This window comes from Streptomyces venezuelae, assembly GCF_008642275.1.
GTDB lineage: Bacteria > Actinomycetota > Actinomycetes > Streptomycetales > Streptomycetaceae > Streptomyces > Streptomyces venezuelae_E.
In genome coordinates, this window is record NZ_CP029189.1 from 5500001 (window position 1) to 5615343 (window position 115343).

Below are 115343 nucleotides of genomic sequence, written 5' to 3' on the forward strand. Positions count from 1 at the left end.
GTGGTGAAGTGGATGATCCTATGCTGTCGAGAAAAGCCTCTAGCGAGTTTCATGGCGGCCCGTACCCTAAACCGACTCAGGTGGTCAGGTAGAGAATACCGAGGCGTTCGGGTGAACTATGGTTAAGGAACTCGGCAAAATGCCCCCGTAACTTCGGGAGAAGGGGGGCCATTCCTGGTGATGAGTCTTGCACTCTGAGCTGGGGGTGGCCGCAGAGACCAGCGAGAAGCGACTGTTTACTAAAAACACAGGTCCGTGCGAAGCCGTAAGGCGATGTATACGGACTGACGCCTGCCCGGTGCTGGAACGTTAAGGGGACCGGTTAGTGACCTTTCGGGGTTGCGAAGCTGAGAACTTAAGCGCCAGTAAACGGCGGTGGTAACTATAACCATCCTAAGGTAGCGAAATTCCTTGTCGGGTAAGTTCCGACCTGCACGAATGGCGTAACGACTTCTCGACTGTCTCAACCATAGGCCCGGTGAAATTGCACTACGAGTAAAGATGCTCGTTTCGCGCAGCAGGACGGAAAGACCCCGGGACCTTTACTACAGTTTGATATTGGTGTTCGGTTCGGCTTGTGTAGGATAGGTGGGAGACTTTGAAGCAGCCACGCCAGTGGTTGTGGAGTCGCCGTTGAAATACCACTCTGGTCGTGCTGGATGTCTAACCTCGGTCCGTGATCCGGATCAGGGACAGTGTCTGATGGGTAGTTTAACTGGGGCGGTTGCCTCCCAAAGGGTAACGGAGGCGCCCAAAGGTTCCCTCAGCCTGGTTGGCAATCAGGTGTTGAGTGTAAGTGCACAAGGGAGCTTGACTGTGAGACCGACGGGTCGAGCAGGGACGAAAGTCGGGACTAGTGATCCGGCGGTGGCTTGTGGAAGCGCCGTCGCTCAACGGATAAAAGGTACCCCGGGGATAACAGGCTGATCTTCCCCAAGAGTCCATATCGACGGGATGGTTTGGCACCTCGATGTCGGCTCGTCGCATCCTGGGGCTGGAGTCGGTCCCAAGGGTTGGGCTGTTCGCCCATTAAAGCGGTACGCGAGCTGGGTTTAGAACGTCGTGAGACAGTTCGGTCCCTATCCGCTGTGCGCGTAGGAATATTGAGAAGGGCTGTCCCTAGTACGAGAGGACCGGGACGGACGAACCTCTGGTGTGCCAGTTGTCCTGCCAAGGGCACGGCTGGTTGGCTACGTTCGGGAGGGATAACCGCTGAAAGCATCTAAGCGGGAAGCCTGCTTCAAGATGAGTATTCCCACCTCCTTGAGAGGGTAAGGCTCCCAGTAGACGACTGGGTTGATAGGCCAGATGTGGAAGCCCGGTAACGGGTGAAGCTGACTGGTACTAATAGGCCGAGGGCTTGTCCTCAGTTGCTCGCGTCCACTGTGTTAGTTCTGAAATAACGAACGGCTGTGAATACGCCAGCGTTCAAATTTCATAGTGTTTCGGTGGTCATAGCGTTAGGGAAACGCCCGGTTACATTCCGAACCCGGAAGCTAAGCCTTTCAGCGCCGATGGTACTGCAGGGGGGACCCTGTGGGAGAGTAGGACGCCGCCGAACAACCCGCCCTTTTAGCTCAGTCGGTAGAGCGTCTCCATGGTAAGGAGAAGGTCAACGGTTCGATTCCGTTAAAGGGCTCCATCGAAGAAGGCCCCCGCCGTTTGGCGGGGGCCTTTTTTGTTTTCCGGCACCGTCCCGCCCTTCCGAGATCCTTTCAGAGACCCCCGCGGCGGCCGCCGCAGGCAGGAAGGGCGGTCCGAGACAGAGCTGCCTACCATGGATGTGAAGGGCAGATAAGGTACGTCCGGCGGCTTCGAGGTGCCCCCAAGGGCCGCTCGGCTGGCCCAGGAGGCGTGATGACCGTACCCCCCGACGCAGCGGCGCCGCAGCACACGCAGAGCGACGCCGAGGACGTCCTCAAGAACGTCGGAAGCAGCTGGCACTGGGCGTTCGGCTTCGCCCTCGCGACCCTGATCCCCGGCATCCTCGTGCTCGTCTGGCCGGACGAGACGCTGCACGTCCTGGCCGTCATCATCGGCCTGCAGTTCCTGGTCGCCGGCGCCTTCCGGTTCGTCAGCGCCTTCTCGCACAGCCGCGACGGCGGCAGCAGACTGGCGGGCGTCCTGATCGCGATGCTCGCCTTCCTGGCGGGCGTCCTGGTGCTGCGTCATCCGATGCAGACGATCGGGGCGCTGAGCTTGATCATCGGAGTGTTCTGGTTGCTGTCCGGAGTGCTCGCGGCGTTCACGGCGATCGCCGACCACACGCTCGTGCACCGAGGCCTTCAGTTCGGCCTGGGTGCTCTCGGTGCCGTCGCCGGAGTCGTCGTGCTGTGCTTCCCGGTGGACTCCGCCGTCGCCCTGACACGACTGCTGGGACTCTGGCTCGTCCTGCTGGGCGTGTTCGAGCTGGTGATGGCCTTCGCGCTGCGTTCCGCCACCCGCCGGATCACGCCGCCGCGTCCGGGCTGACCGCGCCCGCCGTGCGCACGCTATTCGCTCGTGCGCTGTTCCGGGACGCGGAAGGCGAGGATGGCCATGTCGTCCGACGCGGGTTCCGCGGCGAAGCGTTCCACCGCGCGCAGGACACGGGAGGCGACCGCACCCGCGGTGAGGCCCGTACAGGTGGTGAGGACCTCGGCGAGGCCGTCGTCGCCCAGCATGCGGGTGCCCTCGCGGCGTTCGGTGATGCCGTCGGTGACGCAGAGCAGCACGTCGCCGGGGTCGAGGGTGAGGGTCTGCTCGTAGAGGTCCAGGTCGTCGATCACGCCCAGCAGCGGCTGCGGGTCCGCGGCGGCGTCGACCTGGCCGTTCGGGCGCAGGCGTAGCGGGAGCGGGTGGCCCGCGCAGACCACCTTCATCAGGGCGCCGCCGTCGGGCTGGGGGTGGAGTTCGCCGTAGAGGAGGGTGAGGAAGCGGCTGCGGGCGCCCTCGTCGAGGATGGCCGCGTTGAGGCGCTCCAGGACCGCGGGGCCGCCGAGGCCCTCGCGGGCCAGCAGGCGCAGGGCGTGCCGGGCGAGGCCCGTGACGGCCGCGGCCTCCGGGCCCGTGCCGCAGACGTCGCCGATGGCGAATCCGTACGCGCCGTCCCGGATCGGGAAGACGTCGTAGAAGTCGCCTCCGACCTCGTTGCCCTCGCCGGCCGCGCGGTAGATCACCTCGACCTCCATGCCGGGGATCGCCGGGGAGCCGGGCGGCAGCAGGCTGCGCTGGAGGGAGCGGCTGATCGCGGTGCGCTCCGAGTACAGGCGGGCGTTGTCGAGGGCCAGGGCGGCACGGCGGGAGAGGTCTTCGGCGAGTTCGAGGATCTCCTGGCGGAAGTGTTCCTCGCGCGGCTTGCCGAGGGTCAGCATGCCGATCACGCGGTTGCGGGCGAGGAGGGGAAGGACCACCGTCTCGCCGCCGACCGCGAGGGTCGCCTCGGGCCACGGGCGGGCGCCGGCCTCGCGGACCGGTTCGGGCGGGCGTACCTGGGAGAGGAGTTCCTTGAGGCCGTCGATGCGCTCCTCGTCCTCGTGGAGGACGTAGGAGAGGTACGGGTCGGAGGACTGGTCGGCGATGGTGTAGACGGCGCACCAGGTGGCCAGGGTCGGGACGGTCATCTGGGCCATGAGGGCCAGGGTCTGGTCCCGGTCGAGGGTGCCGGCCAGCAGGTCGGAGGCCTCGACGAGGAAGGACAGGGAGCCGCGGCGCAGGCGCTCCAGCTCGCCGAGGCGGGCCGACTCGACGGCGAGGGCGATGCGGTCGGCGGCGAACTGGAGGTGCAGGGCCTCTTCGTTGGAGTAGCGGCCGGGGGCTTCGGCTGCGACGCCGAGGGATCCGGTGAGGCGGCCTTCGACCTTGAGGGGGACGGTGACGGCGGAGCGCATGCCGGTGGCCTCCAGGAGCGGCACGGCTCCGGGGGAGGCGACGAGGTCGTCGTGGACGGCGGGCATGCGGGCCGAGCCGTAGCGGTTGGTGCCGGCCTCGACGGGGACGCGGGCGAAGCGCTGGCGGGTGGAGGGCAGGCCGGTGGTTGCACGGACCTCCAGCTCGGTCTCGTCGTCGGTGGCGAGCAGCAGGAAGGCGGCGTCGGCGTCGAGGAGGTCGCGGGCGCGTTCCACGGTGCGCTGGAGGAGTCCGTCGAGGTCGTCGGGGGCGGGGGAGCCGATGAAGACCTCGAAGGGGTCCGTGGGGCGGGGCTCGGTGAAGTGGCCGCTGTCGGAGGTGGGCACCCGTACCGGGGTCTGGAGCAGGGCGCGTTCGTCGTCGTGGACGAGGAGGCAGACGATGGACGGTTCGCCGTGGGCGTCGCGGACCCGCAGGTGCGAGGCGAAGACGGGGATGACGCGGCCGTCGGCGCCGCGGACGCCGTAGCTGCCTTCCCAGCGGGACAGGCGCAGGGCCTCGGCGATGCCGGTTCCGGTGCCGGGGGTCTGGGGCCAGGCGGCGAGTTCGGCGAGGGGGCGGCCGAGCGCCTTCTCGGCGGGGTGGCCGAAGATGTGCTCGGCGTCCTCGTTCCAGGCGGAGATGGCGTCGGCCGAGTCGATCTGGAGGACGGCGACGCGGACCCGGCTGTCGGCCAGGGGCAGCAGCTGGTCGGGGACGACGGGGCCCGCGGAGCGGGTACCGACCGGCCGGTCTGGCTGGTCCAGGCGGAACCACACGTGCTTGTGGGTGGCGGTGTACTCGACGCCCCAGCGGGTGGCGAGCGCGGCGCACAGCATCAGGCCGCGGCCGTTCTCGCGGTCGGGGTCGGCGTAGGGGCGCTCGCCGGGGTGCTGGAGCGGGAGTTCGCGCTCCGGATACCGGTCGGCGACCTCGACCCGTACGCCGCCCTCGGCACGCAGGCACAGGACTTCGGCCCGGGTTCCGGCGTGGACCACGGCGTTGGTGACGAGCTCGCTGGTGAGGACCACCGCGTCGTCGACGATGTCCGCGAAGCCCCAGCCGTGCAGGGTGTCGCGGACGAACCCGCGGGCGGCGGCGACCGAGCGCCCGAGGGGATCGAAGCTGGCAGCCGCCCGTGCCGTGATCACGAGTCTCCTTCGACGCGGTTGGACATCGGGTGCCAGGTTACTTACCTTCGCGGTCGGCATGGTGCCGTCGTCGGGGATTCCACCCGCAGGGTACGGCGGGTGTGCGATGGTGCCGAAGTGTTATGGCCGGGTTCGGCCAGGGTGAAACACTGGGCAGGCTTGCAGAGCCGGCTTGTGACGAGTCAGGCGTCCGGTGGAAGAGTGGTCGACCCTTTCGGGAGGGACACGGTGGAGTCTGGCGCAGCGGTACGGCGTACGGGAACGCGGCCGAAAGGCGGACGTTCCCGGCGCAGTGGCACGACGGAGGTCGATACCGCCGCTCTGAACCGGCTGCTCACGGCCCTGGTGTCGATGCGGGACGGGAACTTCCGCAAGCGGCTGACGGTGTCCGGCGAGGGCGTGATGGCGGAGATCGCCGCCGTCTACAACGAGGTCGCCGACCGGAACCTCCACCTGACCGGGGAGCTGTCCCGGGTGCGGCGGACGGTGGGCCGTGAGGGCAAGCTGAGTGAACGGCTGGAAACAGGTGCCTGTGAGGGTTCCTGGGCAGCCGCGATCGATGCCTCGAACCAGCTGGTGGACGATCTGGCCCGGCCGGTGTCCGAGGTGGGCCGGGTGCTGTCGGCGGTGGCCGAGGGCGATCTGGACCAGCGGATGGATCTGCGGACGCAGGCGGCCGAGGGGGCCGGGCATCCGCTGCGCGGGGAGTTCCTGAAGGTCGGGCGCACGGTCAACAACCTGGTCGACCAGCTGTCGGCGTTCACCGACGAGGTGACGCGCGTGGCGCTGGAGGTGGGTACCGAGGGCAAACTCGGTGGTCAGGCCCAGGTGCGCGGGATGTCGGGCTCCTGGAAGGATCTGACCGACTCCGTCAACACGATGGCGTACCGGCTCACCGCACAGGTGCGTGACATCGCTCTCGTCACGACGGCGGTGGCGAAGGGCGATCTGTCGCGCAAGGTCACGGTGCACGTGGCCGGCGAGATGCTCCAGCTGAAGAACACCGTGAACACGATGGTGGACCAGCTGTCGTCGTTCTCCTCCGAGGTGACCCGTGTCGCCCGTGAGGTGGGTACGGAGGGCGAGCTGGGCGGCCAGGCGAAGGTCCCCGGGGTCGCGGGTGTGTGGAAGGACCTGACGGACTCGGTCAACACCATGGCCGGGAACCTGACGGCCCAGGTGCGCGGGATCGCGCAGGTCACGACGGCGGTCGCGAACGGTGACCTGTCGCAGAAGGTACGGGTCAGCGCGCGCGGCGAGGTGGCGCAGCTGGCCGAAACGATCAACCAGATGACCGAGACGCTGCGGACCTTCGCGGACGAGGTCACGCGTGTGGCCAGTGAGGTCGGGGCGAAGGGTCTGCTCGGCGGCCAGGCGCAGGTGCCGGGGGCGGCCGGGACGTGGAAGGACCTCACCGACTCGGTGAACACGGTCTTCCGCAACCTCACCACCCAGGTGCGGGACATCGCGCAGGTGACGACGGCGGTGGCCAACGGCGACCTGTCCCAGAAGGTCACGGTCGACGTCGCCGGCGAGATGCTGGAGCTGAAGAACACCGTCAACACGATGGTCGACCAGCTGTCGTCCTTCGGTGCGGAAGTGACGCGTGTGGCCCGTGAGGTCGGCGTCGAGGGTGAACTGGGCGGCCAGGCGCAGGTGCCGGGCGCCGCGGGGACGTGGAAGGACCTCACCGACTCGGTGAACACCGCCTTCCGCAACCTCACCGGGCAGGTGCGCAACATCGCGCAGGTGACGACGGCGGTGGCCAACGGCGACCTGTCCCAGAAGGTCACCGTGGACGTCTCCGGCGAGATGCTCCAGCTGAAGAACACCGTGAACACGATGGTGGACCAGCTGTCCTCCTTCGCCGACCAGGTCACGCGGATGGCGCGGGACGTGGGTACGGAGGGCCGCCTCGGCGGCCAGGCCCGGGTGGAGGGTGTGTCCGGCACCTGGAAGGAGCTCACCGACTCCGTCAACTTCATGGCCGGGAACCTGACCTCGCAGGTGCGCCAGATCGCCCAGGTGACGACGGCGGTGGCCCGGGGCGACCTGTCGCAGAAGATCGACGTGGATGCCCGGGGCGAGATCCTGGAGCTGAAGAACACCATCAACACGATGGTCGACCAGCTCTCGGCCTTCGCCGAGCAGGTGACCCGGGTGGCCCGGGACGTGGGTACGGAGGGCCGGCTCGGCGGTCAGGCGCAGGTGCCCGGGGTGGCCGGCGTATGGCGGGACCTGACGGACTCCGTGAACGGCATGGCCGGGAACCTGACCTCGCAGGTGCGCAACATCGCCCAGGTCGCCACGGCGGTGGCCCGCGGTGACCTGTCGCAGAAGATCGACGTGGATGCCCGGGGCGAGATCCTGGAGCTGAAGAACACCCTCAACACCATGGTCGACCAGCTCTCGAACTTCGCGGAGCAGGTGACGCGGGTGGCGCGCGAGGTGGGCACCGAGGGCATCCTCGGCGGCCAGGCGGAGGTGAAGGGGGTCTCCGGCACCTGGAAGGACCTCACCCAGTCCGTCAACTTCATGGCGAACAACCTGACGTCCCAGGTGCGCAACATCGCCGAGGTGACCACCGCGGTGGCCATGGGCGACCTCTCCAAGAAGATCACCGTCGACGCCAAGGGCGAGATCCTCGAACTGGTCACCACCGTGAACACGATGGTGGACCAGCTGTCGTCCTTCGCGGAGCAGGTGACGCGGGTGGCGCGCGAGGTGGGCTCCGAGGGCATCCTCGGCGGCCAGGCCCGGGTGCGCGGGGTGACGGGCATCTGGAAGGACCTGACCGACAACGTCAACCTGATGGCCAACAACCTGACCTCCCAGGTGCGCAACATCTCGCAGGTCTCGGCCGCGGTCGCCAACGGCGATCTGACGAAGAAGGTCACGGTCGAGGCGCGCGGCGAGGTCGCGCAGCTCGCCGACACCGTCAACACGATGGTGAAGACCCTGTCCTCGTTCGCGGACGAGGTGACGCGCGTGGCCCGTGAGGTGGGCACCGAGGGCCGTCTGGGCGGTCAGGCGCACGTGCCGGGCGTCTCGGGTACGTGGAAGGACCTCACCGACTCGGTGAACTTCATGGCCTCGAACCTCACCGGTCAGGTGCGGCAGATCGCCATGGTCACGACCGCCATCGCCAAGGGCGACATGACCAAGAAGATCGACATCGACGCCCGGGGCGAGATCCTGGAGCTCAAGACGACCATCAACACGATGGTCGACCAGCTGTCCTCCTTCGCGGACCAGGTGACCCGGGTGGCCCGCGAGGTGGGTACCGAGGGCATCCTGGGCGGTCAGGCGCGGGTCCGGGACGTCGACGGCACGTGGCGGGACCTGACCGAGTCCGTGAACGAGATGGCCGGGAACCTCACCCGGCAGGTGCGCGCGATCGCGGCCGTGGCCACCGCGGTGACCCGCGGTGACCTCAACCTGAAGATCGACGTGGACGCGGCGGGCGAGATCCAGGTCCTGCAGGACAACATCAACACGATGATCGCGAACCTGCGCGACACCACCCTGGCCAACAAGGAGCAGGACTGGCTCAAGGGCAACCTCGCCCGGATCTCCGCCCTGATGCAGGGCCGTCGGGAGCTCGACGACGTGGCCTCGCTGATCATGAGCGAGCTGACCCCGGTGGTCTCCGCGCAGCACGGCGCCTTCTTCCTGGCGCTGCCCGCCGGCGGTACCACCGAGATCGGGACGGAGGGGGGCGCGGAGGGCTCGTACGAGCTGCGGATGCGCGGGAGTTACGCGTACGCCGGCGGCCAGATGCCCATCTCCTTCCGGCCGGGGGAGGGGCTGATCGGGGCGGTCGCCGAGGAGAAGCGGATGATCCTCGTCGAGAACACCCCGCCGGGCTACCTGAAGATCTCCTCGGGTCTGGGGGAGGCGCCTCCGGCGCATGTGATCGTGCTGCCGGTGCTCTTCGAGGGGAAGCTGCTCGGCGTCATCGAGCTGGCCTCCTTCACGCCCTTCACCCAGATCCAGAAGGACTTCCTCAGCCAGATCGCCGAGATGATCGGTACGAGCGTCAACACCATCAGCGTCAACTCCAAGACGGAGATGCTGCTGAAGCAGTCGCAGGAGATGACCGAGCAGCTGCGCGAGCGCTCCGACGAACTGGAGAACCGGCAGAAGGCCCTGCAGGCCGCCAACGCGGAACTGGAGGAGAAGGCCGAGCTGCTGGCCCAGCAGAACCGGGACATCGAGGTGAAGAACACCGAGATCGAGGAGGCGCGGCAGGTCCTGGAGGAGCGTGCCGAGCAGCTCGCGGTCTCGATGCGCTACAAGTCCGAGTTCCTGGCGAACATGTCGCACGAGCTGCGGACCCCGCTCAACTCGCTGCTGATCCTGGCCAAGCTGCTCGCCGACAACGCGGAGGGGAACCTCTCGCCGAAGCAGGTGGAGTTCGCCGAGACCATCCACGGCGCGGGTTCCGACCTGCTGCAGCTGATCAACGACATCCTCGACCTGTCGAAGGTCGAGGCCGGGAAGATGGACGTCTCGCCGACCCGGATCGCGCTGGTCCAGCTCGTGGACTACGTGGAGGCGACCTTCCGGCCGTTGACGGCGGAGAAGGGCCTGGACTTCTCGGTACGGGTCTCCCCGGAGCTGCCCGCCACGCTGCACACCGACGAGCAGCGGCTGCTCCAGGTGCTGCGGAACCTGCTGTCCAACGCGGTGAAGTTCACCGACACCGGGGCGGTGGAGCTGGTGATCAGGCCGGCGGGCGCCGATGTGCCCACCGCGATCCGTGAGCAGCTGCTGGAGGCGGGTTCGCTGCGGGAGGCGGACGCGGACCTGATCGCCTTCTCGGTCACCGACACCGGGATCGGGATCGCCGCGAGCAAGATGCTGGTGATCTTCGAGGCGTTCAAGCAGGCGGACGGCACGACGAGCCGCAAGTACGGCGGCACCGGGCTGGGGCTGTCCATCAGCCGGGAGATCGCCCGCCTGCTGGGCGGGGAGATCCACGCGGCCAGCGAGCCGGGCCGCGGCTCCACCTTCACGCTGTACCTGCCGCTCCACCCGAGCGAGCTGCCCCCGCAGGGGTACGCGCCGCCGACCCCCGGTGGGGCCCGCGGCGAGCTGTACCGCAAGTCGCCCGCGGCGGGCCGGCCGGCGCTGCCGGGTACCCCGGCGGGGCCTGCGGCCGCGCCGTCGGTGCACGCGCAGCCGGTACGGCCGGCGCTGTCGGCGGCGGATCCGGCCGGGCAGGGGCAGGGCGGCGGGGCCGCGCTGTTCCGGCGGCGGCGCAAGGCGGCGAGCGATCTGGAGCCGCGTACGGCGGTGCCGGGCCAGCCGAACGTGGTCGGGGCCGAGGACGGCTGGGGCAGCGCGGAGGAGGAGCTTCCGGTGGTGCCCCGGACGTACGACTTCCACGGCGAGAGGGTGCTCATCGTCGACGACGACGTACGCAACGTCTTCGCGCTCACCAGCGTGCTGGAGCAGCACGGACTGGCCGTGCTGTACGCGGAGAACGGGCGGGAGGGCATCGAAGTCCTGGAGCAGCACGACGATGTGACGGTGGTGCTGATGGACATCATGATGCCCGAGATGGACGGGTACGCGACGACCTCGGCGATCCGGCGGATGCCGCAGTTCGCCGGGCTGCCGATCATCGCGCTGACGGCGAAGGCGATGAAGGGGGACCGCGAGAAGGCGATCGACTCCGGCGCTTCCGACTACGTCACCAAGCCGGTCGATCCCGACTACCTGCTGTCGGTGATGGAGCAGTGGATGCGCGGCAAGTGACCGCCGGGAGAGCGGAAGGACACCGATCGCCGACCCACTGCGCCCGGCGCGGTGTGAGAGGGCTGTGAACGGGGAACCTTCTGCTCTCCCACCACGTTTGCGCTTCGTGCACAGTGACATCTTGGTGACAGGGTGTGGCGATCTCGGGACTGGGGCTACGATGACCGGCACAAGGACGGACGGCGCAAGGATGCCGTCCTCTGGGGCGGGCCCCGGCGCACAGACCGGAGCCCGGAGCCGGGGAGGCCCCATGCCGGGGCGAGGAGGACAGGGCATGGTGCAGAAGGCCAAGATCCTCCTGGTCGACGACCGGCCGGAGAATCTGCTGGCGCTGGAGGCCATCCTCTCCGCGCTCGATCAGACACTGGTCCGGGCGTCGTCGGGGGAGGAAGCGCTCAAAGCGCTGCTGACGGACGATTTCGCGGTCATCCTGCTGGATGTCCAGATGCCGGGCATGGACGGATTCGAAACGGCCGCGCACATCAAGCGGCGGGAACGGACCCGGGACATCCCGATCATCTTCCTCACCGCGATCAACCACGGTCCGCACCACACGTTCCGCGGCTACGCGGCGGGTGCGGTCGACTACATCTCCAAGCCGTTCGACCCCTGGGTGCTGCGGGCCAAGGTCTCGGTCTTCGTGGAGCTGTACACGAAGAACTGCCAACTGCGCGAGCAGGCGGCCCTGCTGCGGCTCCAGCTGGAGGGCGGCGGCTCGGGCGGCGTGGACGCGGGCAAGGAGACGGCCGGACTGCTGGCCGAGCTCTCCGCCCGGCTCGCGGCGGTCGAGGAGCAGGCCGAGGCGCTGACCAAGCAGCTCGGCGAGGATTCGGCCGACGCCGGCGTGGTCGCGACCGCGGCTCATCTGGAGCGCAAACTCACCGGGCTGCGGAGGGCACTCGACGCGCTGGAGCCGGGGAGCGCCGGAGGGGCGTCGGTCCTGCCCGCGCAGAACTGACCGTGCGCGGGTCGGTACTGGCGGTACGTCAAAGCGCCTACGGAGCCGACGACACGAACGGGTGAAGCGGTGGGCACGCGTGTCCACCGGCGTGCGCACCGGTAACCTCGGCCCCATGGCTTCACGTACGTCCGGCAAGGGTTCCCAGAGCAGCGCGGGCACCGCGAAGGGCCGCACCGGCCGGACGACGGCGCCGGCGAAGAAGGCCGCGCCCGCGCGCAAGCCCCCGGCGAAGAAGGCCGCGGCCGCCCGGCGGGCCCCGGTCAAGAAGGTCGCGGCCAAGCCCGCGCCGTCGCCGACCGGGGGCGTGGTGCGGCTGGTGCGCGCCCTCTGGCTGGGCTGCGCCCACGCGGTGGGTGCCGTTTTCCGGGGGATCGGCCAGGGTGCCAGGAACCTCGACCCGGCGCACCGCAAGGACGGCGTGGCGCTGTTGCTGCTGGCCCTCGCGCTGATCGTCGCCGCCGGTACCTGGTCGAATCTGAGCGGTCCCGTCGGGGATCTGGTCACGATGCTGATCACCGGGCTCTTCGGACGGCTGGATCTGCTCGTGCCGATCCTGCTCGGCGTGATGGCGGTGCGTTTCATCCGCCACCCCGAGCAGACCGATGCCAACGGCCGTATCGGCATCGGGCTGTCGGCCCTCGTCATCGGGGTTCTGGGACTGGTCCACATCGCCTGCGGGGCGCCCGGCCGGGACGAGGGCACCACCGCCATGCAGAACGCGGGCGGGCTCATCGGCTGGGGTGCCTCCAAGCCGCTGATCTTCACCATGGGCGCGCCACTGGCCGTGCCCATGCTGGTGCTGCTCACGATCTTCGGGCTGCTCGTGGTGACGGCGACCCCGGTGAACGCGATCCCGCAGCGGCTGCGCCGGCTCGGTATCCGGCTCGGGATCATCGCCCCGAACGAGTACGACGAGGGGTACGGCGAGGCCGAGGGCGCCGCCGGCGAGCGGCACGACCCGGAGCAGTGGAGGGCCCGCGGCGGAGCAGGTGAGCGTTCCGGCGACCCGGTGGACGAGGCCGAGGCGGAAGCCCTCGCCCGGCGCCGCAGGCCGCGCGGCACCCCGGCCCGGCCCGCCATGGAGCGGGGCATGGACGCCGTCGACGTGGCCGCGGCGGCCGCCGCGGCGCTGGACGGGGCGGTCTACGGCGGAATGCCGCCCTCGCCGCTCGTCGCCGACCTCACGCAGGGGATCAGCACCGAGCGGGAGGGTGCGGAGCCCACCACTCCGGTGCCGGCCGTCCGCGCGGCGCGCCCCGTACCCGACTCCACCCCGGCGACCGCGCCCGAAGCGCCGGCCGAAGCGCCGGCCGAGGCCGCCGGGCAGCCGCACGCCACCACCGCAGCGGCCTCCGGGACGCTGTCGGTGCCCGACCTGACCAAGGCCCCGCCGCAGACCCAGGCGCTGCCGCCGCGCGCCGAGCAGCTCCAGCTGCGCGGGGACATCACGTACGCGCTGCCCTCGCTCGACCTGCTGGAGAAGGGCGGGCCGGGCAAGACCCGCAGCGCCGCCAACGACGCGGTGGTCGCCTCCCTGCGCAACGTGTTCACCGAGTTCAAGGTCGACGCGGACGTCACCGGCTTCACCCGGGGCCCGACCGTCACCCGGTACGAGGTCACCCTGGGCGCCGCGGTCAAGGTCGAGCGCATCACGGCGCTGACCAAGAACATCGCCTATGCCGTGGCGTCGCCGGACGTCCGGATCATCAGCCCGATCCCGGGCAAGTCCGCGGTCGGCATCGAGATCCCGAACACCGACCGCGAGATGGTCAACCTCGGTGACGTCCTGCGCCTCGCGGACGCGGCGGAGGACGACCATCCGATGCTGGTCGCGCTCGGCAAGGACGTCGAGGGCGGCTACGTCATGGCCAACCTGGCCAAGATGCCGCACGTGCTGGTCGCCGGTGCCACCGGTTCCGGCAAGTCCTCCTGCATCAACTGCCTGATCACCTCGATCATGGTGCGGGCCACCCCGGAGGACGTCCGGATGGTCCTCGTGGACCCCAAGCGCGTCGAGCTGACGGCGTACGAGGGCATCCCGCACCTGATCACGCCGATCATCACCAACCCCAAGCGGGCCGCCGAGGCGCTGCAGTGGGTCGTGCGCGAGATGGACCTGCGCTACGACGACCTGGCCGCCTTCGGCTACCGGCACATCGACGACTTCAACCAGGCCATCCGGGACGGCAAGATCAAACTGCCGCCGGGCAGCGAGCGGGAGCTCAGCCCGTACCCGTACCTGCTGGTGATCGTCGACGAGCTCGCCGACCTGATGATGGTGGCCCCGCGCGACGTCGAGGACTCGATCGTCCGCATCACCCAGCTGGCCCGCGCGGCCGGCATCCACCTGGTGCTCGCCACCCAGCGGCCCTCGGTGGACGTCGTCACCGGCCTGATCAAGGCGAACGTGCCCTCACGCCTGGCCTTCGCCACCTCCTCGCTCGCCGACAGCCGGGTCATCCTCGACCAGCCCGGCGCCGAGAAGCTCATCGGCAAGGGCGACGGGCTGTTCCTGCCGATGGGCGCCAACAAGCCGGTCCGCCTCCAGGGCGCCTTCGTCACCGAGGACGAGATCGCCGGGATCGTCCAGCACTGCAAGGACCAGATGGCGCCCGTCTTCCGGGACGACGTCACCGTCGGGCAGAAGCAGAAGAAGGAGATCGACGAGGACATCGGCGACGACCTGGACCTGCTGTGCCAGGCGGCGGAGCTCGTGGTCTCCACCCAGTTCGGGTCCACCTCGATGCTCCAGCGCAAGCTGCGGGTGGGTTTCGCGAAGGCCGGGCGGCTCATGGACCTCATGGAGTCGCGGGGAATCGTCGGGCCCAGCGAGGGCTCGAAGGCGCGCGACGTCCTGTTGAAGGCCGACGACCTGGACGCGGTGCTCGCCGTCATCCGGGGCGAGGCCCATCCGTGATGAAATCCCGGGCAACCGTTTCCCTTGGGCCCGCGTCAAGTTGAAGAGAGGTGGCGGTAGGCGCGCGAGACGGCTCGCAGCGCCGGGCCGCCGCACCCGAGCACGACCTCCCTTCGCCATTCGGATGGCGTAGGGAGTGCACCCTCCGGTTGCTCCACCCTTTCGTCACCCCCCTAGACTGGACTTCCAGCAGGTGGCTACACGCTCGAAAGGCGCCCACGTGTCCATCGGCAACTCCAACTCCCCCGAAGAAGAGCGGCCTTCGACCGACGACCGGTCCGAGGACCGCATCGTCGAACGTCCCGTCGAAGGACCGTCCATCGGGACGGCCCTCAAGAAGGCCCGGATCGCCGCCGGGCTCACCGTCGACGAGGTCAGTTCCACCACCCGCGTGCGCATCCCGATCGTGCACGCGATCGAAGAGGACGACTTCACGCGGTGCGGCGGCGACGTCTACGCCCGCGGTCACATCCGTACGCTCGCCCGCGCCGTCCACCTCGATCCGGCACCCCTGGTCGAGAGCTACGACGCGGCCCACGGCGGCCGGCCGGTACCCACCCCCGCCGCGCCGATGTTCGACGCCGAGCGGATCCGCCCCGAGCGCCAGCGGCCCAACTGGACCGCGGCCATGGTCGCCGCCATCGTCGCCGTGATCGGCTTCGTGGGCTTCACCGCCTTCAGCGGCGGCGACGAGAAGGACAAGCGCCCGGTGGCGGAAGGTTCCGCCTCCCCCCAGCCCGCACCCAAGCAGACCGGCGGCAAGCCGGTCGCCCAGCCTCCGCAGACCCCGCAGTCGCCCAAGCCGGAGCCCTCGGACAGTGCGATCGCCGCCGCGCCCAAGGACCTCGTCACCGTGGTCCTGACGGCCGACACGGGCGAGAGCTGGATCTCCGCGAAGGACTCCACCGGCCGGCTGCTCTACGACGGCACCCTCACGCAGGGTGAGTCCAAGACCTTCACCGACAAGGAATCCGTCGACCTCGTGCTCGGCGACGCCGGGGCCGTGAAGCTCTTCGTGAACGGCAAGGAGATCAAGGACGACTTCCAGCCGGGCCAGGTGGAGCGTCTGAAATACACGAAGGCCGACCCGGCCCAGGACCAGCCCCAGGCGGGCTGACACGGGACCGCCCTAGGGCGGAAGGCTTGAATCCGGATCCCCGGGGTGCTGCGCCGCACCCCGGGGATCTTGCTGTACGGGGACTGGCGGCAGGGGCCGACGCCGGGACGAAGTAGTCTTGAGTCCATGCCCGAACGCCGTACCGTCGCCCTTGTCACTCTTGGCTGCGCCCGTAACGAGGTGGACTCGGAGGAGCTCGCAGGCCGCTTGGCGGCGGATGGCTGGGAGCTCGTCGAGGACGCCGCCGATGCGGACGTAGCCGTCGTCAACACCTGTGGCTTCGTCGAAGCCGCCAAGAAGGACTCCGTAGACGCCCTGCTGGAAGCCAACGATCTCAAGGATCACGGCAAGACCCAGGCCGTCGTCGCCGTCGGCTGTATGGCCGAGCGCTACGGCAAGGAACTCGCCGAAGCGCTTCCCGAGGCCGACGGAGTCCTCGGTTTCGACGACTACGCCGACATCTCCGACCGCCTCCAGACCATCCTCAACGGCGGCATCCACGCCTCCCACACCCCGCGTGACCGGCGCAAGCTGCTGCCGATCAGCCCCGCGGCCCGGCAGGACGCCGAGGTGGCCCTGCCCGGCCACGCCCAGGAGCCCGAGGCCGCCCCCGCGGACCTCCCCGAGGGGCTGGCGCCCGCCTCCGGGCCGCGCGCCCCGCTGCGCCGCCGCCTGGACAAGAGCCCGGTCGCCTCGGTCAAGCTGGCCTCCGGCTGTGACCGGCGCTGCTCCTTCTGCGCCATCCCGTCCTTCCGCGGCTCCTTCATCTCCCGCCGCCCCAGCGACGTGCTGGGCGAGACCCGCTGGCTGGCCGAGCAGGGCGTCAAGGAGATCATGCTGGTCTCCGAGAACAACACCTCGTACGGCAAGGACCTCGGCGACATCCGGCTGCTGGAGACCCTGCTGCCGGAGCTGGCCGAGGTGGACGGCATCGAGCGCGTCCGCGTCAGCTACCTCCAGCCCGCCGAGATGCGGCCCGGCCTGATCGACGTACTCACCTCGACCCCCAAGGTCGTGCCGTACTTCGACCTGTCCTTCCAGCACTCGGCCCCGGACGTGCTGCGCGCCATGCGCCGCTTCGGTGACACCGACCGCTTCCTGGAGCTGCTGGACACCATCCGTTCCAAGGCCCCGACGGCCGGCGTCCGCTCCAACTTCATCGTCGGCTTCCCCGGCGAGAAGGAATCGGACTTCGCCGAGCTGGAGCGTTTCCTCACCCACGCGCGCCTCGACGCCATCGGTGTCTTCGGCTACTCCGACGAGGACGGCACCGAGGCCGTCGGCTACGAGAACAAGCTGGACGAGGACACCATCGCCGAGCGGCTCGCGCACATGCAGCGGCTCGCCGAGGAGCTCACCTCGCAGCGCGCCGAGGAGCGCATCGGGGAGACCCTCGAAGTGCTCGTCGAGACCGTGGAAGCGGTCGACGAGGACGGCGAGGGCGCCTTCGGGCGCGCCGCGCACCAGGCACCCGAAACGGACGGCCAGGTGGTCTTCACGGACAGCACGGGCCTGGTCCCGGGGCGTATCGTCACGGCAAAGGTGGTCGGCACCCTGGGCGTGGACCTGGTGGCCGAGCCCATCGGCATGGATCTTGAGGAGGCGGCCGGATGACCGGAGTCCCGGCATCTGCGGCGGGCGGGACCGGCCGTCGGCCCGTGCCCGGCGCGAAGCTGGGGGCCGCGGCGGTCAATCAGGCCAGCCTGTGGAACATCGCCAACATCCTCACGATGATCCGGCTCGTGCTCGTGCCGGGCTTCGTCCTCCTGCTGCTCGCCGACGGCGGCTACGACCCGGCCTGGCGCGCCTGGGCCTGGGCCGCGTTCGCCGTCGCCATGATCACGGACATCTTCGACGGGCACCTGGCCCGGACGTACAACCTGGTCACGGACTTCGGCAAGATCGCCGACCCCATCGCCGACAAGGCGATCATGGGGTCGGCGCTGATCTGCCTCTCCTGGCTCGGTGACCTCCCCTGGTGGGTGACCGGGGTGATCCTCGGCCGGGAGCTCGGCATCACCCTGCTCCGCTTCTGGGTCATCCGCTACGGGGTGATTCCGGCCAGCAGGGGCGGCAAGCTGAAGACCCTGGCCCAGGGCACGGCCGTGGGCATGTACGTGCTCGCGCTGACCGGAGCGCTGGCGACCATGCGCTTCTGGGTGATGGCGATCGCCGTCGTGCTGACCGTCGTCACCGGTTTGGACTACATCCGTCAGGCGGTCGTGCTGCGCCGCCAGGGTCTCGCCGCGGAGCGGGCCGCGAAGTGACCCACGCGGCGGGGGATTTTCCGGCGGCGGAAGCCGCCTCGACAGCCGCTTCGGAAGCGGTGGATGCGGCCGGAGTGGCTGCGGATGCACTGCGCCTGCTTGCGGAGAGTGACCAGACGCTCGCCGTGGCGGAATCACTGACCGGCGGCATGGTGGCGGCCGAGCTCACGGCCGTCCCCGGGGCCTCCCGGTCCTTCCGCGGCTCGGTCACGGCGTACGCGACGGAGATCAAGCACCGGCTCCTCGGGGTGGACGTCGGACTGCTCGAAGCCGAAGGTGCGGTGAACGCGCAGGTCGCGGCCGAGATGGCGGCCGGCGTGCGGCGCGTGATGGGCGCCTCGTGGGGGATCTCGACCACCGGGGTGGCCGGTCCGGAGCCTCAGGACGGGCAGCCGGTGGGCACCGTTTTCGTCGCGGTGGACGGTCCAGGGGGCAGGAAAACGGTCCGTCTGAGGTTGAAAGGCTCCCGCGCGGAAATTCGTAGGGAGAGTGCACGCACAGTGCTCAGGCTTCTCTCGGACCAACTCCGTGAGAATGCGCGGAGGCAGGATACGGAACAGAACGGGGGGATTTGATGTTTGCAGCCCTGAGTGAACACGACATCGCTCCCCGCACGGCCGCGGCGCGAGGCGGTACGGTGGGGCGTGAAGGATGCGGCTACACGGTCAGAGGAGGGAGCCACCGATGATTCTGCTCCGTCGCCTGCTGGGTGACGTGCTGCGTCGGCAGCGCCAGCGCCAGGGCCGTACTCTGCGCGAAGTCTCCTCGTCGGCCCGAGTTTCTCTCGGCTATCTTTCCGAGGTGGAGCGGGGGCAGAAGGAGGCATCCTCCGAGCTGCTCTCCGCGATCTGCGACGCGTTGGACGTACGGATGTCCGAGCTGATGCGCGAAGTCAGTGACGAGCTGTCGCTGGCCGAGCTGGCACAGTCGGCCGCGGCTAGCGAACCGGTGAGTGTACCGGTCCGCCCGATGCTCAATTCGGTCTCCATGACTTCGGTCACGGGACCGGAGCGGGTGACCATCAAGGCGCCTGCGGAAGCGGTGAATGTCGTAGCCGCGTGAGCGAGCACGTGCGTGTTTGAGCGTGGCCGGAGCCCCGGCCGGTGCCTGGTGCACCGGCCGGGGCTCCCGGCCGTTCTGGGTGCGGGGGCGCGGGTGGTGCGGGAGGATGGGGCCGTCCGGGTTCCCGCCCCTGGGAGGCAGCCGTGCGGCGGTCGCTGCGCATACGCATACCCGCGCTGTCTGTCCTCGCCCTGACCCTGGGCGCGCTGTGGTGGTGGGCCGTGCTGCGGCTGGTGCTGGTGCCCGCGGAGTCGGGAGCCGTGGAGGGCGCGGTGGCGGTGGGCGGCTGGGGACTGGGGCTGCTGCCGGTGCACTGCGTGCCGGGCCCGGTGCGCACGGCGCGGCGCAAGGCACTGCGGGCGGACGGCGGGGCTACCAGGGCATGGACACCCCACCGTTCGGGCGAAGGATCTGGCCCGTCATGAAGGACGAGGCGTCCGAGGCCAGGTAGAGCACCGCCCTGGCGATGTCCTCGGGCTCGCCGACCCGGCGCAGCGGGGACATCCGGATCATCGCCGCCTCGGTCTGCTCCTGGACCCCGGGGCCGTGGCGGCCGGTCATGGGCGTGCGGATCCAGCCCGGGGCGACGGCGTTGACCCGTATGCCGTGCGGGCCGGCCTCGGTGGCGAGGGTCTTGGTGAGCTGGACGACGGCGGCCTTGGCGGCGCTGTAGCAGAGCAGGCCGGGCTGGGCGGCGTCCACGGCTCCGGAGGCCATGGTGACGATGGAGCCGGGGCGGCCCGCCGCGATCATGGAACGGGCGGCCTCCTGGCAGGTGCGCAGGACCCCCTTGAAATTGATGTCCAGGATCCGGTCGAGGTCCTCGTCGGCGGTCTCCAGGACGCTGCTCGTGTGCATGACCCCGGCGACGGCGGCCGCGATGTCGAGCGGGCCCGCCGCGGTGACGGCCGCCCGGAGCGCGGTGCGGTCGGTGACGTCGAGGCGGTGGACGGTGGCGGCGCCGCCGGCTTTGGCGACGAGGGCGGCGGTTTCGGCGAGGCCCTGCTCGTCGCGGTCCGCGCAGTGGACGTGCGCGCCCGCCTCGGCGAGCAGGACGGCGGTGGCCCGGCCGATGCCGCTGGCGGCGCCGGTGATCAGGGCGGTGCGGCCGGTGAGGCCGTACGGGGCTGTGGGTGTGGGCATGACCGGACCGTACGACCGTATCTGACGGACCGTCAATTGGTGTGGCGGGGTCTCTGGGAGGTCCTAGGGAGTCGGGCCCTGCTGGCAGTGGGGGCACCAGTAGGTGGGGCGGCCGTCCTGCGGGGCCTCGCGGACGGGGGTGCCGCAGCGCAGGCAGGGGCGGTGCGTGCGGCCGTAGACGAAGAGGTCCTGGCCGGGGCGGTGGATGCCGGTGGTGTTGCGCGGACCCGGCCGCGCGCCGATGTTCGCGGCGAGCAGCCGGTGGGCGGCCGCCGCCAGCCGGGGCAGCTTGGGCTCGGGGAGCGCGCCGACCGGGGTCCACGGGGTGACCTGGGCCAGGAAGCAGAGCTCGGCCTTGTAGATGTTGCCGATCCCGGCGAGGTTGCGCTGATCGAGCAGGGCCTCGCCGAGGGCGCGCTCGGGGGCGGCGAGGAGGTTGGCGGCGGCGCGGGCGGGATCCCAGTCCGGGCCGAGGAGGTCGGGGCCGAGGTGGCCGACGGCGCGGTCCTCCTCGGCGGTGCGGATCAGTTCCAGGACGGGCAGGCGGTAGCCGACGGCCGTGGCCCCGGCCGCGCCGAGGACGGCCCGGATCTCGTGGTCCGGGCCGCCGCGCCACTTCTCGCCGGCGGCGAAGACATGCCAGGCGCCGTCCATCCGGAGGTGGCTGTGCAGGGTGAGTCCGCCCTCGAAACGGGCGAGGAGGTGTTTGCCGCGGGGGGTGACGTCGAGGGTGACGCGGCCGGTGAGGTCGGCGGTGGCGAAGCGGGGGACGCGCAGGTCGCTGCGGGTGAGCACGCGGCCTGCGAGGGCGGTGTGGAGCCGGGTCGCCGCACGCCGGATGCTGTCGCCTTCGGGCATGGCTTCATTGTGCCGGTGCCCGCCGGGGCCCGGTGCGGTGTCGGCGCGGCGCGGGCGGGCCCGGGGCGGGCCTGGGCGGGGTGGTGCGCGGGCTTTTGCCGGATGCGGCGTCGGGCGGTGGTGCTGTTGGCCGGAGCCGGAGCCGGAGCCGGAGCCGGAGCCGGAGCCGCAGCCGCAGCCGGAGCCGGAGCCGGAGCGGGGTCCGGGGCAGGTTCCGCGGGGTCCCGTCGGCCGCCGGGCTCCACCCGGATACGAGCGCCGGGTGCCCGCCGGGGCCCGGCGCGGTGTCGGCGCGGCGCGGGCGGGCCTGGGCTGGGTGGTGCGGGGGCTTTCCCCGGATGCGGCGGCGGAGCGGGCCCGCCCGTTTGCCGGGGGCCGGAGGCCGCCCATGTGCGCCGGGGTCGGGCGGGGTCCGCTCGTGGGGCTACTTCCAGGCGATGGCCTTGCCCTTGTTCGCCGCGTTGTACGGGTTGCCCCCGTACTCGGCGCCGGCGACCTTCACCTGGGACGACGGGGCCAGGGCGATCGCGCAGCTGGTCTGGGTCTGGCCGTGGGCGAAGCCCTTCGGCATGGACTCGTTCTTGCACTTCTCGAACGAGCCGATGACCGCCAGGCTCTGGGCCTCGGTGCCGTCCCCGAGCAGGCCCTTGACGTGGCCGACGGAGGCGTACGACATGTCCGTGGTGCCGATGTTCTTGACCGAGTAGCGGATGTAGTACGGGACCTTGCCGTTCGCCTTGTCGCCGAGGTCCAGCCCCTGCAGGTCGGCGGGCGTGCCCTGCTCGATCGCGGTGACGGTGAGGGCGAGCCTGCTGCCCTTGAAGTCTCCGTAGTCGTAGGGGACCTCCGCGGCCTCGCCGATCTTGAAGACCTGGCCGGACTTCGCCGTGCCCGGGGCCCCGGCCGGCACCGCGCCGTCACCGGTCGAAGGGGTGGCCGAGGCGCCGGGGGCAGCCGGGGCCCCGGACGAAGCCGATGCGGCCGGCTGCGCCGGGGTCTGCTCGTCGCCGTTCTCACAGCCGGTCAGGGCCAGGCTGCCGACGACGGCCAGAGCGGACACGCCGAGGGTGCCGGTGCGCATGCTGATGGTGCTCATTCTTCTCGTCCCCCATGACTGTGCATTGCCAGTGCAACGCCTGTGATGACCTTGATAAGGGATCGCTCGGCGGATCGGCCAGCTGAGAGGCGGATGAGGGCGGGTTTGTGACATGTTCAGGACGTCCGTGGCACGGCCGGGTCCGTTTGCGGCTGTCAGGAACGCAGGCGAAGACCCCTCGGCGTGGCATGGAAGCCGGCCGCCTCCAGGGCAGGACCCAGGGGGGAGGTCAGGGCCGCTGCCGCGTTGATCCGTTCCACCGTGAGGGCCGGGAGGCTGCCGGTGCGGGAGGCGCCCGCCAGGGCGGCCGTGGCCGCCGTGAGCCGGGGGTCCTCCGCACCGGGCCAGGCCAGCAGGGTCTTTCCGCCGCGCTCCAGATACAGGACGAGCTCCCCGTCCACCAGGACCACCAGGGAGCCCGCCTTGCGGCCCGGCTTGTGGGTGGCCCCGGCCGGGGGCTCGGGCCAGGGCAGGGCCGCGCCGTACGCGTTCGCCGGGTCGGCGGCCGCCAGCACCACCGCCGCCAGCGGGGGCGGGGTCCGCTCGGCGGCCCGGAGCCGGTCCACCGCGCCGTCCATCGCGAACTGGGCCGCGCCGAGCCCCTCCACCACATAGCCCCGGCGCGCCTGACCGCTGTCCTCGAAGGCCGACAGGACGCGGTAGACCGCGCTGAAGCCGCCCTCCACCCCCTCCGCGGCGACCGCCCCGCGGGTCACCACCCCGTGCCGGTCCAGCAGGGTGCGGGCCAGGGCGTGGGCCCGGTGCGTCGGGTCGGGGGCCGCGGCGGGCAGCAGGGACCAGCGCCCGGAGACCGTGGGCGGCCCGGTACGGGACACCGTCGCGCTGAGCGTGCCGTACCGGCCGCGCGGAACCGTGCGCCGGGCCCGGTGAGCCGTCGCGCCGGCCGTGCGGCCCGAACCGAGCAGCGAGCGCAACGGGGCCAGGGTGTCGTTGGTGAGCCGCCCCGACCAGGCCAGATCCCATACGGCCTCGGAGAGGGCGACGTCGGACACCTCGGGGAACTCGGCACGGATCGACTGCGCGATCTGCCGGAAGAACAGCCCGTACCCGCCCGCCAGCGAAGCAAGGACCGCCTGGTGGAGGGGGCTCTGCTCCAGCGGGTGCGGCGGGGGCAGCAGCAGCGGTGCCGCCTCCGCCAGGTAGAGGGAGACCCAGCCGTCCTTGCCCGGGAGGGATCCGGCGCCCGCCCAGACCACCTCGCCCGCTGTGGTCAGTTCGTCCAGCAGGCCCGGCGAGTACCCGCTCACCCGCGACGGGAGGATCAGGCGTTCCAGCGCGGATGCCGGGACCGGGGCACCCTGGAGCTGTTCCACCGCCCGGGCCAGCCCGTCGAGCCCGCGCAGGGCTCCGCCCAGGTGCTGCCACTGGGGGAGGAAGGTGGCCAGCGAGGTCGGCGGCACCGGTTCCAGCTCCTGGCGGAGCGCGGCGAGGGAGCGGCGCCGGAGCCTGCGCAGCACCGTCGCGTCGCACCACTCCTGGCCGATGCCCGCCGGGTGGAACTCGCCCTGCACCACCCGGCCGGCCGCGGCCAGCCGGTGCAGGGCGCCCTCGGTCACCGCCGCGCCCAGGCCGAAGCGGGCGGCGACGGTAGCCGTCGTGAACGGCCCGTGGGTGCGGGCGTACCGGGCCAGCACATCCCCGAGCGGGTCCTTGACCGGCTCGGTGAACGCCTCCGGGACGCCGACGGGCAGCGCCGTGCCCAGCGCGTCCCGCAGCCGGCCCGCGTCCTCGATCGCCGCCCAGTGGTCCGCGCCGCCGATCCTGACCGGGATGGCGCGGCGGGCCGCCGCCAGCTCGCGGGCCCACTCCGGATCCGCCCCGCGTGCGCCCAACTCGTCCTGCGTCAGCGGGCCCAGCAGGCGCAGCAGGTCGGCCACCGACTCGGGATCCTTGGCCCGCCGGTCCTCCGTGAGCCACTGGAGCTCCCGTTCCAGCTCCTCCAGCACCTGCGCGTCGAGGAGTTCGCGCAGCTCCGCCTGGCCGAGCAGCTCGGCCAGTAGCCGGGAGTCCAGCGACAGGGCGGCCGCCCGGCGCTCGGCCAGCGGCGAGTCGCCCTCGTAGAGGAACTGGGCCACATACCCGAAGAGCAGGGAACGGGCGAAGGGGGAGGGCTCCGGGGTGGTCACCTCCACCAGCCGGACCCGGCGCGCCTCGATGTCCCCCATCAGCTCGGTCAGGCCGGGCACGTCGAAGACGTCCTGGAGGCACTCCCGTACGGCCTCCAGCACGATCGGGAAGGAACCGAACTCCGAGGCCACCTGGAGCAGCTGGGAGGCCCGCTGGCGCTGCTGCCACAGCGGAGTGCGCCGGCCGGGGCTCCGGCGCGGCAGCAGCAGGGCGCGCGCCGCGCACTCGCGGAAGCGGGAGGCGAACAGCGCGGACCCGCCGACCTGGTCGGTGACGATCTGCTGGACGTCACCGTGGTCGAAGGCGACGTCGGCGGCGCCCAGCGGGGCCTTCTCGTCGTCGAACTCGAACCCGTGCGGAGCGGCCGGGTCGTGGTCCAGGAGGTCCATGGACAGCAGGTCCGCGTCGGGCAGGCGGAGCACGATCCCGTCGTCGGCGTGCATCACCTGCGCGTCCATGCCGTACTTCTCCGCGAGGCGGGCACCCAGCGCCAGTGCCCACGGGGCGTGCACCTGAGCACCGAAGGGGGAGTGGACGACGACCCGCCAGTCGCCCAGCTCGTCGCGGAACCGCTCGACGACGATGGTCCGGTCGTCGGGGACGTGACCGCAGGCCTCGCGCTGTTCGGCGAGGTACGCCAGCACGTTCTCGGCGGCCCAGGCGTCCAGGCCCGCCGCCACCAGCCGCAGCCGGGCGTCCTCCTCGCCGAGGCCGCCCAGCTCGCGGAGGAACGCACCGACGGCGCGGCCCAGTTCCAGCGGCCGGCCGAGCTGGTCACCCTTCCAGAACGGCAGCCGGCCCGGCACCCCGGGGGCGGGGGTGACCAGGACCCGGTCGCGGGTGATGTCCTCGATCCGCCACGAGGTGGTGCCGAGGGTGAAGACGTCGCCGACGCGGGACTCGTAGACCATCTCCTCGTCGAGCTCGCCGACCCGGCCGCCCCCCTTCTTGGGGTCGGAGCCCGCCAGGAACACGCCGAAGAGACCCCGGTCGGGGATCGTGCCGCCCGAGGTGACCGCGAGGCGCTGGGCTCCCGGCCGGCCCGTGACCGTCCCCGCCACCCGGTCCCAGACCACACGCGGCCGGAGCTCGGCGAACGCGTCCGACGGATAGCGCCCGGCCAGCATGTCCAGCACCGCCGTGAACGCCGACTCCGGCAGCGCCGCGAAGGGCGCCGCCCGCCGCACCAGGGCGAGCAGGTCGTCCAGTTGCCAGGTGTCCATCGCGACCATCGCGACCAGCTGCTGCGCCAGTACGTCCAGGGGGTTGGAGGGCACCCGCAGCGACTCGATCGCCCCCGTGCGCATGCGTTCGGTGACCACCGCCGCCTGCACCAGGTCGCCGCGGTACTTGGGGAAGACCACCCCGGTGGAGACCGCGCCCACCTGGTGCCCGGCCCGGCCCACCCGCTGCAGCCCGGAGGCCACCGAAGGCGGCGACTCCACCTGCACCACCAGGTCCACCGCGCCCATGTCGATGCCCAGCTCCAGGCTGGAGGTGGCGACCACCGCGGGCAGCCGGCCCGCCTTCAGGTCCTCCTCCACCAGCGCCCGCTGCTCCTTGGACACCGAGCCGTGGTGGGCGCGGGCCAGCAGTGGCGGAGCACCCAGGGCGGCGCCCGACTGGGCCATGATCTCGGCCGGCGGCTTGCCCTCCGGCAGCTTCTCGCCCAGGGCGCGCTCGTACGCGATCTCGTTGAGCCGGTTGCACAGCCGCTCGGCGAGCCGGCGGGAGTTGGCGAAGACGATCGTCGAGCGGTGCGCCTGCACCAGGTCGGCGATCCGCTCCTCCACATGCGGCCAGATCGACGGCTTGTCCCCGCCCTCCTTGCCCTCGGTCGCGGGGGAGCCGCCCAACTCGCCCATGTCCTGCACCGGGACGACCACCGACAGGTCGAACTCCTTGGCCGAAGGCGGCTGTACGATCTCCACCCGGCCGCGCGGCGCCAGATAGCGGGCGACCTCGTCCACCGGCCGGACCGTCGCCGACAGCCCGATCCGGCGCGCGGGGCGCGGCAGCAGCTCGTCCAGCCGCTCCAGGGAGAGGGCCAGATGGGCTCCGCGTTTGGTCCCGGCGACCGCGTGCACCTCGTCCAGGATCACCGTCTCGACCCCCGCCAGCGCCTCCCGGGCCGCCGAGGTGAGCATCAGGAACAGCGACTCGGGCGTGGTGATGAGGATGTCCGGCGGCCGGGTGACCAGCGCCCGCCGCTCGGCGGGCGGGGTGTCCCCGGAACGGATCCCGACCCGGATGTCCGGCTCCGGCAGGCCCAGGCGGACCGATTCCTGGCGGATCCCGGTCAGCGGGCTGCGCAGATTGCGCTCCACGTCGACGGCCAGGGCCTTCAGGGGCGATACGTACAGCACACGGCAGCGCTTCTTCGGCTCGGCGGGCGGCGGGGTGGACGCGAGCCGGTCGAGGGCCGCGAGGAACGCGGCCAGGGTCTTGCCGGAGCCGGTGGGGGCGACCACCAGCACGTCCGAACCCTCCCCGATCGCCCGCCAGGCGCCCTCCTGCGCGTCGGTGGGCGTGACGAAGGCCCCCGTGAACCACGAGCGGGTCGCGGGGGAGAACGAGTCGAGCGCAGCGCCTGCCATGCCCCCATCGTGCACCCGGCCACTGACAACGGGCCGGACCTGGGCAAACGCGGGTCGGCGCGGGGGCGCAGAATGGGGGGATGGGGACGGACGAGGGCGCCGGGGGCCGCCGGGAGTGGGCACGGCACTGGCAGTACGCGGAACTGCCGGGGCTGGACCTGCTGCGCGCCCACTACGTGCGCCACACCTTCCCGCGCCACGCCCACGACGGGTACGTCATGGCGGCGGTCACCGGCGGTGTCGAGGAAGTGGGGCTGCCGGGGCACGTCGTGCACGCCGGACCGGGCAGCGTGGTCCTGATCAACCCAGAGGTGCCGCACACCGCACGCGCCGGGGTGCCCGAGGGCTGGGCCTACGCCACCCTCTACCCCTCGCGCGCCCTGATCGCCGAGGTCGCCGACGAGATCGGCATCCTGCGCGGCACCCCGGGGTTCACCGCCGACATGGTCGCCGACCCGCAGGCCGCCCGGGCGATCACCGAGGTCCACCGGGCCGCCGAGGCGGGGAACGCGCTGGCCGCCGACACGCTGCTGCGGGGCCTGGTGGCACGGATGCTGACCCGGTACGCAGGACCGATGCCCGCTCGTACGGTCCGTGGCGCGGGCGGCGCCGACGCGGAGGCCGCCCGGGCCGTGCTGCAGGAGCGCATGGCCGACCCGCCGTCCCTGGAGCAGCTCGCCGCGGAGCTGGGCACGAGCCCCTTCGCCCTGCTGCGGGCCTTCCGCGAGCGGTACGGGATGCCGCCGCACACCTGGCTCACCGACGCCCGCGTCCGGCAGGCCCGCCGGCTCCTCGAGGTGGGCACGGCGCCCGCGGAGGCGGCCGTCGCCGTGGGCTTCACCGACCAGCCGCACCTGAACCGGCACTTCACCCGGATCGTGGGGGTGCCGCCCGGCGCGTACCGGCGGGAGCGGGCCGTCTAGGCTGTTGATCATGGACATCGGGGGAGTGCGGGCGCTGCACGACGCGCAGCTGAGGGGCCGGGTGCCCCACCGGCGGCCCGCCGGCGCGGTGATCGAACGCGATGGACTCCTCGTCCGCACGCACTACGGCACCCACGGGACCGTGGAGCACGGGCCGCTGCCGCAGCCGCCCGGTGCCGCGACGGTACGGCGGCAGCTGGAGGCCTTCGCCGCGCGCAACGAGCCGGCCGAGTGGAAGGTCCACGGGCACGATGCGCCCGGGCTGGCGGAAGAGCTGACGGCCGCCGGCTTCGAGGCCGGAGCCGAGCGCTCACTGCTCGTGGCGGAGTGCGACGCCCTGGAGGGGAGGACCGGGACACGGGAGGATGTCCGCGCCCTGGTCCTGGACGGATCCGCGGGGAGCGCGCGGGCACGTGAGCTCGCCGCCACCAGCGGTCCGCACGCGCTGGCGCTGAGCGAGTTCGAGGCGGACGCCCACCGCCTCTACCAGAGGTTCGGGGCGGCGGCGCTGCCGCGCCGGGGCCGGACGGCGGGCATCGGCTGGGCGGGGCGGCCGGCCGATACGGATTTCGTGGTCGTCGGCGGGCTGACCGGGCCGCACCCGGAGCTGGTCCGGCACTTCGCGCGGCTGCGGGAGAAGGCGTACCTGATGGACCGCGCCGCCCGGTACTGCCTCGTCGAGGCCCATGGTGAGGTGCGGACCGCGCTCCTGGCCGCGGGCTTCGAGGAGCTGACGACCGTACGTACCCACCGCTGGGCCCCGGCGGGCACCCCGGCCACGACCCGGCCGGTCCGGGAGACCATCGGCGCGCTGGACGACGGACCGCTTTGGGACCGGTTGGAGCAGGAGTTCGGGTTCCGGCCGAGCACGAGCAGGTTTCCCGGCTTCGAGGCACCGGCCCCCTCGGTCACCTGGTCGCTCGACGCCGTGGACCGGGGCGGAGAGGATTCACTCGACGAGCTCCGCCGGATCACCGAACGCGCGCTGCGCTCCCTCACCGCGCCCGGGCAGGAGCTGTTCTGGCTCGACTGGCAGCACATCGGCTACGCCTTCGACCCGCACCGGGTGGGCGGCCCGGGCCGCCCGAGGTGGCCGGGGTCGGTCTACCCGGACGGCGACTACTACCTCTTCCTCCACCCCGGCCTGGAGTTCGGAACCTTCGGGCACCCCTGGGAGGGGACGCTGACCGTGTTCGGAGCCCCGCTGCTCGCCGCCGCCGAGGGGCGGCTCACCCCGCTGCTCGGGGAACCGCTGCGGCGGCGGGACTGACGTCGCGCGCGCAAGAACGTACAAGACCCACCGGGCACCTCCCGCATAGTTTCGGAGCGTGGGAGAGAACCAGCTGGTCACAGAGCCAGAGATACGTGAGGTACCGGCGTCCGGCGAGCGGCCGCGCGCCGCCGTCGTACGCGACGCGCTCGGGGTCGGCGTGGCCGTCGGCCTGTCCGGTTTCGCCTTCGGTGTGACCGCCGCCGGGGCGGGCATCAGCACCCTGCAGGCCTGTGTGCTCAGCCTGCTCGTCTTCACCGGCGCCTCGCAGTTCGCCCTGGTCGGGGCGCTCGCGGCGGGCGGGAACCCGTTCACCGCCGCCGCCGGGGCCTTCTTCCTCGGCACCCGGAACGCCTTCTACGGACTGCGTCTGTCGCAGCTGCTCAAGCTGCCCCGTGCCCTGCGGCCCCTCGCCGCGCACTGGGTGATCGACGAGACCACCGCCGTCGCGCTGGCCCAGCCCGACCGGAAGTCGGCCCGGCTCGGCTTCACCGTCACCGGACTCACCCTCTACGTGCTGTGGAACCTCACCACCCTGCTCGGCGCGCTCGGCGCCGAGGCCATCGGGGACACCAGGGCGTGGGGCCTGGACGCCGCCGGACCGGCCGTGTTCCTGGCGCTGCTGGCACCCATGCTGAAGACCTCCACCGAGCGGGCCGTCGCCGCCCTCGCGCTCGTCCTCGGGCTCGGCTTCCTGCCCGTGCTGCCCGCCGGGGTGCCCGTGCTGATCGCGGCCCTGGCCGCCCCCGTCGTGCTGTGGATGAAGGGACGCCGTCCGTGAACGTCTGGATCGCCATCGGCCTCACCGTCGTCGGCTGCTACGCCGTCAAGCTCGCCGGGCTGCTCGTCCCGGCCGGGGCCCTGGAGCGGCCGCTCGTGCGCCGCCTGGCCGCCCTGCTGCCGGTCGCCCTGCTCGCCGCGCTCACCGCCCAGCAGACCTTCAGCACCGGGTCCGCCCTGGTCGTCGACGCCCGGGCCGCCGGACTCGCCGCCGCCGGACTGGCGCTGCTGCTGCGCGCCCCGTTCCTGGTCGTGGTCGCGGCCGCCGTCGTGGTCACCGCGGGGGTACGGGCCCTGGGTGGCTGACCTTGGCGGGCAGGCGCCCGTAAGCCCGCAGGGTGAGCAGGGCCTCCAGGGTGGCGATCGGCCTCCGCTCCAGCGAGCTCCCCGGCGCCCAGGCCCGGCGGCGCACCGGCCAGCCGCCGTCCGGCTGCTGCTCGGAGGCCAGGAAGTCCAGTGAGCGGCGCAGCTCCGCGTCGGTGAACCAGCCGCGGGCCAGCGACTCCGGCCGCCGGGCGAAGTCGTGCGGGTACAGCCGCTCGCCCGGCGCGTAGCCGGGGGCCTCCGGGTACTCCGCCCGCCGCACCGGATCGAGGACCGCGAGCTTCCGCTCGCGCACCAGCCGGCCCAGCCGGTCCGCGGCCGCCGCCGCGCGCGCCCGGTCGGGGATGCCGTCGAGGAAGGCCACCGCGCTCTGGACCTCGTACGGGTGGGAGTGGCGCAGGTTCTCGACGCGGTCCCAGCAGAAGTCCGTCGCCCGGAAGAGCCAGGCGTGCCAGACCCGGTTGCGGTGCAGCACGCCGACGACCGGGCCCGTGGTCAGCAACTCGCCCGGCGGGTCGTCGTGCACCGGGTGGTAGGGGGCGGCGGGATAACCGCGGGGGGCCGGGAAGACCACCGGAAGGGCCCCGTCCGCGGTGGACACCCCGGTCAGGTGGCGGCAGAGCCGCTCGATGCGCTGCCCGGCGCAGCGGCCCAGGCTGTCGAGCACGCGCAGCGCGTGCGCGGTGTGCAGGGGCTGACTGAGCGGACCGCGAAGGTCCGGATCGAGTGCGTGACCGTAGCCGCCGTCCGCGTTGAGATACGAACCGAGGGCCGTGTCCACCGGGTCGGCGTCCCCGCCGAGGAAGTGGAACGCGAACCGCCGCTGCTCCAGCACGCGGGCCGTGAGCCAGATGAACCCCTCGGCGCGGGCCAGCGGGCCCTGGGGGTCCTGGGCGTCCTGGGGTGTCTGGGACGGCCGGGGCCGCGAGGTGTGTGGGGTCTGCGAGGAAGCTTCGTCTCCGGGCATGCGTGCAACGTAGGACGCCGTGGTGCGGCCGGGAGGGCCGAACGCGGGCGGTGCACTCTCCCGGGGCGGGATACTGGGGGCATGCGGTTGACGATTTTCTGGGAACGGATGGCGGAACACTTCGGTGCGGGCTATGCCGACTCCTTCGCACGGGACCACGTCATGACGGAGCTCGGCGGGCGGACCGTCCACCAGGCGCTGGAGGCGGGCTGGGAGGCCAAGGACGTCTGGCGCGCGGTGTGTTCGGCGATGGACGTGCCGGCGTCCCTGCGCTGATCCGCGCGCTGTTTCGCGGTGGCGGGCGCGCGTGGGACAGACTTGGCGCCGTGGCAGCCAGCGAAGAGACGACCGACCAGCCCGCCGATGCGCCGGGGGCGACACCGCCGGTGCGGGCGGAGGAGCCGCAACCACCGGACCGGCCGGGTCCGCCCGCGCCGCCCGCCCCGCCGCCCTCCGGGGCGGCCGCGGACGACGGGCGCATGCCGCGCTGGCTGCCGCGCGCCGTGATCCTCGTACTGGCCCTCGTGGCCTGCTTCCAGCTCGGCAGCTGGGCCTTCCACCAGCTGATAGGCCTCCTCGTCAACATCCTGATCGCGTTCTTCCTCGCGCTCGCGATCGAGCCGGCCGTGGCCAGGATGGCGGCCGGGGGGATGCGCCGCGGAGTCGCCACCTTCGTGATGTTCCTCGCGGTGTTCATCGTGACGGCCGGCTTCCTCGCGCTGCTCGGCTCGCTGCTCGCCGGCCAGATCGTCGCCATGGTCGAGGGCTTCCCGGGCTATCTGGACTCGGTGATCAAGGCGATCAACTCCACCTTCCACACCGAACTGTCCCGGCTGGAGATCCAGGAGAGCGTGCTGCGCTCCGACTGGCTGCGCAAGTACGTGCAGAACAGCGCGTCCGGCGTGCTCGACGTCTCCGCCACCGTGCTCGGCGGACTCTTCAAGCTGCTGACGATCGGGCTGTTCTCCTTCTACTTCGCCGCCGACGGACCGCGGCTGCGGCGCGCACTGTGCTCGGTACTGCCGCCCGCGAAGCAGGCCGAGGTGCTGCGCGCCTGGGAGATCGCCGTCGCCAAGACGGGCGGGTACCTCTACTCGCGCGGGCTGATGGCGCTGATCTCGGGTGTCGCGACCTACATCGTGCTGGCGGTCCTCGGGGTGCCGTACGCGCCCGCGCTCGCCGTGTGGGTGGGACTGGTCTCGCAGTTCGTCCCCACCATCGGCACCTATCTCGCGGGCGCGCTGCCGGTCCTGCTCGCCTTCACCGTGGACCCCTGGTACGCGCTGTACGTCCTGGTGTTCGTGGTGGTCTACCAGCAGTTCGAGAACTACATGCTCCAGCCGAAGCTGACCTCGAAGACCGTCGACATCCATCCCGCGGTGGCCTTCGGCTCGGTCATCGCGGGGACCGCCCTGCTGGGCGCGGTCGGGGCGCTGATCGCGATCCCGGCCGTCGCCACGCTGCAGGCGTTCCTCGGTGCGTACGTCAAGCGCTACGAGCTGACGCGGGACGCGGACTCCTCTACTTCCCGTCCGCGTCGCCGAGTACGGCTGCCAAGGCTTCGTTGACGGTCGCCTCGGCGGCGGCCTTGTCCAGACCGAGGCCGCTCAGCAGGCCCTCGCCGTTCTCCAGCTCCAGGAGCGCGAGCAGGATGTGCTCGGTGCCGACGAAGTCGTGGCCCAGGCGCAGGGCCTCACGGAAGGTCAGCTCCAGGGCCTTCTTGGCGGAGGCGTCGAAGGGGACGAGGGCGGGGAGCTCGTCCTGGGCCGGTGGGAGTGCGGCGGTCGCGGCGGCCCGTACGTCGTCGGGCGAGACCTCCTGGGCGCGCAGGATGAGCCCCGCGAGTCCTTCGGTCTCGGCCATCAGGCCGAGGACCAGGTGCTCGGTGCGGATCTCGGTGTTGCCGGCGGCGCGGGCCTCGTTCTGCGAGGTCACGACCACGTTGCGGGCGCGGGGGGTGAAGCGGCCGAAGCCCGCGTTCGGGTCGAGGCCACCGGCGCCCTCCTTGTCCGCCTTGGGTACGAAGCGCTTCTGGGCCGCCTGGCGGGTGACGCCCATGCTGCGGCCGATGTCGGTCCAGGAGGCGCCGGACCGGCGGGCCTGGTCGACGAAGTGGCCGATGAGGTGGTCCGCGACGTCCCCGAGGGCCTCGGCCGCGACGACGGCGCCGCTGAGCTGCTCCAGGGGGTCGGTGTGGACCTTGTTGATGGCCTCGATCAGGTCGTCGAGGCGTACCGGATTGGTCATGCGAACGGGTTCCACCGAAGGGTTCGTCATAGAGGCAACCTTAGGTTGACACTTCTCTGGGTGTCAACCTCGGGTTGTCAATCGATGGGGTGTCGTGGAGCCCGGGCCGCGGTGCCATCCTGAGGAGGGGCGAGACGCGGAGGCCGCCATGGGGTTCTACGCCGAGCAGGCAGTGCCGCGGATCCTTGACGTCGCCTGCGGCGCCAAGGCGGCCCGGCCGCTGCGCCGCCGGGTCTGCGCGGGGCTGGCGGGCGAGGTCGTCGAGATCGGCTTCGGCACGGGGCACAACACCCCCTTCTACCCGCCGGGCGTCACGGGCGTGTCCGCGGTCGAGCCGTCCGACGTCGCGTGGCGGCTGGCCGCGGAGCGCGTACGCGGCGCCCGCGTACCGGTCCGGCGGGCCGGCCTGGACGGCCAGTCGCTGCCCTTCGAGGACGGCGGTTTCGACACCGCGCTGTCGACCTGGACGCTGTGCACCATCCCGGACGCCGTGGCAGCCCTGCGCGAGCTGCGCCGCGTACTCAAACCCGGCGGAACCCTGCACTTCGTCGAACACGGGCTCGCCCCGGAAGGTGACTGGCGCGTGCGCCGCCTGCAGCGACGGCTCGAACCGCTGAACATGCGGCTCCTGGGCGGCTGCCACCTCACCCGCTCCGCCCCGGACCTGCTGGCGGCGGCTGGATTCACGGTCACCACCCTCGACGTCTTCTACGAGGAGGGCGCGCCGAAGTTCCTCTGCGCGGACTCCCTCGGGACGGCGATCTCCCTCTGACCGGCGATTTCCCTCTGGCCGGCGACCTCCTGCTGACCGGCGACCCGTCACGAAAGCATCACGAGGGGCACGGGCCCGGGGCGTCCCTGGCAGCATCGGTCGGACCGATCCAGGGGGGTTCCAGGTTCCATGAGATTACGTCTGCGCGTACCCGCGGCGACCCGCGGCACCGTCATCGTCACCGCCGCAGCCGTCACGCTGCTGCTCGGAGGCTGCTCCCAGACCCCGGCCGAGCAACTGGAGGAGTGGTACGCCTCGGGAGGCGAGGCCCAGATCAAGAAGCTGACCGAGGACGCAGGCCGGGTCAACGAGGTGAGCATGCGCACGATCGACGTCCAGGGACCCGCCTGCCAGGACCTGCTGGCCCAGACCGCCAAGGCGGAGAAGCTCGACCCGATCCCGGACGAGGCCGCCCAGCGGTACTGGAAGGAGGCCCTCGGCGGATTCAGGCGGGGAGCGGCCGAGTGCGCCGACGGAGCCGCGAAGAGCGAGGAGAGCCAGGTCTCCCGGGGCATCAGGGGGGTCCAGACGGAAGGCCTCCCCAAGCTGGTGAGCACCGTCTCGATGGTCAAGGCGGGCCTGGCGGCGGGCAAGTGACCTGAGGACCCGGCTGACGGACAGCGCCGTCACGCCGGGCGCGGGCGGCTCCCCGGAATTCGGGTCGATCCCGGCCCGGGGCGCTGCCTACGCTGTTCCCATGGCTCATGCGAAGACCTCCTACGTCTGCCTGCCCTGCCGGGCCTCGTACAAGCAGCCGTACGACAAGGAGCGGGAGCGGATCTGTCCGCGGTGTGCGGGAGCCCTGGTCCATGCGGGCTCGGCCTTCGCCCCGCCCCCGCGCCGGGACGCCGCGGGGTGGCGGACCCTCGCCGTGCTGCTGAACGCCGGCGTGCGATTCCACAAGAGCTGCTGCGGCGGGCCCGGTTACCGGCCGCGCACCCTGCACGAGGTGCGGGAGCGGATGACGTACGCGGAGCGGACCGGTACGCCCTTCGCGGAGGCGCTCGTCCTGCGCGACCTGCCGTGACCGGATACGACACCCTGGCGCGGCTCGTGACGCCGCCGGCCGCACCGATCGACGCCCACGGCGACTGGACCGCCGCCGAGACCGCGGTCGGGGTGCGGCTGCCCGACGACTACAAGTGGCTGGTCGCCACCTACGGATGGGGGGAGTTCTGCGACTTCCTCTACCTCCACACCCCGTTCGGCGTGAGCAGGTACAACGGCGTCGAGTGGCAGAGCGCGCATGCGACGGAATCGGCCGACCTGGGTGGCGAGCGCTACCCGTACCCGCTGTACCCGGCGCCGGGCGGGCTGCTCGTCTGGGGCACCACCATGGACGCCGACCGGCTGTGCTGGCTCACCGAAGGGGAACCGGAGGAGTGGCCCGTCGTCCTGTGGACCAGCGAGGGCTGGTACGAGACCCATCGCACGGGCGCGGCCGCGTTCATCGAGAGCTGGACGGGCGGACGGGTCCGCTCCCGGCTGCTCGGCGCGCCGGAGCCGGACCTGGCACCCTGGTTCAACACGTTCCGGCCCCGCGCCGACCGGTGCCTGCGCCTGTCGGAGGGACCCCTGCCCCATGACGAGCGTCTGCGGCGCCTGCGTGCGGCGCTGGCCCCCACCACGGACCGCGGCACATGGCGCTCGACGTACGACGAGAGCGGCCAGGACCACTTCGCGACACTCGACGCCGATTGGCTGCTCACCTACGACAACCCCCACCCCCACCAGATCCGGATCGCCTTCCCGCCCGAGGACGCGGAACGCGTGCGACGGCGGCTCTACGGCGCCGCCGAGCTCATGGGATGCCGGGTGCTGGAGGTCACGACCGCGGCGGGGACCACGCTGGAAACCTGGGACACGGTCACGGACGAGGACGAGTAGTCGCACCGGCGCAGGTGGGGGAGGGGTGGGCGTGGCGAGCTTGACAGGGAAATCGAACATCCATTCTGATGAGTTATCCACAGCCGAAACGCTCGTGGAGGCGCATTGTCAGTGGCAGGCATTAGCGTCAGTGACGTGAAGCGATCGACTCAAGCAAACCGGGTGGAACCCATGGCAGGCACCGACCGCGAGAAGGCTCTCGACGCCGCTCTCGCACAGATTGAACGGCAATTCGGCAAGGGTGCGGTCATGCGCCTCGGCGACAAGCCGAACGACCCCATCGAGGTCATCCCCACCGGGTCGACCGCGCTGGACATCGCCCTCGGCGTCGGCGGGCTGCCCCGCGGCCGTGTGATCGAGGTGTACGGTCCGGAGTCCTCCGGTAAGACGACCCTGACCCTGCACGCCGTCGCCAACGCGCAGAAGGCCGGCGGCACCGTCGCCTTCGTGGACGCCGAGCACGCGCTCGACCCCGAGTACGCCAAGGCCCTCGGCGTCGACACCGACAACCTCATCCTGTCGCAGCCGGACACCGGCGAGCAGGCGCTGGAGATCGTGGACATGCTGGTCCGCTCCGGTGCCCTCGACCTGATCGTCATCGACTCCGTGGCGGCCCTCGTGCCGCGCGCGGAGATCGAGGGCGAGATGGGCGACTCGCACGTCGGCCTCCAGGCCCGACTGATGAGCCAGGCGCTCCGGAAGATCACCGGTGCGCTCAACCAGTCCAAGACCACCGCGATCTTCATCAACCAGCTCCGCGAGAAGATCGGTGTGATGTTCGGCTCGCCCGAGACCACCACCGGTGGCCGCGCGCTGAAGTTCTACGCCTCGGTGCGCATCGACATCCGCCGCATCGAGACCCTGAAGGACGGCACGGAGGCGGTCGGTAACCGCACCCGCTGCAAGGTCGTCAAGAACAAGGTCGCGCCCCCGTTCAAGCAGGCCGAGTTCGACATCCTCTACGGCCAGGGCATCAGCCGCGAGGGCGGCCTGATCGACATGGGCGTGGAGCACGGTTTCATCCGCAAGGCCGGCGCCTGGTACACGTACGAGGGCGACCAGCTCGGCCAGGGCAAGGAGAACGCCCGCAACTTCCTGAAGGACAACCCCGACCTCGCCAACGAGATCGAGCGGAAGATCAAGGAGAAGCTGGGCGTGGGTGTCCGCAAGGACGCCGCAGCCGCAGCCGAGGCCGGTACGGACGCGACCGACGCCGCGGCCACCGCCGTGCCCGCCCCGGCAACGAAGGCCAAGACGACGGCCAAGGCCGCCGTGGCCAAGAGCTGACCCGTGCGGGAGCAGGAAGGGGGCGGCGAGCGCCGGGGCGGCCGAGAAGGCCGTCCGGAGCTGCCGCCCCAGAGCCCCGAGGAGCAGGCGCGGGCGATCTGTCTGCGCCTGCTCACCGGGAGCCCGCGTACCCGGCGCCAGCTCGCGGACGCCCTGCACAAGCGGGGCATCCCCGAGGAGGTGTCGCAGCAGGTCCTCTCCCGGTACGAGGAGGTGGGCCTGATCGACGACGCCGCCTTCGCCGGTGCCTGGGTCGAGTCCCGGCACCGCGGCAGGGGCCTGGCGCGCCGGGCGCTGGCCCAGGAGCTCCGGACCAAGGGGGTGCACGCCACCCTCGTGGAGGAGGCCCTGGAGCTGCTGGACTCCGACCAGGAGGAACAGACCGCCCGGGAACTCGTGGAACGCAAGCTCCGCTCCACCCGGGGCCTGGAGCGGGACAAGCGGATCCGGCGCCTCGCCGGGATGCTCGCCCGCAAGGGATACCCGGAGGGCATGGCCCTGCGGGTGGTGCGCCGCGCCCTGGAGACGGAGGGCGAGGACGCCGACGACCTCGGGTACCCGGGGGAGTGAACCGGCGGGCCCGGGGTGGGGGTATCCCCCGGGACCGGACGCCGGGGTACGCCAGTGTCAGGCGCCGGGCACGGCGGCAGAGTTGGCCGCATGATGCTGCGTTACGCCCTTCAGACCGTCAGGGACCGCAAAGCCGGATTCCTCGGCGCCTTCGTCGCACTGCTGTGCGCGGCCGCCCTCGTCACCGCCTGCGGGACACTCCTGGAAACGGGACTCCGCGGAAAGATCCGGACCGAGCGCTACGCGGCCACGCCGGTCCTCGTCTCCGCCGACCAGAACGTCCACGAGACCACGGTCAAGGAGAAGAAGGGCGGACGGACCAAGACCAAGCACAAGGCCAAGCCCGTCGCCGAGCGGGCCTGGCTCCCCGCCGCCACCGTGGACGCGGTCCGCGCCGTGCCCGGCGTCGAACGGGCCGTCCCCGAGCTCACCTTCCAGGCCGTCCCCCTGGTCGAGGCCGCGGGCGAGGCACTGCCCTCGTACGGGCACGCCTGGACCTCCGCCGTGCTGACCCCCTTCACCCTCACCGAAGGCCGCGCCCCCCAGGGCGGCGGCGAGGTCGTCGTCGACCGCGCGCTGGCCGCCCGCGCCGGACTGAAGCCCGGCTCCGAGCTCGCCGTGCAGTCCACCGGCGAACCCCGGACGTACCGGGTCAGCGGGGTCGCGAAAACGGACCGGGGCGACCTCGCGCGGCAGAGCGCCCTCTTCTTCGGCGACGACGAGGCCCGGCGGCTCGCCGCCCGCGACGGACAGGTCAGCGCCATCGGAGTACTGCCCGCGCCGGGCGTCGGCACCACCGAACTCGCCGCCCGGGTCGAGCAGGCGCTGCGGGGCACCACCGCCCAGGTCGCCACGGGCGACGAGCGCGGCCCCGTCGAGTTCCTCGACGCCGCCGGCGCCCGCATCAAGCTGGTCTCCATGGGCGGTGCGATGGGCGGCACCTCGCTGCTCGTCGCGATCCTCGTCGTCGTCGGCACCTTCGCGCTCTCCGTCCAGCAGCGCTACCGCGAACTCGCCCTGCTGCGCGCCATCGCCGCCACGCCCAAGCAGCTACGGCGCATGATCGGCCGGGAGGCACTGCTCGTCGGCCTGGCCGCCGGCGTCACCGGCGCACTCGCCGGACTGCCGCTCGCCGCCTGGCTGCACGGCCGGTTCGTCGACAGCGGGGTCGTCCCCGCCACCCTGGAGCGCACCGCAGGCATCTTCCCCATGCTCGCGGCCGTCGCCGCCAGCCTGCTCGGAGCCTGGGCCGCGGCCCGGATCACCGGCCGCCGGATCGCCCGGATCCGCCCGGCCGAGGCGCTCGCCGAAGCCGCCGTCGAGCGGGGGCGCCCCCGCTGGATCCGCAGTGTGCTCGGCGTGCTGCTGCTGGCGGGCGGCGCGGTGCTGGTCGTCGTCCTCGGCTCGCTGCGCACCGAGCCGGCCTCCACCCCGGTCACCTTCCTCGCCGTCGTGGTACTGGCCGGGGCGGTCTCGCTGCTCGGCCCGCTGCTCGTACGAGCCGCCACCACGCTGCTCGCGGGACCGCTGCGGCTCACCGGCCCGGGTGGCCACCTGGCCACCGCCAACCTGCGCGGGAACGCCACGCGCATGGCCTCCGCCGTCACCCCGCTCGCGCTGCTGATCGGGATGACCTGCACCGTGCTGTTCATCACCCCGACGCTCGGCGACGCCGCCCGGGCCCAGGCCCGCGACGGGATCCGGGCCCAGTGGGTCCTGGCCGCGCAGGGCCCCGGAGTCACGCGGGAGGCCGCCGAGCGGATCCGGCGGACCCCCGGGGTCACGGCGGCCACCGAGATCGTGCACAGCTCCGTACGGGTGGGTCTGACGAAGTACGCCGCGCAGGGCGTGACCCCGGCCGGGCTGACCCGTACCTGGGACCCCGAGGTCACCGGCGGCAGCCTGGACGGCTTCGGCGAGGAGAACGCCGCGGTGAGCGAACTCGCCGCCGACCAGCTGGGCCTGAGGCCCGGGAGCCCGCTGAAGCTGACGCTGGGGGACGGCACCCCGGTCACGCTGACCGTCTCGGCCGTGTACGCACGAGGGCTCGGCTTCGGCGATCTGACGCTGCCGCACCGGCTGGTGGCCGCGCACGCGGACAATCCGCTGGCCCGCAGCGTACTCGTGGCGACGGGACCGGATGCGGGGACCGGCCGGGAGCAACTGGCCGCGGCGGTGGCGGGGTTCCCGGGCGTACGGGTGCTGACCGCGGCGGACGCCGACGCGGCCCGGGCGGAGCGGCAGGACGCCGGGGCGGAGATCAACCTGCTGGCGATGGGGCTGGTGCTGGCCTTCACCGCGATCGCGGTGGTCAACACGCTCGCGATGTCCACCGCCGAGCGGTTCCGGGAGTTCGCGATGCTGCGGCTGGCGGGAGCCGAGCGCCGGCAGGTGCTGCGGATGCTGCGGGCGGAGGCGCTGGCGGTGCTCCTGATCGGGACCGCGCTGGGGTCGGGGATCGCGCTGGCGGTGCTGACCGCGTTCAGCGTGGGCATGACGGGGGCGGCGGCGCCCGCGGTGCTGCCGGTGGCCTACGCGGTGGTGGTGGGGGTGGCCGGGGTACTGGCGTTGGCGGCCACGTCCCTCCCGGGGCGGGTGGCGTTGCGGGTGGCGCCGGTGGCCGTCGCGACGGCGAAGGGGTAGAGCCCCGTACAGGGGCCGGGCCCCGGGACCGTGCCGCCGGAGCGGATCGGTCCCGGGGCTGTCGTGCATGCGGGGCCGTCGTGCATGCGGGGCTGTCGTGGATGCGGGGCCGTTGCCGGCCGCAGCCGACAACGGCACCCCGGCCTCCCGGCACAAGGCCCCCGGGTCTCACCCGCCGGCGGGGCCGGAACCGGTGGGGGTGACGGGCAGGCCCGCCGACTTCCAGGCCTGGAAGCCGCCCGTCAGGTCCGTCGCGCGATGGAGGCCCAAGGCGTGCAGCGAGGCCGCGGCGAGGCTGGACGCGTAGCCCTCGTTGCAGATCACCACCACCTGGAGGTCGTGGCTCGTGGCCTGCGCCGCGCGGTGGCTGCCCTGCGGATCCAGGCGCCACTCCAGCTCGTTGCGCTCGACCACCAGCGCGCCGGGGATCAGACCGTCCCGTTCGCGCAGCGCCTGGTAGCGGATGTCGACGAGGAGGGCCCCGGCGCGGGAAGCGGCGTACGCCTCCTGCGCCGTCACCCGGGTGTAGCCCGCGCGGACCCGCTCCAGCAGCTCGTCGATGCCGACCGGGGCGCTCACTGCCAGTCCGCCGGACGCTCGACGTGCTCCAGGCTGAGCACCGGGCCGCTGCGGCTGTAGCGGCGGATCAGCGGGAGCGGCGGGTAGTAGGCGTGCACGGAGACCGCGTGCTCGGACTGCGACTCGTTGAGGACCTCGTGCACGTGGTGCTCCCGGAAGGCGCGCCCCGAGCCTGCGGCCAGGGTGCGGTGGCGGTCGACGTCCGGGGCCAGTTCCAGGGACTTCCAGCCCTCGGAGGGCAGCCGTACGGCCAGCGAGTGCTCGGTGAGCCGGCCCCGGGCGGTGGCGAACGCGCCCCGGGATTCGGCGTGGTCGTGCCAGCCGGTGCCGGTGCCCGGCGGCCAGCCGATCAGCCACGCCTCGCTGCCGCCCGGCCCGTCCAGCCGGATCCAGGTGCGGCCCTCGGGATCGAGCGGCAGCGAGGCCACGATCGCGGGGTCGGCCGCCGTGCGGAGGGCGAAGTCGAGGAGTTCGGCGGCCGTCGGGCCCCCGGCCACCGGGCTGGACTCCGGGGCGTACGGGGGTGCGGATACGGGTGCAGACATGAAAGGAGACCGTTCCTGGGTTCGCGGAGGTGCGCGCAGGCCGGTGGACGGCACGGGGCGCGCGGAGGAAAGGGCGAATCAGCAGGAAGGGCGACACACGCAGCCCGCGTAGCGGAGCAGGTCCATATGGACCCTCCGCCACAGGCGTACGTCGTTGCCGGTCATTCCGCGAGTGAACCACGGAGTCCCGGAAACGGTCAATCGATCACCGCGGTCGGTGTCGGCGCCGGTGCCGGTGTCGTCGCGGGCGCCGGTACCCGGGACGCGGGCAGGCCGGCCCGTACCGTGTCCGCCGCCTCGTACAGCTCCGCCGGGCGGACCCCCGCGAAGGTCGCCGCGAGGTGCCCGTCAGGCCGCACCAGCAGCACGGTGTGCGCCGGAGCCCCCGGGTAGCTGTCCGCGACCAGCAGGTCGGTGCGGACCGGGAGGGCGCTGACCGCCGCCGCGAGACGGGGCATCAGACCGGCACCGAGCCAGTGCCGCCGGTCCCAGACTCCGGTGCCGGGAGCCACCAGGACCACCAGGAGTCGGCCCTGCCCGAGCAGGTCCCGCAGCGGCACGGTCGCCCCGTCGGGGGCGGTCACCGGGACGTTCGCCACCGGGCCGCCCGGCTCCGTGGCCGTCGGCACCTCCCGGACGGCGACCGGCGGGGCGTAGGTGGGTTCCGCGCCCAGCGGCCCGCGCCCCAGGTGGCCGTCGGTGAGCAGGGACTGGGCGGAGCGCGCGGCGCCGGGGAGGTAGGTGCGCAGGCCGCCCCCGGCCCGCAGCGACGGCATCGCCTGGTCGGCCGCGCGCAGCCGGGAGGCGACCGCGGTGCGCCGTTCGCCCTCGTAGCTGTCGAGCAGGGCCTCGGAGGCCCCGTGGTGCCAGGCCAGGGAGAGCTTCCACGCCAGGTTCTCGGCGTCCCGGAGCCCCTCCTCCACGCCCTGGGTGCCGAGTGCGCCGAGCAGGTGGGCGGCGTCTCCGGCGAGGAACGCGCGGCCGTCGCGCCAGCGGCGGGCGAGGCGGTGGTGCAGGGTGTGGACCCCGGTGTCGATGAGGTCGTACGGGGGTGTCGTCCCGCCGCACCACCCCGCGAGCGTGTCGCGGATCAGGGTCACCAGCGCGTCGGGGGTCACGAGCTCCCCGTGGGGCGGGAGCAGCCAGTCCAGCCGCCACACCCCGTCGGGCAGTGGCCGCGAGGTGACCTCCTGCGGCGGGCTGCGGTGCAGCAAGGCCTCGCCGGGCCAGGGCAGTTCGGTGCGCAGCGCGGCCACGGCGTGCCGCTCCACGGCGGTGCTGCCGGGGAAGCGGATGCCGAGCAGCTTGCGCACGGTGGAGCGGGCGCCGTCGCAGCCGACCAGATGACTCCCGCGCCACCAGGTGGTCTCGGCGCCCCGGGTGTGCGCGGTGACGCCCCGGCCGTCCTGCTCCAAGGCGTCCAGTTTGCTGTCGGTGACCAGCTGGACGAGCGGGTGGGCCGTGGCGGCGTCGCGCAGTCCGCGCGTCAGCGCGTGCTGCGGCACGTGCAGCGGCGCCGGGTGGTCCTCGAAGGTGATCCGCCGGTCGGGACGGCTCCGGCGCATCGTGCGCCAGGCGGCGAAGTACGCCCCCTCGTCGCGCAGCGTCGTACAGCCCAGCCGGTGCGCCATGGCCGCCGTTTCGGCGTGCAGGACGACGGTACGGGCCGGGCGGACGTCCTCCTTGCCGGGCCCCTCGTCGAGCACGACGGAGGGCACGCCCGCACCCGCCAGGGCGAGCGACAGGGACAGCCCGACGGGTCCCGCGCCGACGACGATCACCGGGTCCATGGCGCGGCTCCCGATGTCCGGTATGTGATCACAGAACGTATGCAACCCACTGTAGGTGCCCGCGTCAAGTGACACCGGTCGGCCGGTCGGTATCCGCTGGGAAGAGGGAGGAGGAGCCGGTCGGCGGACCGATCGGCCGGTACAACGCGGTGTGGTGCGGCGGATGAGTTCCGCCGCACCACACAGGCTACGCAATACGACTGGCCGTACGCCGGCCGGCAAGGGCTTCCCGGATCGGGGGGACCGTCAGATCCCGCCCGAGTTCGCGCCGGTGGCCATGTCGTTGACATCGTTCACGCCGACCACCGCTCCGGTGCTCTTCTTCGACTTCCGCAGCCGGCCTTCCAGCAGGGAGGCGGACGAGGTGAGGGCGAAGTTCACGGCGATGTAGATCAGCGCGATCACGACGAGGGTCGGGATGGTGTTGCTGTAGTTGGCCGAGATCTGCCGGTTCGCCGAGAGCAGTTCCGCGAAGCCCAGCAGGGCGCCGCCGATCGCGGTGTCCTTGAGGATCACCACGAGCTGGCTGACCAGGGCCGGCAGCATCGCCGTCACGGCCTGCGGGATCAGCACGTAGAGCATCGTCTGGCCCTTGCGCATGCCGATCGCCTTGGCCGCGTCGGACTGGCCGTGGGGCAGGGACTGCACGCCCGCCCGGACGATCTCGGCGATGACGGCCGAGTTGTAGAGGACCAGGCCCGTGACCACGGCCCAGAAGGGCCGGGTGTCGGAGGGCACGTCCAGGAACCGCGGCGCCATCAGCGCGTTGCCGAACAGCATCAGCATCAGCACCGGGATGGCACGGAAGAACTCCACCCACGCGCCGACCGGCCCCCGCACCCACGCGTGGTCCGACAGCCGGCCGATGCCCAGCAGCGCACCGAGCGGCAGGGCGATCAGCATGGACAGGGCGCCGGCCTTGAGCGTCTCCAGCAGGCCCGGCAGCAGGTACGTGGTCCACACCTGGCTGTCGGTGACGAACGGCGTCCACTTGTCGGCGTCGAGCTGGCCCTTCTCGCCCATGAGGGACAGCGCCCACCACATGACGAGGCCGAACAGCACGACGAAGATCCCGCTGTAGATCCAGTTGCGCACCTTGGCCTTGGGGCCGGGGGTGTCGTACAGCACGGAGCTCATCGCTTCACCGCCACTCGCTTGGCGACCCAGCCCAGCAGAAGACCGGTGGGCAGGGTCAGAAGGACGAAACCGAGGGCGAAGACCGCGAAGACCGCGAAGAGCGCCTGCGGCTCGTTCTCGAGCATTTCCTTCATCAGCAGGGCCGCCTCGGCCACGCCGATGGCCGCCGCCACCGTGGTGTTCTTGGTGAGCGCGATCAGTACGTTGGCGAGCGGTGCGACGACCGCCCGGAAAGCCTGGGGGAGCACGATCAGGGTGAGCACCTGGAAGAAGCTCAGTCCCAGCGCGCGGGCCGCCTCGGCCTGGCCGACGGGCACGGTGTTGATGCCGGAGCGCAGGGCCTCGCAGACGAAGGTGCCGGTGTAGGCGATGAATCCGAGGACCGCGAGCCGGAAGCCGATCTCCTTGAACGTGCTGCCGCCCAGGGCGATGCCGAGGGTCTGGTTGAGTCCCAGCGAGCAGCCGATGATCAGCAACGTCAGCGGTGTGTTGCGCACCAGGTTGACGTAGGCGGTGCCGAAGCCCCGCAGCAGCGGGACCGGGCTGACCCGCATCCCGGCCAGGGCGGTACCCCAGATCAGGGATCCGGCCGCCGAGTAGAGGGTGAGCTGAACCGTCACCCAGAAGGCTCCGAGCACGTCGTACTGCCCGGAATCAAGAAAATCGAACACGATGCCCTGCGCTCTCCCCAGGATGGCCGGTGAGGTGCGCCGCCGCCCGCGGCAGGCGGGCGGCGACGCTCCTCACCGATGAATCAGCTGCCTTCGGTGATCTGCGGGGCAGGCTCGCTCTTGAAGTTGGCCGGACCGAGGTTCTTGTCCACGGCCTTCTGCCAGCTGCCGTCCTCGACCATCTTCTTCAGCGCGGCGTTGATCTTGGTCTGGAGCTCCTTGTCGCCCTTCTTCAGACCGATGCCGTAGTTCTCGTTGCTCAGGCTCAGCCCGACCAGCTTGAACTTGCCCTTGTTCTTCTCCTGCGCCGCGTAGCCCGCCAGGATCGAGTTGTCCGTGGTCAGGGCGTCGACGGCCTTGTTCTCCAGGCCGGTGAGGCACTCGGAGTAGCCACCCTGCTCCAGCAGGTCGGCCTCGGGGGCCAGCTTGGTCTTGACGTTCTGCGCCGACGTGGAGCCGGTGACCGAGCAGAGCTTCTTCTTGTTCAGGTCCTCGGCCTTGGTGATGCTCGTGTCGTCGGCGCGGACCAGCAGGTCCTGGTGCGCGAGGAAGTACGGGCCGGCGAAGTCGACCTTCTCCTTGCGCTTGTCGTTGATCGAGTACGTCGCGACGACGAACTTCACGTCACCGTTCGAGATCAGGTTCTCGCGCTCGGCGCTGGGGGCCTGCTTGAACTCGATCTGGTCGGGCTGGTAGCCGAGCTCCTTGGCGACGTACGTCGCGACGTCCACGTCGAAGCCGGTGAACTTGCCGTCCGGGGTCTTCAGACCCAGACCGGGCTGGTCGTACTTGATGCCGACGACGAGCTTGTCCTTGGCGCCACCGGACGCACCACCGTCACTGGCGGCGTCCTGCTTGCTGCCGCCACAGGCGGTCGCGGTCAGGGAAAGGGCGACGGCGATGGCCGCGGCCGCAGCGGCCTTGGAGATCTTCATGATGAACTTCCCTCGGATGAGACGTTGTTGAACGACGAGCGAGGCTTACGGCGCCCACGCGGCCGACAGGAACGATCCGGCGGCGATCCGCATACGGATGACTACCAGACGCGATCCTCAGTGGTGCAGGATCTTCGACAGGAAGTCCTTCGCCCGATCACTGCGCGGGTTGCTGAAGAACTGCTCGGGGGTGGCCTCTTCGACGATCTTTCCGTCGGCCATGAAGACGACCCGGTTGGCCGCCGAGCGGGCGAAGCCCATCTCGTGCGTGACGACCACCATGGTCATCCCCTCGCGGGCGAGCTGCTGCATGACCTCCAGCACCTCGTTGATCATCTCCGGGTCCAGCGCCGAGGTCGGCTCGTCGAAGAGCATCACCTTCGGCTCCATGGCCAGCGCCCGGGCGATCGCCACGCGCTGCTGCTGACCACCGGAGAGCTGCGCCGGGTACTTGTCCGCCTGGGTGCCGACACCCACCCGCTCCAGCAGGGACAGCGCCTTCTCGCGTGCCGCGGCCTGGTCGGTCTTGCGGACCTTCAGCTGGCCCAGCATGACGTTCTGCAGCACCGTCTTGTGTGCGAAGAGGTTGAACGACTGGAACACCATGCCGACGTCGGCCCGCAGACGGGCCAGTTCCCTGCCCTCGGAGGGCAGTTCCTTGCCGTCGAGCGTGATGGTGCCCGAGTCGATGGTTTCCAGCCGGTTGATGGTCCTGCACAGCGTGGACTTGCCCGATCCCGAGGGACCGATCACCACGACCACCTCACCGCGGGCAATGCTCAGATCGATGTCCTGAAGCACGTGCAGCGCGCCGAAGTGCTTGTTGACGTTGCTCAGTACGACCAGGTCGTCTGCGGCACCGGCCGCGTCCTGCACGTCCTTGGTCACTGATACTCCGCTCATCGGCTTCTTGCTCCGTCCTCCTCGGTTGGGAGGACAGTAGTGACGTGACGCGCACAACGTCATCACATCTGAGCGAGAATTGAGGATAACGATCCGGCCTCTTCCGGATACGCTCCGTGCGCGTCACCGGCCTGGTCGATCATGCCCGCGTACCGGGTGCATAACGGAAGGCGCGCCGCGGCGGGACCCCCTTGACGTGGGACTCCGCATCGGCGTGGATGCATGGTGGCCCTTCGTGCGGCCCCGCGTGTGACCATGCGTGGTGGAGCCAGAGCGAGAGAAGAGGAGAGGGGGACGACATGAGACTGCTGCTCGTCGAGGACGACGATCACGTCGCGGCAGCCCTGTCCGCGATCCTCGCCCGCCACGGCTTCCAGGTCACCCACGCCCGCAACGGTGAGGAGGCCCTGCAGGCACTCCTCCTCGCAGGCGCCCCGGCCTGCCCGCAGCCCTACGGCGTGATCCTGCTCGACCTCGGTCTGCCCGACCAGGACGGCTACGAGGTGTGCGGCAAGATCCGCAAGCGCACCGCCACACCTGTGATCATGGTGACCGCCCGGGCCGACGTGCGCTCCCGCATCCACGGACTCAACATGGGCGCCGACGACTACGTCGTCAAGCCCTACGACACCGGCGAGCTCCTCGCCCGGATCCACGCCGTCGCCCGGCGCACCGGCGCCGCCGAGGAGGCCTCCGCCCCCGGCACCGGCGCGCCCGCCACGGTCCGCCTCGGCCCCGTCAGCATCGAGCTGCCCACCCGCCGGGTCAGCGTGGACGGCGCCGACGTGCCCCTCACCCGCAAGGAGTTCGACCTGCTGGCCCTGCTCGCGCAGCGGCCGGGCGTCGTCTTCCGCCGCGAGCAGATCATCAGCGAGGTGTGGCGCACCAGCTGGGAGGGGACCGGGCGCACCCTGGAGGTCCACGTCGCCTCGCTGCGCTCCAAGCTGCGCATGCCCGCCCTCATCGAGACCGTCCGAGGGGTGGGCTACCGGCTCGTCGCCCCGGCCGCTCCCTAGGGGCCCTCCGCCGTGCGTGCCCGTCTGCTCCCGCTGCTCGTCATCCTGATGGCGGGCACGCTGCTCGCCCTCGGCTTCCCGCTCGCGGTGAGCCTGGCCGCCGGCCAGCAGCAGCGGGTGGTGGTCGACCGGATCGACGACAGCGCCCGCTTCGCCGCCCTCGCACAGTTCTTCATCGACGCCGAGGGCTCGGGGGCCACCGGGGCCGACGAGCGCCGGGACGCCCTCGGGCTCGAACTCGCCCGCTACCAGTCCCTGTACGGAATCCGCGTCGGTGTCTTCCGCCGTGACTACAACGCCCTGGCCCGGTCCCCGGGCTGGTGGCAGCTCCCGGAATCGGGCGAGGGCCGCCGGGCCTTCTCGGAGGCGCTGGCCGGCCGGCGCAGCCATGATCCCCCGCAGGTGTGGCCCTGGCAGACCGACGGCAAACTCCTCGTCGTCTCCCCGGTCGTCCTCGACGGCGACGTGGTCGCGGTCGTCGCCACCGAATCACCGACCGACCAGATGCGCGCCCGGATCCTGAGGGGCTGGCTGCTGATCGCCGGCGGGCTCGCCGCCGCCATGCTCGTCGCCTTCGGCGCCGCCCTCAAGCTCACCAGCTGGGTGCTCAAGCCCGTCCGGACCCTGGACGCGGCCGCCCACGGCATCGCCACCGGACGGATGAACTCGCGCGTCGCCGCCGCCGGCGGGCCCCCGGAACTCCAACGCCTGGCCCACTCCTTCAACGAGATGGCCGACAACGTCGAAGAGGTCCTCGAACAGCAGCGCGCGTTCGTCGCCGACGCCTCCCACCAGCTGCGCAACCCGCTCGCGGCGCTCCTCCTGCGGATCGAGCTGCTCGCCCTCGAACTGCCCGAGGGGAACGAGGAGATCGCCTCCGTGCGCACCGAGGGCAAGCGCCTGACCCAGGTCCTCGACGACCTGCTGGACCTGGCGCTGGCCGAGCACGCCTCCGCCGAGATCAGCCTCACCGACATCGGGGCCCTGACCGCGGAGCGGGTCGCCGCATGGCGCCCCTACGCCGAGGAGAAGGGCGTGCGCCTCACCGGGACGGGCCGGACCGCCGTCACCGGCTGGGCCGACCCCATCGCCCTGTCCAGCGCGCTCGACGCGGTCATCGACAACGCCCTCAAGTTCACCCCCACGGGCGAGGAGGTCGAGGTCTCCGTCTCCACCGAGGGGCGCTCCGTCCGCGTGGTCGTCGCCGACCGGGGCCCCGGCCTCACCGAGGACGAGCTGCTCCGCGTCGGCGACCGGTTCTGGCGCAGCGGCCGCCACCAGAACGTCAAGGGCTCCGGGCTCGGCCTGTCGATCTCCCGTGCGCTGCTCGCCGCGGGCGGCGGGTCCCTCTCCTACGAGAAGAACCCGCCGCACGGGCTGCGGGTGACGGTGGCCGTCCCGCGCACCGCCCCCCAGGGCGCGGCGGGCTAGTCCGTCCCTTGCGGATCCTGCCGGGCGGGACGGCCCCGTCCGACTCTTCCCCTGTGGCTGCCGCCGGTTACCAGGGCAGCGTGACGCGGGCCGGCTCGGACACCGTGTACAGCTCGTCGACGGCCCGCACCTCGAAGGCCGCCGCCCGCTCCCGTCCGGCGCGCGGGACGGCGGGCAGGTACAGGGCGGTGCCGCAAGTGCCCCCGAGGAAGCGCCGCGTACCGTCGGGCAGGATCCGCCACACCTCGTGGTGGCGCGGCCGGCCGCCGGGACCGTCCGCCGCCCGCCAGGACAGGCGCAGCCAGGCCCGGCCGTCCTGCCGGGCCGAGGCGTCCACGACCGGTGCCGCGGGCGGTGCCGGGCGCCGGGTGCGGGGCTCGTCGTGTACCGACACGGCGCCGATCCGCCACACCACCGGCGTCTTCCCGGGCGCGGTGATCCGTACGGCCAGGCCGTACGCGGTGCTGCCCGCCAGTGCCGCCAGCCCGGCCCGCGTCGTGCGCCAGCCCTGCCCGCTGTGCCGGGTCCGGCCCGCCAGCCAGGTGTACGGGACGGGCTCACCGGGGCCCGACGGCTCGCGGACGGCCACGCCGAGCTCCACCGCGACCGGCTCCGCCGAGCCCGTGGCGTGCACCAGCTCCAGGACCGACCCGCGGGTCAGCGGCAGCCGCGTGGAGTGCAGTCCGATGATCACGGGTGCGGTCGGAGCGCCCTCGACCAGCAGGCTGGAGCCGCCGCGCCAGGCGTCCGCGAAGTCCAGCGTGACCGAGGGGCGCACCCCGGCGGTGTCCACCGCCCAGCGGCGGCCGGGGAGCCGGTCCTGGAGCCCGAGGTGGTTCCACGGCGTGTCCGAGACGACCCTGCCGCCCTCGTACCAGCGCAGCCCGTGCCCGGTGTTGAAGGAGCAGGCGAACGGGAGGGCGGTGACGGTGGACCGGTCGGCGACGACCGTGGCGGGGGCCCGCCAGCGGGTGCCGGGCGCGGGGTGGGCCGGGTCCAGCGACTCGCCCGTCCAGAACCGGTCGTCGGCGCGGTGGAAGGTTCCGGGGGAGCGGTCGCCGAGGTGGTTGCGGGTCCACTCGGGCCGGTAGAAGCCGTAGCTGACGACGTGGTCCCGGCCGCGCGGGACGATCGCGTCCCAGTCGACGGCGGAGTCCCAGCCGTGGGACTCGGTGTCCACGGCGGCCCACAGCTCGTGGCGGGAGCGGCCGAGGCGGTCGGCGAGCGCGCCCGAGGCGGCCAGGGTGTCCGGGGTCCAGCGGAAGTCCACGAACATCGTGTCCGAGACCTTCCCGGACCGGTCCTCGAAGAACTCCTGGTTGAGCGGGTTGAGGGCGCCCTGCCAGCCCACCCGCCCGGTGGTGTTCATGGCGTCGTACCAGGTGGTGCGCAGGCCGTGGGGCTCGCCGGCCGCCCGCAGGGCGCGCAGGAACTCCCGCATCCGGGTGGCGAGCGCACTGTCTCCGCCGTCGGTCTCGGCGTTCACGAACCAGCCGTCGAAGCCGTGGGTCCGCGCCACCTGGACGAGCTTGTCGGCGATCGGGAAGCGGCCGAGGGAGTCCCGTTGCACCAGGTCGCGGGTCCACCGCAGGTCGCCGCCGTAGGCGACGGGCGGCAGGAACACGTTGCCCAGCACCCGGACCCCGTTGCGGTGGGCGGCGTCGACCACGGGCGCGTTCGGCGCGAGCACGATGCCCTCGCCGGCGGAGCCGCCCCAGAAGACGAGCTCGTCGATGTACGCCCAGTGCGTGAGCGCGTAGTGGTCGGCGGTCGATGAGCCCTGGGAAGGGTTCCCGGCCGTGGGCCCGAAGGAGACCAGCGAGGAGACGCGGGCCTGGCCGACGCGGGCGTCCCGGTTCGCGGGGACCGGGGTGAATCGTTCCGCCAGAGGCACGGTCGAGGTGTTGTGGGCCAGATCGGGATCGCTCTCGGGGGTCCACCGGCTGAGCGAGCGCCACACGATCCCGGGGCCGGGGGTTCCTGACGGGAGGGAGTCCGGGAACCAGTACGAGGCGTACGGGGCCAGGTCGGCCGGTGCCGCGGCGGGCGCCGCTGCCGGTAAGGGCGCGGGCGCGGCGTCGGCCCGGGCGCGGCCCGCCAGGCCCAGCACCGCGGCGGCCCCGGCCCCGGTGGCCAGCACCCTGCGCCGGGTCGGCCGTAGCGCGGCGGCGGGCGGCGTACGGGGATCGGTGCCGTTGTCGGTCTCGGGCATGCGGGGCTCCTCACGAGGGGATCGGGGGATCGGGGGAACGCTCGGTCCGGTCCGGTCCGGTCCGGTCCGGTCTGGTCCGGTCTGGTCCGGACCGGTCTGGTCCGGTCCGGTGGGTCAGGCCGGGTCGGGCCGGATCGGTCAGCCCGGGTCGGCTCGGGCCGGGTCAGGTCACGTCGCGCACGTGCAGTACCTCGGTGATGCCGCGGGCGGCCAGATGCGCGGCGTCCGCGGCGCGCTCCGCGAGCACCACCGCCGGGCGCACCCCCTGGGCCGTCAGCGAGACCCAGGCCTCGAAGAACGCGCCGCCCGGCGCGCACACCGAACGCCCCGGAGGCCCTGCCGCCGTGCCTGCGCCGGGGCACACGGCCTCGCCCGCGTCCCCACCGACGTCCACGGCGAGCGCGGTGGACCGCGGGGCCGGGCGGTGCGCGCGGCCCCGCCACCGCGCCGCGATCCGGGCGATGGCGGCGCCCGCCGGCTTGGTCCGGCGGTCGTTGGTGAGCAGGCCGAGGCCGTACTCCAGCTCCGGGAAGTCCGCGAGATCCCGGGACACGTCGTGTGAACACCACCAGGTCACGCCCCACACGTCCGGGCAGTCCAGGGCGTTCGCGACGGTGGCCTCGGTGAACCGCGCCGCGTGCTCCGGCGGGATAAGCGGCGCCGGGGCCCCGACCTCCTGGAGCCACACGGGGCGGTGCGGGTCCAGGGCCCAGGCCTTGGAGAGCTCGATCAGGTACGCGGCGTGGTGCTCGGTCGCCGTCCCGCCCCGGCCGTGCCGCTGCGCGGTGCCGTTGAACACCCAGGAGTGCACCGCGGTGGCCCGGCCCAGCCGGGCCGCGTGGGCCGGGGTGAAGGGGTGCCCGTCCTGGTACCAGGCCGCGTCGTACTCGGCATGCAGGTGCAGCCGCCCCGGGGCCCCCTCCTCGCAGGCGGCGAGCATCCGCTCCAGCCAGCGGGCCGCCTGGTCCGGGGTGATCCGGTCGGGGTCGGGGTGCGGGGCGCCGGAGAACTGGTTGATCTCGTTGCCGACCGTCATGCCCAGGAAGTTCGGCCGGTCGGCGAGGGCCGAGGCGAGCGTGCGCAGGTACTCCTCCTGCCCGGCGACCACGTCCGGGTCGGTGAAGATGCTGCGCCGGTGCCAGGTCCGGGTCCAGGCGGGCAGGAAGTCGAAGCTCGACAAGTGGCCTTGCAGGCCGTCCACGTTGACGTCGAGCCCGCGCTCGGCCGCCGCGTCGGCGAGCGCCACGAGCTGCTCGACGGCGCGCGGCCGGATCAGCGCCCGGTTCGGCTGGAAGACCGGCCACAGCGGGAACACGCGGATGTGGTCCAGCCCGAGCGCGGCGATCGAGTCGAGGTCGGCCCGCACCTCGTCGGGATCGAAGTCCAGCCAGTGGTGGAACCAGCCGCGGGCCGGCGTGTAGTTGGCGCCGAAGCGGAGCGCGTCATCGGGCACGGGGCGTCCTGGAGTCCTCGGGGAATTCACCGGATGCGGCACAACCTGCCGGTGCGGGTGGGGAAAGTCAACAGGGCCTCCGAGTCGGGCACTTATGCGCTTCAGTCCAGTTGACACAAGGGTTCTGGGCGGAAGACCCTGTGGAAACTAATGCGCTTTAGTTGTCAGCGGGCCGCAAGGACGTGCGTGGAAATGTGCAGCGGTATTTTCGGTCACGGCGGTCACGGCGGTCACGGCGGTCACGGCGGCCTCGGCCCGGTGGTCGTCGCTGCGGCGTGGCCGGCCGCACTCCGGGGCCGCGGCCGCGACCCCACCGGCGTCGGGGACCCGCCGGCCCGGGTGCACGCCGGGTGGGCGGGAAAACACGCCCGGGCCGTTACCGCCTCGGGCCGCCTGGAGGCCGCCGGGCCGCCGGCCGGGGTGGGCGGGCGCGAAGCCTCGTACGCGCAGCGCACGGGCGGGATCCCGGTCGGTGGCACGCACGCCCGGCGGTGCGGGGCGCACGGCCGCGGGGCTCCGGGCGGGACGTGGCCGTCGACGGCCCGTGCGTTGCGGTGGACGGCGTGGCCGAGGGGGAGTTCGAGCCGCTGCCGCCGCTCGATTCCTCTCCCGGAGCCCACAGGATCGTCATGAAATCGGCCTGTCAGGGCAGGATCGCGTACGGTCCGGCCATTGCCGTCCGTATTCCGCCACGTGTGACGCACCCGAAGGACGAATGAGGCAGGCCATGGCCCGCAGACCCACGATCAAGGACATCGCCCGGCAGGCCGGAGTGTCGGAGAGCGCCGTCTCCTTCGCGCTCAACGACCGGCCGGGCGTCTCGCAGGACACCCGGGCCCGGATCCGGCGGGTCGCCGAGGAACTCGGCTGGCAGCCCAACAGTGCGGCCCGGGCCCTGTCCGGCGAACGCTCCGGCGCCGTCGGGCTGGTCCTCGCCCGGCCCGCGCACACGCTCGGCGTCGAGTCCTTCTTCCTCCAGCTCGTCTCCGGAATCCAGGAGGTCCTCTCCGCCGCCCGGACCGCCCTGCTGTTCCAGGTCGTCGAGGACATCGACGCCGAATGCGCGGTCTACCGCCGCTGGTGGGCCGAGCGACGGGTGGACGGCGTCCTCGTCGTCGACCCGCGTACGAGCGACCCGCGACCGGCGCTCCTGGAGGCACTGGCCCTGCCCGCGGTCACCATCGGCGAGGCCCTGCCACCCGGCGGCGCCGACGGAGGCGCGCCCGCCGGGCCCGGGGACCGGGGAGGCGCTTGCGCGGCCCCCTCCTTGGCCCCCTCCTCGGCTCCTTCCCCGGCTCCTTCCGGGGTTGCTTCCTCGGCCCCGTCCTCGGTCCGGGCCGACGACGCCGGCGCCATGGCGCAGGTCCTGGAGCACCTGTACGGGCTGGGCCACCGGCGGATCGTGCACGTCGCGGGGCTTCCCGGGCTCGCCCACACCGTCCGCCGGATGGAGTCGCTCCGGGACGAGGCCGCACGTCGCGGACTCGGCCCGGACCAGGTGCGCTCGGTGGTCACCGACTACTCCGACGCCGAGGGCGCGGCCGCCACCCGGCGGGTCCTCGCCGAGCCGGACCCGCCCACGGCGCTCGTCTACGACAACGACGTGATGGCCGTCGCCGGGAGCGCGGTCGCCGCCGGGCTGGGCATCCCCGTCCCGGGCCGGCTCTCGATCGTGGCCTGGGACGACTCCGCGCTCTGCCGGGTCACCCACCCCCGGCTCACCGCTCTCGTCCGGGACACCGCCGGCTTCGGCCGACTGGCCGCCGAGGAGCTCCTGGCCGTCCTCGCGGGCAGCCCGCCCGGGGTGCGGATCAGCGAGCGGCCGAGGCTGGAACCGCGTGAGAGTACGGCGCCGCCCCCGGCGCATACTTAATCCTGAAACCTTCCTGGAGCCGCCACCGTGATCATTCCCAGCGCCCCGTTCCCCGCACCGCGGGCCACCGCAGCGGCCTCCGGACCGACCGTGGCGATCGACATCGGCGGGACGAAGATCGCCGGTGCGCTGGTGCACCCCGACGGCACGATGACGGCCACGACCCGACGCCCGACCCCACGCGGGGCCGATGCCGACAGTGTCATGGAGGCGGTCGCCCAGGTCGTCGCCGACCTCTCCGAGTCGCCGCTGTGGACCGCGGCGGTCCGCTGCGGGATCGGCAGTGCCGGCCCGGTGGACACCTCCCGGGGCACGGTCAGCCCGGTCAACATCGGGGCCTGGAGGGACTTCCCGGTCCAGGAGCGGGTCGCGGCGGAACTCGCCGCGCGCGGGGCCGACCTGCCGACCGTGCTGGCCGGAGACGGGGTGGCGATGACCGCCGCCGAGCACTGGCTGGGCGCGGCCCGTGGCCACGCGAACGCCCTGTGCATGGTGGTCTCCACGGGCGTGGGCGGCGGCCTGATCCTGAACAACCAGCTCCACCCCGGCCCCACCGGCAACGCAGGGCACATCGGCCACATCAGCGTGGCCTTCGACGGTGAACCGTGCGCGTGCGGCGGCCACGGGTGCGTCGAGTCGATCGCCTCCGGGACGGCGATCGCCCGCTGGGCCCTGGAACAGGGCTGGACCCCGGCGGGTACGGACGCAACGGCCGGCGCGGCCGGAACAACCCCGGGTCTGCACGGCGCGGGCGGTGGCGGGCGTGATGCCACGGCAGCGGGCGTGGCCGTCGCCGCCGCCGGAGGCGATCCGATCGCCCTGGCCGCCTTCGACCGGGCGGGCCGCGCCCTGGCCGCCGCCATCGCGGCCACCGCGACCCTCGTGGAGACGGACATCGCGGTCATCGGCGGGGGAGTGGCCGCCGCGGGCGACACCCTCTTCGCCCCGATCCGCAGCCACCTCGCGTCCTACGCCACGCTCTCGTTCGTCAAGGACATCCAGGTGGTGCCGGCGATGCTGGGCACCCATGCGGGCCTGATCGGCGCGGCCGCGGCGGCGACCATGCTGCTGCCTTCGCCGCCGTCCTCCTCGTGAGCCGCGGGACCCTCAGGGTTTGACGGACCGGTAGTACCGGCGCGCGCCCTCGTGCAGGTCCAGCGGGTCGGTGTAGATCGCCGTGCGCAGGTCCACGAGCTGCGCCGCGTGCACCTGGCGCCCGACGAGGTCGCGGCTGAGGATCACCGTCCGCGTCAGCTGCTCGGTGAGCCGGGGGTCGGACGCCGCCGTGGTCACCAGCAGGTTCGGCACGGCAAGGGTCGACACCGAGCTGGTGTTGCGCGCCCGCGCGTAGGCGTCCTGCGGCATCACTGCCGTCCGGTAGTAGCGCGCCGGACTGCCGCTCTCCTGCAGCTGTTCCACCAGGTCGCCGAGTTGCACGAGCCGGATGTCGAAGCGCTCCGACAGTTCGCGCACCGCGTTCGTCGGCAGACCGCCGGACCAGAAGAACGCGTCGAGCCGCCCGGCTTCCAGCTCGTCCGGCATGGTGTCGATGCCGATGGACACCGAGGTGATGTCGAGCACCGGGTCGATCTTGGCCGCCTTCAGCAGCCGCTCCGCGACCAGCCGTACGCCGGAGCCCGGCTGTCCGATCGCGACACGCTTGCCGCGCAGGTCACGGGCCGACTGCACCGGTGAGTCGGCCGGGACCACCAGCTGCACGTAGTCGTCGTAGAGCCGGGCGACCCCGCGCAGCCGGTCCGCGCCGGGCTTCTTGTCGAGCTGGTACTTGGCGACCGCGTCCGCCGTCGCCACGGTGAAGTCCGCCTCGCCGGTGGCCAGCCGCTTCAGGTTCTCCTGCGACCCCTCGCTGGTCTCCAGCCGTACGTCCATCCCGGGCATGTCCCGGCCGATCGCCTGCTCCAGGAGCTGGCCGTACCGGTGGTAGACCCCGGTCCGCGCGCCCGTGCTGAAGGTCAGCTCGCCCTGCAGTTCCGGCTCCCCGAAGGGCTTCAGCCACCACGTCAGGACGCCGAGCACGGCGAGTACGGCCACCAGGACCCGCAGGGCGTGGCGCCTGCTGATCCGGGGCGGTACGAGAGGCATGGCCGCGATCCTGCCACCCGTCCGCCGTCCTGTCACGGCGCGGGTCGTCCGGGGGCTCCCGAGCGGAGCCTCGCCAGCAGCTTGCGCGCGGCCGGTCCGGGCGGTCCGTCCGTGCGCCAGGCCAGCGCGACCCGCCCGGACAGCCCCGGCTCGGTGATCCGCAGCGCGCGCAGTCCACCGCTGTCGCCGACGCCACTCCCGCTTCCGCCGTCGCCGGACCGTGCCCCGGCCCCGGCTCCCGACTCCGCTCCGGACGGCACCACCGCCACTCCCAGGCCGCGCGCGGCCAGCCGGACCAGCACGGCGGGTGCCGCCGCCTCGAAGTCCACCCGGGGTGCGAAGCCCGCCTGAGCGCACGCCCGCTCCAGCACCCCGCGCAGCCCGGTCCCGCGCGGCAGGCTGATCAGGGACCGCCCGCGCAGCGCCGTCAGCGGGATCCCGCCGTTCACGGCGGCCGCCATCAGCGGATCGTCCGCCCGTACCGCGGCGACCAGGGGCTCGTCGAGCATCACCTGGCAGGAGACGCCCGCAGGCGGCTCCCCCGCGAGGCCGACCACCGCCAGGTCCAGCTCCCCGCGCAGCAGCGCGGCCAGCATCCGCTCCGAGATGTCCTCGCAGAGCGCGATCTCCACCCCCGGGTGCTCGTCGTGGAAGTCCCCGAGCGCCTCCACCACATCGAACCCGTCCACCACCGCACCGGCCGCCCCCGGGACCAGCCCGAGGGTCACCCGCCCGCGCAGCAGGCCGGAGAACTCCTCGGCCGTCCGCCGCACACCCTCCACCGCCGCCAGCGCGGCCCGCGCGTACGAGAGCACCGCCCGGCCCGCCTCCGTCGGGGTCACCCGCCGGCCCGACCGGTCGAGCAGCCGCTGCCCGAGCTCGCGCTCCAGCTGCGCGACCTGCGAGCTCACCCCGGGTTGTGACACGTGCAGCCGGGCCCCGGCACGCGTGAAGCCGCCCTCTTCCACGACGGCCACGAAATAGCGCAGCTGAGCCAGCTCCATAACCATGGATTCTAGATCGCAGAAGAACCAAGACTTGGACTTATGCACAGGGCTGCCTCGACCCTGAAGCCATGAACCAGTCGACGCCCCGCCCCCCGGCCCGTTCCACCTCCTCCTCTCCCGCCACCGTGAGCCGCGCAGCGATCGCCGCGGCCGTCGCCGCCGAACGCCGCGAGCTGGCCGACGTACTGGACGGCCTCACCCCGGACCAGTGGGACTCCCCGTCGCTCTGCGCGGGCTGGAGCGTCCGCGAGGTCGCCGCCCACATGTCGCTCGGCTTCCGCACCACCGTCCCCGGCTTCGCCGCCGAACTTCTGCGGGCCCGCGGCAGCCTGCACCGGATGACCGACCGCACGGCCCGCCGCGACGCCGCCGCCTTCACCGCGCGCGAGCTCGCCGCGCTGCTCCGTGAGAACGCCGGCCACCCCTGGAAACCGCCTGCCGCCGGCCCGACCGGAGCCCTCGCCCACGACGTGGTCCACGGCCTCGACATCACCGTCGCCCTCGGCCACCCGCGCCGCGTCCCCGAGGACCGGCTGCGGCTCCTCCTCGACGCCGTCACCCCCCGGTCCCTGCGGTTCTTCGGCGCGGACCTCACCGGCCTCCAGCTGCGCGCGCAGGACCTGGACTGGACCCACGGCGAGGGAACTCCCGTGTACGGGGAAGCCCAGGACCTGCTGCTCGTCCTCTTCGGCCGCCGCCTTCCCCCGGGTCGGCTGAACGGGGGACCGGAAGGCCACCGGGTACCGCCTACCCTTGTTGCATGACCAGCAGCGACCGGAGCCAGGCAGTGGACGTGAAGCGAAGCTACGAGGTGCGCACCTACGGGTGCCAGATGAACGTGCACGACTCGGAGCGGCTCTCCGGTCTGCTGGAGGACGCCGGCTACGTCCGGGCGCCCGAGGGCGCCGACGGCGACGCCGACGTCGTGGTCTTCAACACCTGCGCGGTCCGCGAGAACGCCGACAACAAGCTGTACGGCAACCTCGGCCGGCTGGCCCCGATGAAGACGAAGCGCCCCGGCATGCAGATCGCCGTCGGCGGCTGCCTCGCGCAGAAGGACCGCGACACGATCGTCAAGCGGGCCCCCTGGGTCGACGTCGTCTTCGGTACGCACAACATCGGCAAGCTGCCCGTGCTGCTGGAGCGCGCCCGCATCCAGGAGGAGGCGCAGGTCGAGATCGCCGAGTCGCTGGAGGCCTTCCCCTCCACGCTCCCGACCCGCCGCGAGTCCGCGTACGCCGCCTGGGTCTCGATCTCCGTCGGCTGCAACAACACCTGCACCTTCTGCATCGTCCCGGCCCTGCGCGGCAAGGAGGAGGACCGCCGCCCCGGCGACATCCTCGCCGAGGTGGAGGCCCTGGTCGCCGAAGGCGTCTCGGAGATCACCCTGCTCGGCCAGAACGTGAACGCGTACGGCTCGGACCTGGGCGACCGCGAGGCCTTCTCCAAGCTGCTGCGCGCCTGCGGCCAGATCGAGGGCCTGGAGCGGGTCCGCTTCACCTCCCCGCACCCGCGCGACTTCACGGACGACGTGATCGCTGCGATGGCCGAGACCCCGAACGTGATGCCGCAGCTGCACATGCCGATGCAGTCCGGATCGGACACGATCCTGCGGGCGATGCGCCGCTCGTACCGGCAGGAGCGCTTCCTCGGCATCATCGAGAAGGTCCGCGCCGCCATCCCGCACGCCGCGATCTCCACCGACATCATCGTGGGCTTCCCCGGTGAGACGGAGGAGGACTTCCAGCAGACGATGCACGCGGTGCGCGAGGCCCGCTTCGCGAACGCCTTCACCTTCCAGTACTCCAAGCGCCCCGGGACCCCGGCGGCCGACATGGACGGGCAGATCCCCAAGGAGGTCGTCCAGGAGCGGTACATGCGCCTGGTCGCCCTCCAGGAGGAGATCTCCTGGGACGAGAACAAGAAGCAGGTCGGCCGCACCCTGGAGGTCATGGTCGCGGAGGGCGAGGGCCGCAAGGACGGCGCCACGCACCGCCTCTCCGGCCGTGCCCCCGACAACCGCCTGGTCCACTTCACGAAGCCGGAGGAGGACGTCCGTCCCGGTGACGTGGTCACCGTGGACATCACCTACGCGGCCCCGCACCACCTGCTGGCCGAGGGCCCGACGCTGACGGTGCGCCGGACCCGCGCGGGCGACGCCTGGGAGAAGCGCAACGCCGCTCCCGCGCAGCCGGCGGGCGTCATGCTCGGGATCCCGAAGCTGGGCGTCCCGGCGCCCCTGCCGGCCGTCACCTCCGGCTGCTCGGTGCCCACCTCCTCCTGAGCGGCACGCGGTTCCGCGCCTGCGGCTAGGCTGCGGATCATGCTCGTAGCCGCTGCCGTCTGTCCCGCCCCGCCGCTGCTCGTGCCGGAGGTCGCCGCGGGGGCCGCCGCCGAACTCGGCGCGGTCCGCACCGCCTGCTCCGACGCGCTGGCGGTGCTCACCGCGTCCCGGCCCGACCTGCTGGTCGTGGTCGGGGCCGCCGCCGAGGGCGGCGCATACGACCAGGGCACCCCCGGCGGCTTCGCCGGGTTCGGGGTGGACCTGACCGTCACCCTGGGCCCCGGCCTGGGCGAACCCCCGAGCGGCCATGCCACCGGGACCTCACTCCCGGCCTCCCTGGCGGTGGGCGGCTGGCTGCTCGGCCAGGCCGGCTGGGCGGCCGCCCCGGTCGCCGGGGTGGCCGTCGCCACGGACCTCCCCCCGAGCGGCTGCGGCCTGCTCGGAGCGGATCTGGGAGGTTCCGCCGAACGCGTGGCCATGTTGGTCCTCGGGGACGGCAGCGCCTGCCGCACGCTCAAGGCCCCGGGCTACCTCGACGAGCGCGCCGCCGCCTTCGACGCCGCCGCCGGGCGCGCCCTGGGCACCGCCGACGTGGCCGCGCTGGCCGGGATCGACGCCGCTCTCGCGGCCGAACTCCAGGCCGCCGGACGGGCCCCCTGGCAGGTGCTGGCGGCCGCCGCGGAGGGCGCACGGCTGGAAGGGCGCCTGCTGTACGAGGACGCGCCCTACGGCGTGGGGTACTTCGTCGCCGCCTGGTCCTAGCGGCGCACGGGCCCGCGGGGCCGCCCCGGGAACGGCGAAGGGGCGCGGGACCGGCAGCTGCCGGTCCCGCGCCCCTTCGCCGTTCCCGGCCGTGTCAGGAGGCGGGCGGCGGCGTCGGCCCGCCGGGGGTGTCCTTGTGCGCGATCTTCCCCAGGGCGTCCTTCGCCTTGCCCGTCCCGCTCGTGATCTGGCCGCTGTACTTGCCCTTGGTCTTGGAGTCCACGGCCTTGGCCACCTTGTCCAGACCCTCGCCGATCCGGCCCTCGTGCTGCTGCGCGAGGCCGCCGACCTTGTCCTTCGCCGGAGCGAGCTTGGCCTTCAGATTGTCCAGCAGGCCCATGGGTCACCTTCCGTTGGCGGTCACTACGTGCGGGCGCCCTCGCCGGTCTCGCTGTCCGCGGCCACCGGGGCCGCCAGCTGCTTCGGAATCTCCACGACTCCCGCCTCCGGAGACTTCTCGGCAGCAGGCTCGGCCTCCTCGGCCGCACCGGACTCCGCCGTCAGGTCCTCCGCCGCGACCTCCGTGGTCACAACCGCGTCCTTACGACGAAAAAACCGATCAAAAACGCCCATGTCTACTCCCGTAACGTTACGCGTGTGAGTGGAGTTCCGCGTCGGCCGAACCGGCCTGCGCCGGGCGTACGCAGGGCGCATGCCCGGCCGGAACCTCGCCAGGGCAACGACCCCGTCCCCACCCCGTCACGTAACTCGATCGGGTACATGGCCACGCCTTGACCAGGGGCTGAGAGACTGGAGCGGTGAGGAAAGCAGCCCCCGCCCCGCGGGTCATCGCCGTCGTAGGTCCCACCGCGGCAGGAAAGTCCGACCTGGGCGTAGCCCTGGCCCGCCGTTTCGACGGCGAAGTCGTCAACGCCGACTCCATGCAGCTGTACCGGGGGATGGACATCGGTACCGCCAAACTGACGACCGAGGAGCGCGGCGGTGTCCCGCACCACCTCCTCGACATCTGGGACGTCACCGACACCGCCAACGTCGCGGACTACCAGCGGCTGGCCCGCCTGGAGATCGACAAACTGCTTGCCGAGGGCCGCACCCCCGTCCTCGTCGGCGGATCCGGCCTGTACGTCCGCGGGGCCCTGGACGTGATGGAGTTCCCCGGCACCGACCCCGAGGTGCGGGCCCGGCTGGAGGAAGAGCTCACGCTCCGTGGCCCCGGAGCCCTGCACGCCCGCCTCGCCGCCGCCGACCCGGCCGCCGCGCAGGCCATCCTGCCCAGCAACGGCCGCCGCATCGTCCGCGCGCTCGAAGTGATCGAGATCACCGGCCGCCCCTTCACCGCCAACCTGCCCGGCCACGACTCCGTCTACGACACCGTGCAGATCGGCGTCGACGTGGCCCGCCCGGAGCTCGACGAGCGGATCGCCCTGCGGGTCGACCGGATGTGGGAGGACGGGCTGGTGGACGAGGTCCGTGCGCTGGAGGCCCGCGGGCTGCGCGACGGAATCACCGCCTCCAGGGCCCTTGGCTACCAGCAGGTGCTGGCCGCGCTCGCCGGTGAGTGCACCGAGGACGAGGCCCGGGCCGAGACCGTCCGGGCGACCAAGCGGTTCGCCCGCCGCCAGGACTCCTGGTTCCGCCGTGACCCGCGCGTGCACTGGCTCAGCGGGGCCGCCGCCGACCGGGGGGAACTCCCCGGGCTCGCGCAGTCGTTGGTCGAACGAGCGGTCACAGCCTGATCACGTGATGGCATCGGGACGCCTCACGCGCCAGTAGTGGGGCCGGGGGCGTGCCATCATCAAACTCCGGCGGGTGCGATCACCTGCGATGAACGGCGGCGTACTGAGTCCGAGTGGGGAGGGCGCGTGGCGATGGAGGCCGGCCCTCGCGACACCGGGCAGGACGACACCCGGAGGGAAGCGGACCCGATGCTTCTGGACGGGACGGACGGGCCTGCGGGACTCGGGCTGCCCGCTGATCCGGCGCGACTGACCCCGGACGGCCCGGACACCGCCGACTCGGCCGAGGCGGAGGCCGCCGCCGGGCCCGAGTTCGAGGTCGAACTGCGCCCGCAGCGCCGCCTGCGCCTGTGGCAGATCGCCCCCATCGCGATGCTCGCCGCCACCGGTTCGCTGATGTTCGCCTTCCCGCTCGCCTTCGAGTTCGGCGACGGCGGTGCCGTGGTCGCCATGCTCGGCTTCCTGATCAGCTGCTGCGCCGGAGGCTGGGGAATGATGGCCGCCCGACGGGTCGGCTACACATGGCCCGGTCTCCCGGCCCGGGGGAGCGGCCGCCGCCCCGACTGGCGCATGGCCGCGCTGTACGCCGTCGTCGCGCTGGCCGTCGTAGGACTCGCCGTGTACCGGGTCGCCCGGCTCCGCTGACCGCCCCCGGACGGGTTCCGACCCCTGGACGGGTCCCGCCCCTCGGACGGTGCGGGGCCTCTGAGCTGGGGCTCGGTACGATGGGCGGGTGACGCAGACCACCCTCCCCTTCCTCAAGGGCCACGGCACCGAGAACGACTTCGTGATCGTCCCGGACCCGGACAACGCCATCGAGCTGCCCGCGGCCGCCGTCGCGAAGCTCTGCGACCGGCGCGCCGGAATCGGTGCGGACGGCGTCCTGCACGTCGTCCGCTCCGCCGCGCACCCCGAGGCCGCGCACCTGGCCGACCAGGCGGAGTGGTTCATGGACTACCGCAACAGCGACGGCTCCATCGCCGAGATGTGCGGCAACGGCGTGCGCGTCTTCGCCCGCTACCTCCAGTACGCCGGCCACGTCGAGCCCGGCGACCTCGCCGTCGCCACTCGTGGCGGCGTCAAGCGCGTGCACCTCGACAAGGGAGGCGACGTCACCGTCTCCATGGGCCGCGCCGAGCTGCCCGCCGGCGAGGTCACGGTCAGCGTCGACGCCCGGAGCTGGACCGCGCGGAACGTGAACATGGGCAACCCGCACGCGGTGGCCTTCGTCGAGAGCCTCGACCACGCCGGGAACCTGTTCGCCGCCCCCGCTTTCAGCCCGGCGTCCGCCTACCCCGCCGGAGTCAACGTCGAGTTCGTCGTCGACCGCGGCCCCCGGCACGTCGCCATGCGCGTCCACGAACGCGGCTCCGGCGAAACCCGCTCCTGCGGCACCGGCGCCTGCGCCGTCGCCGTGGCCGCCATCCGCCGCGACGGCGCCGACCCGGCCGTCACCGGCGAACCGGCCGCGTACACCGTCGACCTCCCCGGCGGAACCCTGATCATCACCGAACACCCCGACGGGCAGATCGACATGACCGGACCGGCCGTGATCGTGGCTGCGGGGGAGTTCGACGGGGCCTGGCTCACCGAAACGGTATTCGGCTGAAGCTTCCCTCTAACGGGTGATCCGTTTCACGCTGAGCGAGAGGTGGACTGCGCCACGTGGTGGGGTCGGTAACATCAGGCACCGGCCCTGAGGGCTCCACCCATGCCCACCACCGCCGGTCGAAGCCGCCGGAGGTGCCCATGAGTGCAGAGGCCACGAACCCCGAAGCACACCCCGAAGCGCGCCCTGAGCTCCGCAGACGTGGGCGGACCAGGCTCGATCTGCGCCGGCTCGGGCGTGCGGCCCTGCTCGGGCCGACGTCCCGGGACCGGCTTCCGGACGCGATCGGCCATGTCGCCGAGGCGCACCGAGCCCACCATCCGGACGCCGATTTGTCCATTCTGCGCCGCGCTTATCTCCTCGCGGAGACCTCACACCGCGGTCAGATGCGAAAAAGTGGTGAGCCGTACATCACACATCCACTCGCCGTCACCCTGATCCTCGCCGAACTCGGCGCCGAGACCACCACCTTGACGGCCTCTCTGCTCCACGACACCGTCGAGGACACCGACGTGACCCTCGATCAGGTCCGGGCGGAGTTCGGCGACGAGGTGTGCTTCATCGTCGACGGCGTCACCAAGGTGGAGAAGATCGACTACGGTGCCGCCGCCGAGCCCGAGACCTTCCGCAAGATGCTCGTCGCCACCGGCAACGACGTCCGCGTCATGTCCATCAAGCTCGCCGACCGGCTGCACAACATGCGCACCCTGGGCGTGATGCGCCCCGAGAAGCAGGCCCGCATCGCCAAGGTCACCCGCGACGTCCTCATCCCGCTGGCCGAACGGCTCGGCGTCCAGGCCCTCAAGACCGAGCTGGAAGACCTCGTCTTCGCGATCCTGCACCCCGAGGAGTACGAGAGCACCCGCGCGCTCATCGCCGCCCACGCCGGGGAACGCGACCCGCTGCCCGCCATCGCCGACTCCGTACGCGGCGTCCTGCGCGACGCCGGAATCGCCGCCGAAGTACAGGTCCGGCCGCGGCACTTCGTCTCCGTGCACCGCATCGCCCGCACCCGCGGCGAACTGCGCGGCTCGGACTTCGGCCGCATCCTCGTCCTCGTCGGCGAGAACGCCGACTGCTACGCCGTGCTCGGCGAGATGCACACCTGCTTCACCCCGGTCGTCTCGGAGTTCAAGGACTTCATCGCCACCCCGAAGTTCAACCTGTACCAGTCGCTGCACACCGCCATCGCCACCCCCGAGGGATACGTGGCCGAGGTCATCGTGCGGACCCGGCAGATGCACCGCGTCGCCGAGGCCGGGGTGGTCGCCCTCGGCAACCCGTACGCCACCGCGACGCCGGACTCCGCCACCACCGACCCGGACGAGGAACGCGTGGACCCCACGCGGCCCGGCTGGCTGTCCCGGCTGCTCGACTGGCAGCAGTCCGCTCCGGACCCCGACACCTTCTGGACCGTGCTCCGGGCGGAGCTGGCCCAGGACCGCGAGATCACCGTGTTCCGGGCCGACGGGGGCACGCTGGGCCTGCCCGCCGGAGCCAGCTGTATCGACGCGGCCTACGCGCAGCACGGCGCGGCGGCCCACGGCTGTATCGGCGCCCGCGTCAACGGGCGCCTCACCTCACTGTCCTCCCCGCTGTCCGACGGGGACACCGTCCAGCTGCTGCTCGCCCAGGACGCCTCCTCCGGACCCGCCGCCGAGTGGCTGGACCACGCCCGGACCCCGGCGGCCCGGATCGCCATCAGCAGCTGGCTCGAAGCCCACCCCGACCGGGCCATGGCCACGACCTCCGCCGCCCGGGCGCCGCTGTCGGTGGTCGGGGCCCGTGGCGGCGGCGGCAACGCGGTCGCCGATCTGCCGGACGCCACCGTGCGGCTGGCCGGCTGCTGCACCCCCGTGCCGCCGGACGCCGTCGCCGGCTTCCTGGTCCGCGGCGGCGCCGTCACCGTCCACCGCATCCACTGCGCGGCGGTGGCGCAGATGCGTGCCGTGGGGCGCACCTCCGTGGCCGTGCACTGGCGGGCCACGGCGGACTGCCGGGTCACCCTGCTCGCTGAATCGTTCGGCCGCCCGCACCTGCTGGCCGATCTGACCGAGGCCATCGCCCGCGAGGGGGTCGAGGTGGTCTCCGCGACCGTGGAGCCGCCGGTGGAGCAGCGGGTCCGGCACAGCTACACCCTGCAGCTGCCCGACGCGGCCGGGCTGCCCGCGCTGATGCGGGCCATGCGGGACGTGCCGGGCGTGTACGACGTCAGCCGCGTGTAGTCGCCGGCCGGGTGCGGACGCCGACGGGGTGTCGACGTCAGCCGCGCAGACGCCGGCCGGGGTGCGGACGTAGGCCGGAACGGCTCCGGACGGCCCCGTTCGGGTGGACCCGTCGCGCGCCGTACACGGCCGTGCGGCGGGCGCTGGTAAGCGGTGGTGGATGCAGCTCTCCTCCCCGCGCCTGCGCGCCGCCCTGCTCGCCGCGGCCTCCCTCACCCTCGTCGCCGCCGTCCTGCCCCCGCCGAAGGCACTGGGCATCGGCGACCGGCTCTTCCCGGAGCTCGGCAACCCCGGATACGACGTGCTCTCGTACGACCTGTCCTTCGACTACAAGGACAACCTGACCCCGCTCGACGCGGTCACCGTCATCGACGCCCGCGCCCTGGAGCGGCTGGAGCGCATCAATCTGGACTTCACCCACGGCAAGGTGGCGTCCGCCGAGGTCAACGGGGAGCCGGCGCGGTTCGAGAGCGTGGCCGAGGACCTGGTCCTCACGCCCGCGCGCCCGGTGGCGGACGACATGCCGCTGCACATCACCATCCGGCACACCAGCGATCCGCGCGGGCGCGGCGACGGCGGCTGGGTGCCCACCGAGGACGGCTTGGCCATGGCCAACCAGGCGGACGCCGCGCACCGCGTCTTCCCCTGCAACGACCACCCCGCCGACAAGGCGTTCTTCACCTTCCGGATCACCGCCCCGGCCGGTCTCACGGCCGTCGCCAACGGGGAGCCGGTGGCCCGCGCCGTGCGGCTCGGCCCGACGACGACGTGGACGTACCGGACCAGGCACCCGATGGCCACCGAACTGGCACAGGTCTCGGTGGGCCGCTCCGAGGTCGTGCACGGCACCGGACCGCATGGGCTGCCGCTGCGTGACGTGGTGCCCGCCCAGGACCGCAAGCGCCTGGACCACTGGCTCAAGAAGACCGCGGGCCACATCGAGTGGATGGAGGAGCGGGTCGGCCGCTACCCCTTCGAGAACTACGGGGTGCTGATCGCCAGGGCCACGACCGGCTTCGAGCTGGAGACGCAGACCCTCTCGCTCTTCGAGAGCAACCTGTTCGCGGGCGAGGGCTACCCCGACTGGTACGTCGAGTCCGTGATGGTCCACGAGCTCGCCCACCAGTGGTTCGGCGACAGCGTCACCCCGCGGACCTGGTCCGACCTGTGGCTCAACGAGGGACACGCCACCTGGTACGAGGCCCTGTACGCGGACGGCCTCGGCAAGTACTCCCTGGAGCGGCGCATGCGCGAGGCGTACCAGCGCTCCGACCAGTGGCGGGCGGCGGGCGGCCCGCCGGCCGCCCCGAAGGCCGCCGCACCCGGGGAGAAGATCGGGCTGTTCCGGCCGGTGGTCTACGACGGGTCCGCGCTGATCCTCTACGCCCTGCGGCAGGAGATCGGCACCGAGGCCTTCGAGAGGATCGAGCGGCGCTGGGTCACCGAGCACCGGGACGCGATCGCGGGGACGGCCGACTTCGTACGCCTGGCCTCGCAGGAGGCGGGCCGCGACCTCACGGCCTTCCTGGAGCCCTGGCTGTACGGGGCCACGACCCCGCCGATGCCCGGGCACCCGGAGTGGAGCGGCAAGGCGGCCTCCGGGAAGGCCGCGCCGGACGGGAAGGCCGCACCGGGCGGGAAGGCCGCGTCCGGCGGGAAGGCCGCGCCCGGCGGGAAGGGCCGATAAAAGGGTGTGACCGGTGAGGAACGGGCATGTCACCATCGACAGGGCTGCGCGGGGAATCCCCCGGCGGTGTGACACGTTGGACGTGACAGCTAACGTGCCAGGTAACGTGACACGGCTATTCGAATCGACGTAAGGATCCAATGACCTCCTCTTCCCCTTCCCAGGACGCGCGGGACGCACAGGACGTGCGGGACTCGCAGAGCTTCACCGAGAGCCTTCGGGCCGATGCCCTGATGGAAGAGGACGTCGCCTGGAGCCACGAGGTCGACGGAGACCGGGACGGCGAGCAGTTCGAACGCTCCGAGCGCGCGGCCCTGCGCCGCGTGGCCGGCCTCTCCACCGAGCTCGAAGACGTCACCGAGGTCGAGTACCGGCAGCTTCGCCTGGAGCGCGTCGTGCTGGTCGGTGTCTGGACCTCCGGCACGGTGAACGACGCGGAGAACTCCCTCGCGGAGCTCGCCGCTCTCGCCGAGACGGCGGGTGCCCTCGTACTCGACGGCGTGATCCAGCGCCGCGACAAGCCGGACCCGGCCACCTTCATCGGCTCGGGCAAGGCGCGCGAGCTGCGTGACATCGTCATGGAGAGCGGCGCCGACACCGTCGTGTGCGACGGCGAGCTCAGCCCCGGCCAGCTCATCGCCCTCGAAGACGTCGTCAAGGTCAAGGTGGTCGACCGGACCGCGCTGATCCTCGACATCTTCGCCCAGCACGCCAAGTCCCGAGAGGGCAAGGCACAGGTCGCGCTCGCGCAGATGCAGTACATGCTGCCGCGCCTGCGTGGCTGGGGTGCGTCGCTGTCCCGGCAGATGGGCGGCGGCGGCGGTGGCGGCATGGCCACCCGAGGTCCCGGTGAGACCAAGATCGAGACCGACCGGCGCCGGATCCGCGAGAAGATGGCGAAGATGCGCCGGGAGATCGCGGAGATGAAGACCGGCCGTGACCTCAAGCGGCAGGAACGGCGCCGCAACAAGGTGCCCTCGGTCGCCATCGCCGGCTACACCAACGCGGGCAAGTCCTCGCTGCTCAACCGCCTCACGGGCGCGGGCGTGCTGGTGGAGAACGCCCTGTTCGCCACCCTCGACCCGACCGTGCGCCGGGCCGAGACGCCGAGCGGCCGGGTCTACACCCTGGCCGACACCGTCGGCTTCGTCCGGCACCTGCCCCACCACCTGGTCGAGGCGTTCCGCTCCACGATGGAGGAGGTCGGGGACTCCGACCTGATCCTGCACATCGTGGACGGTTCGCACCCGGCGCCGGAGGAGCAGCTGGCGGCGGTGCGCGAGGTGATCCGTGAGGTCGGCGCGGTGAACGTGCCCGAGATCGTCGTGATCAACAAGGCGGACGCCGCGGATCCGCTCGTCCTGCAGCGGCTGCTGCGGATCGAGCGGCACTCCATCGCGGTCTCGGCGCGGACCGGCCTGGGTATCGAGGAGCTGCTCGCGCTCATCGACTCCGAGCTGCCGCGGCCGGAGGTCGAGGTGGAGGCCATGGTGCCGTACACGCGCGGCTCGCTGGTCGCCAAGGCGCACGCCGAGGGCGAGGTGATCTCCGAGGAGCACACCCCGGACGGCACCCTGCTCAAGGCGAGGGTCCACCAGGAACTGGCGGCGGACCTGGCGCCGTACGCGCTCGCGAAGCGCTGAGCCTGCTCGACGTTCGACGGCTCGACGGCTGAGGCCCCCCTGCGGTGCAGGGGGGCCTCAGCCGTTCGCAGACGTTCAGGGTTCGGGGCTACTCGAACTGCTCGAAGCGGTCGAAGTGCTCAGGGCGCCCGGACTACTTGAACTTGGCGCTGACGGCGTCGAAGATGCCCTTCGCCTCCGGACCCAGCCGGGGTCCGGCCAGCCAGCCCGCCTTGGCAGGGCCGATCGAGGTGTTCGACACCAGCGCCGGCTTGCCGTCGGAGCCCGCCGTGACCCAGCCGCCACCGGAGGAGCCGCCGGTCATGGTGCAGCCGATGCGGTACATCACCGGGTCGTTCGCGTTCAGGGACAGCCGGCCCGGCCGGTCCGTGCACTGGAAGGCCCGCTGGCCGTCGAAGGGAGCCGCCGCCGGGTAGCCCGTCGCCGTGATGCTCGCGACCTTCGGCACGGCCTGCGCGTTGAAGTCCACCGGGAGCGCCGAACCGACCGTCTCCTCCAGGGACTTGGTGCTGCCCTTCTCGGGAGCCACGTGCAGCACCGCGAAGTCGTACGGGGCACCCGCGCCGCCGGTCGGACCGCCGCTCGCGATCCACTGGTCGGAGGTCTGCGCCCAGTCGCTCCACCAGACGCCCAAGGGGGCGACCGTCTCGCGGGGCGCGCCCTTGAGCTGCGCCGCCGGCTTGCCCGCGTTGTTGTAGGAGGGGACGAAGGCGATGTTGCGGTACCAGCCGCCGGCCTTGCCCGCGTGGACACAGTGGCCCGCGGTCCAGACCATGTTCGACTTGCCGGGGTGGGCCGGGTCCTTGATCACGGTCGCCGAGCAGACCATCGAGCCCTCGGGGCCGTCGAAGAACACCTTGCCGGACGCCGGAACGCTCGTGTGGTAGGGCGGGTTGGCCTGCTTGGCGGCCACCGGCGGCGGAGTCGGGTCGGTGACTCCCTGGTCCTTGCCCGCGTCGGGGTCGACGGCCGGGCGCTGCGGCTGCTCCGCGTCACGCATGCGGTCCGGGTCCCACAGGCCCTCGATCACGGGGTTGATGTAGTCGCCCGCCTCGCGGAGCCAGTCCTCCTTCTTCCAGTTCTTCCACTCACCCCCCTTCCACTTCTCCAGGTCGATACCGTGCTCCTTGAGCTTGTCCTTGAGCTGGTCCGGGATCTTTATCCCGTCCTGGCCCGGCAGGCTCGCCGCCACGGTCGGCTTGGCGTCGCCGCCGGCCTCCCCGTCGCCGGGGCCGCAGGCAGCCGCGGTCAGCGCGAGCGTGGCCGCGCACAGGATCGCGGTGACCGGTCGGTTCGGTCGCATGTCGTTCGTCCCCCTGGGTGTTCGAGGAATGGAGTAGCCCCCCACTATGCCGCTGTCGCCCAGGACGACACAGGCCGGGGCTGCGGTTCCTGGTGCTCACCCCTTGCGCAACAAGGATCTTGAGTCAACCCGTGATCGGTTGCCGTCACCGTCGTTGGTACGTACGGGGGATGGGGGAGCAGCGTTCATGTTCGAGACGCAATCCGGAAGAGCAATCAGTGCGGGAGGACCGACACGCGTGGCTGTCACCGACTCGGCCGAGGCTGCGGCCGCGACAGAGATCCCGCCTCAAGTGCCGCCGCGGGGAAGCCGGGTGCCGGGTCCGGAACACGTGGACTGTCCGGATGGTCCGGACGTGAGTGGTGCGCCGGGGGGATCCGCCGCCCCCGAGGGCATCCTGCGCAGACAGGCACAGCGGGAGTCCGCCGCCCGGACGTACGCGCGCTCGCTGCCCATCGTCCCCGTGCGGGCCCGCGGGCTCACCATCGAGGGCGCCGACGGGCGGCGTTACCTGGACTGCCTCTCCGGCGCCGGCTCGCTCGCCCTCGGGCACAACCACCCGGTGGTGCTCGAAGCCATCCGGGGCGTTCTCGACTCGGGGGCCCCGCTGCACGTGCTGGACCTCGCCACTCCCGTCAAGGACGCCTTCACCACCGAGCTGTTCGCCAACCTGCCGCCCGCGCTGGCCGCCGACGCGCGCATCCAGTTCTGCGGTCCGGCCGGTACGGACGCGGTGGAGGCCGCCCTCAAACTGGTGCGCACCGCGACCGGCCGACCCGGGCTGCTCGCCTTCACCGGGGCCTACCACGGCATGACAGCCGGGGCCCTGGACGCATCGGGAGGCGCCCCCGAGGTACGGGTGACCCGGCTGCCGTACCCGCAGGACCTCCGCTGCCCGTTCGGAGTCGGCGGCCCCGAGGGCGCCGAACTCTCCGCGCGCTGGACGGAGAACCTGCTGGACGACCCGAAGGGCGGAGTGCCCGCCCCCGCCGGAATGATCGTCGAACCCGTGCAGGGCGAGGGCGGCGTGATCCCCGCCCCGGACGGCTGGCTGCGCCGGATGCGGGAGATCACCGCGGCGCGCGGAATCCCCCTCATCGCCGACGAGGTACAGACGGGCGTCGGCCGGACCGGTGCCTTCTGGGGAGTCGACCACGCCGGGGTGGTGCCCGACGTGATGGTCCTCTCCAAGGCGATCGGCGGCAGTCTGCCGCTCGCGGTGATCGTGTACCGGGCGGGCCTGGACGTCTGGGCCCCCGGCTCGCACGCGGGCACCTTCCGCGGCAATCAGCTCGCCATGGCCGCCGGTACCGCCACGCTCGCCTTCGTCCGCGAGAACCGGCTCGCCGAGCGCGCCGCCGCCCTGGGCGAACGCATGCTGGCGGCCCTGCGGGGCCTGGCCTGCGGCCATCCCTGCATCGGAGAGGTACGGGGCCGGGGCCTGATGATCGGCGTCGAACTCGTCGACCCCGACACCGGTGCCGCCGCACCCTCCCTCGCCGCCGCCGTCCGCCAGGAGTGCCTGGACCGCGGTCTGATCGTCGAGCTCGGCGGCCGCCACGGCACCGTGGTGCGCCTCCTTCCCCCGCTGACCCTGACCGACGAGCAGGCCGCGGCGGTCCTGGACCGCCTGGCCGACGCCATCCCGGCCGCCGCCCGCCGGACCCACTGACCGCACCCCGAGGACCCGCGATGCCAGACCCGCACCAGTCCACCCCCGTCACGGAGACCCAGCCGCTGTCGTGCGACCGGCCCGCCCCACCGCCGGGACCGGCCCAGGCGCAGCCCCAGCCGCTCCCGGACCACGCGGAGGCCCTCGCCCCGGAGCAGCCGTCACCGCCGCCCGGCACCGCGGCGCCGCTCCCGGAGGCCGTCGAGCCGCCCTCCCCGGCGCCCAGGCCCGACGTGCCCGAGCCGCAGGGAGCTGGCTCCGCGGCCGGACCGCCGGCGCGGACCGTACCCGCCGAGGACGCACCGGCCCCGCCCCCGGCCGGCATGACGCCCCACGCCGACGCAGCCACGGAACACCCGCAGCCGGGCCCGGCGGGCGTCTCCGCCGCGCCGCCCGAGCAGCTCCCCCCGGCAGCCGCGGCCGCGACGGCCACCGCGGGGAGCGGCGCCGGGGCAGCGGCCACGGTGCCGCGGCAGAAGGACGGCACACCCAGGCCCCGTTCCGGTTGGACGAGCCCGCTCCGGCTGGAGCCGACCACACTGCCCGACCTCCTCAACCACCCAGACCCGGCCGTCGCCGCCGAGGCCGCGGCGGTGGAGAACCTGCTCCGCTGCTGGGTCCGCGAATCCGGTCTCGGCCGTCCCGACGGCTCCGCCGGAACCCCCCTGCGTATCCCCCTTCCCGCTTCCGGTGCCGCCCTGCTCGTTCCCGTCCGCCACTGGTCACACTCCGGCTGGCACCGGTTCGGCGCGGTCCGGCTCGAAGGCACGACCGCCGCAGCCCCCTCCCTGGACGCCGTCACCATTGCCGCGCTCATCGCCCGTGAGGGCACGAGTGGCGGCCGAGGCGCCGCCGATCTCGTCGGCCGGGTCGCCGACTCGGTGCGCCGCACCGCCGAATTCATCGCCGACCGGCGGGAACGCCCCACCGCCCCGGCCCCCGTCAGCGGAGACCGTTTCCTCACCGCCGAACAGGCACTCCTCCTCGGTCACCCCCTCCAGCCGGACCCGAAGAGCCGCGAAGGACTCTCCGAGGCCGAAGTACGCCGCTACTCACCCGAACTCCACGGCTCCTTCCCCCTGCACTGGTTCGCGGTCGCCCCCTCTGCTCTCGCGAGCGAATCGGCCTGGACCGAGAGCGGCCGCCCCGTCTCCGCCCCACAGCTCCTCGGCCGACTCGCCCCCGGACTCCCGCTGCCCCACGGCACCACCCCCCTTCCCCTGCACCCCTGGCAAGCCCGCGACCTGCTCCAGCGCCCCGCCGTCACCGCCCTCCAGGACGCGGGACTCCTGCACGACCTGGGCCCGCACGGCGACCCGTGGTACCCCACCTCCTCCGTCCGTACCGTCCACCGACCGGGCGCCCCCGCGATGCTCAAGCTCTCCCTGGGCCTGCGCATCACCAACTCCCGCCGCGAGAACCTCCGCAAGGAACTCCACCGCGGAGTCGAGGTGCACCGACTGCTCCGCACCGGCCTCGCCGAGCAGTGGCAGGCGTCCCACCCGGCCTTCGACATCGTCCGCGACCCCGCCTGGGTCGCCGTGGACGCCCCGGACGGAACCCCCGTGCCCGGACTCGACGCCCTGCTGCGCCACAACCCCTTCCGTTCGGGCGACGACCCCGTCTGCATCGCCGCACTCACCGCTCCCCGTCCGTGGCCCGGCCGGACCACCATGAGCTCCCGGCTCGCCGAGCTCGTCACCGGGCTCGCCACCGCCACCGGCCACACCACGTCCGCCGTCGCCGCCGAGTGGTTCCTGCGCTACCTCGACCACGTGGTGCTGCCGGTCCTCGCCTTCGACGCACTCGCCGGAATCGCCCTCGAAGCACACCAGCAGAACACCCTGGTGCTCCTCGACCCGGCCGGCTGGCCGATCGGCGGCCGCTACCGGGACAACCAGGGCTACTACTTCCGCGAATCACGCCGCGCGGAACTGGAGCACCGGCTCCCCGGCATCGGGAGCGCCAGCGACACCTTCGTCTCCGACGCCGTCACCGACGAACGCTTCGCCTACTACCTCGGCATCAACAACGTGCTCGGTCTCATCGGTGCCTTCGGATCCCAGCGGCTCGCCGACGAACGGGTCCTCCTCGCCGCCTTCCGCCGTTTCCTCGCCAAGGCCGCGGGCCTCGGCCCGCTCCCCGCACGGCTGCTCGACTCGCCCACCCTGCGATGCAAGGCGAACCTGCTCACCCGCCTCGGCGGTCTCGACGAGCTGGTCGGCCCGGTCGACACCCAGTCCGTCTACGTCACCATCACCAACCCCCTTCACGATTGACGCGTCGGCGCCGACGCGGAGAAGAGCCCCGATGCCCTCCACCGACACCTCAGCCCCAGCTCCGACAGCCGGATCCGCCCACGCAGCGCGCGTCACCACCCGCGTTGCCGAAGTCGGAAGCGGAAGGCGCGAACCACGCCTGAACGCCGAACTCCTGCCCCTGCTCGCCGAAGCCGACCTGCTCGATTCCCCCGCCATCTGGGGCAGTGTCACCACGCCCGCCGGGGCCTTCCGCCTCGATCCCGTGCGGCCCGGTCGTGACCTGGAGCTCCTCACCGGCTGGATGAACGATCCCGAAGTGGCCGCCTACTGGGAGCTCGCGGGCCCCGCAGCGGTCACCGCCGACCACCTCAGGGCGCAGCTCGACGGCGATGGCCACAGCATCCCCTGCCTCGGCCTCCTCGACGGCACGCCGATGAGCTACTGGGAGATCTACCGGGCCGACCTCGACCCGCTCTCCCGGCACTATCCGGCGCGCCCCCACGACACGGGTATCCACCTGCTCATCGGAGACGGCACGAACCGTGGCCGCGGACTCGGAACGGCTCTGCTGCGCGCCGTGGCCGACCTCGTCCTCGGCAACCGCCCCCGCTGCACACGCGTCGTCGCGGAACCGGACATCCGCAACACCCCCTCCGTATCAGCCTTCCTGAACTCCGGCTTCCGCTGCTCCGCGGAAATCGACCTTCCCGAGAAGCGGGCCGCCCTGATGATCCGGGAGCGGGTACTGCGCAATCTCCTCTGAGTGCCGTCCCGCGAACCCCGACCGTCGTCGGCTGCTCCGCACCTCTCCCTTCGATAACTCTGCGTGACGAAGCAAAGTTCCCGACCCCCGAGGAGTCCCGTGCCGAACTTCCCCGCAGCCCACGACCCGGCCGAATCCGCCGTGCCGCCCTCGCCTCAGCACCCCTGCACGCCGCCCGAACTCAACCGTGAGACCTGGGACTTCGCCGCCCGCCGACTGCTCGCGAAAATGCTCGGCGAGTTCGCCTACGAGGAGATCATCCATCCCGTCCCCGTACCGGCCACCACCGGGGACGCCTGGACCGTGACCCTGGACGACGGCAGCAGCCTCGGATTCCGCGCCCGCCGCCGGGCGTACGGCAGCTGGCACGTCACCCCGGACACGATCACCCTGACCCCGTCGGCGCCCTCACCGATCCCACCGGCCGTGCCCGGCGTGCTGGGCGACCTCGGGGGACCGACCCCCTTCGGGGACCCGTACGCCTTCCTCATCCGGGCCCGCACCCTCCTCGGTCTCGACGGTCCCACCCTCGGTCACCTCGTCCGGGAACTCAGCGCCACCCTCACCGCTGACGCCCGGCTCGACCACACCGCACTCACCGCCGACGTCCTCGCCGACCTCGACTACGCCGCCCTCGAAGGACACCAGACCGGACACCCCTGGCTCGTCCCCAACAAGGGCCGCATCGGACTCTCCGCCTCCGACACCGAGGCCTGGGCCCCCGAGGCCCGCACCCGCCAGCGGCTGCCCTGGCTCGCCGCCCACACCTCGCTCGCCGTCTACCGCGGGACCGCCGGCCTCGAGGACCCCGCCCGCCTCTACACAGCCGAGCTCGACCCCGTCACCCGGGCCGTCTTCGACCGGTCCCTGCGCGACCGCGGCCTCGACCCGCTCCACTACCTCTACCTCCCGGTCCACCCCTGGCAGTGGGACGAGGTCGTCCTGCCCCTCTTCGCCCCCGCGCTCGCCTCCGGCGCCCTGGTACCGCTCCCCGCCGACCCCGACGTGCGGCTCCCGCAACAGTCCGTCCGCACCTTCCTGAACCTCAGCCGCCCCGACCGGCACAGCGTCAAACTCCCGCTCTCCGTCTTCAACACCATGGTCTGGCGCGGACTGCCCAGCGACCTCACGCTCGCTGCCCCCGCCGTCACCGCCTGGATCCACTCCCTCCGGGACGGCGACCCCTTCCTCCGCGACGAGTGCCGGGTCGTCCTGCTCGGGGAAGTCGCCTCCGTCACCGTCCGCCACCCCGTCTACGACGAGCTCCCCGAGGTTCCGTACCAGTACAAGGAGCTCCTCGGCGCGATCTGGCGCGAACCCCTGACCGGCCTGCTGGCACCCGGCGAGCGCGCGCGCACGCTCGCCTCCCTCCTCCACACCGACCCGCGCGGCCGGTCCTTCACCGCCGAGCTCGTCGCCCGGTCCGGACTCACCCCCACCGTGTGGCTCCAGCGCCTCTTCGCCACCCTCCTGCCCCCGCTGCTCCACTTCCTCTACCGCTACGGCACCGTCTTCTCCCCGCACGGCGAGAACGTCGTCGTGATCTTCGACGAGTGCGACGTCCCGGTCCGGCTCGCGGTCAAGGACTTCGTGGACGACGTCAACATCACCGACGAACCGCTGCCCGAGCTGGAAGACCTGCCCGACGAGGTCCGCGCCGTCCTGCTCACCGAGCCCGCCGACTTCCTGCCCCAGTTCATCCACTCCGGACTGTTCGTCGGTGTCTTCCGCTACCTCTCGGCCCTGTGCGAGGACTGCCTGGGCGTCCCGGAGCGCGAGTTCTGGTCCCTCGTACGGGCGGAGATCCTGCGCCACCAGGCCCGCTTCCCGGAGCTCAAGGACCGCCACGAGCTCTTCGACCTGCTCGGCGAGCGGATCGGACGGCTCTGCCTGAACCGGAACCGGCTCTACGAGGACGGCTACCGCGACCGCCCCGACCGCCCCCACGCCGTGCAGCACGGCACCGTCCCCAACCCCCTGTACCGGCCATGACTGCTCGCCGGTGCGCTCGCTGTCAGTGCGGCCCCGTAGGGTTGGCAGTGCTATGACGAAGCCCTCCCTCCCCGACCTGCTGCACGCCGCCGTCTCCGCCGTCGGCGGCACGGAGCGCCCCGGCCAGGTGGCCATGGCCGAAGCCGTCGCCGAAGCGATCGACGACAACTCCCACCGTCTGATCCAGGCCGGTACCGGCACAGGAAAGTCCCTCGGCTACCTGGTGCCGGCCCTCGCCCACGGCGAGCGCGTGGTCGTGGCCACGGCGACGCTCGCCCTCCAGCGGCAGCTCGTCGAACGCGATCTCCCGAGGACGGTGGAGGCACTGCACCCGCAGCTGCGCCGCCGCCCTCAGTTCGCCATGCTCAAGGGCCGGTCCAACTACCTGTGCCTGCACCGCCTGCACGAGGGCGCTCCGCAGGACGAGGAGGAGGGCCTCTTCGACCAGTTCGAGGCGGCCGCGCCCACCAGCAAGCTCGGCCAGGACCTGCTCCGCCTGCGCGACTGGGCGGACGAGACCGAGACGGGCGACCGCGACGACCTGACTCCGGGCGTTTCGGACAAGGCCTGGTCGCAGATCTCGGTCTCCTCGCGCGAATGCCTGGGCGCGACGAAGTGCGCGTACGGCGCCGAGTGCTTCGCGGAGGCCGCCAGGGAGCGGGCCAAGCTCGCGGACGTGGTCGTCACCAACCACGCCCTGCTCGCCATCGACGCCATCGAGGGCGCGCCGGTGCTGCCGCAGCACGAGGTGCTGATCGTCGACGAGGCCCACGAGCTGGTTTCCCGGGTCACGGGCGTCGCCACCGGCGAGCTCACCCCGGGCCAGGTCAACCGGGCCGTGAAGCGTGCCGCGAAACTGGTCGACGAGAAGACGGCGGACTCCCTGCAGACCGCCTCCGAGACCTTCGAGCGGGTGATGGAGCTGGCCCTCCCGGGCCGGCTGGAGCAGATCCCCGAGGACCTCGGCTACGCGCTGATGTCGCTGCGGGACTCCGCGCGCAATGTGATCTCGGCGATCGGCGCGACCCGGGACAAGTCCGTCCCCGACGAGGACGCGGTGCGCAAGCAGGCGCTGGCCGCGGTGGAGAACATCCACGGGGTGGCGGAGCGGATCACCAACGGTTCCGAGTACGACGTGGTCTGGTACGAGCGCCACGACCGCTTCGGCGCCACGCTCCGGGTCGCGCCCCTGTCGGTGTCCGGCCTGCTGCGAGAGAAGCTGTTCGAGGACCGCTCCGTGGTCCTGACCTCCGCCACCCTCAAGCTGGGCGGCGACTTCAACGGGGTCGCGGCCTCTCTGGGCCTGTCCCCCGAGGGGGTCGAGGGCGACGACGTACCCGTCTGGCGCGGTCTCGACGTCGGCTCGCCCTTCGACTACCCCAAGCAGGGCATCCTCTACGTCGCGAAGCACCTGGCCACACCGGGCCGCGAGGGGACCCGCGGCGACATGATGGACGAGCTCGCCGAGCTGATCGAAGCGGCCGGCGGTCGCACCCTCGGTCTCTTCTCCTCCATGCGTGGCGCCAAGGCGGCCGCCGAGGAGCTGCGCAGCCGGCTCGACAACCCGATCCTGCTCCAGGGCGAGGAAACCCTCGGCGAGCTGATCAAGTCCTTCGCCGCCGACCCGAAGACCTGCCTGTTCGGGACGCTGTCGCTCTGGCAGGGCGTGGACGTGCCCGGTCCCAGCTGTCAGCTCGTGGTCATGGACCGGATCCCCTTCCCGCGTCCCGACGACCCGCTGATGAGCGCCCGTCAGAAGTCGGTGGAGGAGCACGGAGGCAACGGGTTCATGGCCGTCGCGGCCACGCATGCCGCGCTGCTGATGGCGCAGGGTGCGGGCCGTCTCGTACGGGCCTCCGGTGACCGTGGTGTCGTCGCGGTCCTGGACCCCCGGCTGGCGACGGCACGGTACGGGAGCTTCCTGCGGGCGACACTGCCGGACTTCTGGTACACCACGGACCGCAACCAGGCCCGGCGTTCCCTGGCGGCGATCGACGCGACGGCCAAGGCCGACGGCAAGTAGCCCCTGAAACCGCGGGCGAGCCGACCGGCTTTGTCCGCTCGGCTCGCCCGCCGGTTCCGGGCATGAAGCAACCCCCGGAACCGGCGCAGTGGGTCCCGGGGGCTGAATGGGGGCGGCGGGGTCAGACCCGACGCAGTACCGCGACCACCTTGCCGAGGATCGTCGCCTCGTCGCCGGGAATCGGCTGGTAGGCGGCGTTGTGAGGGAGGAGCCAGACGTGGCCGTCCTCGCGCTTGAAGCGCTTGACGGTGGCTTCGCCGTCGAGCATCGCGGCGACGATGTCGCCGTTCTCCGCGACCGGCTGACGACGGACCGTGACCCAGTCGCCGTCGCAGATGGCGGCTTCGATCATCGAGTCGCCGACGACCTTGAGGACGAAGAGCTCGCCGTCACCGACCAGCTGGCGGGGGAGCGGGAAGACGTCCTCGACCGACTCCTCGGCCAGGATCGGGCCGCCCGCCGCGATCCGGCCGACCAGGGGAACGTAGGAGGCGGCGGGCTTTCCGGTGGTGTCCGTGGGCTGCGAGCTCGGCTGGTCGGAACCGCGCACTTCGTAGGCCCGGGGGCGGTGCGGGTCACGGCGCAGGAAGCCCTTGCGCTCCAGGGCCATCAGCTGGTGCGCGACCGAGGAGGTGCTGGACAGGCCGACCGCCTGGCCGATCTCCCGCATCGACGGCGGGTAACCCCGCCGCTGCACGGAGTCGCGAATGACCTCGATGACCCTCCGCTGCCGGTCCGTGAGCCCGGAGCTGTCGGCGCGGATGCCTGGAGGTCGACCTGGCAGCGAGCGTGCGGGGCGCACTGCGGGCTCCGCATCCGGATTCAGGTTTGCGTCGTTCATGGCATGCACCGGCTCGAGTCGGCTCTGGGAGCGGTTCTGGGCAGTGATGGCGGCACTGTCTGCGGTGGTGGTCACGTCGGCCCCTCTCGAAATGTTCTCCCTAGCTGGACAACGGTAGTAGCTTTCGAAAGGTTGCGCCAAACACACGTTCGAGTGAAAAATCGCAGATCGTCCTGCGTGGGTAAATCGAGGGGTGTATGGACGATCGGTTCGCCGAACGCGGGTTCGGCTCGGCGTCCGCCGCTTACGGTACCCTTCCCGGTCGGATCGCGGCCTTCCGGGCCCGTGCCCAGTGTGGCACCGGGAGGCTCCGTGTCCGCCCATCGGACGCGGCGACACGCGGAGTCGCGTAAATCCGCCACAACCCAAGATCTAGTGGTTGGATGAGCGCTGCCACCCAGAGGTTGTGGTCCTCGGGTCTTCCGGGGGCCTCGTCATCGCATATGCTGGTGGCTGCTTCACGAGCCCCCGACGGAGTCAGCCTCCGTCGTTCAGGGGCTCCGTGGGGTGATTCGGTCGTGCCACAAGGGAGGGTGAGGGAACCATGCACTGCCCCTTCTGCAGGCACCCCGACAGCCGTGTCGTCGACAGCCGCACCACGGACGACGGCACGTCGATCCGCAGGCGCCGTCAGTGCCCCGACTGCTCCCGTCGATTCACGACGGTGGAGACGGCCTCGCTGATGGTGATCAAGCGCAGCGGGGTGACCGAACCCTTCAGCCGTACCAAGGTCATCTCCGGCGTGCGCAAGGCGTGCCAGGGGCGGCCGGTCACCGAGGACGCCCTCGCCAAGCTCGGCCAGCGGGTCGAGGAGGCGGTGCGCGCCACCGGGAGCGCCGAGCTGACCACCCACGACGTGGGTCTGGCCATACTCGGCCCGTTGCAGGAACTCGATCTGGTCGCGTACCTGCGCTTCGCCTCCGTTTACAAAGCTTTCGACACCCTTGAAGACTTCGAGACCGCCATCGCGGAACTCCGCGTGTCGCGGTCTCACCCTGAAGAGTGCGAGCTCGGTGGGACCGTCCAGGTCCCCGTGCCCGCCTCCGCCGCCGACTGACCGGACCCCCCGTGCCCCGGCGCTCACGCGTCGTGACACGTCCGGTCGGCCAGGCGAAGAGACGTAGATACAAGACACAGCACTGTGCCGCGGAATATTGATGGCACTTTAGGGCGTTTTTGCCCGCATATGGGAGGAAGCGGCATGACAGAGACGGCGAGCGGCTCGGCACGTGGTTCCCGCGCCAAGGGGACCAAGGCTGCCAAGGGCGGCCTGCGTATCGAGCGCATCCACACCACCCCGGGCGTGCACCCGTACGACGAGGTGAGCTGGGAGCGCCGTGACGTCGTCATGACCAACTGGCGCGACGGCTCGGTCAACTTCGAGCAGCGTGGTGTCGAGTTCCCCGACTTCTGGTCGGTGAACGCGGTCAACATCGTCACCAGCAAGTACTTCCGCGGCGCGGTCGGCACCCCGCAGCGCGAGACCGGTCTGAAGCAGCTGATCGACCGGATCGTGAAGACCTACACGAAGGCCGGCGAGGACTTCGACTACTTCTCGTCGCCCGCCGACGCCGAGATCTTCGAGCACGAGCTGACCTACGCCCTCCTGCACCAGATCTTCAGCTTCAACTCCCCGGTCTGGTTCAACGTCGGTACGCCCCAGCCGCAGCAGGTCTCCGCCTGCTTCATCCTGGCCGTCGACGACTCCATGGAGTCGATCCTCGACTGGTACAAGGAAGAGGGCATGATCTTCAAGGGCGGCTCCGGCGCCGGCCTGAACCTCTCCCGCATCCGCTCCTCCAAGGAGCTGCTCTCCTCCGGCGGCAACGCCTCCGGCCCGGTCTCCTTCATGCGCGGCGCCGACGCGTCCGCCGGAACGATCAAGTCGGGCGGCGCCACCCGCCGCGCGGCCAAGATGGTCGTCCTGGACGTGGACCACCCGGACGTCGAGGACTTCATCGCCACCAAGGTGAAGGAGGAGGAGAAGATCCGCGCCCTGCGCGACGCGGGCTTCGACATGGACCTGGGCGGCGACGACATCACGTCCGTCCAGTACCAGAACGCCAACAACTCCGTCCGCGTGAACGACGAGTTCATGACGGCCGTCGAGAACGGCACCGAGTTCGGCCTGCGCGCCCGTATGACGGGTGAGGTCATCGAGAAGGTCGACGCCAAGGCGCTCTTCCGCAAGCTCGCCGAGGCCGCGTGGGCCTGCGCCGACCCGGGCATCCAGTACGACGGTGTGATCAACAACTGGCACACCTGCCCCGAGTCCGGCCGCATCACCGCGTCCAACCCGTGCAGCGAGTACATGCACCTGGACAACACGTCCTGCAACCTCGCCTCGCTCAACCTGATGAAGTTCCTGCACGACGACGGCAAGGGCAACCAGTCCTTCGACGCCGAGCGCTTCGCCAAGGTCGTCGAGCTCGTCATCACCGCGATGGACATCTCCATCTGCTTCGCGGACTTCCCCACGCAGAAGATCGGTGAGAACACCCGCGCCTTCCGCCAGCTGGGCATCGGCTACGCCAACCTCGGCGCCCTCCTGATGGCGACCGGCCACGCGTACGACTCCGACGGCGGCCGCACCCTCGCCGCCTCGATCACCTCGCTGATGACCGGCACCGCGTACAAGCGCTCCGCCGAGCTGGCCGCCATCGTCGGCCCGTACGACGGCTACGCCCGCAACGCCGAGTCCCACAAGCGCGTCATGAAGCAGCACGCCGACGCCAACGCCGTCGCGCCGCGCACCGACGACCTGGACAACAGCATCTGGGCAGCGGCCACCGAGGCCTGGCAGGACGTCCTGCGCCTCGGCGAGAAGAACGGCTTCCGCAACTCCCAGGCCTCCGTCCTCGCCCCGACCGGCACCATCGGTCTCGCGATGTCCTGCGACACCACCGGTGTCGAGCCGGACCTGGCCCTGGTCAAGTTCAAGAAGCTCGTCGGCGGCGGCTCGATGCAGATCGTCAACGGCACCGTCCCGCAGGCCCTGCGCCGCCTGGGCTACCAGGAGGAGCAGATCGAGGCGATCGTCTCCCACATCGCCGAGCACGGTGTGGTCGTCGACGCCCCGGGCCTGAAGACCGAGCACTACTCGGTGTTCGACTGCGCCATGGGCGAGCGCGCCATCTCCGCGATGGGCCACGTCCGGATGATGGCCGCGATCCAGCCCTGGATCTCCGGCGCGATCTCGAAGACGGTCAACATGCCGGAGACGGCGACCGTCGAGGAGATCGAGGAGATCTACTTCGAGGCGTGGAAGATGGGCGTCAAGGCGCTCGCGATCTACCGCGACAACTGCAAGGTCGGCCAGCCCCTCTCCGCCAAGAAGAAGGAAGCGGAGAAGGAGGAGGTCACCGTCAAGACGGAGGAGACCATCCGCGCCGCCGTCGAGAAGGTCATCGAGTACCGCCCCGTCCGCAAGCGCCTCCCCAAGGGCCGCCCGGGGATCACCACCTCGTTCACCGTCGGTGGCGCCGAGGGGTACATGACGGCCAACTCCTACCCGGACGACGGTCTGGGCGAGGTCTTCCTGAAGATGTCCAAGCAGGGTTCGACCCTCGCGGGCATGATGGACGCGTTCTCGATCGCCGTTTCGGTCGGTCTGCAGTACGGCGTTCCGCTGGAGACCTATGTCTCGAAGTTCACGAACATGCGCTTCGAGCCGGCCGGCATGACGGACGACCCGGACGTGCGGATGGCGCAGTCGATCGTCGACTACATCTTCCGCCGCCTGGCGCTGGACTTCCTGCCCTTCGAGACGCGCTCGGCCCTCGGCATCCACACCGCCGAGGAGCGCCAGCGTCACCTGGACACCGGCTCCTACGAGCCGCTCGAGGACGAGCTGGACACGGAGTCCCTGGCCCAGGGTGCCCCGCTGACCGCGGTGCCGTCGGCTCCCAAGCCGGTCGTGGCCGTCCCCGTCCCGGCCCCGAAGACCGCGCACAGCAGCGCCGAACTGGTCGAGATGCAGCTCGGCGTCTCCGCCGACGCCCCGCTCTGCTTCTCCTGCGGTACGAAGATGCAGCGCGCCGGCTCCTGCTACATCTGCGAGGGCTGCGGCTCGACGAGCGGCTGCAGCTGAACCTAGCTGCCCACCAGGCCTGAACCGCCTGGTCTGAGAGGGGAGTCGGCGTGCGCCGGCTCCCCTCTCTCGTCATGGCCCGACGCGCCCGACCCACCCGCTCACGTGGAGGTGACCGCCTCCGGGGCGTGCTGGGCCCGGGCCCGCTCGATCTCGTTGATGTGGGTCTCGGTCCACTGGCGGAGAGCGGTGATCGGCTCCGCCAGACTGCGGCCGAGCGCGGTCAGTTCGTACTCGACCCGGGGCGGGATCGTGGGGTACACGGTGCGGGTGACGAACCCGTCGCCCTCAAGGCTGCGCAGTGTCTGGGTGAGCATCTTCTGTGACACGCCTTCGATGCGCCGGCTCAGTTCGGTGTACCGCAGGGTGCCTTCGAGGAGGGCGTCGACGACGAGGATGGTCCACTTTCCGGAGACGTGGTCGAGTACCTGGCGCGTCGGGCATTTCGCGGAGTAGACGTCGGCGGGCAGCCCGGATGATTCCACCGTGGTTTTCATTGCGGGAGAGTAACGCACAAAAAGGTGCCTTCTTCCCAATGGAGAGTGACTCACCGACAGTAAGTGTCATGACGAGCCACCACACCATGTCGGTCGCCGAGGCGATCCGCACCCGTCGCACCGTCCGCCACTACCGGCCCGACCCGATCCCGGGCACCGTGCTCGACGCGCTCCTCGCTCTCGCCGTGGAGGCCCCCACCAGCTGGAACCTGCAGGACCGGTCGATCGTCGTGGTCTCCGGAGAACAGGGCCGCGCCGGGCTGACATGGGCCACGGGAGGCCAGCCCCAGCCCCAAGAGGCGCCGGTCGTCCTGGTCTTCGTGGCCGAGCCGCAGTCCTGGCGCGAGGACCACAGCGACATCCACGAGCAGGCCCGGCGCAGCGGAGCCTGGGACGACGCGTTCATCACGATGTTCTCCACCGCGTCCAGGGCTTTCCAGGAGGACCTCGATCAGCGCGGTCTGCTCCGGGAGTACGCGGTCAAGGACGCCATGATCGCGGCCTCCTTCCTGATGCTCGCGGCCACGGAGATGGGTCTGGCGACCTCGCCCATGAACGGCTGGGACGAGGCCGCGGTGAAGAAGGTGATCGGGATCGGCGACCGTGACGACCTGGCCATCGCCCTGTTGGTCTCGGTGGGCTATGCGGCGGAGGAACGGCGCCATCCGGGTCGGCGGGCCACGGAGCGCAACGTCTTCTACGGATCGTACGGATGCCGCGGCGTCGGCGCAGGACAGCACCTGCCGGATCAGGCTGGTGGACAGCCCGGTCGCCAGCAGGACGCGGATCTGACCGGCCGTCCGCACCGGGCGGACTGAACTGGCTGACGGCCGTCGAGCCGGCCGGCGTCGTCCTCGCGGCACGGCTGGCGGTCGAGGAGGTGCCCGAGCGCCCCTTGTTCGGCTCGGACGCGCCGTGCGCCGGTCCCATCCCCGCCCGCGCCGCCGTCGAACGCGTCACCCGGCCGGGCGCGTCAGTGGGGGATGCGGCGGGACGGGCGGGTGACCAGCTCCTCGCGGAACTCGGCGATCCGGGAATGGACCTGGCGCATCAGGTGGGTGTCCTCGATGCGGTCCAGGTAGAGGCAGCGCGCGGCGAGCCCCGGCAGGTCGAAGGCGAAGCACAGCGACATCAGCGGGTTCACGAAGAGCTCGCTGCCCTGTGTGCGGCTGGTGAACTGCACATCGCCGAAGGAGCCCCGGACGGCCGCGGCGATCGAGCCGTTCACGATGCTGGGCCGGTCCGGGGTCTGCTCCTGGGCATGGGCCACCGCGTCGAGGAAGAGCGCGCCCTCCTTGGTGGCGCGCGGTATGGAGAACGCCCCGAGGTAGGCGCCCGCGCGTTCCAGCGCGGCGATGTTCTCCAGTACCAGACCGTGACTGACCCCGTGGTACGCGTCCACACCGAAGCCCACCGACACGACGAGGCGCTCGGGCACGTCCTCCAGCGCGGCCAGCGCCGCGACGCTGGTCAGGTCCTCCTCGGGCGTGCCGAGGCCCGCTTCGTCGCCCCGCATCAGGATGTCCGTGCCGCCGTCGACCAGGACAACCGCATCGATGCGGTGCAGGTCGACCAGCTCGCGGTAGGCCGCCCGCAGAGGCTGCACCCCGGTCTGGGGGAAGGCGTACACGGTGGCCGGGTAGCCGTGGAGTTCCAGCCACCGGGCCAGGGTCCGCTCGGGGAAGTAGGACAGGTGGGGCGCGGAGTCAGGAGTGACGGCGGCCAGGTCGGGGGCCACCCACGCCTCGGAGGGCAGTCCGGCGAGGGCGCTGAAGGAGAGGTTGGCGAGGTGGACCCGCTTGCCCTGGTGCATGAGGGACAGGGCCACGGGGAGGCCGGCGTAGATGTCGAAGCCGCCGCCGGCACCGGTGACCAGGATGTTCTCGGCATCGGCGAGGCGGTCGAAAAGCGGGTTGGAGTGCAGGGCCGTCATGGCGATCATTGTGCGGGGCGCGTGTGACAGCGCGCCTCGGGATTTCATGGCGCGCGACGGCCGACGAGGCGGGGGAACGGGGAGATGATCAGTCATGTGGAGCGGTGACGAGCTGGACCTGGACGCGTATCTGGACCGGATCGGATATCAGGGGGACCGGGAGCCGTCCGGGGAACTCCGCCCGGACCTCCGCACGTTGTACGCAGTGCACCGTGCCCATACCGCCGCCATCACCTTCGAGAGCCTGGACGTCCTGCTCGGCCGCCCCGTCGCGCTGGACCTCAAGTCGATCGAGGACAAGCTCGTGCACGGCCGCCGCGGCGGCTACTGCTACGAGCAGAACTCGCTGCTCGCCGCCGCCCTGCAGCGGATCGGCTTCGAGGTCTCCGGGCGTGGTGCCCGCAACCGCACCCGCGGCGACTCCGTCCTCGCCGTGACGCACGCCGTCCTCGTCGTCACCGTCGAGGGTGAACCATGGCTGTGCGACGCCGGGTTCGGTTTCCAGGGGCTCCGTGAGCCGATGCCGCTGGGACGGCCGGGCACCGAGGTGCGGCAGGGCGAGTGGACGTACCGCGTCCGTGAGGAGGAAGACGGAGTCCTCGCGCTGTGCCTGCTGCGCGGCGACACCTGGCGGGACCTGTACGCCTTCTCCCCGCAGCACTACCACCCCGTCGACTACGTCGTACTCAACCACTACAGCTCCACCCACCCCGCCTCCTCCTTCGCCGGGCGGCTCGTCGTCCAGCGCCCTGGCGACGGCGTCCGCCAGGCGCTCGTCGGGCGGGAACTCACCCGGCTGCACCCCGACGGCCGGGCCGAGCAGGAGATCGTCGGCCCGGACGAACTGCTCGCCACGCTCGACCAGCAGTTCGGACTTCGGCTGCCCGATCGGGACGCGGCGGAACTGGTACGGATCCACCGCGCCGAGGACTGACCGGGGCCGCGCCTGGCCCGTACGATGGCGCCGTGCTGGTCAAGTGGATTCGCTGCACGGTGACGGACCGACGCGGGTTCGAGCGCGGGCAGCGAAAATGGGCGGGGCTGCCCGGCGAGCCGGGATTCCGGGGACAGGGCGGCGGCTGGAGCCGGGGCCGGCAGGGGGTCGCGCATGTCTTCGCGTTCTGGGAGAGCCGGTCCTTCTACGACTCCTTCATGGCCCGCTCGCACGACCGGCTCGCCGCCTCCCAGAACGGCACCTACACCGATCTGCGGGTCACCCTCTTCGACCACCGCTTCGACGTGAAGACCGGCTTCGAGCCGCGCTTCACCGATGCCGATGTCGTACGGGTCGCGCATACGAGGGTCCGGGAGGGGCGGGTCGACCACTTCGCCCTGATGCAGGAGAAGGTGTGGAATCCGGCGATGGCCGGCTCGCCCGGGATGGTCCGGGGCCTCTTCGGGGAGGCCCCGGGCCGGGAGTTCCTGGTGCTCTCGATGTGGCACGCCGCCGCCGAGCACGGCAAGTACCGGCAGGAGCGGGTCGAGCGGCTGTCCCTGCGCGCCCAGCTCCAGGCTGATGTCGAGGCCCTCACCGGGGATGTCGTCGACCTGGAGCCCTCCTGGACGGTATGACCGTACGATGACCGCCCGGGGTCGATCGGCGTGCCCGGACGGCGGGCCGCCCGGTCGCCGAATAGGGTCGTGGGATGGCTCGACCACGGCGCATCGTCCTTGTCCGACACGGGGAGTCGGAGGGGAACGCCGACGACTCGGTCTACGAACGGGAGCCCGACCACGCCCTGCGGCTGACCCCCACGGGGCGCGAGCAGGCGTCCGAGGCAGGCGTCCGGCTGCGCACGCTCTTCGGCACCGAGACGATCAGCGCGTACGTCTCCCCGTACCGCCGCACCCTGCAGACCTTCCGGGAGCTCCGGTTGGACCCGACAAGGGTGCGGATGCGCGAGGAGCCGCGCCTGCGCGAGCAGGACTGGGGGAACTGGCAGGACCAGAACGACGTGCGGCTGCAGAAGGCGTACCGGGACGCGTACGGACACTTCTTCTACCGGTTCGCGCAGGGCGAGTCGGGCGCCGACGTGTACGACCGGGTCGGTTCCTTCCTGGAGAGCCTCTACCGCAGCTTCGAGGCCCCCGACCATCCCGAGAACGTGCTGCTGGTGACCCACGGGCTGACGATGCGGCTGTTCTGCATGCGCTGGTTCCACTGGTCCGTGGCCGAATTCGAGGCCCTGTCCAATCCGGGCAACGGTGAATTCCGGGTGCTCCTGCGCGGCCCGGACAGCCGGTACCGGTTGGACCGCCCATTTGAGCGGTGGACCACACCCGAGCCTTACGACCTGGACGGCTAGAGTGGCCCGCGATGACGCCTGATTCCACTCCCGAACGGCGCTACGCGCGCGCCATGGCCAGCCTCCGAGGGCTGGCGCTGGGGGACGCCCTGGGCTCCCAGTACTTCGTCCCCGTGAACTACCCGCTGCTCAAGCGGCGCGAACTGCCCACCGGCGCCCAGGCCTGGCAGTGGACCGACGACACCGAGATGGCCTGCTCGGTGGTGGCCGTGCTGGCCGAGCACGGGCGGATCGACCAGGACGCGCTCGCGAGTTCCTTCGCCCACCACCACGACTTCGACCGTGGATACGGGCCCGCGGTGAACCGGATGCTGCGTCTGGTCCGGGAGGGGCAGGACTGGCGCACGCTGGCCGCCGAACTGTTCAACGGGCAGGGCTCGTGGGGCAACGGCGCCGCGATGCGCATCGCGCCCCTCGGGGCCTGGTACGCCGACGACCCGGAGCAGGCCACCCACCAGGCGGAGATCTCCTCCTACACCACCCACCAGCACCGCGAGGCCGTGTGCGGGGCGATGGCCGTCGCCGCGGCGGCGGCACTGGCCGCGGGCACCGACGGCCCGCCGAAGGCCTCCGACCTGCTGGACGGGGTCATCGCACTGGTCCCGCGCAGCGCGGTGGGCGCGGGGCTGCGGCGTGCGCGGGACATGCTGGACTACGGCGACGCCACCACGGTCGCGGCGGTGCTGGGCTGCGGGCGGCGTACGAGCGCGCACGACACCGTGCCGTTCGCCCTGTGGTCGGCGGCGCGGGCCCTGGACGACTACGAGCGGGCGTTCTGGACCACCGCGCAGGTGGGCGGGGACGTCGACACGACCTGCGCGATCGTCGGCGGGGTGCTCGGAGCGCGTGGTGACGCCGTGCTGCCGGCCGCCTGGCTGGCGCGTACCGAGGCACTGCCGGCCTGGCTGCCGGAGGTCGCGGCGGGCTGACGCCCGCGGATCGACCCGACTGTATGCCGGTGCGTGCCGGTGCGTGCCGGTGCCCGAGAGGTGTTCGAAGCTGCGGTGCGACCTGCGCCCCGGTCGTGGCCGCCGCGCGGTGAAATGCCCCACGTCGATTGTCACGGTCCTGCCACAGCACTCTTTTGATCCTGTTCAAAACTGCATCGCACCGGCCTAACCTGTCCGCATCGCCGCCCCGACCTGAACCACGGGGCGGCCGACAGGGGAGGGAACCCGATGTCAGAAAACACCGGCGGAGCGGACGAAGCCCGGACCGACGACGCGGTCAACGCGGAGCCCACGGCCGGGGATTCACCCGCGCGGCCGGACCCGGCGGGCGGCAGACAGGCCGGCGCGGCCGGGCCACCGCCCTGGGGACAAGCAGCCGCGGCGCCCGTGAATCCCTGGCAGGTGCAGCGGCAGCCGGCCGCGCCCTCCTGGGCGACACTGGTCCGCCCCGCCGAGGCCGCACCCGTCCGGACCGCGACCCTCGTCGCCGTCCTCGCGTCCGGTCTCGCCACCGCGCTGCTGCTCGGCGACGGCATGGGCCCCGGTCTGCTGCTCGCAGTGCTGCCCGCCGTCGTCGCGGCGTACGCCGCCGCCCGGGCGGCCCGCCGTAGCGCCCGCCCCTGGACCGTGGCCTGGGTGATCGGCTGTCTCGCCCTGCTCGCCGTACCGGCCCTGCGCGACTCGGCCTGGCCGGCCACGCTGGCGATCCTGTCCGCCGTCCTGCTGGGCGCGCTGGCCCTGCACGGCAGCCGCACCTGGCCGGGTGTCCTGCTCAGCCCGCTCGGCTTCCTCGACGCCGCCGTGTCCGGGACCGGCTGGCTGCTGACCGGGCTGCGCGCACGTGGCGGGGTCGGCAAGGACCGCTGGCTGCCCATCGCCAAGGCGACCGGTGTGGCCGTCGTCCTGCTGCTGCTCTTCGGCGCGCTGTTCGCCTCCGCCGACGCCGCCTTCGCCGATCTCCTGGGCGACCTGCTGCCCGACGTGTCGGTCGAGGACGGGCCCGTCCGGTTCATGCTCTTCCTGCTCGGCACCGTCCTCGCGATCGCCGCGGCCCGCACCGCCGCGGCTCCCCTGCGCTGGGACCGGATCAAGGTGGCCCCGGGCAAGCCGCGCTCCCGCGTCGAATGGGCCCTCCCGCTCATCGTGCTCAACCTGCTCTTCGCCGGCTTCAACGCCGTCCAGCTGGCCGTCCTGTTCGGCGGCTACGACAAGGTCCTGCGGAGCACCGGCCTCACCTACGCCGAGTACGCCCGCCAGGGCTTCTGGCAGCTGCTCTGGGCCACCCTGCTCACCCTCGCCGTGATCGCGCTCGCCCTGCGCTGGGCCCCGCGCTCCGGAGCGGGCGACCGTCGCCTCGTCCGGGTCGTCCTCGGAGTGCTGTGCGCGCTGACGCTGGTCGTCGTCGCCTCCGCGCTGCGCCGGATGGACCTCTACGTGGAGGCGTACGGGCTGACCAGGCTGCGCGTGTCGGTGGCCGCGATGGAGCTGTGGCTCGGGCTGGTCATCGTACTGATCATGGCGGCCGGGCTGTTCGGCGGACGCTGGCTGGCGCGTGCCTTCGCGGCCAGCGCGGCCGCGGCCGTCCTGGCGTTCGGCCTGCTCTCCCCGGACGGGATGGTCGCCGAGCGGAACGTCGCCCGCTTCGAGGCGGACGCGAAGATCGACCTCTCCTACTTCCAGTCCCTGTCGGCCGACGCCGTTCCCGCCCTGGACCGGCTGCCCGAGCCGCAGCGGTCCTGCGCCCTGCGCGGGATCAACGACGAGATGGCCGAGGCGGGGGACGTCCCCTGGTACGCGATGAGCCTCGGCGAGTACCAGGCCCGGCAGATTCTGCGGGAGCGCCCGGTGACCGCCTCGTACGAGGTCTGCTCGCGCCTGGGCGCCTTCGGTAGCCGGGTCGAGTACTAGTAGGCCGCCTCGGGGTTTCAGGCGGGACACGTACGGGGCCGGGCGCGGGGAACGTTCCCCCCCGCCCGGCCCCGTGCGGGGGTACGGAGACCTCGCCGCGGAAGCCCTCGCTCAGGCGGCAGGACCGGCCTTCGCGGCGGCGCCGGCCAAGGCCTCCAGGTCGCTCTTGCGTACCCGGATCACCAGCAGGGCGGTGGCCAGTGCCAGGCCCGCCATGGCGACGGCGGCGTAGAACGCGGTGGAGATGCCGTGGGTGAGGACCAGGTCGCCCCAGGGGTCGGGCAGGAAACCGGTCTCCTTGAAGGCGGCGATCTGTTCGGGGTCCGCCTGTGCCATGAACGACGGCACCTGCCTCGTGGCCTCGTCACGACTGGCCGTACCGAAGACGGTGACCAGGATCGACAGGCCGAGCGAGCCTCCGACCTGCTGGCTGGCGTTGAGCAGCCCGGAGGCCGCGCCCGCCTCCTTCGGCGCCACGCCGGACACGGCCGTGAGCGTCAGGGTCACGAAGTTGAGGCCCATGCCGAAGCCGAAGAGCAGCATCGGCCCGAGCACCCCCGAGAGGTAGGAGCTGTCGGTCCGGATGAAGGTCAGCCACGCCAGACCGGTTCCGGTGAGCGCGGAGCCGGCGACCATGAAGGGCTTGGGACCGAAGCGCGGCAGGAAGCGCTGCGAGAGCCCGGCGGCGGTGATGATGGCGGCCGTCACGGGCAGGAAGCCGAGCCCGGACTGGATCGGGGAGAAGCCCAGCACGTTCTGCACGAACTGGACGATGAAGAAGAACATGCCGAACATCGCGGCGGCGAGGCCGAGCATGATCACGTAGGTGCCCGTGCGGTTGCGGTCGGCGAACATGCGCAGCGGGATGATCGGCTCGCGGGCCTTCGACTCGATGACGACGAACAGACCGAGCAGGACCAGGGCGGCGGCGAACGAGCCGAGGGTGATCGCGTCGCGCCAGCCCTTCTCCGCGGCGCTGATGAACCCGTACACGAGCGAGGCCATGCCACCGGTGGAGGTGAGGGCTCCGGCGATGTCGAAGCGGCCGGGGTGACGCTCGGACTCGGTGATGTAGAGCGGGGTGAGCACCGCGATCAGTACACCGATCGGCACGTTGACGAAGAGCACCCAGCGCCAGTCGAGCCACTCGGTGAGCATGCCGCCGGTCAGCAGGCCGATCGCGCCGCCTCCCGCGGAGACGGCTGCGAACACCCCGAACGCCCTGTTCCGCTCGGGGCCTTCAGGAAAGGTCGTGGTGATCAGCGCGAGCGAGGTCGGCGAGGCGATCGCGCCGCCCACCCCCTGCAGGGCGCGGGCCGCGAGCAGCTGCCAGGGCTCCTGGGCGAAGCCGCCGAGGAGGGAGGCCAGGGTGAAGAGCAGGATGCCGGCCAGGAACACGCGGCGTCGGCCCAGGATGTCGCCCGCCCGGCCACCGAGCAGCAGCAGGCCGCCGAAGGTGAGGGTGTAGGCGCTGAGCACCCACGAGAGGTCGGTGGTGGTGAAGTCGAGTGCGCTCTGGATGTGCGGGAGCGCGATGTTCACGATCGTCGCGTCGAGCACGACCATGAGCTGGCAGGCGGCGATGACGGCGAGCGCCACTCCGGGGCGCCCTTCCCGGCGTGCCGCGCCCGGTATCCGGGGTGTGGCGAGTTGAGAGCTTGTCACTGAGGATCCCCCCCAAAGTGAAATAGTGAACGCATTCGTTCACTGCGGGTCCACGGTAGGAGCCGCGCATTAGTGAACGCAAGCGTTCACTAATGCTGAAAATGTGTGCGTCGAACGCGCAAGCCGGTCGGAGGTGGGGGAGTTGGTGGATTCGCGCTGGTCGGCGGCGTCGCCGGGGCGCAGGCGGGGTCCGGAGCTGGAACGGGCGATTCTCGACGCCGCGTTGGAGCAGCTGAGCACGGTCGGCTGGAACGCGCTCACCATGGAGGGGGTCGCGTCCGCCGCGCACACCGGCAAGGCCGCGCTCTACCGCCGCTGGCCCTCGAAGGCGGACCTGGTGGCCGATGCGCTGCGCAGTGGCCTGCCGCGGATCGGTGACATTCCCGACTGTGGTTCGATCCGAGAGGACCTCTACCTGCTGTGTGTCGGCACGCGGGACGTCATGCACTCGCGTGCCGGGCAGGCTCTGCGGTCAGTGCTTCACGAATGCGATCACATGCACGCCGATCAGTTTCGCGGAGTCATCTGGTCCGGTCTGCACGAGCCGGCTCAGCGCCTGATCAGGGAGCTTGTGAAGCGTGGAATCGGGCGGGGTGACGTGCGGCCGGACGCGACCGGTCCGTTTGTCGTGGATGTCATTCCGGCGATGCTCATGTACCGCGCCAAGGTGTGCGGAAGCGAATGGGAGGACGGGGACATCGCGGCGCTGATCGACGAGGTGATGGTGCCGCTGCTCAGGGTGTGAGACGGGGTGGGGGCGGCGCGGGGCGCGCGGAGCGGGGTTCACGCCCCCTCCCGGGCGGGTCGGACCGGGGCGGGGGTGTGCAGTCGGCTCGGGGCGGCGTAACCTTGCTGGCGCCATGCCGTACGAAGCACCCACCCACACCGTCGAACGCTCCCTCCGTGCAACCACCGGCGCCAAGGTCATCGCCGGGGTCGACGAAGTCGGACGAGGGGCCTGGGCCGGACCCGTCACCGTGTGTGCGGCGATCACCGGCCTGCGCCGGCCGCCTGCCGGGCTCACCGACTCCAAACTGCTCACCCCCAAGCGGCGCGACGCCCTGCTCGATGTGCTGGAGGGCTGGGTCACCGCATACGCGCTCGGGCACTCCTCACCCGAGGAGATCGACGACCTGGGGATGACGGCGGCCCTCCGGCTGGCGGCGGAGCGCGCGCTGGAGGCGCTGCCCGTGCGGCCCGACGCGGTGATACTCGACGGCAAGCACGACTATCTCGGCCCGCCCTGGCGGGTCCGTACGGTGATCAAGGGCGATCAGTCCTGCATCGCCGTCGCCGCGGCCTCGGTCATCGCCAAGGTCCGCCGCGACCGCATGATGGCCGAACTCGGGGAACAGGGCGGTGGGATCGAGGACTTCGCGTTCGCCGCCAACGCCGGGTACCCCTCGCCCGTCCACCGGGCGGCGCTGGAGGAGCTGGGGCCCACCCCCTACCACCGGCTCTCGTGGTCGTACCTCGACGCGCTGCCCCGGTGGCGCCATCTCAAGAAGGTGCGCCGCAGCGAGGAGTCGATGGAACTGGAAATCGGAGGCCAACTCGGCTTCGATTTCTGATCGCACGCATGTGCCACCGGCCGGTACGTTTCGTACCGGTGTTTGAAAGATGTCAACTCATGCCTCTCACCCCCGCCATCGAGGAGCCTCAGATTCACGAGAGTGCCCAGGGTCCCCGCGTCACGCCGGCCGCGAGCCGCACCGCGCAGACCCCCCGCCCTGTACCTGGTCCGCGTCCCGCCGCCGTCCCGCGGCCCGGCCGCCCCGGTCCCGCCAGGCCCGCACCGCCCGCGCAGCGTGCGCCGCAGGCCACCCACGGACCCGTTCCCGCAGCCCCTGCCACTGCACCCACCGCACCGTCCGTCTCCGCGGCGGTGCCGCAGATCCAGCTGATCCCGGCCTCCGCCGAGGGCGCGCTGGACGCGGCCGAAGAAGCCGTCGACCTGCTGCTCGACACCGGGCGCGCGCCCGGCGACATCCTGGTGCTCACCAGCGGCGACCCGCACCCGTGGGCCGCACACGAGCTGTCCTTCGGCGAGGCCGCGTACTGGGCCCTGCACGACGCCGGGGACGACGTCTTCTACGCGGACGCGGCGCAGGTCCAGCGCGCCGCCGGCCGTCCCGTCGTGGTCTTCGCGGCCAACGGCGGAGCGGTCGACACCATCGCGGACGCCCTGCCGGTCGCGCTCACCCGGGCGGGTGCGCTGCTGATCGTGTGCGGCGACCCGCAGCAGATCAACTCCGTGCTGGGTGCGGGCGTCTGACGCCCTGCACCCCGGCACGGGCGAGGGGCGGGGCGGGCCATCGGCCGGCCCCGCTGAAGCCCGCGCCGGGGGCCGAGCCGGATCCCGGGGCCTGATCCGCCGTACGCCCGATCCTGGGTGTACGGCCGTGAGGCATGCCCGCGTGCAGGACGACCGCGTGCTCGTACGGGTGACAGCCGCACGGACGGCAGCGGTACGGAGCACGGACGGCAGCGGTACGGAGCACGGACGGCAGCGGTACGGAGCACGGACGGCAGCGGCATGGACGCGGGCCGTACCCGAGGGACCCCGTGGGGTCAGCGCGCGGCGGTCCGTCTCAGGGCCTCGACCGCGCCGCCCCCGGTGTGCAGGGCCAGCGGAGAGAACTCGGCCACGGTGTCTCCCAGGCGCTGCGGCCGTGAGTCCGAGCTCGGGCGCCGGCCGCCACGGCCCTCGCCCAGCACCTGCCAACCCCCCTGGGTCAGCGTGATGTACGCGCCGCAGCGCAGACCGTGCAGGGTGCAGGCGTCCCGCAGCCCCCACATCCACGCCCCGTCCTCCTCGGTCCACCGCTCGTCGCCCTCGCGGCAGTAGAGCAGCACCGCCGTCCGGACCGGGGTCCGTCTGCGCAAGTCGTGCGGGAGGACCCGGCGCAGCCGGGACAGCAGGGCGTTGCGGTACTCCCAGCCGTCGGCCGAGGCCGACCGCTGCACGAAGGAGGCGCTCGCCACGAGCTGCTCCTCCGGGCCGAGGACGGCGATGACCGCGGTCGACGGCACGGGGCTGTGCCGGGAGTGCAGCCCGCTGACGACCTCGCGCGGATTGCGGAGCAGCGGAATGCCTGCCGCCGTCCACTCCGCGGGTTCCAGCAGCCTGCCGTGCCGGCTTGTGCCGCCGGCGGCTGCTGCCAGGGACGTGGTCGGGGGCGGCGCGAATCCGAAGGTCACGGTCCTCCCTTCGGGTACACGCCCGCGAACGGGCACGGTGGAGTCAGGGCGCGCCGCAGCGCGGCCCAGGAGGGTGCCGAGGAGCCGAGCGGGAGCACCCCAATTCTCGCGTGGCTTCTGAGCGTGCGGCAACGAGCAATTGACGCCGCCGACCGGAATTCGCCGGTATGCCGTTCATATCCTTGCCCCGCCAGGCCGAAGATGACGCATTCGGCTAGCCCTGAAGCGCCAGCACCAGCGGGAACACCTCCTTTGCGCCTGCCCGCCGCAGCAGCCGGGCGGCCACCGCGATGGTCCACCCGCTCTCCGTGCGGTCGTCGACGAGGAGCACCGGCCCCTCGGACCGTTCCAGCGCATCGGCCAGCGCCGGGGGCACGGTGAGGGCTTGGTGGAGCCCCCGGACCCGCTGAGCGCTGTTCGAGGACACCGATCCGAACTCCGGGGCCTGGTCCGTGTAGGCGAGCGCGCCGAGCAGCGGCATCCGTCCGATCTCCGCGATCCGCGCGGCCAGCGACCCGATGAGCTGCGGGTGGCTGCGCGAGGGCACGGCGACCACGCCCACCGGCCGGGCCGGCGCGTCCGGCGCTCCGGAGGCCCAGCCGCCGGGGCCCCGGGCCCAGTCCGCGAGCACCGCCACCACGGCCTGTGCGACGTCGTCCGGAATTGGCTGGTCCGGAGCTTGCGGAGCCAGCATCGGGCGCAGCCGGTTGCCCCATCCGATGTCGGACAGCCGGCCCAGCGCCCGGCCCGTAGAGGCCTGTTCCCCGGCGGGGATACGGCCCTTGAGGTCCACGCCGACCGCCGCGAGCCCGGTCGGCCACATCTTGCGCGGCTCCAGCTCCACGCCCGGGCGGCCGAGTTCGCCGCGCGCGGTGTCCAGCGCGGTGGTGGAGACCTCCGCGGTGAACCGGGCCCCGGCACAGTTGTCGCAGCGGCCGCAGGGCGCCGCTTCCTCGTCGTCGAGCTGGCGGCGCAGGAACTCCATCCGGCATCCGGTGGCCGCGGCGTAGTCGCGCATGGCCTGCTGTTCCGCGGCCCGCTGACGGGCGACCCACGCATAGCGCTCGGCGTCGTAGGCCCAGGGCTCGCCCGTCGAGGTCCAGCCGCCCTTGACGCGGTGCACGGCGCCGTCGACGTCGAGCACCTTGAGCATGGTCTCGAGCCGGGTGCGCCGCAGATCGACCAGGGGCTCCAGGGCGGGCAGCGACAGCGGCCGGCCGGCCTGGGCCAGGACGTCGAGCGTGCGGCGCACCTGCTCTTCCGGCGGGAAGGCCACCGAGGCGAAGTACTGCCAGATCGCCTCGTCCTCCCGGCCGGGGAGCAGCAGGACCTCCGCGTGTTCCACGCCACGGCCCGCGCGGCCGACCTGCTGGTAGTAGGCGATGGGGGAGGAGGGCGAGCCGAGGTGCACCACGAAGCCGAGGTCGGGCTTGTCGAAGCCCATCCCGAGGGCGGAGGTGGCCACGAGCGCCTTGACCCGGTTCGCCTGGAGGTCGTCCTCGGCCTGTTGGCGGTCGGCGTTCTCGGTCTTGCCCGTGTACGAGGCGACCGTGTGCCCCCGGTGGCGCAGGTAGGCGGTGACCTCCTCGGCAGCCGCCACGGTCAGCGTGTAGATGATCCCGGATCCGGGCAGCTCCCCCAGGTGGTCGGCGAGCCAGGCCAGCCGGTGCGCCGCGTCGGGCAGCGTCAGCACCGCCAGGCTCAGGCTCTCGCGGTCCAGCGGGCCGCGCAGCACCAGGGCGTCCGTACCGGCCCCGGTACCGAGCTGCTCGGCGACGTCGGCGGTCACGCGGGCATTGGCCGTGGCGGTCGTGGCGAGCACCGGAACACCCGGCGGCAGGTCGGCCAGCATGGTGCGCAGCCGGCGGTAGTCAGGGCGGAAGTCGTGACCCCAGTCGGAGATGCAGTGCGCCTCGTCGACCACGAGCAGGCCTGTGGCGGCGGAGAGCTTGGGGAGCACCTGGTCGCGGAAGTCGGGGTTGTTGAGCCGCTCCGGACTCACCAGCAGGACGTCGACCTCACCCGCCGCCACCTCGGCCTGGATGCCCTCCCACTCCTCGGGGTTGGCGGAGTTGATGGTGCGGGCGCGGATCCCCGCCCGGGCCGCGGCCTCGACCTGATTGCGCATCAGCGCGAGGAGCGGGGAGACGATCACGGTGGGGCCGGCGCCGCTCGCCCGCAGCAGCGAGGTGGCGACGAAGTACACCGCGGACTTGCCCCAGCCGGTGCGCTGGACCACCAGGGCCCGCCGCTTGTGCGCCACGAGGGCCTCGATCGCCCGCCACTGGTCCTCGCGCAGCTTGGCGGCGCCCGTGGGGTCGCCCACGAGACGGGCCAGTACGGAGTCGGCCGAGCACCTCAGGTCTGCGTTCATACCCCCTATGCAACCTGATGCCTCTGACATCGCGCCAATGCTGCTCCGGGGCTGTGGACGGCGACTCCGGGAGTTATCCACAGGGCTTTCGGGATCGGATCATGCGCGGGACCTTCATGGCATGACGAACAACCACGCATCACGCACCCCGTCCGGCCGGCCCTCCATCAGCCCGGCCGGAGCCACCACCGGACCCCAGATCACCCTGCGGAGCCCGGCCGAACTGGCCGACGCGCTGCCCTACATGCTCGGCTTCCACCCCACCGACTCCCTTGTCATGGTCGCCGTGCACGGCGAGGGCGGGCGCTTCGGCGGCCGGCTCCGCGTCGGTATCCCCAGCTCGCCCGCGGAATGGGAGGACACCGCCCGACAGGTCGCCGAATGCCTGATCAGGGGCAGCGAACGCCGCGCCGGCAAGCCCGACGGCATCGTCGTCTACCTCTGCCAGGAGCCGAGCGGGGAGGAGAGCGGCCGGCGGGTGATGGCCCGGCTGCGGCCGCTCGCCCAGGGGATCCGGCTGGCCTGCGGCGCCCTGGAGGTGCCCGTCTTGGAAGCCCTGTGCCTCTCCGCGGGCCGGTTCTGGTCCTACGTATGTCCCGACGAGCGGTGCTGCCCGGCCGAGGGCAGCCGGCTGGCCGCCGTCGGCACCTCGGTGCTGGCGGCGACGGCCACCTTCGCCGGACTCCAGGTCAGGGGCTCGCTCAAGGAGATCGAGGGCAGGATGGCACCGCTGCGCGGGGCCGTGGCCGACGAGGCGGAACGGGCCCTGGACCAAGCCGCCACCGCCCTGATGCCCAGGATCCTCGACGGGGCCACCCGCGAGGACGTCGGCGCCGAGACCATCGCCCTGGCGCGGACCCTGATGCGGCGCCTGACGCTGGCCCCGCCCGCCGAAGGCGGCGCCGACGCCGACGACTGGGACGACGCGCTGCTCGGCCACGACGAGGCCGCCTCACTGATCCTGGGCCTCCAGGACCGCGAGACCCGGGACATCGCGGCGGAATGGATGGAGGGCGAGGACGCCGCCCCGGCACTGCGGCTGTGGCGGGCCCTGGCCCGGCGGTGCGTCGGGGCCTACTGCGAGCACGCCGCGGCCCCGCTCACCCTCGCCGGCTGGGTCTCGTGGTCCACGGGGGACGAGCCGACCGCCCGGATCGCCTTCGGTCTGGCCCTGCGGGCGGACGCCGAGTACCGCTTCGCCCAGCTGCTCCACCACGCGTGCAACGAGGGGATCGACCCCGAGGGGCTGCGGCAGTGCCTGCGGGAGGAGCGCCGTCGACGGGAACCCCGGCGAGCGCGCTCCTCGGCCGGCACCCGTCCTCCCGGCCGCAAGGGCCGCACGGCCCCCCGCCGCGGATCCCGCCGGACCGCGCGGAGCGAACAGTGAGCGCGCACCGGTCCACGGCGTCCGGCGGTCCGGTGCGACCGCTCCGGGCCGCCGCGGGCCTGCCCCGACGGCGCGGACTCCACCCCGGGCACGCCCGGACGGCGCCCGCGCCCGTGACCCGGGCGGGGGTGGGGACGTTCAGCTGGGGGGTGGTGGGGGTCCGGCCGCGCCGCCGCCCAGCTGAACCGACCGGAGCGCAGACAAGGCGACACATGTCTCACCCCGCACCTCCTCGCCCAGCCGGCGTGCCCGCCGCCCGCAGGCCCGAACTGCCGCCCGTGCACGGCGCCGTCATCTGCGTCGCCGCGCCCTGTCTGGTCATCTCCCCGGAGCACGGCCAGCTGACCGGGCAGGGGATCGACGGGATCTACCGGTCCGGGCGCCGCCTGCTCTCCCGCTGCTTGCTGCGTGTCGGCGGCCGGGACCCGGTCGCCGTGCAGGGGCGCGGCCTCGCTGCCGACCGGGCCGTCTTCACCGCGACCGTACGCACCGGCGCAGAGCCCGGCCCCGACCCCGACGTCGGTGTGGAGCGGGTCCGGCACGCCGACGGCACCGAACGGATCACCCTGCGCAGTTTCACGGCCCGGCCGGTACGCCTGCCCGTGGAGGTGCTCCTCGGCACCGACCTGGCGGAGCTGGCCGCCGTGGCCGCCGGCCGGGCCGGGCCGGAGCTGCCCGCCGGGGTGCACGCCGCCGGGCTGCGCTGGAGCGCCGGCGAGGCTCAGGCGGTGACCGCCGCCGACCCGCCGCCGGACGACGTGCTGGCTTCGGCGGGCCTGCTGCGCTGGCAGCTCGAACTGGATCCCGGCGCATCCCGCACCATCGAGCTGCGGACCACGCAGCACCGGGTGGAGCGAGCCCCCGCCGGGCAGGTGGCGAATCCGCTGGCCGACGCCCGGGCCGAAGGGGACGATCCGAGGGCCGAGGTGTGGTTCCGGAGCAGTGTCGCGGACCTGGGGGCGCTGCTCCTGCGGGACCCCGAGGAGCCGGGCGACGCCTTCGCCGCGGCGGGGGCGCCCTGGCGGCTGGGCCTGGCCCCGGCGGAATCGCTGTGGGCGGCGCGGATGGCGCTGCCGATCGGGACCGGTCTCGCCGCGGCCACCCTGCGCACCCTCGCCCGGACCCAGACCGAGGAGCGGGGACCCGGGCTGGGGAAGATCCCGGGCCCGCTGCGCGGCGCGGGCGCGCAGCTCCCGCCGGGGTGCACCGGAACCGAGGCGACCCTGGCCTTTCCCGCGGTGCTGGCCGAGGCCAGGCTCTGGGGCCTGCCCGAAGAAGAGGTGGCACGGCTGCTCCCGGCCGCCGAGCGGTGCCTGGACTGGCTGCGCGGCGCGCTCGGGGAGGACGGCTTCCTGGCCGATCCCGACCCGGGTCCGCGGCGTTGCGAGACCCAGGCCCATGCCCATCGGGCCGCCGTGCTCGGGGCTGATCTGCTCGCCGCGTGCGGACGGCCCGGGGCCGAGGAGTGGAGGGAGTGGGCGGCCCGCCTGCGGGAGCGGTTCCGGGCGGGGTTCTGGATCGACGGCCCGGACGGCGGCCGGCCCGCCTCGGCTCTGCACCCCGACGGGAGACCGCTGCCACGTTTGACGGGGGCCGCGGCCCACCTGCTCGACACCGGCCTGCTCAGCGGCGGCCGGCTCGCACCGGGGCTTTTGGACCGCACCCGGGCCGAGCAGCTGGCCCGGCTGCTCGGAGCCCCCGCCATGGATTCCGGATGGGGGCTGCGGAGCATGGCCGTCAAGGAGCCCGGGCACAATCCGTTCGGTCACCGCTCGGGCGCCGTGCGGGCCTACGAGAGCGCGGTGGCCGTGGCGGGCCTGGCCCAGGCCGGCTTCGAGAAGGAGGCCGCGGGCCTGCTCCGCGGCCTGCTCGACGCGGCGGAGGCCTTCGGATACCGGCTGCCGGAGATGTTCGCGGCCGAGCAGCGCACCGCGGGCAGCGCTCCGGTTCCGCACCCGGCGGCCTGCAGGCCGGCCGCCGTGGCCGCGGCGGCCGGGATCCACGCGCTGACCGCCCTCGCGGGAATCCGCCCCGACGCCCCTGCCGGGACGGTTGCCCTCGTGCCCCTGCCCGGAGCCCCCCTGGGCGGGCTCAGACTCTCGGGGCTGCGGGTGGCGGGGGAGCCCTTCGCGGTACGGATCAGCCGGCTCGGCCTCGGCATGGTGGAGGAGGCGGCCGATGTGCTCCAGTTGGGCGGATGAGCACGCGCACCCCGTTCAGGACGGACCGGTCCGCGCGATCGACGGTCCCCGCCTTCGGGGAGCTGCCTTCAAGGTCACCAAAGCGCTGTTTATCGTCAGGCAGACGACTATGATCGCGGCATGTCGCCCTACGACCCGTCGGCCTATCCGCCCTTCGCCGTCACCGTCGACCTGGTCGTGCTCACCGTGCGGCGCCACGCGCTCTGCGCGCTGGTCGTCCGGCGAGGTGAGCAGCCGTTCCAGGGGCGCTGGGCGCTGCCCGGAGGATTCGTCCGTGAGGACGAGGACCTGGCGGGGGCCGCCGCCAGGGAGCTCTCCGAGGAGACCGGCTTGTGCGCGCACGACCCCGCCCTGCCCGGCGCGGGCAACGGGGCGCACCTCGAGCAGCTGGCCACCTACGGCGATCCGAAGCGGGATCCGCGGATGCGCGTCGTCAGCGTGGCGCACCTGGTGCTGGCTCCGGACCTGCCTGCGCCCCGGGCCGGCGGTGACGCCAACAGCGCGCGCTGGGCCCCCGTCGACGAGGTCCTGGCCGACACCGAGGAGACCGCTGCCGGCCTCGCATTCGACCATGCCCAGATCCTCGCCGACGGTGTCGAGCGGGCCCGCTCGAAGATCGAGTACTCCTCGCTGGCCACTGCCTTCTGCCCGCCTGAGTTCACCGTGGGCGAGCTGCGCCGGGTCTACGAGGCGGTCTGGGGCGTTTCCCTCGACCCGCGCAACTTCCACCGCAAGGTCACTGGCACTCCCGGATTCCTGGTGCCGGCCGGAGGCACGACGACCCGTCAGGGCGGGCGTCCGGCCCAGCTGTTCCGGGCGGGCGGAGCCACCCTCCTCAACCCGCCGATGCTGCGTCCGGAAGTCTGACTCCGCCGGCGCCGCAACGGGCGCGGCCCGCGGCCGCGGGACCGCCGTGCCCTATCCGAAGGCCGGGCGGGCAGCACGTCCGGCACCGGGTCGGGGTCCGGGCCCGCCGCCCGTGCCGGTCCCGGCGGCAGGATCGGCATCCCATCGGACCGGTTGCGCTGAATATCGGACATATCGCGTTATCTTGCTTGGGGTACCCACCCTGCCGCTGAGCGGTCTCACCCCCCGCGAGAGAAGCGATGCTCCAGGCCATCGGACTCACCAGCAAGCCCCGCCCCGACGCTCCGCCCCTCGTGGACGACCTCACCTTCGAGGCCCGCCCGGGGCATGTGACCGCCCTGCTCGGTGAGCCGGGATCGGGCAAGACCACCGCACTGCGGCTCATGCTCGAACTCGAACCGGGCCGCGGCGTCACCTACTTCCGCGGCCGTGCGCTGCACCGGATCCCGCACCCCGGCCGTGAGGTCGGCGTGCTCCTCGGCGACGTTCCCGGCAACCCCGCGCGGACCGTCCGCAACCAGCTGCGGATGCTCTGCGCCGCGGCCGGGGTGCCGGCCTCCCGGGCCGACACCATGCTGGAGGTCGTCGGCATCGCGGGACTGCGGGACCAGCGCCTCGGCACGCTGTCGCTCGGCATGGAGCGCCGCGTCGCACTGGCCTCGGCGCTGCTCGCGGATCCGTGCACCCTGCTCCTCGACGAGCCCGCGGCCGGCCTCTCCCCCCGCGAGCGCGGCTGGCTGCACGGGCTGCTGCGCGGCCATGCCTCCCTCGGCGGCGCGGTGCTCTTCACCACCGACGACGCCAAGGAGGCCGCCCGCAGCGCCGACCGCGTCGTCAGCATCGATGGGGGCCGGCTCGTCGCCGACCAGGACGCGGCCGACTTCGCCCGGACCAGACTGCGGCCGCGGGTCGCCGTGCGCACCCCGCACGCGGCCCGGCTGGCCGACGTACTGGGCAGGGAGGCCCGGGCCGCCCGGCGCTCCGTGGAGATCGTCGCCGAGAGCGGCAGCCGCCTGTCGGTGTACGGCAGCAACTGCGCCGAGGTCGGCGAGGCGGCGTTCCGGCACGGCGTGCTGGTCCACCAGCTCGCCGACGAGACGGGCGACGCAGGTGCGCCGACGGCGCCGGTTCCGGCCGCGCGCACCGCGGCCGCAACCCCGCCGGAGTCCGGCGCGCCCCGTACCGAGGACGTCTCCGAGGCCTCCGGCGACCCCCACCGGCAGATCCGGTCCGGGCGCCCGGCCTCGGCCGTACGCCGCCTGAGCGGCCCGCTGCGCCCCCTGCGCTACGAGATGCTCCGGGTCTTCGGGACCGCCACCCCCGTCCTCACCGCCACTCTCGTCGTCGCCGTCTCCGTCCTCACCGCCCTGGTGCTGGCGCGGGCCGGGCAGACCCCGCAGAACCGGCTGCTCGCCGCCTGGCCCGAACTGCTGCCTCTGCCGCCCGCCGCGCTCGGTGCGGGCCTGCTCGGCGCGCTCGCCTTCGGCGAGGAGTACCGCTACCCCGCGCTCGCCGCAGACCGGGGCACCGTGCCCCGCCGGATGGGTCTGCTCACCGCCAAGCTGGGCAGTTGCGCAGCCCTCGCGCTGCTGGTGGGCGCCCTGACGGTGGCCGCGGACGCCGCAGCCCTCGCGCTGGTCTTCGACAGCGGTCCGCTGCGCACCCCGGTGGAGTGGCTCTCCCCGGCCGTGAGTTGGGCCGGGCTGCTCATCGGCTGCGCCTGGGCCGGTGTCCTGGCCTCGGGCGTCTTCCGGTCCGCCACCGCGGGACTGGCCGCGGTGCTCGCCGTACCGGTGGTGGTGGTTCCGCTGGTGCGCAAGGCGCTGGAGGGCTCCTCCGCGTACCCGTCGACCGGGCTCGGGTCCCGCCTGCGCGGCCTGACCTGGGGGCAGTGGCCGCCGGAGGCCGACCGCCTGCTGGCCGGGGCGATCCGGGTGATGGCCCAACCCGTCGGCACCGCGCTGGTGTTGTCGCTGATGGTCCTGTTGTGCGCCTATGGGTTCACCGGACTGCGCAGCCGGGTCCGTTGGTGATCGTTCCGGACCGGGAGAAGTCGCGGACGGGACCGTTGCGGTCCGTGTCACGTCAAGCGGACCGCAACTCCCCGCAAAAGGTCTGGTTCTTTACGATAAGTCGTCAATTGCGTAGGTGGCACCGATCACCCTTTCGTGTGCTTTTCACCAAAGACCTCAAGGGTCATGGAGGCACGGCCGACAAAGGATTCGTGAGTACCCTTGCGCACACCATGATGACCGCCGCCCGCCATGCCGACTCCGGCCTCGCCGGCCCGGGCGAACTCGACCGCTACCCCTACGCGGAGACCCCCGGGTCCGACCGCGTCGGAGCACCCCACTGGGACGGTGCCGACGTCGAGTTGAGCCGCGTGGGCCGCCGAGCGGCAGGCAGCCGCGGACGCGGACTGCACGGCCAACTCGTCCAGCAGCTCGGACAGATGATCGTTTCCGGCGACCTCGGTGCGGACCGCCCGCTGGTCCCCGAGGAGATCGGCCAGCGTTTCGAGGTCTCCCGCACGGTCGTCCGCGAATCGCTGCGGGTCCTGGAGGCGAAGGGCCTCGTCAGCGCACGCCCCAACGTCGGCACCCGGGTCCGGCCCGTCGCCGACTGGAACCTGCTCGATCCCGACATCATCGAATGGCGCGCCTTCGGTCCGCAGCGCGACGACCAGCGCCGCGAGCTCGGTGAGCTCCGCTGGACCATCGAGCCGCTCGCCGCCCGCCTCGCCGCCGGCCACGGCCGGCCGGACATCCAGCAGCGCCTCGCGGACATGGTCGAGATCATGGGCCACGCCCTCGGTCAGGGCGACGCGATCACCTTCGCGCGCGCCGACAACGAATTCCACGGGCTCCTCATCCAGGTCGCCGGCAACCGCATGCTGGAGCACCTCTCCGGCATCGTCTCCGCCGCCCTCCAGGTCTCCGGCAGCCCGATCACGGCCTGCGACCGTCCGAGCGAGACCTGCGTCGCGCACCACGCACGGATGGTCGAAGCCCTTGCCGCGGGTGACGCGACGGCTGCCGAGAACGCCATGCGTCAGCTCCTGACGGTGCATCCGGAGGTCGAGCGCGTGGTTCCCGCCCCGCGCGAGCACTGACGGGCGGACGCGCGGGGGAGCGGGGGTGCAGAACGAGTCGCCGGGCCCGGTCGGGTCCGGCGACACCGGCGTGAGGCCCCCTTTCGTGGTGGTTCGGCATGCGCGACACACCGGCCACGACCACAGGAGCGGCACTCGTGAGTACGGGGTGTGACTCGGGCCACGAAGATTGGGCGTAACGCTCTGCGAGGTCACGCGATGACGTAAGAGGTGATGGCCGACGGAGGGAAGACAGCAGCCCTTGGGGGTGCTGTGCAGCTCCCCGGCCCCTGCCCGCGCCGCCGGCCCATCCCCGGTCGGTGGTCGTCGGCTCCGGTCCAGCACCACCAGGCCCGGGGTCGGAAGCCGTTCCCATCGTTCCGAGAGGTTGTTCGTGTCGGCCAGCACATCCCGTACGCTCCCGCCGGAGATCGCCGATTCCGAGTCTGTGATGGCGCTCATCGAGCGGGGCAAGGCCGAGGGGCAGATCGCCGGCGATGACGTGCGTCGGGCCTTCGAGGCTGACCAGATTCCTGCGACCCAGTGGAAGAATGTTCTGCGCAGCCTCAACCAGATCCTCGAGGAAGAGGGTGTGACGCTGATGGTCAGTGCCGCGGAGTCGCCCAAGCGCACCACCCGCAAGAGCGTCGCAGCCAAGAGTCCGGCCAAGCGGACGGCCACCGAGACCGTCAAGAAGACGGCGGCCAGGACGACGGCAGCGCAGCCCGCGGCCACCGCGGACCCGGCAGCGGGGCCGGCGGACCCGGAGCCCGTGGACGCGCTCGCGGGAGAGCCCGCGACGGAGCCCGCAGCCAAGAAGACGGCGGCGAAGAAGACGACGGCGAAGAAGGCCGCACCCGCCAAGAAGACCGCTGCCAAGAAGACGGCGGCGAAGAAGACCGCCTCCAAGAAGGACGCGGACGAGGCGGGCGAGGAAGAGACCCCGGACGAGGGTCCCGACGCCGCCAAGGCCGAGGCCGAGGAAGAGGAGGAGGGCGGGGAGAACAAGGGCTTCGTCATCTCGGACGACGAGGACGACGCCCCCGCCCAGCAGGTCGTGGTCGCCGGTGCCACCGCCGACCCGGTCAAGGACTACCTCAAGCAGATCGGCAAGGTCCCCCTCCTCAACGCCGAGCAGGAGGTGGAGCTCGCCAAGCGCATCGAGGCGGGCCTGTTCGCCGAGGACAAGCTGGCGAACTCCGACAAGCTGGCGCCCAAGCTCAAGCGCGAGCTGGAGATCATCGCCGAGGACGGCCGCCGCGCGAAGAACCACCTGCTGGAGGCCAACCTCCGTCTCGTGGTCTCCCTCGCCAAGCGCTACACGGGCCGCGGCATGCTCTTCCTGGACCTGATCCAGGAGGGGAACCTGGGTCTGATCCGCGCGGTCGAGAAGTTCGACTACACCAAGGGCTACAAGTTCTCCACCTATGCCACGTGGTGGATCCGGCAGGCGATCACGCGCGCCATGGCCGACCAGGCACGCACCATCCGTATCCCGGTGCACATGGTCGAGGTCATCAACAAGCTCGCCCGCGTCCAGCGCCAGATGCTCCAGGACCTGGGCCGCGAGCCCACCCCCGAGGAGCTGGCCAAGGAACTCGACATGACCCCCGAGAAGGTCATCGAGGTCCAGAAGTACGGCCGCGAGCCGATCTCCCTGCACACCCCCCTGGGTGAGGACGGCGACAGCGAGTTCGGCGACCTCATCGAGGACTCCGAGGCGGTCGTCCCGGCCGACGCGGTGAGCTTCACGCTGCTGCAGGAGCAGCTGCACTCGGTGCTCGACACCCTGAGCGAGCGCGAGGCCGGCGTGGTCTCGATGCGCTTCGGCCTCACGGACGGCCAGCCCAAGACCCTCGACGAGATCGGCAAGGTCTACGGGGTCACGCGTGAGCGGATCCGCCAGATCGAGTCGAAGACGATGTCGAAGCTCCGGCACCCGTCCCGCTCCCAGGTGCTGCGCGACTACCTGGACTGACCGGACGGCTTCCGGCGCCGCTGGAAGCCCGGAAAGCCGACAGGGACGAGGGGCGACGGTGGCCGCGCGGGTGCGCTCGGCCACCGGGCGACCCACTCTGGGTGGAGTCATGCACACTCGGAGTCAGGAGGCCTCATGCGTCGTCCCTTTGCCCGTGCTCTGGCGGGAGCGCTGACCCTGGCGGCGGGAGCGGCCGCGGCGCCGTTCGCCCAGGTGCCGCAAGCGGCCGCGGACAGTGTGGTGATCGGCGGGAAGCCGGTGAAGGTGGCCGACAGCCCCTGGGTCGTCGCCCTCGCCAGCCGTGACCGGTTCGGGGGTACGCGGGGCGGGCAGTTCTGCGGAGGCGTGGTCGTGTCCCCCACGAGGGTGCTGACGGCGGCGCACTGCCTGGGCAGCCAGGTGCTGGGCGGCCCGGTCGAATCCGTGGCGGACTTCCGGGTGATCGCCGGGCGCACGGAGCTCCGGGCGGCCGATGGCCGGGAGATCGCCGTACGCGGGGCGAGGGTGAACCCGGCCTACGATCCGGCGAGCAACGCCGGGGACCTCGCCGTCCTGGAGCTGGCCGAGGCCGTACCGGCCCACTACGTGCTGCCCATGGCGACGGCGGGGCATCCCGCCTACGCGGCCGGGACCGAGGCCGCCGTGTACGGCTGGGGCGACACGAGCGGCTTTGGTGACTACGCGTACGGACTGCGTGCCGCCGGGGTGACGGTGCTGGCGGACGAGGTCTGCGGGCGCGCCTACCCCGGGGACGCGGACGGGCAGTACCGCGCGGAGTCCATGGTGTGCGCGGGGGACGGCGGGGGCGGCAAGGACGCCTGCCAGGGCGACAGCGGCGGGCCGCTGGTGGCCCAGGGGCGGCTGATCGGCCTCGTTTCGTGGGGCCGGGGCTGCGGACGCGCGGACAGCCCGGGTGTCTACACGCGTGTCGCCCCACTGGTCGACTTCGCGCTGGCCCCGGAGACGGGCGCGCAGCCCGGGAAGGTCCAGGACGTCGGGTGGGGCGCCCCCAGCGCTTCTGGGCCGTACACAGGGCCCGTACAGGGGCATCGCACGCCTTAGCCGCAGGGCTCCGGATGTGAGGACGGGCGGCACCCCTGGGTCTCAGGGGTGCCGCCCGTCGACCGGCCTGGCCGGTCCTGGCTCGTCGGATGCGAGGTGCAGGCCTGTGTCAGCGGTCCTCGGGTTCGGCATGGGCAGCCGGAGCGGACGTGAGCCGCTCGGTCTCATCCTGTATTTCCGCGGCGATCTTCTTGAGTTCCGGCTCGAACTTGCGCCCGTGGTGGGCACAGAAGAGCAGCTCACCGCCGCTCAGCAGGACGACGCGCAGATATGCCTGGGCGCCGCAACGGTCGCATCGGTCAGCGGCCGTCAGCGGGGTCGCGGGTGTCAGAACAGTAGTCACGTCGCCTCTTCTCTAGCTCGACGAGCTGTCGTACCAGGGTCAACATCCAACCAGGCCGAAAACGTTCCCGCTCGCGGCTTTTCCTCGAAACTTCCTTCCGAAGCTGGCCGGCTGCTGCCGGTTGGCGGCGAAGGAGCCGTATTGCGTTGCTTTACGGTTTCGCGTTGTCAGTCGTGCGCTTGTTGCAGTTCCATCCTCCCCGGCGTGAGTGCCAGGTTGTTCATGAGGACGTGCCCGAACCCTAAATGGTTCATGCGCGGAAGGGAACGTGATGTTTCCTTCACCCGCGCGGGGGATCGAACACCCGTACGGATCTGGACTAGGCTGAGGAATGCGCGAGGGTGGCGTTGCATCGGCTCTACCTGGCCTCGGTACCCTTCGAGCGGCACCCGAGCCACCCCTGCGCCCGACCGGGCCAGAAAAGAAATTCAGCGAGGAGCGAACTGCGTGACCGCCGACACGTCCGTGCCTTCCAGCGCGCTGCTGTCCGGAGCAGACCGGGACGGTTCCAACTACACCGCGCGGCACCTGCTCGTCCTCGAAGGGCTGGAGGCCGTCCGCAAGCGCCCCGGCATGTACATCGGCTCCACCGACAGCCGGGGCCTCATGCACTGCCTGTGGGAGATCATCGACAACTCCGTCGACGAGGCCCTGGGCGGCTACTGCGACCACATCGAGGTGATCCTCCACGAGGACGCCTCCGTCGAGGTCCGGGACAACGGACGCGGCATCCCCGTGGACGTCGAGCCCAAGACCGGCCTGTCCGGCGTCGAGGTCGTCATGACCAAGCTGCACGCCGGCGGCAAGTTCGGCGGCGGCTCGTACGCGGCCTCCGGCGGCCTGCACGGCGTCGGCGCCTCCGTGGTCAACGCCCTCTCCGTCCGCCTCGACGTCGAGGTCGACCGCAACAGCGCGACCCACGCCATCAGCTTCCGCCGCGGCGTGCCGGGCATGTTCACCGAGCAGGGCCCCGAGAGCCCCTTCGACCCGGCCAACGGCCTCCGCAAGGCCAAGCGGGTCGCCAAGGGGAAGACCGGCACCCGGATCCGCTACTGGGCCGACCGCCAGATCTTCCTCAAGGACGCCCGGCTCAACCTGGAGACGCTCTACCAGCGCGCCCGCCAGACCGCCTTCCTCGTCCCCGGCCTGACCCTGGTCGTCCGCGACGAGCGCGGCATCGACGGGGCCGGCAAGACCGAGGAGACCTTCCGCTTCGACGGCGGCATCAGCGAATTCTGCGAATACCTCGCCCAGGACAAGGCCGCCTGCGACGTCCTGCGCCTGACCGGCACGGGGACGTTCAAGGAGACCGTCCCGGTCCTCGACGACCGCGGCCACATGACGCCCACCGAGGTCACCCGCGAGCTCGGCGTGGACATCGCGCTGCGCTGGGGCACGGGGTACGAGACCAACGTCAAGTCCTTCGTGAACATCATCGCCACCCCCAAGGGCGGCACCCACGTCTCCGGCTTCGAGCGCTCGGTCGCCAAGACCGTCAACGAGGTGCTGCGCTCGGCCAAGCTGCTGCGCGTCGCCGAGGACGACGTGGTCAAGGACGACGCCATGGAGGGCATGACGGCCGTCGTCACCGTCCGGCTGGCCGAGCCGCAGTTCGAGGGCCAGACCAAGGAGGTGCTCGGCACCTCCGCGGCCACCCGGATCGTCTCCGCCGTGGTCGCCAAGGAGCTCAAGGCCTTCCTGACGTCCACCAAGCGCGACGACAAGCAGCAGGCCCGCGCAGTGATGGAGAAGATCGTCGCGGCGGCCCGGACCCGGATCGCGGCCCGCCAGCACAAGGAGGCGCAGCGCCGCAAGACCGCGCTGGAGACCTCCTCGCTCCCCGCCAAGCTGGCCGACTGCCGCAGCGACGACGTGGACCGCAGCGAGCTCTTCATCGTCGAGGGCGACTCCGCGCTCGGCACGGCGAAGCTCGCCCGGAACTCGGAGTTCCAGGCGCTCCTGCCCATCCGCGGCAAGATCCTCAACGTCCAGAAGTCCTCCGTCTCGGACATGCTCAAGAACGCCGAGTGCGGGGCGATCATCCAGGTCATAGGAGCCGGCTCGGGCCGGACCTTCGACATCGACGCGGCCCGGTACGGCAAGATCGTGCTGCTCGTGGACGCCGACGTCGACGGTGCGCACATCCGCTGCCTGCTGCTCACGCTCTTCCAGCGGTACATGCGGCCGATGGTCGAGGCCGGCCGGGTCTTCGCGGCGGTGCCGCCGCTGCACCGGATCGAGCTGGTCCAGCCGAAGAAGGGCCAGGACAAGTACGTCTACACGTACTCGGACAACGAGCTGCGCCAGACCCTGCTGGAGTACCAGCGCAAGAACATCCGCTACAAGGACTCGATCCAGCGCTACAAGGGCCTCGGCGAGATGGACGCGGACCAGCTGGCGGAGACCACCATGGACCCGCGCTTCCGCACCCTGCGCCGGATCAACATCGGCGACCTGGACTCCGCCGAGCAGGTCTTCGACCTGCTCATGGGCAATGAGGTGGCCCCCCGCAAGGAGTTCATCACGAGCTCCGCGGCGACCCTGGACCGCTCGCGCATCGACGCCTGATCCGGGTGCCGCCGGAGCCCGGCGGCACCCGTCACCGAAGGGGCCACGGCATACCGGCGCTCTTCACTCCATCACCTGTTGGAGTGAAGTGCGCCGGTACACCAGTCCGGAAAGCCCCATTCCGCACATCCTTGTGGGTACGCGGCCAATGCGGCAGCGGACAAGGAGAGTTCGGTGGACAAGCACGAAGGTCGTGATACCGGAACGATCCGGCTGGACGACCCCTGGTACGACGCGCTGGCCGTCGGATGGGGCGAGGGTGAGGAAACGTCCCAGCCGGCCCCGGTCCCCGGTGGCGCAGACGCCGCCCGCGGCGCATCCGACATCTACCTGGAAGTGCAGCGCAGCGCCGCCTTCCAGGAGGTGCGCACCCGCTACCGCAGGTTCGTCGTACCCGCCACCGCCGGGTTCTTCCTCTGGTACGTCGCCTACGTGGTCGCCGCCACCGCGGCGCCCGGCCTGATGGCCCGGCCGGTGGTGGGCGCGGTCAACGTGGCCATGCTGGCGGGTCTCGGCCAGTTCCTCAGCACCTTCCTGCTGACCTGGGCGTACGCCCGGCACGCGCGGCTGCGCCGGGACCGGTCCGCGCTCGATCTGCGGTGGACCGTCTTCGAGCAGGAGCGCGGCCAGGAGCGGACCCGGGCGAGGAGGGCCGGCCGGTGACCAGTGAGCACCAGACCCTCGCGCTGATCCTGTTCAGCGTCTTCATCGCGGTGACCCTCGGCATCACCACCTGGGTCAGCCGCAACCGGCACGGGTCGGCCGAGGAGTTCTACGCCGGCGGGCGGTTGTTCTCCCCGATGGAGAACGGTTTCGCCATCGCGGGCGACTACATGTCCGCGGCCTCGTTCCTCGGCATCTCCGGTCTGATCGCCCTCTTCGGCTACGACGGGCTGCTGTACTCGGTGGGCTTCCTCGTGGCCTGGCTCGTGGTGCTGTTCCTCGTCGCCGAACTGGTCCGCAACTGCGGGCGCTTCACCCTCGCCGACGTGGTCGCCGCCCGGATGAGCGAGCGTCCGGTGCGGATCGCGGCCGGCACCTCCTCGGTCGTCGTCTCCGTCCTCTACCTCATCGCGCAGATGGTCGGCGCGGCCAGCCTGGTCGGCCTGCTGCTCGGGAGTTCGGGCCCGGTCGCCCGGACGCTCGCCGTGGTGGGGGTGGGCGCGCTGATGGTGGTCTACGTCTCCTTCGGCGGGATGCGGGCCACCACCTGGATCCAGATCGTGAAGGCCGTGCTGCTGATGGGCGGCGCGATCACGTTGACCGTGCTCGTGCTGATGCGCTTCCACGGGAACTTCGACCAGCTGCTCACCAGCGCCGCCGACCGCAGCGGGCACGGCCGGGCGTTCCTGAGCCCCGGCCTCAAGTACGGCGGGGACTGGACCGCCCGCGTCGACTTCATGAGCCTCGGTCTCGCGCTGGTCCTCGGGACCGCCGGGCTGCCGCACATCCTGTCGCGGTTCTACACCGTGCCCACCGCGCGGTCGGCCCGCCGGTCCGTGGTGTGGGCGATCGCGCTCATCGGCGGGTTCTACCTGATGACCATCGTGCTCGGCTTCGGGGCGGCCGCCCTGGTGGGACCGGACGAGGTGCGGGCGTCGAACGCCTCCGGGAACACGGCCGTTCCGCTGCTGGCCGCCTTCCTCGGCGGGGGCGCGGGCTCCACCGGGGGCGCGGTGCTGTTCGCCTTCGTCGCCGCCATCGCCTTCGCCACGATCCTGGCCGTGGTCGCCGGCATCACGCTGGCCTCATCGGCCTCCGTGGCACACGACCTGTACGCCTCCCTCAGGCGCCGGCACGCCCGGCAGCGCAGCGAGGTCGCGGTGGCCCGGGTCGCGGCCGTGGGCATCGGGGCGGTCGCGATCGCCCTCGGGCTGCTCGCCCAGGA

General features: G+C 72.1%; 90 protein-coding genes, 1 tRNA gene and 2 rRNA genes (2 of these 93 running past the window's edge). 64 read left to right on the top strand and 29 right to left on the bottom strand.

Features of this window, described 5'->3' with window-relative positions:
* From DEJ51_RS24670 to DEJ51_RS24685, 4 genes are all read left to right on the top strand, one after another.
* A 23S ribosomal RNA gene (locus tag DEJ51_RS24670) occupies positions 1-1368 on the top strand; it begins 1755 nt to the left of the window's first position.
* A gap of 76 nt (positions 1369-1444) precedes the next feature.
* Positions 1445-1561: ribosomal RNA gene (rrf, locus tag DEJ51_RS24675) — 5S ribosomal RNA — on the top strand.
* Between the two features lie 5 nt (positions 1562-1566).
* Positions 1567-1642 (top strand) — tRNA-Thr (locus tag DEJ51_RS24680).
* Between the two features lie 215 nt (positions 1643-1857).
* A complete protein-coding gene (locus DEJ51_RS24685; RefSeq protein WP_150259810.1) occupies positions 1858-2472 on the top strand; it encodes an HdeD family acid-resistance protein in 615 nt (204 codons plus the stop codon).
* Between the two features lie 20 nt (positions 2473-2492).
* On the opposite strand, the gene DEJ51_RS24690 is transcribed toward DEJ51_RS24685, so the two are convergent.
* A complete protein-coding gene (locus DEJ51_RS24690; RefSeq protein WP_223835949.1) occupies positions 2493-5078 on the bottom strand; it encodes a SpoIIE family protein phosphatase in 2586 nt (861 codons plus the stop codon).
* A 168-nt stretch (positions 5079-5246) separates the two neighbouring features.
* On the opposite strand from DEJ51_RS24690, the gene DEJ51_RS24695 reads away from it, so the two are divergent.
* The 8 genes from DEJ51_RS24695 (at position 5247) to DEJ51_RS24730 (ending at position 19105) form a co-directional block, all read left to right on the top strand.
* A complete protein-coding gene (locus DEJ51_RS24695) occupies positions 5247-10781 on the top strand; it encodes a HAMP domain-containing protein (protein WP_190620602.1) in 5535 nt (1844 codons plus the stop codon).
* A 274-nt stretch (positions 10782-11055) separates the two neighbouring features.
* A complete protein-coding gene (locus DEJ51_RS24700; RefSeq protein WP_150259812.1) occupies positions 11056-11739 on the top strand; it encodes a two-component system response regulator in 684 nt (227 codons plus the stop codon).
* Positions 11740-11854: 115 nt separating this feature from the next.
* Positions 11855-14659, top strand: coding sequence for an FtsK/SpoIIIE family DNA translocase (locus tag DEJ51_RS24705; RefSeq protein ID WP_150259813.1), 2805 nt, complete (start codon positions 11855-11857; stop codon positions 14657-14659).
* A gap of 220 nt (positions 14660-14879) precedes the next feature.
* A complete protein-coding gene (locus tag DEJ51_RS24710) occupies positions 14880-15776 on the top strand; it encodes a helix-turn-helix domain-containing protein (protein ID WP_150259814.1) in 897 nt (298 codons plus the stop codon).
* A gap of 126 nt (positions 15777-15902) precedes the next feature.
* Positions 15903-17390 carry a 30S ribosomal protein S12 methylthiotransferase RimO gene (gene rimO / locus DEJ51_RS24715; protein WP_150259815.1) on the top strand — a complete coding sequence of 496 codons (1488 nt, stop codon included), beginning with the start codon at positions 15903-15905 and terminating at the stop codon, positions 17388-17390.
* Entirely contained in the window at positions 17387-18043 is a 657-nt protein-coding gene (pgsA, locus tag DEJ51_RS24720; protein ID WP_150259816.1) for a CDP-diacylglycerol--glycerol-3-phosphate 3-phosphatidyltransferase, read from the top strand. Before rimO ends, pgsA begins: the two co-directional genes overlap by 4 nt.
* 59 nt (positions 18044-18102) lie before the next feature.
* Positions 18103-18618: a CinA family protein gene (locus DEJ51_RS24725; RefSeq protein ID WP_411757398.1), complete on the top strand. Its 516-nt coding sequence runs from the start codon at positions 18103-18105 to the stop codon at positions 18616-18618.
* 109 nt (positions 18619-18727) lie between these two features.
* Positions 18728-19105: a helix-turn-helix domain-containing protein gene (locus DEJ51_RS24730; RefSeq protein WP_150259817.1), complete on the top strand. Its 378-nt coding sequence runs from the start codon at positions 18728-18730 to the stop codon at positions 19103-19105.
* 372 nt (positions 19106-19477) lie between these two features.
* Here DEJ51_RS24730 and DEJ51_RS24740 read toward each other — a convergent pair whose 3' ends face one another.
* The 4 genes from DEJ51_RS24740 to DEJ51_RS24755 form a co-directional block, all read right to left on the bottom strand.
* Entirely contained in the window at positions 19478-20248 is a 771-nt protein-coding gene (locus tag DEJ51_RS24740) for an SDR family NAD(P)-dependent oxidoreductase (protein ID WP_150259819.1), read from the bottom strand.
* Between the two features lie 63 nt (positions 20249-20311).
* Positions 20312-21106, bottom strand: coding sequence for a DNA-formamidopyrimidine glycosylase family protein (locus tag DEJ51_RS24745; RefSeq protein ID WP_150259820.1), 795 nt, complete (start codon positions 21104-21106; stop codon positions 20312-20314).
* Positions 21107-21530: 424 nt separating this feature from the next.
* A complete protein-coding gene (locus tag DEJ51_RS24750; protein WP_150259821.1) occupies positions 21531-22202 on the bottom strand; it encodes a hypothetical protein in 672 nt (223 codons plus the stop codon).
* 155 nt (positions 22203-22357) lie between these two features.
* Positions 22358-26947, bottom strand: coding sequence for an ATP-dependent helicase (locus DEJ51_RS24755; RefSeq protein ID WP_150259822.1), 4590 nt, complete (start codon positions 26945-26947; stop codon positions 22358-22360).
* Between the two features lie 80 nt (positions 26948-27027).
* Between DEJ51_RS24755 and DEJ51_RS24760 the strand changes: the two genes are divergently transcribed.
* From DEJ51_RS24760 to DEJ51_RS24775, 4 genes are all read left to right on the top strand, one after another.
* The gene (locus tag DEJ51_RS24760; RefSeq protein ID WP_150259823.1) at positions 27028-27870 is read left to right on the top strand and encodes a helix-turn-helix transcriptional regulator; all 843 of its coding nucleotides are present in this window, start codon (positions 27028-27030) and stop codon (positions 27868-27870) included.
* 10 nt (positions 27871-27880) lie between these two features.
* The gene (locus tag DEJ51_RS24765) at positions 27881-29140 is read left to right on the top strand and encodes a DUF2716 domain-containing protein (protein WP_150259824.1); all 1260 of its coding nucleotides are present in this window, start codon (positions 27881-27883) and stop codon (positions 29138-29140) included.
* A gap of 73 nt (positions 29141-29213) precedes the next feature.
* Complete coding sequence (locus tag DEJ51_RS24770) at positions 29214-29921, top strand: AzlC family ABC transporter permease (protein ID WP_150262123.1); 708 nt, start codon at positions 29214-29216, stop codon at positions 29919-29921.
* Positions 29918-30226: an AzlD domain-containing protein gene (locus DEJ51_RS24775; protein ID WP_030010743.1), complete on the top strand. Its 309-nt coding sequence runs from the start codon at positions 29918-29920 to the stop codon at positions 30224-30226. Before DEJ51_RS24770 ends, DEJ51_RS24775 begins: the two co-directional genes overlap by 4 nt.
* Here DEJ51_RS24775 and DEJ51_RS24780 read toward each other — a convergent pair.
* Positions 30195-31211 carry a hypothetical protein gene (locus DEJ51_RS24780; RefSeq protein WP_223835950.1) on the bottom strand — a complete coding sequence of 339 codons (1017 nt, stop codon included), beginning with the start codon at positions 31209-31211 and terminating at the stop codon, positions 30195-30197. The genes DEJ51_RS24775 and DEJ51_RS24780 overlap by 32 nt on opposite strands.
* Before the next feature lie 81 nt (positions 31212-31292).
* Here DEJ51_RS24780 and DEJ51_RS24785 point away from each other — a divergent pair, with 81 nt between their 5' ends.
* A complete protein-coding gene (locus DEJ51_RS24785) occupies positions 31293-31487 on the top strand; it encodes a DUF3046 domain-containing protein (protein WP_030650223.1) in 195 nt (64 codons plus the stop codon).
* 50 nt (positions 31488-31537) lie between these two features.
* Positions 31538-32779: an AI-2E family transporter gene (locus DEJ51_RS24790; RefSeq protein ID WP_190620606.1), complete on the top strand. Its 1242-nt coding sequence runs from the start codon at positions 31538-31540 to the stop codon at positions 32777-32779.
* On the opposite strand, the gene DEJ51_RS24795 is transcribed toward DEJ51_RS24790, so the two are convergent.
* The gene (locus DEJ51_RS24795; protein WP_150259825.1) at positions 32733-33488 is read right to left on the bottom strand and encodes a Clp protease N-terminal domain-containing protein; all 756 of its coding nucleotides are present in this window, start codon (positions 33486-33488) and stop codon (positions 32733-32735) included. The two genes, DEJ51_RS24790 and DEJ51_RS24795, sit on opposite strands and share 47 nt — an antisense overlap.
* 118 nt (positions 33489-33606) lie before the next feature.
* Here DEJ51_RS24795 and DEJ51_RS24800 point away from each other — a divergent pair, with 118 nt between their 5' ends.
* The 7 genes from DEJ51_RS24800 to DEJ51_RS24830 all read left to right on the top strand — a co-directional run bounded on the left by DEJ51_RS24800 (position 33607) and on the right by DEJ51_RS24830 (position 40617).
* Positions 33607-34230, top strand: a complete 624-nt coding sequence (locus DEJ51_RS24800) for a class I SAM-dependent methyltransferase (protein WP_150259826.1) — start codon at positions 33607-33609, stop codon at positions 34228-34230.
* Positions 34231-34359: 129 nt separating this feature from the next.
* The gene (locus DEJ51_RS24805) at positions 34360-34827 is read left to right on the top strand and encodes a hypothetical protein (RefSeq protein WP_150259827.1); all 468 of its coding nucleotides are present in this window, start codon (positions 34360-34362) and stop codon (positions 34825-34827) included.
* Between the two features lie 100 nt (positions 34828-34927).
* Positions 34928-35257 carry a deoxyxylulose-5-phosphate synthase gene (locus DEJ51_RS24810; protein ID WP_150259828.1) on the top strand — a complete coding sequence of 110 codons (330 nt, stop codon included), beginning with the start codon at positions 34928-34930 and terminating at the stop codon, positions 35255-35257.
* Positions 35254-36117 (top strand): SMI1/KNR4 family protein, encoded by an 864-nt coding sequence (locus tag DEJ51_RS24815; RefSeq protein ID WP_223835951.1) that lies wholly within the window; start codon positions 35254-35256, stop codon positions 36115-36117. The genes DEJ51_RS24810 and DEJ51_RS24815 overlap by 4 nt, the downstream gene beginning before the upstream one ends.
* Before the next feature lie 171 nt (positions 36118-36288).
* Complete coding sequence (recA, locus tag DEJ51_RS24820; protein WP_150259829.1) at positions 36289-37404, top strand: recombinase RecA; 1116 nt, start codon at positions 36289-36291, stop codon at positions 37402-37404.
* A gap of 3 nt (positions 37405-37407) precedes the next feature.
* Positions 37408-37974, top strand: a complete 567-nt coding sequence (recX, locus tag DEJ51_RS24825) for a recombination regulator RecX (RefSeq protein ID WP_150259830.1) — start codon at positions 37408-37410, stop codon at positions 37972-37974.
* Positions 37975-38064: 90 nt separating this feature from the next.
* Positions 38065-40617, top strand: a complete 2553-nt coding sequence (locus DEJ51_RS24830) for an FtsX-like permease family protein (RefSeq protein ID WP_150259831.1) — start codon at positions 38065-38067, stop codon at positions 40615-40617.
* A 168-nt stretch (positions 40618-40785) separates the two neighbouring features.
* Here DEJ51_RS24830 and DEJ51_RS24835 read toward each other — a convergent pair whose 3' ends face one another.
* The 8 genes from DEJ51_RS24835 to DEJ51_RS24865 form a co-directional block, all read right to left on the bottom strand.
* Entirely contained in the window at positions 40786-41196 is a 411-nt protein-coding gene (locus tag DEJ51_RS24835; protein ID WP_317852418.1) for a rhodanese-like domain-containing protein, read from the bottom strand.
* Positions 41193-41741, bottom strand: coding sequence for a cysteine dioxygenase (locus DEJ51_RS24840; RefSeq protein ID WP_150259832.1), 549 nt, complete (start codon positions 41739-41741; stop codon positions 41193-41195). Before DEJ51_RS24840 ends, DEJ51_RS24835 begins: the two co-directional genes overlap by 4 nt.
* Before the next feature lie 78 nt (positions 41742-41819).
* On the bottom strand, positions 41820-41906 hold the full coding sequence (locus DEJ51_RS35865; RefSeq protein WP_311318651.1) for a putative leader peptide: 87 nt from the start codon (positions 41904-41906) through the stop codon (positions 41820-41822).
* Between the two features lie 32 nt (positions 41907-41938).
* Positions 41939-43531 (bottom strand): FAD-dependent oxidoreductase, encoded by a 1593-nt coding sequence (locus DEJ51_RS24845; RefSeq protein ID WP_150259833.1) that lies wholly within the window; start codon positions 43529-43531, stop codon positions 41939-41941.
* Between the two features lie 246 nt (positions 43532-43777).
* Positions 43778-44668, bottom strand: a complete 891-nt coding sequence (locus DEJ51_RS24850; protein ID WP_150259834.1) for an amino acid ABC transporter permease — start codon at positions 44666-44668, stop codon at positions 43778-43780.
* Positions 44665-45339 carry an amino acid ABC transporter permease gene (locus DEJ51_RS24855; RefSeq protein WP_150259835.1) on the bottom strand — a complete coding sequence of 225 codons (675 nt, stop codon included), beginning with the start codon at positions 45337-45339 and terminating at the stop codon, positions 44665-44667. The genes DEJ51_RS24850 and DEJ51_RS24855 overlap by 4 nt, the downstream gene beginning before the upstream one ends.
* 83 nt (positions 45340-45422) lie before the next feature.
* Positions 45423-46274 carry a glutamate ABC transporter substrate-binding protein gene (locus DEJ51_RS24860; protein WP_150259836.1) on the bottom strand — a complete coding sequence of 284 codons (852 nt, stop codon included), beginning with the start codon at positions 46272-46274 and terminating at the stop codon, positions 45423-45425.
* Between the two features lie 117 nt (positions 46275-46391).
* Positions 46392-47177, bottom strand: coding sequence for an amino acid ABC transporter ATP-binding protein (locus tag DEJ51_RS24865; protein WP_150259837.1), 786 nt, complete (start codon positions 47175-47177; stop codon positions 46392-46394).
* A 299-nt stretch (positions 47178-47476) separates the two neighbouring features.
* Here DEJ51_RS24865 and DEJ51_RS24870 point away from each other — a divergent pair, with 299 nt between their 5' ends.
* Together DEJ51_RS24870 and DEJ51_RS24875 are read left to right on the top strand one after the other, a co-directional pair.
* Positions 47477-48193: a response regulator transcription factor gene (locus DEJ51_RS24870; protein WP_150259838.1), complete on the top strand. Its 717-nt coding sequence runs from the start codon at positions 47477-47479 to the stop codon at positions 48191-48193.
* Between the two features lie 12 nt (positions 48194-48205).
* The gene (locus tag DEJ51_RS24875) at positions 48206-49624 is read left to right on the top strand and encodes a sensor histidine kinase (RefSeq protein WP_150259839.1); all 1419 of its coding nucleotides are present in this window, start codon (positions 48206-48208) and stop codon (positions 49622-49624) included.
* Positions 49625-49691: 67 nt separating this feature from the next.
* Here DEJ51_RS24875 and DEJ51_RS24880 read toward each other — a convergent pair whose 3' ends face one another.
* Positions 49692-51836 carry an endo-beta-N-acetylglucosaminidase gene (locus DEJ51_RS24880; protein ID WP_150259840.1) on the bottom strand — a complete coding sequence of 715 codons (2145 nt, stop codon included), beginning with the start codon at positions 51834-51836 and terminating at the stop codon, positions 49692-49694.
* Between the two features lie 163 nt (positions 51837-51999).
* Positions 52000-53289, bottom strand: coding sequence for a glycoside hydrolase 5 family protein (locus DEJ51_RS24885; protein ID WP_150259841.1), 1290 nt, complete (start codon positions 53287-53289; stop codon positions 52000-52002).
* A 727-nt stretch (positions 53290-54016) separates the two neighbouring features.
* On the opposite strand from DEJ51_RS24885, the gene DEJ51_RS24890 reads away from it, so the two are divergent.
* Both DEJ51_RS24890 and DEJ51_RS24895 read left to right on the top strand, forming a co-directional pair.
* Positions 54017-55162 (top strand): LacI family DNA-binding transcriptional regulator, encoded by a 1146-nt coding sequence (locus DEJ51_RS24890; RefSeq protein ID WP_190620609.1) that lies wholly within the window; start codon positions 54017-54019, stop codon positions 55160-55162.
* A 33-nt stretch (positions 55163-55195) separates the two neighbouring features.
* Complete coding sequence (locus tag DEJ51_RS24895) at positions 55196-56257, top strand: ROK family protein (protein WP_223836213.1); 1062 nt, start codon at positions 55196-55198, stop codon at positions 56255-56257.
* A 12-nt stretch (positions 56258-56269) separates the two neighbouring features.
* Here DEJ51_RS24895 and DEJ51_RS24900 read toward each other — a convergent pair whose 3' ends face one another.
* A complete protein-coding gene (locus DEJ51_RS24900; RefSeq protein WP_150259843.1) occupies positions 56270-57265 on the bottom strand; it encodes a TAXI family TRAP transporter solute-binding subunit in 996 nt (331 codons plus the stop codon).
* A gap of 32 nt (positions 57266-57297) precedes the next feature.
* Positions 57298-58269, bottom strand: a complete 972-nt coding sequence (locus DEJ51_RS24905) for a LysR family transcriptional regulator (protein ID WP_150259844.1) — start codon at positions 58267-58269, stop codon at positions 57298-57300.
* Positions 58270-58340: 71 nt separating this feature from the next.
* Between DEJ51_RS24905 and DEJ51_RS24910 the strand changes: the two genes are divergently transcribed.
* From DEJ51_RS24910 to DEJ51_RS24920, 3 genes are read left to right on the top strand one after another with little or no spacing between them, the layout of a single operon-like run.
* Positions 58341-59036 (top strand): maleylpyruvate isomerase family mycothiol-dependent enzyme, encoded by a 696-nt coding sequence (locus DEJ51_RS24910; RefSeq protein WP_150259845.1) that lies wholly within the window; start codon positions 58341-58343, stop codon positions 59034-59036.
* The gene (miaB, locus tag DEJ51_RS24915) at positions 59033-60556 is read left to right on the top strand and encodes a tRNA (N6-isopentenyl adenosine(37)-C2)-methylthiotransferase MiaB (protein WP_150259846.1); all 1524 of its coding nucleotides are present in this window, start codon (positions 59033-59035) and stop codon (positions 60554-60556) included. Before DEJ51_RS24910 ends, miaB begins: the two co-directional genes overlap by 4 nt.
* Before the next feature lie 39 nt (positions 60557-60595).
* The gene (locus tag DEJ51_RS24920; RefSeq protein ID WP_150259847.1) at positions 60596-61318 is read left to right on the top strand and encodes a hypothetical protein; all 723 of its coding nucleotides are present in this window, start codon (positions 60596-60598) and stop codon (positions 61316-61318) included.
* A gap of 94 nt (positions 61319-61412) precedes the next feature.
* Here DEJ51_RS24920 and DEJ51_RS24925 read toward each other — a convergent pair whose 3' ends face one another.
* Positions 61413-61658: an antitoxin gene (locus tag DEJ51_RS24925; protein ID WP_150259848.1), complete on the bottom strand. Its 246-nt coding sequence runs from the start codon at positions 61656-61658 to the stop codon at positions 61413-61415.
* Between the two features lie 23 nt (positions 61659-61681).
* Positions 61682-61849, bottom strand: coding sequence for a gliding motility protein (locus tag DEJ51_RS24930; RefSeq protein WP_223835952.1), 168 nt, complete (start codon positions 61847-61849; stop codon positions 61682-61684).
* 227 nt (positions 61850-62076) lie between these two features.
* Between DEJ51_RS24930 and miaA the strand changes: the two genes are divergently transcribed.
* From miaA to hflX, 6 genes are all read left to right on the top strand, one after another.
* Positions 62077-63015: a tRNA (adenosine(37)-N6)-dimethylallyltransferase MiaA gene (gene miaA / locus DEJ51_RS24935; RefSeq protein WP_150259850.1), complete on the top strand. Its 939-nt coding sequence runs from the start codon at positions 62077-62079 to the stop codon at positions 63013-63015.
* 126 nt (positions 63016-63141) lie between these two features.
* Entirely contained in the window at positions 63142-63660 is a 519-nt protein-coding gene (locus DEJ51_RS24940) for a hypothetical protein (RefSeq protein ID WP_411757348.1), read from the top strand.
* 88 nt (positions 63661-63748) lie between these two features.
* On the top strand, positions 63749-64624 hold the full coding sequence (dapF, locus tag DEJ51_RS24945; RefSeq protein WP_150259851.1) for a diaminopimelate epimerase: 876 nt from the start codon (positions 63749-63751) through the stop codon (positions 64622-64624).
* Between the two features lie 140 nt (positions 64625-64764).
* Positions 64765-66849 carry a RelA/SpoT family protein gene (locus tag DEJ51_RS24950; protein WP_150259852.1) on the top strand — a complete coding sequence of 695 codons (2085 nt, stop codon included), beginning with the start codon at positions 64765-64767 and terminating at the stop codon, positions 66847-66849.
* Between the two features lie 160 nt (positions 66850-67009).
* Complete coding sequence (locus tag DEJ51_RS24955) at positions 67010-68536, top strand: M1 family metallopeptidase (RefSeq protein WP_150259853.1); 1527 nt, start codon at positions 67010-67012, stop codon at positions 68534-68536.
* 140 nt (positions 68537-68676) lie between these two features.
* Positions 68677-70179 carry a GTPase HflX gene (gene hflX, locus DEJ51_RS24960; protein ID WP_150259854.1) on the top strand — a complete coding sequence of 501 codons (1503 nt, stop codon included), beginning with the start codon at positions 68677-68679 and terminating at the stop codon, positions 70177-70179.
* 133 nt (positions 70180-70312) lie between these two features.
* Here hflX and DEJ51_RS24965 read toward each other — a convergent pair whose 3' ends face one another.
* The gene (locus DEJ51_RS24965; RefSeq protein WP_150259855.1) at positions 70313-71482 is read right to left on the bottom strand and encodes a trypsin-like serine peptidase; all 1170 of its coding nucleotides are present in this window, start codon (positions 71480-71482) and stop codon (positions 70313-70315) included.
* A gap of 187 nt (positions 71483-71669) precedes the next feature.
* Between DEJ51_RS24965 and DEJ51_RS24970 the strand changes: the two genes are divergently transcribed.
* The 5 genes from DEJ51_RS24970 (at position 71670) to DEJ51_RS24990 (ending at position 80193) form a co-directional block, all read left to right on the top strand.
* The gene (locus DEJ51_RS24970) at positions 71670-73154 is read left to right on the top strand and encodes a diaminobutyrate--2-oxoglutarate transaminase family protein (RefSeq protein ID WP_223835953.1); all 1485 of its coding nucleotides are present in this window, start codon (positions 71670-71672) and stop codon (positions 73152-73154) included.
* A gap of 323 nt (positions 73155-73477) precedes the next feature.
* Entirely contained in the window at positions 73478-75433 is a 1956-nt protein-coding gene (locus DEJ51_RS24975) for an IucA/IucC family protein (RefSeq protein WP_411757399.1), read from the top strand.
* A gap of 31 nt (positions 75434-75464) precedes the next feature.
* Positions 75465-76178 (top strand): GNAT family N-acetyltransferase, encoded by a 714-nt coding sequence (locus DEJ51_RS24980; protein WP_223835954.1) that lies wholly within the window; start codon positions 75465-75467, stop codon positions 76176-76178.
* Between the two features lie 99 nt (positions 76179-76277).
* Positions 76278-78170 carry an IucA/IucC family protein gene (locus tag DEJ51_RS24985; RefSeq protein WP_411757349.1) on the top strand — a complete coding sequence of 631 codons (1893 nt, stop codon included), beginning with the start codon at positions 76278-76280 and terminating at the stop codon, positions 78168-78170.
* A 52-nt stretch (positions 78171-78222) separates the two neighbouring features.
* Positions 78223-80193: an ATP-dependent DNA helicase gene (locus DEJ51_RS24990; RefSeq protein WP_150259858.1), complete on the top strand. Its 1971-nt coding sequence runs from the start codon at positions 78223-78225 to the stop codon at positions 80191-80193.
* Between the two features lie 121 nt (positions 80194-80314).
* On the opposite strand, the gene lexA is transcribed toward DEJ51_RS24990, so the two are convergent.
* Complete coding sequence (gene lexA, locus DEJ51_RS24995) at positions 80315-81109, bottom strand: transcriptional repressor LexA (RefSeq protein WP_150259859.1); 795 nt, start codon at positions 81107-81109, stop codon at positions 80315-80317.
* Between the two features lie 469 nt (positions 81110-81578).
* Between lexA and nrdR the strand changes: the two genes are divergently transcribed.
* Both nrdR and DEJ51_RS25005 read left to right on the top strand, forming a co-directional pair.
* On the top strand, positions 81579-82091 hold the full coding sequence (gene nrdR / locus DEJ51_RS25000; RefSeq protein WP_150259860.1) for a transcriptional regulator NrdR: 513 nt from the start codon (positions 81579-81581) through the stop codon (positions 82089-82091).
* A 144-nt stretch (positions 82092-82235) separates the two neighbouring features.
* A complete protein-coding gene (locus tag DEJ51_RS25005; protein WP_150259861.1) occupies positions 82236-85124 on the top strand; it encodes a vitamin B12-dependent ribonucleotide reductase in 2889 nt (962 codons plus the stop codon).
* Between the two features lie 101 nt (positions 85125-85225).
* Here DEJ51_RS25005 and DEJ51_RS25010 read toward each other — a convergent pair whose 3' ends face one another.
* Complete coding sequence (locus DEJ51_RS25010) at positions 85226-85621, bottom strand: winged helix-turn-helix transcriptional regulator (RefSeq protein WP_150259862.1); 396 nt, start codon at positions 85619-85621, stop codon at positions 85226-85228.
* Between the two features lie 68 nt (positions 85622-85689).
* Here DEJ51_RS25010 and DEJ51_RS25015 point away from each other — a divergent pair, with 68 nt between their 5' ends.
* Entirely contained in the window at positions 85690-86439 is a 750-nt protein-coding gene (locus tag DEJ51_RS25015) for a nitroreductase family protein (protein WP_223835955.1), read from the top strand.
* A gap of 155 nt (positions 86440-86594) precedes the next feature.
* Here the strand turns inward: DEJ51_RS25015 and DEJ51_RS25020 are convergent, their stop codons facing one another.
* Positions 86595-87554 carry a DUF1152 domain-containing protein gene (locus DEJ51_RS25020; RefSeq protein WP_150259863.1) on the bottom strand — a complete coding sequence of 320 codons (960 nt, stop codon included), beginning with the start codon at positions 87552-87554 and terminating at the stop codon, positions 86595-86597.
* A 94-nt stretch (positions 87555-87648) separates the two neighbouring features.
* On the opposite strand from DEJ51_RS25020, the gene DEJ51_RS25025 reads away from it, so the two are divergent.
* From DEJ51_RS25025 to DEJ51_RS25045, 5 genes are all read left to right on the top strand, one after another.
* A complete protein-coding gene (locus DEJ51_RS25025; protein WP_150259864.1) occupies positions 87649-88488 on the top strand; it encodes an arylamine N-acetyltransferase family protein in 840 nt (279 codons plus the stop codon).
* A gap of 32 nt (positions 88489-88520) precedes the next feature.
* Positions 88521-89126: a YdbC family protein gene (locus DEJ51_RS25030; RefSeq protein ID WP_150259865.1), complete on the top strand. Its 606-nt coding sequence runs from the start codon at positions 88521-88523 to the stop codon at positions 89124-89126.
* Between the two features lie 74 nt (positions 89127-89200).
* Complete coding sequence (locus tag DEJ51_RS25035; protein ID WP_150259866.1) at positions 89201-89860, top strand: histidine phosphatase family protein; 660 nt, start codon at positions 89201-89203, stop codon at positions 89858-89860.
* 11 nt (positions 89861-89871) lie between these two features.
* Positions 89872-90789: an ADP-ribosylglycohydrolase family protein gene (locus DEJ51_RS25040; RefSeq protein WP_150259867.1), complete on the top strand. Its 918-nt coding sequence runs from the start codon at positions 89872-89874 to the stop codon at positions 90787-90789.
* 249 nt (positions 90790-91038) lie between these two features.
* Complete coding sequence (locus tag DEJ51_RS25045; RefSeq protein ID WP_150259868.1) at positions 91039-92718, top strand: DUF4153 domain-containing protein; 1680 nt, start codon at positions 91039-91041, stop codon at positions 92716-92718.
* A gap of 111 nt (positions 92719-92829) precedes the next feature.
* Here DEJ51_RS25045 and DEJ51_RS25050 read toward each other — a convergent pair whose 3' ends face one another.
* Positions 92830-94383: an MFS transporter gene (locus tag DEJ51_RS25050; RefSeq protein WP_150259869.1), complete on the bottom strand. Its 1554-nt coding sequence runs from the start codon at positions 94381-94383 to the stop codon at positions 92830-92832.
* Positions 94384-94525: 142 nt separating this feature from the next.
* Between DEJ51_RS25050 and DEJ51_RS25055 the strand changes: the two genes are divergently transcribed.
* The 3 genes from DEJ51_RS25055 (at position 94526) to DEJ51_RS25065 (ending at position 96658) form a co-directional block, all read left to right on the top strand.
* A complete protein-coding gene (locus DEJ51_RS25055) occupies positions 94526-95128 on the top strand; it encodes a TetR/AcrR family transcriptional regulator (protein WP_150262133.1) in 603 nt (200 codons plus the stop codon).
* Positions 95129-95243: 115 nt separating this feature from the next.
* A complete protein-coding gene (locus DEJ51_RS25060) occupies positions 95244-95954 on the top strand; it encodes a ribonuclease HII (RefSeq protein ID WP_150259870.1) in 711 nt (236 codons plus the stop codon).
* Positions 95955-96013: 59 nt separating this feature from the next.
* Positions 96014-96658 (top strand): hypothetical protein, encoded by a 645-nt coding sequence (locus DEJ51_RS25065; RefSeq protein ID WP_150259871.1) that lies wholly within the window; start codon positions 96014-96016, stop codon positions 96656-96658.
* 296 nt (positions 96659-96954) lie between these two features.
* Here DEJ51_RS25065 and DEJ51_RS25070 read toward each other — a convergent pair whose 3' ends face one another.
* Both DEJ51_RS25070 and DEJ51_RS25075 read right to left on the bottom strand, forming a co-directional pair.
* Complete coding sequence (locus tag DEJ51_RS25070) at positions 96955-97584, bottom strand: hypothetical protein (RefSeq protein WP_150259872.1); 630 nt, start codon at positions 97582-97584, stop codon at positions 96955-96957.
* A gap of 214 nt (positions 97585-97798) precedes the next feature.
* Complete coding sequence (locus DEJ51_RS25075) at positions 97799-99958, bottom strand: RecQ family ATP-dependent DNA helicase (RefSeq protein ID WP_150259873.1); 2160 nt, start codon at positions 99956-99958, stop codon at positions 97799-97801.
* Between the two features lie 121 nt (positions 99959-100079).
* On the opposite strand from DEJ51_RS25075, the gene DEJ51_RS25080 reads away from it, so the two are divergent.
* The 7 genes from DEJ51_RS25080 (at position 100080) to DEJ51_RS25110 (ending at position 110544) form a co-directional block, all read left to right on the top strand.
* Entirely contained in the window at positions 100080-101345 is a 1266-nt protein-coding gene (locus DEJ51_RS25080; protein WP_150259874.1) for a DUF4192 domain-containing protein, read from the top strand.
* Between the two features lie 212 nt (positions 101346-101557).
* Positions 101558-103546, top strand: a complete 1989-nt coding sequence (locus DEJ51_RS25085) for a glycogen debranching N-terminal domain-containing protein (protein ID WP_150259875.1) — start codon at positions 101558-101560, stop codon at positions 103544-103546.
* A gap of 120 nt (positions 103547-103666) precedes the next feature.
* Entirely contained in the window at positions 103667-104413 is a 747-nt protein-coding gene (locus tag DEJ51_RS25090; RefSeq protein WP_150259876.1) for an NUDIX hydrolase, read from the top strand.
* Positions 104414-104652: 239 nt separating this feature from the next.
* Positions 104653-106446, top strand: coding sequence for an ABC transporter ATP-binding protein (locus DEJ51_RS25095; protein WP_150259877.1), 1794 nt, complete (start codon positions 104653-104655; stop codon positions 106444-106446).
* Positions 106447-106637: 191 nt separating this feature from the next.
* The gene (locus tag DEJ51_RS25100) at positions 106638-107525 is read left to right on the top strand and encodes a FadR/GntR family transcriptional regulator (protein WP_150259878.1); all 888 of its coding nucleotides are present in this window, start codon (positions 106638-106640) and stop codon (positions 107523-107525) included.
* 373 nt (positions 107526-107898) lie between these two features.
* On the top strand, positions 107899-109482 hold the full coding sequence (locus DEJ51_RS25105) for an RNA polymerase sigma factor (RefSeq protein ID WP_150259879.1): 1584 nt from the start codon (positions 107899-107901) through the stop codon (positions 109480-109482).
* Between the two features lie 135 nt (positions 109483-109617).
* Positions 109618-110544: a serine protease gene (locus tag DEJ51_RS25110; RefSeq protein WP_150259880.1), complete on the top strand. Its 927-nt coding sequence runs from the start codon at positions 109618-109620 to the stop codon at positions 110542-110544.
* 109 nt (positions 110545-110653) lie between these two features.
* Here DEJ51_RS25110 and DEJ51_RS25115 read toward each other — a convergent pair whose 3' ends face one another.
* Positions 110654-110887: a hypothetical protein gene (locus DEJ51_RS25115; protein WP_030028922.1), complete on the bottom strand. Its 234-nt coding sequence runs from the start codon at positions 110885-110887 to the stop codon at positions 110654-110656.
* Between the two features lie 447 nt (positions 110888-111334).
* Between DEJ51_RS25115 and DEJ51_RS25120 the strand changes: the two genes are divergently transcribed.
* The 3 genes from DEJ51_RS25120 to DEJ51_RS25130 all read left to right on the top strand — a co-directional run.
* Positions 111335-113455: a type IIA DNA topoisomerase subunit B gene (locus DEJ51_RS25120; RefSeq protein ID WP_150259881.1), complete on the top strand. Its 2121-nt coding sequence runs from the start codon at positions 111335-111337 to the stop codon at positions 113453-113455.
* A 174-nt stretch (positions 113456-113629) separates the two neighbouring features.
* The gene (locus DEJ51_RS25125; RefSeq protein WP_150259882.1) at positions 113630-114118 is read left to right on the top strand and encodes a DUF485 domain-containing protein; all 489 of its coding nucleotides are present in this window, start codon (positions 113630-113632) and stop codon (positions 114116-114118) included.
* A protein-coding gene (locus DEJ51_RS25130; RefSeq protein ID WP_150259883.1) for a cation acetate symporter crosses the window boundary here: on the top strand, positions 114115-115343 show its 5' portion. 364 nt of this gene lie beyond the right edge of the window; only the first 1229 of its 1593 coding nucleotides appear in the window; it begins with the start codon at positions 114115-114117; its stop codon lies off the right edge, out of view. The genes DEJ51_RS25125 and DEJ51_RS25130 overlap by 4 nt, the downstream gene beginning before the upstream one ends.

What these genes read in the sequence shown, in the direction of transcription:
- DEJ51_RS24910 (WP_150259845.1), top strand. Translation starts at nt 58,341, where the DNA reads ATGAACCAGTCGACGCCCCGCCCCCCGGCCCGTTCCACCTCCTCCTCT.
- DEJ51_RS25075 (WP_150259873.1), bottom strand. Translation starts at nt 99,958, where the DNA reads ATGAACGCAGACCTGAGGTGCTCGGCCGACTCCGTACTGGCCCGTCTC.
- DEJ51_RS24805 (WP_150259827.1), top strand. Translation starts at nt 34,360, where the DNA reads ATGAGATTACGTCTGCGCGTACCCGCGGCGACCCGCGGCACCGTCATC.
- DEJ51_RS25010 (WP_150259862.1), bottom strand. Translation starts at nt 85,621, where the DNA reads ATGAAAACCACGGTGGAATCATCCGGGCTGCCCGCCGACGTCTACTCC.
- DEJ51_RS24685 (WP_150259810.1), top strand. Translation starts at nt 1,858, where the DNA reads ATGACCGTACCCCCCGACGCAGCGGCGCCGCAGCACACGCAGAGCGAC.
- DEJ51_RS24990 (WP_150259858.1), top strand. Translation starts at nt 78,223, where the DNA reads ATGACGAAGCCCTCCCTCCCCGACCTGCTGCACGCCGCCGTCTCCGCC.
- DEJ51_RS24750 (WP_150259821.1), bottom strand. Translation starts at nt 22,202, where the DNA reads ATGAGCACCATCAGCATGCGCACCGGCACCCTCGGCGTGTCCGCTCTG.
- DEJ51_RS24965 (WP_150259855.1), bottom strand. Translation starts at nt 71,482, where the DNA reads ATGCGACCGAACCGACCGGTCACCGCGATCCTGTGCGCGGCCACGCTC.
- DEJ51_RS24950 (WP_150259852.1), top strand. Translation starts at nt 64,765, where the DNA reads ATGAGTGCAGAGGCCACGAACCCCGAAGCACACCCCGAAGCGCGCCCT.
- nrdR (WP_150259860.1), top strand. Translation starts at nt 81,579, where the DNA reads ATGCACTGCCCCTTCTGCAGGCACCCCGACAGCCGTGTCGTCGACAGC.
- DEJ51_RS24975 (WP_411757399.1), top strand. Translation starts at nt 73,478, where the DNA reads ATGACGCCCCACGCCGACGCAGCCACGGAACACCCGCAGCCGGGCCCG.
- DEJ51_RS25085 (WP_150259875.1), top strand. Translation starts at nt 101,558, where the DNA reads ATGTCTCACCCCGCACCTCCTCGCCCAGCCGGCGTGCCCGCCGCCCGC.
- DEJ51_RS24970 (WP_223835953.1), top strand. Translation starts at nt 71,670, where the DNA reads ATGTTCGAGACGCAATCCGGAAGAGCAATCAGTGCGGGAGGACCGACA.
- DEJ51_RS24850 (WP_150259834.1), bottom strand. Translation starts at nt 44,668, where the DNA reads ATGAGCTCCGTGCTGTACGACACCCCCGGCCCCAAGGCCAAGGTGCGC.
- DEJ51_RS24755 (WP_150259822.1), bottom strand. Translation starts at nt 26,947, where the DNA reads ATGGCAGGCGCTGCGCTCGACTCGTTCTCCCCCGCGACCCGCTCGTGG.
- DEJ51_RS25110 (WP_150259880.1), top strand. Translation starts at nt 109,618, where the DNA reads ATGCGTCGTCCCTTTGCCCGTGCTCTGGCGGGAGCGCTGACCCTGGCG.
- DEJ51_RS25015 (WP_223835955.1), top strand. Translation starts at nt 85,690, where the DNA reads ATGACGAGCCACCACACCATGTCGGTCGCCGAGGCGATCCGCACCCGT.
- DEJ51_RS25040 (WP_150259867.1), top strand. Translation starts at nt 89,872, where the DNA reads ATGACGCCTGATTCCACTCCCGAACGGCGCTACGCGCGCGCCATGGCC.
- DEJ51_RS24760 (WP_150259823.1), top strand. Translation starts at nt 27,028, where the DNA reads ATGGGGACGGACGAGGGCGCCGGGGGCCGCCGGGAGTGGGCACGGCAC.
- DEJ51_RS25035 (WP_150259866.1), top strand. Translation starts at nt 89,201, where the DNA reads ATGGCTCGACCACGGCGCATCGTCCTTGTCCGACACGGGGAGTCGGAG.
- DEJ51_RS25065 (WP_150259871.1), top strand. Translation starts at nt 96,014, where the DNA reads ATGCCTCTCACCCCCGCCATCGAGGAGCCTCAGATTCACGAGAGTGCC.
- DEJ51_RS24865 (WP_150259837.1), bottom strand. Translation starts at nt 47,177, where the DNA reads ATGAGCGGAGTATCAGTGACCAAGGACGTGCAGGACGCGGCCGGTGCC.
- DEJ51_RS25005 (WP_150259861.1), top strand. Translation starts at nt 82,236, where the DNA reads ATGACAGAGACGGCGAGCGGCTCGGCACGTGGTTCCCGCGCCAAGGGG.
- DEJ51_RS24700 (WP_150259812.1), top strand. Translation starts at nt 11,056, where the DNA reads ATGGTGCAGAAGGCCAAGATCCTCCTGGTCGACGACCGGCCGGAGAAT.
- DEJ51_RS24690 (WP_223835949.1), bottom strand. Translation starts at nt 5,078, where the DNA reads ATGCCGACCGCGAAGGTAAGTAACCTGGCACCCGATGTCCAACCGCGT.
- miaB (WP_150259846.1), top strand. Translation starts at nt 59,033, where the DNA reads ATGACCAGCAGCGACCGGAGCCAGGCAGTGGACGTGAAGCGAAGCTAC.
- hflX (WP_150259854.1), top strand. Translation starts at nt 68,677, where the DNA reads ATGACCTCCTCTTCCCCTTCCCAGGACGCGCGGGACGCACAGGACGTG.
- DEJ51_RS24980 (WP_223835954.1), top strand. Translation starts at nt 75,465, where the DNA reads ATGCCCTCCACCGACACCTCAGCCCCAGCTCCGACAGCCGGATCCGCC.
- DEJ51_RS25095 (WP_150259877.1), top strand. Translation starts at nt 104,653, where the DNA reads ATGCTCCAGGCCATCGGACTCACCAGCAAGCCCCGCCCCGACGCTCCG.
- DEJ51_RS24870 (WP_150259838.1), top strand. Translation starts at nt 47,477, where the DNA reads ATGAGACTGCTGCTCGTCGAGGACGACGATCACGTCGCGGCAGCCCTG.
- DEJ51_RS24780 (WP_223835950.1), bottom strand. Translation starts at nt 31,211, where the DNA reads ATGCCCGGAGACGAAGCTTCCTCGCAGACCCCACACACCTCGCGGCCC.
- DEJ51_RS25020 (WP_150259863.1), bottom strand. Translation starts at nt 87,554, where the DNA reads ATGACGGCCCTGCACTCCAACCCGCTTTTCGACCGCCTCGCCGATGCC.
- DEJ51_RS25080 (WP_150259874.1), top strand. Translation starts at nt 100,080, where the DNA reads ATGACGAACAACCACGCATCACGCACCCCGTCCGGCCGGCCCTCCATC.
- DEJ51_RS25025 (WP_150259864.1), top strand. Translation starts at nt 87,649, where the DNA reads ATGTGGAGCGGTGACGAGCTGGACCTGGACGCGTATCTGGACCGGATC.
- DEJ51_RS24880 (WP_150259840.1), bottom strand. Translation starts at nt 51,836, where the DNA reads ATGCCCGAGACCGACAACGGCACCGATCCCCGTACGCCGCCCGCCGCC.
- DEJ51_RS24900 (WP_150259843.1), bottom strand. Translation starts at nt 57,265, where the DNA reads ATGCCTCTCGTACCGCCCCGGATCAGCAGGCGCCACGCCCTGCGGGTC.
- DEJ51_RS24845 (WP_150259833.1), bottom strand. Translation starts at nt 43,531, where the DNA reads ATGGACCCGGTGATCGTCGTCGGCGCGGGACCCGTCGGGCTGTCCCTG.
- recA (WP_150259829.1), top strand. Translation starts at nt 36,289, where the DNA reads ATGGCAGGCACCGACCGCGAGAAGGCTCTCGACGCCGCTCTCGCACAG.
- DEJ51_RS25060 (WP_150259870.1), top strand. Translation starts at nt 95,244, where the DNA reads ATGCCGTACGAAGCACCCACCCACACCGTCGAACGCTCCCTCCGTGCA.
- DEJ51_RS24955 (WP_150259853.1), top strand. Translation starts at nt 67,010, where the DNA reads ATGCAGCTCTCCTCCCCGCGCCTGCGCGCCGCCCTGCTCGCCGCGGCC.
- DEJ51_RS24745 (WP_150259820.1), bottom strand. Translation starts at nt 21,106, where the DNA reads ATGCCCGAAGGCGACAGCATCCGGCGTGCGGCGACCCGGCTCCACACC.
- DEJ51_RS24925 (WP_150259848.1), bottom strand. Translation starts at nt 61,658, where the DNA reads ATGGGCCTGCTGGACAATCTGAAGGCCAAGCTCGCTCCGGCGAAGGAC.
- DEJ51_RS35865 (WP_311318651.1), bottom strand. Translation starts at nt 41,906, where the DNA reads ATGACCGGCAACGACGTACGCCTGTGGCGGAGGGTCCATATGGACCTG.
- DEJ51_RS24740 (WP_150259819.1), bottom strand. Translation starts at nt 20,248, where the DNA reads ATGCCCACACCCACAGCCCCGTACGGCCTCACCGGCCGCACCGCCCTG.
- DEJ51_RS24800 (WP_150259826.1), top strand. Translation starts at nt 33,607, where the DNA reads ATGGGGTTCTACGCCGAGCAGGCAGTGCCGCGGATCCTTGACGTCGCC.
- DEJ51_RS25045 (WP_150259868.1), top strand. Translation starts at nt 91,039, where the DNA reads ATGTCAGAAAACACCGGCGGAGCGGACGAAGCCCGGACCGACGACGCG.
- DEJ51_RS25090 (WP_150259876.1), top strand. Translation starts at nt 103,667, where the DNA reads ATGTCGCCCTACGACCCGTCGGCCTATCCGCCCTTCGCCGTCACCGTC.
- DEJ51_RS24905 (WP_150259844.1), bottom strand. Translation starts at nt 58,269, where the DNA reads ATGGAGCTGGCTCAGCTGCGCTATTTCGTGGCCGTCGTGGAAGAGGGC.
- DEJ51_RS24705 (WP_150259813.1), top strand. Translation starts at nt 11,855, where the DNA reads ATGGCTTCACGTACGTCCGGCAAGGGTTCCCAGAGCAGCGCGGGCACC.
- DEJ51_RS24730 (WP_150259817.1), top strand. Translation starts at nt 18,728, where the DNA reads ATGATTCTGCTCCGTCGCCTGCTGGGTGACGTGCTGCGTCGGCAGCGC.
- DEJ51_RS24795 (WP_150259825.1), bottom strand. Translation starts at nt 33,488, where the DNA reads ATGACGAACCCTTCGGTGGAACCCGTTCGCATGACCAATCCGGTACGC.
- DEJ51_RS24810 (WP_150259828.1), top strand. Translation starts at nt 34,928, where the DNA reads ATGGCTCATGCGAAGACCTCCTACGTCTGCCTGCCCTGCCGGGCCTCG.
- pgsA (WP_150259816.1), top strand. Translation starts at nt 17,387, where the DNA reads ATGACCGGAGTCCCGGCATCTGCGGCGGGCGGGACCGGCCGTCGGCCC.
- DEJ51_RS24860 (WP_150259836.1), bottom strand. Translation starts at nt 46,274, where the DNA reads ATGAAGATCTCCAAGGCCGCTGCGGCCGCGGCCATCGCCGTCGCCCTT.
- DEJ51_RS24840 (WP_150259832.1), bottom strand. Translation starts at nt 41,741, where the DNA reads ATGTCTGCACCCGTATCCGCACCCCCGTACGCCCCGGAGTCCAGCCCG.
- DEJ51_RS24890 (WP_190620609.1), top strand. Translation starts at nt 54,017, where the DNA reads ATGGCCCGCAGACCCACGATCAAGGACATCGCCCGGCAGGCCGGAGTG.
- DEJ51_RS24830 (WP_150259831.1), top strand. Translation starts at nt 38,065, where the DNA reads ATGATGCTGCGTTACGCCCTTCAGACCGTCAGGGACCGCAAAGCCGGA.
- DEJ51_RS24920 (WP_150259847.1), top strand. Translation starts at nt 60,596, where the DNA reads ATGCTCGTAGCCGCTGCCGTCTGTCCCGCCCCGCCGCTGCTCGTGCCG.
- DEJ51_RS24765 (WP_150259824.1), top strand. Translation starts at nt 27,881, where the DNA reads ATGGACATCGGGGGAGTGCGGGCGCTGCACGACGCGCAGCTGAGGGGC.
- rimO (WP_150259815.1), top strand. Translation starts at nt 15,903, where the DNA reads ATGCCCGAACGCCGTACCGTCGCCCTTGTCACTCTTGGCTGCGCCCGT.
- DEJ51_RS24785 (WP_030650223.1), top strand. Translation starts at nt 31,293, where the DNA reads ATGCGGTTGACGATTTTCTGGGAACGGATGGCGGAACACTTCGGTGCG.